The 106,582-nt window shown below is 48.7% G+C and carries 77 protein-coding genes (1 of these 77 running past the window's edge); 51 read left to right on the top strand and 26 right to left on the bottom strand.

The genetic code is table 11. The annotated features are described in order from the left end of the window. Both rlmB and PHW04_01825 read left to right on the top strand, forming a co-directional pair. Positions 1 to 754 (top strand): 23S rRNA (guanosine(2251)-2'-O)-methyltransferase RlmB (gene rlmB / locus PHW04_01830; GenBank protein ID MDD2714613.1); only part of this gene is annotated, 754 nt, incomplete at its 5' end. 186 nt (positions 755 to 940) lie between these two features. Then, complete coding sequence (locus tag PHW04_01825; protein ID MDD2714612.1) at positions 941 to 2,266, top strand: glutamate mutase L; 1,326 nt, start codon at positions 941 to 943, stop codon at positions 2,264 to 2,266. 23 nt (positions 2,267 to 2,289) lie between these two features. On the opposite strand, the gene PHW04_01820 is transcribed toward PHW04_01825, so the two are convergent. Further along, the gene (locus PHW04_01820) at positions 2,290 to 2,664 is read right to left on the bottom strand and encodes a response regulator (GenBank protein MDD2714611.1); all 375 of its coding nucleotides are present in this window, start codon (positions 2,662 to 2,664) and stop codon (positions 2,290 to 2,292) included. A gap of 267 nt (positions 2,665 to 2,931) precedes the next feature. On the opposite strand from PHW04_01820, the gene PHW04_01815 reads away from it, so the two are divergent. The 3 genes from PHW04_01815 (at position 2,932) to PHW04_01805 (ending at position 5,374) form a co-directional block, all read left to right on the top strand. Further along, on the top strand, positions 2,932 to 4,518 hold the full coding sequence (locus PHW04_01815) for a PAS domain S-box protein (GenBank protein ID MDD2714610.1): 1,587 nt from the start codon (positions 2,932 to 2,934) through the stop codon (positions 4,516 to 4,518). Between the two features lie 231 nt (positions 4,519 to 4,749). Then, complete coding sequence (locus tag PHW04_01810) at positions 4,750 to 5,076, top strand: hypothetical protein (GenBank protein ID MDD2714609.1); 327 nt, start codon at positions 4,750 to 4,752, stop codon at positions 5,074 to 5,076. Between the two features lie 160 nt (positions 5,077 to 5,236). Next, positions 5,237 to 5,374: a hypothetical protein gene (locus tag PHW04_01805; GenBank protein ID MDD2714608.1), complete on the top strand. Its 138-nt coding sequence runs from the start codon at positions 5,237 to 5,239 to the stop codon at positions 5,372 to 5,374. 95 nt (positions 5,375 to 5,469) lie between these two features. Here PHW04_01805 and PHW04_01800 read toward each other — a convergent pair whose 3' ends face one another. After that, the gene (locus PHW04_01800; GenBank protein ID MDD2714607.1) at positions 5,470 to 7,170 is read right to left on the bottom strand and encodes an ABC transporter substrate-binding protein; all 1,701 of its coding nucleotides are present in this window, start codon (positions 7,168 to 7,170) and stop codon (positions 5,470 to 5,472) included. Between the two features lie 135 nt (positions 7,171 to 7,305). Between PHW04_01800 and PHW04_01795 the strand changes: the two genes are divergently transcribed. The 3 genes from PHW04_01795 to PHW04_01785 all read left to right on the top strand — a co-directional run bounded on the left by PHW04_01795 (position 7,306) and on the right by PHW04_01785 (position 12,865). Beyond that, complete coding sequence (locus PHW04_01795) at positions 7,306 to 8,403, top strand: hypothetical protein (GenBank protein ID MDD2714606.1); 1,098 nt, start codon at positions 7,306 to 7,308, stop codon at positions 8,401 to 8,403. A 34-nt stretch (positions 8,404 to 8,437) separates the two neighbouring features. Then, positions 8,438 to 10,126 (top strand): ABC transporter ATP-binding protein, encoded by a 1,689-nt coding sequence (locus PHW04_01790; protein MDD2714605.1) that lies wholly within the window; start codon positions 8,438 to 8,440, stop codon positions 10,124 to 10,126. Positions 10,127 to 10,288: 162 nt separating this feature from the next. After that, positions 10,289 to 12,865 (top strand): pitrilysin family protein, encoded by a 2,577-nt coding sequence (locus PHW04_01785; protein ID MDD2714604.1) that lies wholly within the window; start codon positions 10,289 to 10,291, stop codon positions 12,863 to 12,865. A gap of 81 nt (positions 12,866 to 12,946) precedes the next feature. Here PHW04_01785 and PHW04_01780 read toward each other — a convergent pair whose 3' ends face one another. The 4 genes from PHW04_01780 to PHW04_01765 all read right to left on the bottom strand — a co-directional run bounded on the left by PHW04_01780 (position 12,947) and on the right by PHW04_01765 (position 17,933). Continuing rightward, complete coding sequence (locus PHW04_01780; protein ID MDD2714603.1) at positions 12,947 to 13,288, bottom strand: response regulator; 342 nt, start codon at positions 13,286 to 13,288, stop codon at positions 12,947 to 12,949. Positions 13,289 to 13,393: 105 nt separating this feature from the next. After that, entirely contained in the window at positions 13,394 to 15,064 is a 1,671-nt protein-coding gene (locus PHW04_01775) for a nucleoside kinase (protein ID MDD2714602.1), read from the bottom strand. Between the two features lie 139 nt (positions 15,065 to 15,203). Then, on the bottom strand, positions 15,204 to 16,787 hold the full coding sequence (locus tag PHW04_01770) for a clostripain-related cysteine peptidase (GenBank protein MDD2714601.1): 1,584 nt from the start codon (positions 16,785 to 16,787) through the stop codon (positions 15,204 to 15,206). A 417-nt stretch (positions 16,788 to 17,204) separates the two neighbouring features. Then, on the bottom strand, positions 17,205 to 17,933 hold the full coding sequence (locus PHW04_01765; protein MDD2714600.1) for a hypothetical protein: 729 nt from the start codon (positions 17,931 to 17,933) through the stop codon (positions 17,205 to 17,207). A 172-nt stretch (positions 17,934 to 18,105) separates the two neighbouring features. On the opposite strand from PHW04_01765, the gene PHW04_01760 reads away from it, so the two are divergent. Beyond that, a complete protein-coding gene (locus PHW04_01760) occupies positions 18,106 to 20,208 on the top strand; it encodes a DUF3857 domain-containing transglutaminase family protein (protein MDD2714599.1) in 2,103 nt (700 codons plus the stop codon). After that, entirely contained in the window at positions 20,205 to 22,253 is a 2,049-nt protein-coding gene (locus PHW04_01755; protein MDD2714598.1) for a DUF3857 domain-containing protein, read from the top strand. Before PHW04_01760 ends, PHW04_01755 begins: the two co-directional genes overlap by 4 nt. A 196-nt stretch (positions 22,254 to 22,449) precedes the next feature. Here the strand turns inward: PHW04_01755 and PHW04_01750 are convergent, their stop codons facing one another. Together PHW04_01750 and PHW04_01745 are read right to left on the bottom strand one after the other, a co-directional pair. Then, the gene (locus tag PHW04_01750; GenBank protein MDD2714597.1) at positions 22,450 to 23,730 is read right to left on the bottom strand and encodes a chloride channel protein; all 1,281 of its coding nucleotides are present in this window, start codon (positions 23,728 to 23,730) and stop codon (positions 22,450 to 22,452) included. 138 nt (positions 23,731 to 23,868) lie between these two features. Beyond that, positions 23,869 to 24,522, bottom strand: a complete 654-nt coding sequence (locus PHW04_01745) for a TetR/AcrR family transcriptional regulator (protein MDD2714596.1) — start codon at positions 24,520 to 24,522, stop codon at positions 23,869 to 23,871. Between the two features lie 435 nt (positions 24,523 to 24,957). Between PHW04_01745 and PHW04_01740 the strand changes: the two genes are divergently transcribed. From PHW04_01740 to PHW04_01725, 4 genes are all read left to right on the top strand, one after another. After that, positions 24,958 to 27,177, top strand: a complete 2,220-nt coding sequence (locus PHW04_01740) for a bifunctional alpha,alpha-trehalose-phosphate synthase (UDP-forming)/trehalose-phosphatase (GenBank protein ID MDD2714595.1) — start codon at positions 24,958 to 24,960, stop codon at positions 27,175 to 27,177. Positions 27,178 to 27,282: 105 nt separating this feature from the next. Beyond that, positions 27,283 to 28,635, top strand: coding sequence for an ArsB/NhaD family transporter (locus PHW04_01735; GenBank protein ID MDD2714594.1), 1,353 nt, complete (start codon positions 27,283 to 27,285; stop codon positions 28,633 to 28,635). A 50-nt stretch (positions 28,636 to 28,685) separates the two neighbouring features. Continuing rightward, a complete protein-coding gene (locus PHW04_01730; GenBank protein MDD2714593.1) occupies positions 28,686 to 29,810 on the top strand; it encodes a mechanosensitive ion channel family protein in 1,125 nt (374 codons plus the stop codon). 74 nt (positions 29,811 to 29,884) lie between these two features. Beyond that, positions 29,885 to 30,106 carry a hypothetical protein gene (locus tag PHW04_01725; protein ID MDD2714592.1) on the top strand — a complete coding sequence of 74 codons (222 nt, stop codon included), beginning with the start codon at positions 29,885 to 29,887 and terminating at the stop codon, positions 30,104 to 30,106. Positions 30,107 to 30,109: 3 nt separating this feature from the next. Here PHW04_01725 and PHW04_01720 read toward each other — a convergent pair whose 3' ends face one another. After that, the gene (locus PHW04_01720) at positions 30,110 to 31,687 is read right to left on the bottom strand and encodes a S41 family peptidase (GenBank protein MDD2714591.1); all 1,578 of its coding nucleotides are present in this window, start codon (positions 31,685 to 31,687) and stop codon (positions 30,110 to 30,112) included. A 475-nt stretch (positions 31,688 to 32,162) separates the two neighbouring features. Here PHW04_01720 and PHW04_01715 point away from each other — a divergent pair, with 475 nt between their 5' ends. After that, positions 32,163 to 33,416 (top strand): MFS transporter, encoded by a 1,254-nt coding sequence (locus PHW04_01715; protein MDD2714590.1) that lies wholly within the window; start codon positions 32,163 to 32,165, stop codon positions 33,414 to 33,416. 14 nt (positions 33,417 to 33,430) lie between these two features. On the opposite strand, the gene PHW04_01710 is transcribed toward PHW04_01715, so the two are convergent. From PHW04_01710 to PHW04_01675, 8 genes are all read right to left on the bottom strand, one after another. After that, positions 33,431 to 35,032: a hypothetical protein gene (locus tag PHW04_01710; GenBank protein MDD2714589.1), complete on the bottom strand. Its 1,602-nt coding sequence runs from the start codon at positions 35,030 to 35,032 to the stop codon at positions 33,431 to 33,433. Continuing rightward, a complete protein-coding gene (locus tag PHW04_01705) occupies positions 35,029 to 36,606 on the bottom strand; it encodes an adenylate/guanylate cyclase domain-containing protein (GenBank protein MDD2714588.1) in 1,578 nt (525 codons plus the stop codon). The genes PHW04_01710 and PHW04_01705 overlap by 4 nt, the downstream gene beginning before the upstream one ends. A 1-nt stretch (position 36,607) precedes the next feature. Then, entirely contained in the window at positions 36,608 to 37,570 is a 963-nt protein-coding gene (locus tag PHW04_01700; GenBank protein ID MDD2714587.1) for a hypothetical protein, read from the bottom strand. Between the two features lie 59 nt (positions 37,571 to 37,629). Then, positions 37,630 to 38,391 (bottom strand): hypothetical protein, encoded by a 762-nt coding sequence (locus PHW04_01695; GenBank protein ID MDD2714586.1) that lies wholly within the window; start codon positions 38,389 to 38,391, stop codon positions 37,630 to 37,632. A 1-nt stretch (position 38,392) separates the two neighbouring features. Then, complete coding sequence (locus PHW04_01690; GenBank protein ID MDD2714585.1) at positions 38,393 to 38,896, bottom strand: RNA polymerase sigma factor; 504 nt, start codon at positions 38,894 to 38,896, stop codon at positions 38,393 to 38,395. 122 nt (positions 38,897 to 39,018) lie between these two features. Then, positions 39,019 to 40,263 carry a lysine 2,3-aminomutase gene (gene ablA, locus PHW04_01685; GenBank protein ID MDD2714584.1) on the bottom strand — a complete coding sequence of 415 codons (1,245 nt, stop codon included), beginning with the start codon at positions 40,261 to 40,263 and terminating at the stop codon, positions 39,019 to 39,021. Between the two features lie 11 nt (positions 40,264 to 40,274). Next, the gene (locus tag PHW04_01680; GenBank protein ID MDD2714583.1) at positions 40,275 to 41,315 is read right to left on the bottom strand and encodes a zinc-binding dehydrogenase; all 1,041 of its coding nucleotides are present in this window, start codon (positions 41,313 to 41,315) and stop codon (positions 40,275 to 40,277) included. A 37-nt stretch (positions 41,316 to 41,352) separates the two neighbouring features. Further along, positions 41,353 to 42,171 carry a 3-keto-5-aminohexanoate cleavage protein gene (locus PHW04_01675; GenBank protein ID MDD2714582.1) on the bottom strand — a complete coding sequence of 273 codons (819 nt, stop codon included), beginning with the start codon at positions 42,169 to 42,171 and terminating at the stop codon, positions 41,353 to 41,355. A gap of 219 nt (positions 42,172 to 42,390) precedes the next feature. On the opposite strand from PHW04_01675, the gene PHW04_01670 reads away from it, so the two are divergent. The 6 genes from PHW04_01670 to PHW04_01645 all read left to right on the top strand — a co-directional run bounded on the left by PHW04_01670 (position 42,391) and on the right by PHW04_01645 (position 49,475). After that, the gene (locus tag PHW04_01670; GenBank protein ID MDD2714581.1) at positions 42,391 to 42,792 is read left to right on the top strand and encodes a tetratricopeptide repeat protein; all 402 of its coding nucleotides are present in this window, start codon (positions 42,391 to 42,393) and stop codon (positions 42,790 to 42,792) included. Beyond that, positions 42,789 to 44,435 carry an asparagine synthase-related protein gene (locus PHW04_01665; GenBank protein MDD2714580.1) on the top strand — a complete coding sequence of 549 codons (1,647 nt, stop codon included), beginning with the start codon at positions 42,789 to 42,791 and terminating at the stop codon, positions 44,433 to 44,435. The genes PHW04_01670 and PHW04_01665 overlap by 4 nt, the downstream gene beginning before the upstream one ends. Position 44,436: 1 nt before the next feature. Beyond that, the gene (locus tag PHW04_01660) at positions 44,437 to 46,116 is read left to right on the top strand and encodes a radical SAM protein (GenBank protein MDD2714579.1); all 1,680 of its coding nucleotides are present in this window, start codon (positions 44,437 to 44,439) and stop codon (positions 46,114 to 46,116) included. Between the two features lie 41 nt (positions 46,117 to 46,157). Beyond that, positions 46,158 to 46,877, top strand: coding sequence for an RsmE family RNA methyltransferase (locus PHW04_01655; protein MDD2714578.1), 720 nt, complete (start codon positions 46,158 to 46,160; stop codon positions 46,875 to 46,877). Beyond that, positions 46,874 to 48,076 (top strand): MiaB/RimO family radical SAM methylthiotransferase, encoded by a 1,203-nt coding sequence (locus PHW04_01650; protein ID MDD2714577.1) that lies wholly within the window; start codon positions 46,874 to 46,876, stop codon positions 48,074 to 48,076. The genes PHW04_01655 and PHW04_01650 overlap by 4 nt, the downstream gene beginning before the upstream one ends. A gap of 142 nt (positions 48,077 to 48,218) precedes the next feature. Beyond that, a complete protein-coding gene (locus tag PHW04_01645; GenBank protein MDD2714576.1) occupies positions 48,219 to 49,475 on the top strand; it encodes a hypothetical protein in 1,257 nt (418 codons plus the stop codon). On the opposite strand, the gene PHW04_01640 is transcribed toward PHW04_01645, so the two are convergent. Beyond that, the gene (locus tag PHW04_01640) at positions 49,462 to 50,226 is read right to left on the bottom strand and encodes a hypothetical protein (GenBank protein ID MDD2714575.1); all 765 of its coding nucleotides are present in this window, start codon (positions 50,224 to 50,226) and stop codon (positions 49,462 to 49,464) included. The two genes, PHW04_01645 and PHW04_01640, sit on opposite strands and share 14 nt — an antisense overlap. Positions 50,227 to 50,389: 163 nt before the next feature. Here PHW04_01640 and PHW04_01635 point away from each other — a divergent pair, with 163 nt between their 5' ends. Genes PHW04_01635 through PHW04_01620 form a run of 4 tightly spaced genes read left to right on the top strand, consistent with a single transcriptional unit; the run spans position 50,390 to position 53,867 of the window. Beyond that, a complete protein-coding gene (locus PHW04_01635) occupies positions 50,390 to 51,247 on the top strand; it encodes an FkbM family methyltransferase (protein ID MDD2714574.1) in 858 nt (285 codons plus the stop codon). After that, positions 51,244 to 51,792 (top strand): dTDP-4-dehydrorhamnose 3,5-epimerase, encoded by a 549-nt coding sequence (gene rfbC, locus PHW04_01630; GenBank protein MDD2714573.1) that lies wholly within the window; start codon positions 51,244 to 51,246, stop codon positions 51,790 to 51,792. Before PHW04_01635 ends, rfbC begins: the two co-directional genes overlap by 4 nt. Then, positions 51,789 to 53,009: a class I SAM-dependent methyltransferase gene (locus PHW04_01625; GenBank protein MDD2714572.1), complete on the top strand. Its 1,221-nt coding sequence runs from the start codon at positions 51,789 to 51,791 to the stop codon at positions 53,007 to 53,009. Before rfbC ends, PHW04_01625 begins: the two co-directional genes overlap by 4 nt. 15 nt (positions 53,010 to 53,024) lie before the next feature. Continuing rightward, positions 53,025 to 53,867 carry an NAD-dependent epimerase/dehydratase family protein gene (locus PHW04_01620; GenBank protein MDD2714571.1) on the top strand — a complete coding sequence of 281 codons (843 nt, stop codon included), beginning with the start codon at positions 53,025 to 53,027 and terminating at the stop codon, positions 53,865 to 53,867. A gap of 17 nt (positions 53,868 to 53,884) precedes the next feature. On the opposite strand, the gene PHW04_01615 is transcribed toward PHW04_01620, so the two are convergent. Further along, positions 53,885 to 54,886, bottom strand: a complete 1,002-nt coding sequence (locus tag PHW04_01615; GenBank protein MDD2714570.1) for a glycosyltransferase family 2 protein — start codon at positions 54,884 to 54,886, stop codon at positions 53,885 to 53,887. 192 nt (positions 54,887 to 55,078) lie between these two features. Beyond that, positions 55,079 to 55,885 (bottom strand): class I SAM-dependent methyltransferase, encoded by an 807-nt coding sequence (locus PHW04_01610; protein ID MDD2714569.1) that lies wholly within the window; start codon positions 55,883 to 55,885, stop codon positions 55,079 to 55,081. Positions 55,886 to 56,017: 132 nt separating this feature from the next. Between PHW04_01610 and PHW04_01605 the strand changes: the two genes are divergently transcribed. Both PHW04_01605 and PHW04_01600 read left to right on the top strand, forming a co-directional pair. Next, complete coding sequence (locus PHW04_01605) at positions 56,018 to 56,779, top strand: glycosyltransferase family 2 protein (GenBank protein MDD2714568.1); 762 nt, start codon at positions 56,018 to 56,020, stop codon at positions 56,777 to 56,779. Then, the gene (locus PHW04_01600; GenBank protein ID MDD2714567.1) at positions 56,776 to 57,951 is read left to right on the top strand and encodes a glycosyltransferase; all 1,176 of its coding nucleotides are present in this window, start codon (positions 56,776 to 56,778) and stop codon (positions 57,949 to 57,951) included. The genes PHW04_01605 and PHW04_01600 overlap by 4 nt, the downstream gene beginning before the upstream one ends. A 20-nt stretch (positions 57,952 to 57,971) precedes the next feature. Here PHW04_01600 and PHW04_01595 read toward each other — a convergent pair whose 3' ends face one another. Beyond that, positions 57,972 to 59,009, bottom strand: a complete 1,038-nt coding sequence (locus PHW04_01595; protein MDD2714566.1) for a glycosyltransferase family 9 protein — start codon at positions 59,007 to 59,009, stop codon at positions 57,972 to 57,974. Between the two features lie 146 nt (positions 59,010 to 59,155). Between PHW04_01595 and rfbG the strand changes: the two genes are divergently transcribed. The 8 genes from rfbG to PHW04_01555 all read left to right on the top strand — a co-directional run bounded on the left by rfbG (position 59,156) and on the right by PHW04_01555 (position 74,120). Beyond that, positions 59,156 to 60,223: a CDP-glucose 4,6-dehydratase gene (gene rfbG, locus PHW04_01590; GenBank protein MDD2714565.1), complete on the top strand. Its 1,068-nt coding sequence runs from the start codon at positions 59,156 to 59,158 to the stop codon at positions 60,221 to 60,223. A gap of 1 nt (position 60,224) precedes the next feature. After that, positions 60,225 to 61,286 (top strand): glycosyltransferase, encoded by a 1,062-nt coding sequence (locus PHW04_01585; protein MDD2714564.1) that lies wholly within the window; start codon positions 60,225 to 60,227, stop codon positions 61,284 to 61,286. 11 nt (positions 61,287 to 61,297) lie between these two features. Then, positions 61,298 to 61,822 carry an HAD family hydrolase gene (locus PHW04_01580; GenBank protein ID MDD2714563.1) on the top strand — a complete coding sequence of 175 codons (525 nt, stop codon included), beginning with the start codon at positions 61,298 to 61,300 and terminating at the stop codon, positions 61,820 to 61,822. 111 nt (positions 61,823 to 61,933) lie between these two features. Continuing rightward, positions 61,934 to 62,335 carry a hypothetical protein gene (locus PHW04_01575; GenBank protein ID MDD2714562.1) on the top strand — a complete coding sequence of 134 codons (402 nt, stop codon included), beginning with the start codon at positions 61,934 to 61,936 and terminating at the stop codon, positions 62,333 to 62,335. Between the two features lie 5 nt (positions 62,336 to 62,340). Further along, positions 62,341 to 63,678, top strand: coding sequence for a DNA repair protein RadA (gene radA, locus PHW04_01570; protein MDD2714561.1), 1,338 nt, complete (start codon positions 62,341 to 62,343; stop codon positions 63,676 to 63,678). A 506-nt stretch (positions 63,679 to 64,184) separates the two neighbouring features. Next, positions 64,185 to 72,155, top strand: a complete 7,971-nt coding sequence (locus PHW04_01565; GenBank protein MDD2714560.1) for a tetratricopeptide repeat protein — start codon at positions 64,185 to 64,187, stop codon at positions 72,153 to 72,155. Further along, positions 72,155 to 72,973, top strand: coding sequence for a lysophospholipid acyltransferase family protein (locus tag PHW04_01560; GenBank protein MDD2714559.1), 819 nt, complete (start codon positions 72,155 to 72,157; stop codon positions 72,971 to 72,973). Before PHW04_01565 ends, PHW04_01560 begins: the two co-directional genes overlap by 1 nt. Continuing rightward, the gene (locus PHW04_01555; GenBank protein ID MDD2714558.1) at positions 72,960 to 74,120 is read left to right on the top strand and encodes a glycosyltransferase N-terminal domain-containing protein; all 1,161 of its coding nucleotides are present in this window, start codon (positions 72,960 to 72,962) and stop codon (positions 74,118 to 74,120) included. The genes PHW04_01560 and PHW04_01555 overlap by 14 nt, the downstream gene beginning before the upstream one ends. A gap of 189 nt (positions 74,121 to 74,309) precedes the next feature. Here PHW04_01555 and PHW04_01550 read toward each other — a convergent pair whose 3' ends face one another. The 3 genes from PHW04_01550 to PHW04_01540 are packed head-to-tail and all read right to left on the bottom strand — an operon-like array spanning position 74,310 to position 83,509. Next, a complete protein-coding gene (locus tag PHW04_01550) occupies positions 74,310 to 77,633 on the bottom strand; it encodes an SPASM domain-containing protein (GenBank protein ID MDD2714557.1) in 3,324 nt (1,107 codons plus the stop codon). Between the two features lie 18 nt (positions 77,634 to 77,651). Next, entirely contained in the window at positions 77,652 to 80,285 is a 2,634-nt protein-coding gene (locus tag PHW04_01545; protein ID MDD2714556.1) for an SPASM domain-containing protein, read from the bottom strand. Positions 80,286 to 80,302: 17 nt separating this feature from the next. After that, on the bottom strand, positions 80,303 to 83,509 hold the full coding sequence (locus PHW04_01540; GenBank protein ID MDD2714555.1) for an SPASM domain-containing protein: 3,207 nt from the start codon (positions 83,507 to 83,509) through the stop codon (positions 80,303 to 80,305). Positions 83,510 to 83,719: 210 nt separating this feature from the next. On the opposite strand from PHW04_01540, the gene PHW04_01535 reads away from it, so the two are divergent. The 16 genes from PHW04_01535 to PHW04_01460 all read left to right on the top strand — a co-directional run bounded on the left by PHW04_01535 (position 83,720) and on the right by PHW04_01460 (position 102,618). Continuing rightward, complete coding sequence (locus tag PHW04_01535) at positions 83,720 to 84,775, top strand: SGNH/GDSL hydrolase family protein (GenBank protein ID MDD2714554.1); 1,056 nt, start codon at positions 83,720 to 83,722, stop codon at positions 84,773 to 84,775. Between the two features lie 62 nt (positions 84,776 to 84,837). Beyond that, entirely contained in the window at positions 84,838 to 85,836 is a 999-nt protein-coding gene (gene lpxK / locus PHW04_01530) for a tetraacyldisaccharide 4'-kinase (protein MDD2714553.1), read from the top strand. Between the two features lie 226 nt (positions 85,837 to 86,062). After that, complete coding sequence (locus PHW04_01525) at positions 86,063 to 87,016, top strand: 4-hydroxythreonine-4-phosphate dehydrogenase PdxA (protein ID MDD2714552.1); 954 nt, start codon at positions 86,063 to 86,065, stop codon at positions 87,014 to 87,016. Positions 87,017 to 87,218: 202 nt separating this feature from the next. Then, entirely contained in the window at positions 87,219 to 88,106 is an 888-nt protein-coding gene (locus PHW04_01520) for a prepilin-type N-terminal cleavage/methylation domain-containing protein (protein ID MDD2714551.1), read from the top strand. A 95-nt stretch (positions 88,107 to 88,201) separates the two neighbouring features. Continuing rightward, positions 88,202 to 89,341 carry a hypothetical protein gene (locus PHW04_01515; protein MDD2714550.1) on the top strand — a complete coding sequence of 380 codons (1,140 nt, stop codon included), beginning with the start codon at positions 88,202 to 88,204 and terminating at the stop codon, positions 89,339 to 89,341. 10 nt (positions 89,342 to 89,351) lie between these two features. Continuing rightward, positions 89,352 to 90,074 carry an ATP-binding cassette domain-containing protein gene (locus PHW04_01510; GenBank protein MDD2714549.1) on the top strand — a complete coding sequence of 241 codons (723 nt, stop codon included), beginning with the start codon at positions 89,352 to 89,354 and terminating at the stop codon, positions 90,072 to 90,074. Next, positions 90,013 to 91,374: an MlaD family protein gene (locus PHW04_01505; GenBank protein ID MDD2714548.1), complete on the top strand. Its 1,362-nt coding sequence runs from the start codon at positions 90,013 to 90,015 to the stop codon at positions 91,372 to 91,374. The genes PHW04_01510 and PHW04_01505 overlap by 62 nt, the downstream gene beginning before the upstream one ends. After that, entirely contained in the window at positions 91,374 to 95,132 is a 3,759-nt protein-coding gene (locus PHW04_01500; GenBank protein MDD2714547.1) for a translocation/assembly module TamB domain-containing protein, read from the top strand. The genes PHW04_01505 and PHW04_01500 overlap by 1 nt, the downstream gene beginning before the upstream one ends. A gap of 20 nt (positions 95,133 to 95,152) precedes the next feature. Further along, positions 95,153 to 96,832: a BamA/TamA family outer membrane protein gene (locus tag PHW04_01495; GenBank protein ID MDD2714546.1), complete on the top strand. Its 1,680-nt coding sequence runs from the start codon at positions 95,153 to 95,155 to the stop codon at positions 96,830 to 96,832. Between the two features lie 26 nt (positions 96,833 to 96,858). After that, positions 96,859 to 97,383, top strand: a complete 525-nt coding sequence (locus tag PHW04_01490) for an OmpH family outer membrane protein (GenBank protein ID MDD2714545.1) — start codon at positions 96,859 to 96,861, stop codon at positions 97,381 to 97,383. Positions 97,384 to 97,398: 15 nt separating this feature from the next. After that, positions 97,399 to 98,430 (top strand): UDP-3-O-(3-hydroxymyristoyl)glucosamine N-acyltransferase, encoded by a 1,032-nt coding sequence (gene lpxD, locus PHW04_01485; protein ID MDD2714544.1) that lies wholly within the window; start codon positions 97,399 to 97,401, stop codon positions 98,428 to 98,430. Next, positions 98,396 to 99,121, top strand: a complete 726-nt coding sequence (locus PHW04_01480) for a YjbH domain-containing protein (protein MDD2714543.1) — start codon at positions 98,396 to 98,398, stop codon at positions 99,119 to 99,121. Before lpxD ends, PHW04_01480 begins: the two co-directional genes overlap by 35 nt. A gap of 246 nt (positions 99,122 to 99,367) precedes the next feature. Then, positions 99,368 to 100,645, top strand: coding sequence for a UDP-3-O-acyl-N-acetylglucosamine deacetylase (gene lpxC / locus PHW04_01475; GenBank protein ID MDD2714542.1), 1,278 nt, complete (start codon positions 99,368 to 99,370; stop codon positions 100,643 to 100,645). Between the two features lie 9 nt (positions 100,646 to 100,654). Further along, positions 100,655 to 101,413: an acyl-ACP--UDP-N-acetylglucosamine O-acyltransferase gene (gene lpxA / locus PHW04_01470; protein MDD2714541.1), complete on the top strand. Its 759-nt coding sequence runs from the start codon at positions 100,655 to 100,657 to the stop codon at positions 101,411 to 101,413. Then, entirely contained in the window at positions 101,413 to 102,063 is a 651-nt protein-coding gene (locus PHW04_01465) for a phosphoribosyltransferase family protein (protein ID MDD2714540.1), read from the top strand. The genes lpxA and PHW04_01465 overlap by 1 nt, the downstream gene beginning before the upstream one ends. A gap of 18 nt (positions 102,064 to 102,081) precedes the next feature. Next, entirely contained in the window at positions 102,082 to 102,618 is a 537-nt protein-coding gene (locus PHW04_01460; protein ID MDD2714539.1) for an isoprenylcysteine carboxylmethyltransferase family protein, read from the top strand. Here PHW04_01460 and PHW04_01455 read toward each other — a convergent pair. Together PHW04_01455 and PHW04_01450 are read right to left on the bottom strand one after the other, a co-directional pair. Further along, a complete protein-coding gene (locus tag PHW04_01455) occupies positions 102,611 to 105,994 on the bottom strand; it encodes a HEAT repeat domain-containing protein (GenBank protein ID MDD2714538.1) in 3,384 nt (1,127 codons plus the stop codon). The two genes, PHW04_01460 and PHW04_01455, sit on opposite strands and share 8 nt — an antisense overlap. A 78-nt stretch (positions 105,995 to 106,072) precedes the next feature. Further along, positions 106,073 to 106,582 carry the final stretch of a tetratricopeptide repeat protein gene (locus PHW04_01450; protein MDD2714537.1) on the bottom strand. 4,242 nt of this gene lie beyond the right edge of the window, so only the last 510 of its 4,752 coding nucleotides appear in the window; the start codon falls outside the window, past its right edge — the gene reads right to left on this strand; it ends in the stop codon at positions 106,073 to 106,075.

Genomic DNA, 106,582 nt, shown 5'->3' with positions numbered 1-106,582 from the left:
GATTGTGCGGAGGCGGAGCCTCCAGGAGTTTGTGATGGAAATTATTTATGGAATCAATCCTGTGCTGGAAGCTATCCGTTCAGGCAGGCGTCCGCTGGAGGCGGTGCTGCTTGCGCGGGAGCGCGAAGAGGGCGGCAGATTCCGCGAGATTTTCAAGGAAGCTGCCAATCACGGAGTTTCCTGTAAGTTCGTTCCCCTCAAATCCCTGGACAGGATGGCTGAAGGCAAGAATCATCAAGGAGTTCTGGCCCAACTCGGCCTGGTCAATTACGAGGCCTGGGTAAATGCCCTGAAATGTCCCAATCTGGTGCTTTATGTAGATCGAGTGACAGACTGCGGCAACCTTGGTGCGATCCTGCGTTCTGCCGCGGCCTTTGGCGTGGACTGGGTGCTGCTTTCCCAGAAGGAAAGCGCCCCGGTGAATGACGTGGTTTTCAGGACCAGTGCAGGCGGCGCTGAATATCTCAGATTCGCCAGAGTGCCTTCAGCTTTGAAGATGCTGCGCAGATTCAAGGAAGAAGGATTTCTGACAATTGCGGCTGAAGCAGGCTGTCAGATATTTGATCCCAGAGCTGCAGCCGGCCGCAGAGTGCTGCTTCTGATCGGGGGCGAGGACCATGGAGTGCGGACCAGCCTGTTGAACGAATCTGACCTGATCGCATCCATCCCCATGAGCGGCAGGATCAATTCCCTGAATGTCTCGGTAGCTGCCGGAATTATGCTGAATCTGATAGTGAATGCTTCTAAAGTTTAGCGAATTTTTGTGGTGTGCAGCCAGATGTTTTACAATGACCTTGATTTGTGGCGGGTCCTGTCCTGGGACAACTTTTTTTCTCCTTCGCTTCGCTCAGTGCGCCAAAAAGTTATCCCTGGCCACCCCACTAAGATTCAGCGTATTATCTTGGAAAGTTTACCGAAATTAGTATGATGGAAACAGGATATGAAAATCGACCTTTTGACATATGAAATAGGCAGCACCACTACCAAGGTGCGGGCTTTCCATGACCTCGATAAAAATCCGGAATATCTCGGCATGGGTCAGGCTCCTACCACTGTCCTGGAAGGCGATGTTTCGCTGGGAATGGTGAATGCCCGGAGCATGCTGGAGCAGATCTTAGGAGCCGGGATCGAACCGTCCCTGGCCCTGGCCTCCTCCTCGGCAGCCGGAGGTCTGAAGATGACTGTGCACGGCCTGACCGAAGAGATGACTGTGCGGGCAGCAAAAGAAGCTTCGCTTGGCGCCGGAGCAGTGCTGCGGTATTACACGGTAGGGCAGATCACGGATTCGGATATCAGAAAAACTGTGTCCATAGCTCCGAATATAGTGCTGCTGGCCGGTGGAGTGGATTTCGGGGAGCGGTCGATTGTGCTGCAGATGGCGAAAAAGCTTGCAGAGTCGCCTCTAGGCTGTCCTTTTGTCTATGCCGGGAACAGGGCTCTGCAGGACGAGGTCAGGGACATCTTTGCCGTTATCGGGAAACAGGTGACTGTGACTGAAAATGTCTACCCTAAGGTGGATGTCCTGAACATGGAACCAGCCAGGGCTGTGATCCAGAAGGTCTTTTCCAGGCACATATTGCACGCTCCGGGCATGGAGAAGATTTCCGGCCTGGTATCAGGAGAGATACTGCCTGTTCCGCATTCTGTGATGAAGGGCCTGGAAATGCTCTCGGGACGCTTTTCAGACCTGATGGCTGTGGACATCGGCGGTGCCACAACAGATATCCATTCGATCACAGAAGGGGATCCCAGGTTCGCAGATCTCAGGTTGGAACCTGAGCCAAAGGCTAAGCGCACTGTGGAAGGCGACCTGGGAGTTTTTGTGAATGCCGGATCAGTCCTGGAACAGAGCGGGGACCCGCAGATAGAGTCGGATTTCCGGAATCTGTCCCCAATGCCGAAAACCGAGCCTGAAATCCGGCTTGCCGAGGAGCTTTCCTGGTACTGCCTGAAATGGGGGCTGGACCGGCATGCCGGCGAGATCAGCGATTATTACGGACCTACCGGAAAAAAGCAGCTGGTGCGCGGCAAGGACCTGACAGCAGTGAAGCTCGTGATCGGAACGGGCGGTGCGCTGACCCAGCTGCCTTTTGGCGAAAAACTGCTTCGCAAGGCTTTGATCAGGGAGCCCGTGAAAAAACTTCTGCCTCTTGATTCTGCGAAAATCATCATAGACAGGGAGTACATGCTCGGCAGCCTGGGCGTGATCGGGCATCACAGGCCGGAATGGGCGAGAGCCCTGGCCGGACGGTATTTCCCATCCTGAGTGTGCAGCAAGATATTAGGATTTCAGCTGATTTTAACTGAAGCTTCCAGAGCCTTTTCCACCTTTTCCCTGAGCGCTTTGAGATCGAAAGGTTTCAGCAGATAGTCGTTGGCCCGGATGATCGAGTAATTGTTCTTCAGGGCTTTCATCTCCACGCCTGTTATCAGGATCACGGGCAGGTCAGGGCTGAATTCGCGGATTCTGCCGCAGAGTTCGTAACCGTCGACTCCCGGCAGCTTGAGATCGATCAGCACAAGGTCAGGCTGATACAGTGAGCAGGTTTCCTGGATGTCGGAGCAGAAACTCTGCGGAATAACCTCATAATCTGCCTGCAGGGCCAGTTTGACAAGCGCCAGTATATCCCTGTCATCGTCGATGATCAGAATTTTTTTCTTCAATGTTCCTCCTGCCTTTAAATGTGAAACTGTTAGAGCATTTTTTGTGCCGATTCCTGCAGGAAAAGTGGAGCAGTTGAAAACCGGCAGAACCGAATGAATTATATAATAATACCATTATAAACCATAAGTGGTTTTAAAAAATGCTGTAAAATATTTTCCAGCGGTTCGTTATGATCATATTGATCAACCGGAGAATCCGGCTAAGCCTTGACATTGCTGGTTTTAATGGTTAATATGTAAAAAAAAGGTAGTGATAATAATAAAAGTATGGAGATTCTGAGCAACAAAGGCATTCCTGGAACTTCGGATATTCCCGGCAGCAGCATCGAACATCTGGCCGGTCTTTTCTACGCTGATATTCCTCTCGCCATTGCAGTCACTGATCTGATTACAGGAGAGGTGGTAGAGGCGAATCAGGCTGCTGCTTCCATGCTCGGCATGACCAGGGAAGAATTGATCGGCATGGCAAACTCAAAGCTGACTTGCGATGACGAAGAAAAAAGACAGATCCGCAACTTTGATCTTTTCCAGAAAGGTGAAATCGAGAATCGGAAACTGACACTTCAGAAGAAGACAGGGGAAAAAGTGGAGGTTCTCTGGAATGCCCATATCCTGCGCAGCCAGGGCAGGGACTTCATCGTCAACACAGGGATCGATATTACGGAAAGCCAGAAAATCAGCGGCAGACTGCTGGAAAGCGAGAACAAATTTTCCGCTGCCTTTCACGGGAATCCCCTGTCCATGTGCATCATGGACCTGCAGAAAGGTCTGCTGGTCGATGCCAACGCTCAGTTTTTCAAGCTGTTCGATTTGAAAAAAGAAGAGGCGATCGGCAGAAAAACGCAGGAACTGAGTATGTGGAACAATGATTCCAGGATGCGGTTCATGGAAGCCGTAACCAGGGCTGGATCAGTCGACAATGTGCCTGTGGAGTTCCAGACACTCTCGGGCAGAAAGATAGATACTTTGGTATCAGCAAGGATGCTGGAGATGCAGGAAGGAAAATTCCTGGTTTCATCAGCAGTTGATGTCACTGAGTACCGCAAAACCCAGGCCAAGCTCATGGATGCCCAGAAAATGGACTCGATCGGAGCGCTTGCCGCAGGCATTGCCCATGATTTCAACAACATGCTCGCCTGCGTATCCTGCAATGCGGAAAACATGCTGGACCAGGAGAAGGATTCAGACAGGAAGGAAAAGCTCTCTGATATCATGAAAGCCTCCGAACTTGCCTCAAATCTGATTGATAAGCTTCTGACTTTCGCCAGAACGAAAAAGAGCGAGCCAAAGCCGATCAATCTCAACAGCATAGTTCAGGATGTGTTAAGCCTGGGGAGAAGAACAGCGGGCAAGAAAATTTCAATTGAGTTCAGCGAGTCCGAAAATCTGCACATTCTGAAAGCAGACCCCTCCCAGATCAGCCAGGCGGTGATGAACCTGCTGGTGAATGCAGTGGAAGCTCTTCCCCAGGGCGGCACAGTAAAACTGAAAACAGAAAATGTTACGGTTACGGACGATACAACCCGCCCGGAACCGACCGGAGATTACGTTCTCCTGACTGTTTCAGATACAGGCCCTGGCCTTACCGAACAGGCCAGAGCCCATCTGTTCGAGCCATTCTTCACCACCAAGGAGAATACCAAGAAGCCCGGGACAGGGCTGGGACTGGCGATGCTGCACAGGATAGTCACAAACCACGGGGGCTTTGTGGAAGTGGAGTCTGTAAAAGACGCAGGTGCAGTCTTCAAAGTTTATCTTCCCTGTATCACACGCATCAACCAGGATGTCCATGTTCTGCGGCATGATTCTGTCAGGGGAAGTGCTGAAGTCGTGACCTCATCCCAACAGCCGTAATTTATGCAAATTGTTGCAGGAAAGAAATCGCTTCCATTCTGTTTGGGAGCAATAATGGAGTTAATGAAAGACAGAGAGGATGAAATATGAATATCTTTGGTCAGAGTCCGGATGATATTTTCAGCGATGTAGCGGTAAATGTTGTGCTCAACATGGTGGAATGGGGACTGCGCAGCCTGATGGAAAGTTTGCTGCATTTTATCTAAAATCAACTTGAATCGAGGAGGAAGAATGTTCAATTTATTTGGAGACCTGATTTCCGGTGGAGTCAAATTCATCCTGTTACTGGTGTTCCTGCCTTTGATCATCCTGGGCCTGATTGTAAAGGGTTTCCTGCTTCTTTTCTGTCTGCCCTTTATCATCGCTTTTTTTATTTTCAAGGTTATCTTTTCAGTGGCTGTCGGTCTTGCGACAGGCTTGATTTATTTTCTGGTATTTCTCCTGCTGGCTGCCGTGTTTTTCAAGATCATGATCATACTGCCGCTTTTAGCGATTTTGGCAGCAGGGCTTCTGATGCATGTGATATACAAGCTCGGACAGAGAAGCAGGAGAGTCTGAAAAACATCAAAGAGCAGTCAGAGGGAGATGTCTAACAGCTTTAAATGATTGCGACACAATCAATAGCAGCTGTCACACTTGACAATGAGCTGTTTTCTTATTATAATTAAACTAAGAGAGATAAGGCTTACTAGTTGATTTTTTCACCTTGGAGGCCTGTATGAAATGGATAGAAATCCCACTGCAGAAGAATGATTTTATGCTTGATCTCCCGATCTTTCTCTCCAGCACCTTTACAGATACTACACATGATTCTTCAGATCATCATGATGTTCCAAAAAATGATGATGGAGATTGAGAGCCGGTAGTTTATCCTGATTTGAAACCAATTTATTAAAAGCCTGAAATAATCAATTTCAGGCTTTTTTCATCTGCAGAAAAAAGTAGCGCATTTTATTCCGGGACATACCATCTTTCCGGATTATTGTAAAAACCAGCCACTCCCATTTCGATTCCTTTAATCCTTTTATTCACTGCAGCCATTGTATCTGCAGAAAAAAGAAAGATCCCTGGCAATTCCTCAGCTATTTTTCGATGAAACTGGTGGAAAAGAGCTGTCAATTTTTCCTGGTCAGAAGTCAGGAGAATTTCCTCAATAATCTTATCAATTTGACTGTTCTTCAGTCCGGAATAATTATAGCCGGTTCTGACATTTTTTTCAGGTATGCTCGAAGAATGCCAGTCACTGAACGGATTGGAATCTTCATCCTGTTTCCATCCTGTAAGCATTGCCTCGAAATTGTGGCTGTCAGCTTTAGCCAGGAACATTTGATTTTCACAGATGATCAGTTCTGCTTTAATTCCGATCTGTTTTAGATCTTCAATCACAAGCTTCGCTGAGTTTAAATAGCGGTAATTTTCTCCGGCAACAATCAATTGGAAGGCGAATTCCTTATTTCCGGATTCAAGGATTCCGTCATTATCATTATCTTTCCAGCCGGCCTCTGATAGAAGGCTTGATGCTTCTGCAGTGGAGTATTTCACAGGGAACACGGATTCATCATAAGTCCAGGAATTTCTCGGAAAGGGTCCGCTTATCTGCTGGCCGTAGCCGTACAAAACGTCTGAAATCATTCGCTGGACGTTTACCGCATGATTTATTGCTCTGCGGACTTTCAAATCCAGGAAAAGTGGATTGTCCAGGTTGAAGAGTATTAATGAAAATGACTGAGAAGAGGGCCAGTGGAAAACATTGAATTTTTCTTTGAATTGAATGGTATCGGCCTGTTTGACATAATAATCAACTTTCAAGTTCATCAAATCTATCTCACCATTGATCATCTGCAGAAATGCGGCAGACAGATCCGGTACAATTTTGAAAATGAACTGATTGAGGTAGGGACTGCCGTCAAAATATTCTTGATTGGCTTCCAAAACAATCTGAGTATTAGGTATCCATTCCACAAATCTGAAAGGACCGGTTCCGATAGGATGTCGATTCAGATGATCCAGGTCTGCCTGAACACAGATGTGTTTGGGAAGTATTCCCACTTTCCAGGCAGAGAGATTTAAATATGAGGCTTTGAAATAATCGATCTTGATTTTTAAGGGGCTTAGAGATTCAATTGTATCGATGTTCAGGAAAGGTTCTTTGGGGATTGAACTCAATTTCTGATCGCAGATCATCCTGGATGTGAAAATTACATCATCAATGCTGAAAGGGAATCCATCATGCCACTTGATGCCTGGTTTGATGGTAAAGGTAATCGATCTTTGATCATTTGATATTTCCCAGGTTCCAGCCAGGTCTGGAATCAGTTTGAGATCTTTATCGTATCTTACAAGCCCATTGTAAAGGACTCGAAACAGGTATTTGGAAATAGCATCATTGTAACAGATCGGATTCAATGACTCGGGCTGGTATTGCAGATGATAGATCACTTTATCGCCATAAGCAGGAGAAGTTGCCAGTTCTTTTACACTTGCGGGTGATTCAGCTTCTGCAGTTGAAGCCTGGATTACTGTTTCATCGGATGCTAGGGGAGGGTGGTCGGTTTTAACCGGTAGTTCCGCCGATGGCTCAGCTTTGCATCCTGCCAGAAATTGAGAAACAGCGATTAAGAATAAGAGGAAGGAAATTTTCAGCTTTTTCATGAAATCAGGATATCTTTTTTGGAACGCGTTTTCCATTTTTTGGCAAATTACCCTCATGAAGGCTCTCTAATTAGCTTGCGGACTGCGGCATCAGGTTATATAATTGTTACATCTGATAACGAATGGGGAGGGGCAATGAAAATCTGCATTTTTTTACTGATTCTGTTGCTGAATTTCATAGTGGCTGCAGCGGAAAACAGTAACTGCGAACTCTTGAATTTTCTGGGATATCAGGATGGAATCCGCAGCAGCAACCAGAAAAGCGCTTACACCGAGTATCTCAAGCTGGAAGAGATGTCCGGTTTCCTCCATGACTATTCTGAGACGCTGACTGAACGGGGTCCGAATCAAGCAGAAGCCGGCAAGCTTGCGGATGCGTACCAGGCCCTTTCCAGGAGACGGGTGGCTGCATCAGTCAGGCTGCTGGACACATGCCCAAAAGACAGATTCCTCCTCAAGCGGGGGACAGTAGTGCAACCGGACAATGCGATTTTTAACAGGTTTTTCGTGAATCTCGGTTATGACGACCCTGCTGAATTCCAAAAAAGGGTGAACAGCTGGATTTATTTTCTGGATCCATTTCAGCCGGGAAAGCCGGTGGTCCTGTTTGTGCACGGACATGGCGGGAGCGCGGCGAACTTTGACTTCATCAACCGCAACATCGACAAGACCCGCTTCCAGGCCTGGGCTTATTTCTACCCGAGCGGAGAGCCTGTCCGGGATACTGCCTACCGCCTTCTGACAGAGCTCAGAACCTGCAAGGAGAAATACCATTTCGGTGATATTTACATAGTGGCACACAGCCTCGGCGGAGTTGTTACCAGAACCATGCTTTCCATGGGACAGGAAGCCAACCCGATCCCCGGCTTGAAGGGAGTGCTGACAATCGCAAGCCCCAACAAGGGAATTGTGGCCACAGTCCCTTACGATGCTCTCTGCCAGCTGGTTTTCAACCATTTCGACCACTCGATCGAAGAACTGTATGTGAACAGCCCTCTTATGCAGCAGATGAACGGGCATCAGGTTCCAGGAGTCAGATTCATATCCTGCGTGGGGAATCACCCCAAAACCCCGAATTTCGAAGCAACCTCCAAACTGATTGGTGGAACAAACGACGGCCTGATCAGGCTGGAAAACGCTTCGATCTTTGAGAGCTGCGACTTTGTGGAAGATGAAGACCATGCCACGATCCTGCAATCACAGCGCGTGGTCCAGGCGATAAACTCGTTTTGATTAGTTTCCACAGAATAACCGCTGCAGCAGTAAAATGAAGCACAGGATATTCTCTGAGTATCTTCATTTTCTGCTGTCCAGGAAAGGGATTTTCAGCTGTCTGATTCTGCTGATGGTAATGAATCTGGTTCTGGATATGGCATCCCCTCTCCTGATCAAGGCGGTTCTGGATAAACTCAGTGCAGGGACTTCGGCAGAGTCATACAAGGAAGCTGCTGATTTCATTCTTAGATGCTGTCTGGCCCTTTTTGTGATCTATTTCCTGGGTCAATGCGTTTCCTTCGGAAAAGATTACTTATCCCTGATCCTGCAGACTGATTTCATCTTCTGCCTCAGGAGTAAATTCATCGGCAAGCTGTTTGATGTCAGCTTTGAACTCAACAGAAACAAAAATTTCAGCACTCTGGTCAGCCTTTTCGACACCGACATTTCAGCAGTCAGCACCCTCTGCCAGCAGTTCCTGTTCGGAGTGCTGATGAACTCGTTTCATCTTGCGGGCCTGGTGGCTTTCGTTTACTTTCTGAACTACAAGCTGGCAGTGATCGGTACTGCAGTCCTGATCCTCTACTTCCTGATCGTCAAACTCTCAGCGCGGAAGTTTGAGAGCACGTCCAGGCTTCTGCGGAGAGAGCGGATCAAGCTGAGCAGCCACATTTTCGAGCGGCTGGTCCGTGTCCTGAAAATCAAACTGCTGAGTCGAGAGAGTGTAGAATATTCTAATGTCGATAGGCGGTTTCATGTATTCAAGTCCAAGCTCTACCGTGTCTCAGGCTTTCAAATGCTGGTGGAACAGCTGAAAGAGTTTTCCGGTGTGATCGGCAATCTGCTGATCCTGCTTTTCGGATCTCTCTTTGTGCTTTCAGGCAGGATCACAATCGGGACACTGATCGCATTCAATAATTATTTTTCCAAGATCTATCAACCCGCTTCAGTGCTGTTCAACTTGAAACTGAACTATCACAAGACTCTGATTTCCTTCAAAAGGATCGATGAATTCCTGAGCAATCCCGACGAATCAGTTGAGGATGCGGAAAAACAGGACGCTGGATCGATCGAAGCTATTTCCATTCAAGGGCTGAGCTTTGAATTTATTGATGAACTTCCTCTGTTCACTGACCTTGATCTGGAAATCAGGAAAGGGGAAGTGATTGGCCTTACCGGACCCAATGGCTCGGGTAAGACCACTCTGGCCATGATCCTGACCGGATTCTACCTGGGCAGAATCTCGGGAGGGCGGATCCTGATCAACGGTGAAGATATAAAAACCATCAAACGCTCTGCCCTGCGCAAACGAATCTCTCTGATCCTGCAGCATCCTGACTTGTTTTCAGGCACCATCGGCAGCCTGCTTGAATCTGCACCGGCAGGCCGTGAAATAGCTGAATCCAGGTTGAAGAAGCTCGGCTTTTTCGATCTGATCGAAAACAAGGGAGAAAATTTTCGGATCGAGGAAGGAGGGAGGAATCTGTCGGGTGGCGAGCGGCAACGCATGTGCCTGATGGAATCAATCATTGCATCAGAAACCGAACGGGACATTTTTATTCTGGATGAAGTCGAATCCGCCCAGGACAAGGTCAACACTGAAAAAATCAAAGATGCAGTGGCTGAACTGAAAAAAAACGGAAAGACTGTCATCATCATCACACATGGGGATACATTTTCACAACTGCTGGATAAAAAGCTGGATTTCAGGAAAGTTCAGGAAAATCTTTCTCTGGAATGATATAATCTTAAACATCCGGGCGGCGTCTTCGTTTTACGCCGTCCGCCTATGAGCGGCTTTGAGAGCTGCTCTTTAGATACTGAATTGAGCTCTCTGGTGCATGGAAAACATGCGCCAGGAGCTCTTTTCCTGAATTTTGAGAAATATCAACCGGAGGTACAGATGCGCTGCTTTCTGCTGATCGTGCTCGCGTTTTCTTTCACCCTGCAGGCCTATGACGGCGAAACCAGGCTCTATCAGATGAAAAACGGCCTGAATGTAGTGCTGTCCGAAAACCACGCGATTCCCATGACAGCGATGCAGGCCTGGGTGCACGCCGGCTCGATCACAGAAGGAGCTAGACTGGGCAGCGGGTTGTCACATTATTTCGAACACATGCTTTTCAAGGGAACTCCACGCAGGAAGCCGGGAGAGATCGCAAGCACCATTCATGCCTGCGGCGGTGCCGACATGAATGCCTATACCGCGATGGAACGCACTGTCTATCATTTCACCATACTCAGTAAATACAATGACACTGGCCTGGACATACTTTCAGACATGCTGATGAACTCGGTTTTTGACCCTCTGGAAGCGAAAAAAGAGCAGCAGGTGATTGTCAAGGAAATCAACATGGTGGAAGACAACCCGCAGCGCAAACTGAATCAGACCATGCTGGAGTCGGCATATAAAGTCTTCCCATACCACTGCCCGATAGCAGGCTACGAGGAGTTGTTCAAGAAACTGACACGCGACGATATCCTGAATTATTACCACACCATGTATTCACCGTCTAATGTGGTAGTAGGGCTGGTTGGTGATTTTGAGATGGAGAAGATGCTCGAAAAGGTAGATCAGTATTTCGGCAGGTGGGAGAGAACTGTGGTGCCTCCGATTTCTCTTCCAGTGGAACCGAAGCAGGTCAATCACCGCTTTTTGGAAGTTGAAGGCGATATTCCCTATCCCAGCTTCTGCCTGGCCTATCATGCGGCATCGATGTATGAACCCGATCATTACGCGCTGGATGTACTGGCGGAAATCATGGGCGGCGGGGAAAGCTCCAGGCTGTATAAGCGCCTGGTGGACAAGGAGAAGATCGCCCATTCGGTAAGCGCTGAATCGATGTCCTGGCAGTATCCTGGATTGTTCTCGATCCAGGCCGACTGCGATTCTAAAAACTATTCACAGGTGAAAAATGAGATTCTGGACGAGGTCAACCGCCTGGTTTATGAAGACGTTACCGCAGAAGAACTGGGGAGGGTCAAGAATCAAGCTGCAGCGAGGGAGATCTATGCCAAGGAATCTCTGATGGGCCAGGGAATGAGGCTCAGCAACAGCTTTTTTTATACAGGCACACTTGACTTTGAAAAACGCAAACTGGAAGGCATCAAAACCGTGACTGCAGCGGACATCCGTCAGGTTGCAGGAAAATATCTCCGATTCGACAACCTGTCCATAGTATTGATGAATCCTAAAAAAGAGAAAAAAGAACTGCCTGAAACAATAGAAGTCAGTGCTGCGAAAACCCTGGAAGTAAAGAAAACCATTCTGGATAATGGAATGATTCTGCTGCTGCTTGAAGATAAAAAACTGCCTATCATTTCCGCGAGTGCTGCGTTCTTTGGGGGCAGCAGGCTGGAAGATGAGAAGAACAACGGAATTGGCGGAATCTGCTCTCAATTACTCACCAGGTCCACTGGAAAATATTCCAAGGAACAGATCCAGAATCTGGTTGAAGTTACTGGGGCGAGTCTTTCAGCTTCCTCGGGAAGCCAGTCTCTCACCGTCAACCTGAAAACCCTGTCCGAAAATTTCGACAGGATCTGGCCGGTTTTCGTTTCAGTGATCAGGGATAGTAAAATTAATGGCGTGGAATTCGAAAAAACCAGGGATCTGGCAGTTGCACAGCTGAGGATTTCCGAAAAAGACATCAACGACTGCTGTGACAACCTGTTCCGCAAGCTTGTGTTCAAGGGCAGTCCTTACAGACTCCCCTCAGGCGGCACAGCCGCTGGAGTTGAAAAACTCCTGCCTGAGTCCGCGGAAACATATTGCCGGAAGATCCTGACGCCTTCCAACATGGTGCTCTGCCTGGTCGGGGACTTCAAGGCAGATGAGATGGAGCTGAAGATCAGGAACGACTTCTCAGGATTTTCCGGAGAGAAGTTTGTCAGACCCTCAGAAATCGCAGCTGAAGCTCTTAATGGGAAGATGGAAGAGACGCAGCATCTGCCGGACAAGCGTCAATGCATCATCCGGATGGGTTTCAACACAGGCGTGAAGATCACTGACAGCGACAAGTATGTACTGGAAGTGATTTCGAATGTTTTGAGCGGCCTGGGCAGCAGATTGTTCGAGAATCTGCGCAGCAAGCTCTCCCTGGCCTACCATGTTTCCGCCTTCGAATTCAGCGGATATGACGCCGGCTCTTACACCTTCTATATCGCTACAGTGCCTGAAAAGAAAGATCTCGCATTGCAGAAAATGAAAGAGGAGATCGAACGGTTGAAGAAAGAACCTGTTCCAGCAGCCGAACTGGAGAAGGTCAAGAATAAGCTCCTTGGCAGCTATTCCAAGCGGAAGAATGGCACCCAGTATCTTGCCATGGACATGTCAGGCAATGAACTGTTGGGGCTTGGTTACAGGGAAATTCTGGCAGCTCCTGAAAAGATCATGGCTGTAACTGACCGGGACATAATCAGGGTTGTGAACAAGTACTTTGACATGGGGCATTACGCGATCGCAATCGCTGAGCCTTAAAGAGGCACGAGGCTCGGGGTTCGTGGTCCGGGGTAAGGGAAGTAATTCCTCCACGAACCTCGTATCCCGTAGCTTGAACCGTTATGTCTGAATTTTAGCAAAGACTCTCAGCAGTTCACTTTTCTTTAAAGGCTTGAAGAGGAAGTCCCTGGCGCCCGACTGAATGGCCTGTTCCACCAGCCGCTCCTCACCCGGAGCCGCCAGTACCACGAAATTCTGGCCCGGGTTGTCGCTCACGAATTCCAGGGCCTGCAGGCCTGAAAGTTCGCGGTCAAAGTCCAGTTCCAGAAAGACCCAGTTTTCCGCTTCGTTGAATTTGGGAAGTTTCTCAAGTTCGATCGTTTCGAAATTCATGTTTCCATGGAACAATTCGGCGATCTGGTTACGCACAAATGAACTGTCATCGATGATGTAGATCTTCATGGTTAAAAATAAAATCCTTTTGCTCTTAGCCCCGCTTCGCTCTGCGAAGCGGGATAAGATATTGTAACAAAATTCCTCACAGTAGTTCGGAATTTTTAACAATATCTAATAGTGAAAACTGCTCCCTCCTATAAACTCGCGCAGGATTGAGGTTGGAGGGATATCCGATTCATCCTCAAGTTCCCTGAAGAATTCCAGCAGCAGGATCAGTCTTTTAGCTTCTGAAAACATGTCTTCAGCTTCCGGGACCTGTTTCAACAGCGGATAGGCATACTTTTTCAGGACAGCCATTTCGTAAATTACCGAAGAATTGAACATCATGTCCGCATTTTCCTGATAAGGGAAGATGTTCTGGTCCTCGCCCTTGCGCACCGACTGCCAGCGTTTCAGAGTGTCGAGCGCGGTGTATCCGCGGTATTTCTGGTCGCGTACTATGCGGCGCAGCAGCCTGGTGTCTGTAGTGTGGATGCGGTTGAAATCGTCGATGGAAACCTGGGTCAGAGCGCTGATGTAAATCTTGAACTTGTTCTTCTGAGGGATGGACTGGGTGAGCAGGTCGTTCAGACCGTGAATGCCTTCAATGATGATCACCTGATTTTCTGCGACCCTCAGAGGTGTCCCTTCCTTCCTTTTGCAGCCTGCCTCGAAGTCGAATTTCGGTACTTCCACCACTTCACCCCTGATCAGTTCCACCAGGTGCTGGTTGAAGAGTTCCAGGTCCAGGGCATAGATGCTTTCAAAGTCATAATCCCCGTTCTCGTCCCTGGGAGTCTGGTCCCGGGCCAGGAAGTAATTATCCAGGGAAATCGGCATCGAATCGATTCCGTTCACGCGCAGGTGCACAGCCAGGCGCTTGGAGAAAGTGGTCTTTCCGGATGATGAGGGGCCTGCGATCAGCACCATCCGTACATCTTCGCGTTTCTGGGTGATCACGTCAGCGATCTGGGCGGTCTTTTTTTCGTGCAGAACTTCCAGAGTCTTGATGTAGTCATGGATCTTGCCGTTCTGGATGAATTCGTTCAGGCGTCCGATATTGTTGATCTTGAGGATGCGGCGCCAGTTCTTGCTCTCCTGGTAAATCTTGAAGAGCTTGCGGTAATGCTTGAGCGGGGATACCTGCAATGGGTTGCCCTGGTCCGGGAAAGATAGCACAATTCCGTCCTCGTATTTGCGCAGGGTGAATGTCTTGAGATAGCTCGTGTCAGGTATCAGCGGGCCTGTGTCCAGGTCGTAAAAATTACCGCAGGAATAGAGATCCACTGTATTGCCCGGAACGGTTTCCAGCAGACGCACCTTGTCGTTCAGGCCCTGACCAGCGAAAAGGCTGATCGCCTCCTTGCGTTCCATGGAGATACGGAGGAAGTCTTCCCGGTTTTCTATGATCTGCTGCATCCTGCTCTTAATGGTGTCGAGAACTTCGCTGTCCACAGGGATGTCGATTGAGATGTCGTAATAATAGTTGTTGCCGAGCGAATGTCCGATCGCGATCCGTCCGTTCCTGTACACGTCAAGGAAGGCGCGGCAGAGTAATAAATTAGCGCTCCTGCGGTATGTTTCCATGCCTTCAGGGGATTTGAGGCTCATGAATTTGACTTGCCCCGGATTTTTAACCGTGAAATGAAGATCCACCAGTTCATTGTTGAACTTGGCGACCAGCGGCTGGTAAGGGTTTTCTCCGTCAGCAGGGGGTGGAACCAGATCCAGCAGAGGACTGCCGCGATATACGGTAACTTCCTTGTTCAGATGGGGCCAGATTGTTACTTTCACCTGCTTCATTTTTTTCTCCGGATTTTATTTGTTGCGATAATTTATTCTATCTTTTACAACTTCGATTGTCCAGCATCCTTCAGATGAACATCCCAATCAAAAAGGCCGCTCAGAGGCGGCCTTGGATTGATTCGTGCCATAAGATGACTTACTGACTTAGCTCCGTCAATTTAAAACCAGGAGTCTGGGAAATGATTGCCAGCAGATCGTTCTTCACTTCCGAGTAGGTGACTGCAGCCAGGCCTCTTTCACCGGATAACTGCCTGGAAAGGGAGAGAAAGGCGGAAACAGACTTGTAATCATGGTTTTCAATCGCTACCGAGAGGTTGTCCAGAGCCAGGTCATGGAGAGATGCAGAGTCCATTCTGGCTTCATAGCTGATGTCTGAACTGCGGTCGGCGTGAGCCAGCTCTTTTTCTGAATACCTGAGTTCAGCCAGCCAGTCGCTCCAGATCCTGGTTTCGCCTGTGGGCTGGGGAGCCGGACCAACGCCTCCATAATAGGCTTTCAGGAATTTGACCCAGCTGGTGTCTTTGTTGAAGAGCAGGGATTCCACCTGCTGCTGGTAAGTGTCTTTGTCAGGCGGGAAATAGACGCAGAGGCCCAGGGAGTTCTTGTCTGCTTCGCCGAGTGTGGTGGATGCGAGCACTGCTTTATCAAAAGCTGCTTCAAACGTGCCGATCTGTCTCTTCAACGACTCGTCCTTGGAAGCGGTCTTGAGATTGGTCAGCCAGTGTTTGAGATCAGTATAGGATGGAGTATAGCTATGCGTATCTCCATATGTCTGACTGTTTTCGCGGGATTGCTTGATGGAATCTTTATGATCTGCGATCTTGGCTGTCAGAGCTTTGGCGATGCCGTCGACTGCATAGGCGAGTTCGGCTATCTTGGAATTGTCGATCGCGGATTTGGTCACTCCGCCATTCTGGTAAGTGGACTGGTGAGCTTCATAGTAAACCTTGAATTCGGAGACAATACCTTTAGAAAGATCGACGACACTAGGATTCCCGCTCACGATTTCGGCGATTTTGTCATACGGAATGCCGTCTACAGGTTCGGTGTCTTCTGAGAAAGTAACATATGAAGCGCAGTCCTTGAGCTGATATGCCACTTCGATCATGCCCATCAGGCAGGCGTCCATTTCCACCAGGTCAATGCTCTTGCCGATTACTGCTTTGGACTCGGTCAGAGCGATCCTCAGTTCCTCGTTGGTCAGGAAGTCATTGGATGTGTCGTCATAGCAGATGCCTCTGCCGGGTGTTCTTCTGGAATTTCTGTCATTGATGCCTCCGCCGTGATTCCAGAGCACAAGGCAGTATTTTTCGGCCGGATAATTCTGATGGCAATAACTGACGAACTTGACCAGTTCCTTGGGATCTCCCATGTTGATCTCTCCGCCTGACTGGAGGATTTTCGAGCTGATCGTGTTTTCATCCGAATCTTTGGTGACGAAATAGAGCTTTGATTTGGCGTTCGCCTCACCGGTGGCCGAGGTGTCGCTGCTGCCGGAATTATCGTATTCCACTACTATGTTGAGATTCGAACCTGACCCTACTTTTTCCAGGCGGTTGATGTCCTTGGGAGCCTGCGGGTCCAGGTTGTTGTCTGCACACATGTAGACCATGAAAGTCCACGGCTTTTTCTCGGCTGCGAACGAGACGATGGAAAGAGTCAGCAGAAGAATCAGCGCGATTTCCCTGCTGCAGTTCTTTGCACTGAATACATTTCTCATGATACCCCCCTCGAAATTACTGTGCGGCAGTACTCTCCGCTTATTTAAATTATCTGAGCAAGCAAGGGGAATCACAAGGGAAAGAATGCGGCATTGTGAGGCGACTGTTGAAAACCGCTCGTCTGCTGCGTTGTGTAGAGCCTCTTCAAATTTATTTGTTAGAGGCTCTCATGCCTTGCATCTGGCCATTTTTGAACAGCCTGAATTTTTGTTACTTACTCGATTTTGGCAAATTTTCCATATCATGCCGCTGAAACCCTTGTGGGGTGGCCAGGCGTAACTTATTTCTCGATCTGAGCCTTGCGAAGGAGAGAAAAAGTTATGCCAGGACAGGACCCGCCACAAATCAAGGTTTTTGAACAACCTATGGCTGCACACTACAAAAATTTGCCAAACTCAAGTATTTAAGTCGGATTGTTACAGCCCCATGATCGCCAGGGCATTGCTGATCTCAGAGACCATCAGATACTGGCCGTCCGCGTCCAGCGTCTTGGCGATTGCAAGCTGCGAACTTGAACTGTCCTTGTTTCCTGCATAAAAAAATGCCATGGACAGGAGAGCGTGAGCTTCAGGATTGGTGACTGACAAGCCGATTTCCGTGTTAAAAGTGAAGTTGGCGTTGAAAGTGCTGCCTCCCAATTGCTGCAGAGAACTGACGGCTTTATCGTTGTCTCCGGATTTGTTGCGAACCATATAGGCGATTCCAAGCAAGAGGTGTGCATCAAGCGGGATCCTGACTTCCGCGGTTACTGCATATTCCGGCGCAAAGGTAGTTGAATTCTTGTTGGTGATCTGCAGCAGGGAATTCACCAGCGAGTCGCTGCCGAGATCAAGGTTTCCCAGTTTGACGTCGCAATAAAGTGATCCTGTGGCAGCTTCCCTTTTCTGATAATCCGTAGAATTGCTGTTGTTTTTCGCGGCGTCGAATCCGGTTTTAGCTGAAGCGTAATTGGCATCTTTGAGCTTGTCCACAGAATAAGAGATCTGACCTGCCGGATCTGTGGGAAGGGTAACGGTAGTACCTCCACCGCCGCCGCCGCCTCCGCCTCCACTGGCGGTCGTGCTGCCCCCGCCTCCGCAACCGGTCAGAACAGTCATCAGATAAGTCAAGGCTATGATCGATAACCAGGCTATATTGCGCTTCATGAAATCCTCCTGAATCACTAAAATCACTAGTCACCTTTTCCTATTTATCGACCAAAGCCTTGAGATTTTTTAATGTTCAAAAAATGTAGCATGTCTGATATGATGATATGAAAATTTTCAGAGTTAGAAATCTGAGTTTTGTCAGACTTAAATAAATTGCTTAGGAGGCCGGATGAAGCATCTCATGATTAGCCTGCTCATTTTTGCCATGTGTGCCTGTGCTGAAGTGATTTCCACCAAAAACGGCGCTGAACTCACAGTTGACAAATTATCTTTCAGCAACAGCAGATTCCAGCTGGACACCGGAGAACTGGAACGGGATCAGGTCCAGAAGATTTATTTCACGAGGCAGGATAAGCAAACAGCCGGGGAAGTCGCCGCGATTGACGGAAAATCCTCATCAGAGCCGTTTGTGAAACCTTTTACCGGCAAGCTGGGAGACATCCAGGCGCTGGCTGCGGATGCCCTGGCTTTTCAGAAGAATTATCCGGATGTGGACTCGCTCGTGCTCAGAGACTGCGGGCAGAATCTGCTCTTTGAAAACGGCGAGAGAACTTATATCTACCACAGGGCAATGAAAATTCTCAAGGAAAACGCGATCCTCAACAATCTCCAGTTTTTCTGGGAAGAAGACCGCGACCGGATGACATTTTATCTGGTGCGCGTGATCAGCCCTGAGGGCAGCGTTCAATATCCGCAGAGCAGCGACATTTCAGTCTCCACTCCTGCCGACGAAGGCGCGGATTTCATCAGCCAGGGAAAAATGATCACTATCGCACTGCCCAAGGTCACAGTTGGTTCGATCATCGAATATATTTATGAAGAGTATACTTACAATCCGTTCAACAGGGATTTCTTCTTCCCTGCCTTTGGCTTTGAAGACAATGTCCCTGTCAGGCTCTCCAGCCTTGACGTAGTGATCCCTACAGACAAGGAACTTTACTGGGCTCCGCTGAACATGGACCGCGGCAGCGAACCCAGACGCCGTACCGATGAGCAGGGCAAGCATTTCTACTGGGAAGTCAGAAATTCGGCTCCAATCATCAATGAACCCAAGATGCCCGATTACTATGACATTGCCAAGCGCGTCAAATGTTCCACCATGAAGGACTGGAATGGTTATTTCGCCTGGGAGAAGAAGATGGCTGAGGAGCGCATGGTCCTGACTCCATTTCTGGAAGAGGAAACAAAGAAGATAATCTCCGGCTGCCAGACCCAGGAAGAGATGCTGGCCTCAATTTATCACTGGCTGCAGCAGAACATCCGCTATATCTCGATCAAGAGCGGAATCGCTTCAGGCATGAGCGGCCATCCCGCTGAAATGACCTTTAAAAACAAATTCGGCGACTGCATCGACAAGGCGATCCTGATGGCCACTATGCTGAAAGTCGCCGGGATCGAGGCCTATCCTGTCGCTCTCAACACTAAACCCGGGGCTGCCCGGGATCTCAGGATCCCGAATTTCGGGATCAACCATGCCATCAATGCGGTCTATCTGAACGGCACACGCCTGACACTGGATTCCACAGCCACTACCCAGCGCTATCCGACTTTCCGTGAGGACGATCAGGGCGTCTGGATCGAAAACTATTTCAAAGGTGAATTTTATAAGACGGAACTTCCTAAACCTTCGGACAACTGTTTCCGGAAGTACCAGATCATCACTGTTGACATGGATGAGAGTGCCAGGATCTATTATCGCACCAGTTATACCGGATCTTATGAGTCCGGTGCACGCGGCTACTGGATGTACCGCCGCGAAGACATGTGGGAAGATGAGCTGAGAAGCATGATCACCCAGGATTACCCGGATGCGAAACTGCTCAGATACAAGATCAGCAATGCCTTTGACATCAGCAAGCCTTTTTCGCGCGAACTGTATTGGAGCTGTCCTGAAGTGATGAAGAAATCCGGGAATTACCGGGTGATGGATTTCAAAAACAGCCAGGCCTTCGAAGAGACTTCGCTTCTCTGTCGCAGATATCCGATTTTATATAATTCGAGCTCGATGGAGAAATATGAATACCATGTTAAGCTGCCCTCGACCCTGAAGGTCAAGCAGTTACCGGAAAATGTCTCCCTCTCCAATAAATATGCTAATTTCTGGCAGGATTACAGGCTGACAAAAGGTGGATTCACTTTCAGCATGGCTCTGTCTTTCAAGGAAGATTTCGTGCCTGTCTCCGATTATCAGATGTACCGCGAATTCACCAAGAAAGTGGAGGACTGCTTCCAGAAAGTTGTCTTCCTTGAAGAAGTTGGAGGTGGCAAATGAGAAACATCCTTTTAGCTCTTCTGCTTGTTTTCGGGTTCTCTGCCTGTGCCGACCTGCTGATACTCAAGGACGGCAAGGAAATCAACGGCCGTTTAGTGGAGTACAGCAAGGGCGCGATCGTGTTCTGCGAGAGGGAAACCGGCAAGAACATCACGATCGAACAGGACAAGCTGACCAGGCTGGACCTTTTCCGCGAATACGAGGAAAAGGGTGTCTACAAGCCTGAAGAGATCAAGGATCAGCTGGTGAGAAAAGTGATTTCCCGCAAGGACTTCAAAGAATACGACCAGTATGATTATATCTGCTTCATGTCGGACACCACCATTACCTATAAGACCGACGGCGGAGCCGTTTTTTCCCATCATTTCCTGGGCAGGGTCAACAAAGAAGGCGGCAAGAGCATCGGGACCTTCTATCTCAACTATATCCCGGGCAGGTCGGATTTCACGATCAGGTACGCCCGCTCGATCACTGACGGCAGGATCACATATGCCAATGACTATGCAGTCACAGATACTTCCACTTATTCCTCTTATCCGCTTTATGAAAAAGCCAGGGAAGTCAAGGTGATCATCCCCAAGGTGGAGAGCGGATCTTTCGTGGAGTATTCCTATGAAGAGCGATATACTTCCAGGGACATCCTGGACAATCCTCAATGTTTTGTCGAATCCTTCACTTCGTCCGTACCGTATCTCAGCGCCAGAGTCCGCATCGAAGCTCCGGCAGGGCTCAAACTGAATCTGTCACTTCGGAATGCGGACAGGAATCTCCTGAAAAAGTCCGGCTCAGGCGCAGGAGTTGCATACAGTTTTGAAATGAAGAAAATCCCGCCTTACCAGGAAGAGGAAAACACACCGCCCGTTTCGGATGTATTTCCGACTCTGACCGTCTCGCCTGCCTATGACTATGCAGGGATCGCAGCAGCTCTCGCGGCAAAATATTCCGCCTGGGATAAAAGTTCCCCTGCCCTTAAATCAGCCTGCGAGACCATCACGGCTTCCGCAAAAAGCCGGGAAGAAAAGATTGCCGCACTCTACCAGTTCCTGACCAAGAATATAGTCACAGCCTGGGTCAGCCTCTCCAATACTCATTACTATCCGCTGGATCCGGCCGTCATTTACGAAAAGAAAATGGGCTCCAAAGTTGACAAGACGTTTCTGTTTCATGCTCTGCTTTCCGAACTTGGAGTGAAGAGCGACTTTCTGCTGCTCTCGGACCGCAATTCAGGTTCACTTGAGGTTTCTGTGCCGTGTGTCGAACAGTTCGGCAATCTTGGATTAAAGCTGGACAACGGCAAACTGATCTATGTCAATGACGACTCCATGACTATGGGTGATTTCCCGGGCGGCTGCCAGGGTTCTCCGGCTTTGTCGCTCGCGGAGCGGAAACTGGTCGACCTGCCTTATGTGCCTGCCAAGAGTTTCAGCACTTTCGACCTGAATCTGAACGAAAACGGAGATCTGAGAGCCTCTGTGACAGACAAATTCGAAGGCAGCACTCAGAATAATTACCGCAAGAATTATTATCTTTCAAAAAATGAACTGGATAAGGAGTGGGAGAAGAGTATCGCCAGAATCCATCCCAGGGCTGTACTCCAAAAATATGAATACCAGAATCTGGGAGATCTCACGAACAATCTGGGAATTTCTTACTCATTCAGTGCTTCTGAATACCCGAAGAGGGCAGGATCCATGCTGGCGTTCCAGCTTCCTGAATTCTATCTCTTTTCAGCCTCTGAAGTGGCCAGGGAACAGAGAGCTTACCCGATGTTTTTCCATGGTGTGACTGAGAGTCACTTTGTCTACCAGGTGAAGCTGCCCAAAGATTACGGACTGGCCTTTTGCCCGGAGAAGAGGAAGCTGAATTTCGGCGGCATGGAGTTTACAGCCTCATTCGATACAAGCAGCCGCAGTATTTTGAAAGTCAACCTGGATTTCAAGAGAGTCGGCGACACCTATCCGGCTTCTGAATACGCGAGTTACAAGAAGTTCATCGAAGACATCGTGAATTTCCAGGATGAGTGGATTCTGCTGGAGAAAAAATAAGAATTACCACGCAGGGGCGGTTCAAGGACCGCCCTCTCAACTATGAATGGTCTTACTTCAGGTGTTTTCTTAGAAAAGATGCGAATATTGCCACTGCGACAAGCAAGCCAAGCATTTCGAGAAGATTCAAATCCATTTTTCCTCCTTTAGACTAAAGTTACCGCAATCTATCTGACTCTGCATTATAATTTGGAGACTAGGGAAACTCGACTCTGACTTCAGCCATCACCTTGCCTGTCTCGACATCAATGAACTTAGATTTTCTGAACGCCAGGATTTGCGATGGATACACGCTGCGGTGGCCGCTGATCAGAAAGCTGACCACGCAGGCGATCGCCGCATAAGGCGCGATCGTAGGGCCAAACAGCTCAATGGACATGATGCTTGCCGCGATCGGCGTATTGGCAGCACCAGCCAGCAGGGCTACAAACCCCAAGGCTGAAAAGATGCCAATATTCAGATTGAAGATCTGGGCGAAAAGATTCCCGGATGTGCTGCCTATGAAAAAAATGGGTGTGACTATACCTCCGCTTCCTCCAAAGTTAAGGGTCAGGCTGGTAAAAAGCGCCTTGAGGAAAAAGGCAAACCCGCTGACTTTCACTCCCTGCAGGCAACTTTCGATCGTGCTCAACCCCAATCCTAAATATTGCGTTGAAAACAATGAGGCCAGGATCACCAGGATAGTTCCACCGGCTATTCCCTTGAGCGGGCTCCAGCAATGAATTCTTTTAGACAGCTTGCTTCCCATTCTCAGCAGTTCTATCAGCATCACTGAAACAATTCCGAAAACCACACCTGATACAAGAACCCAGATGAAAGACAAATTGTCCAGATTGGGAGAGATGTTCAGAGGATGATAGAAGTAAGTGCAGCCAAACATTGAAGTGATGTGGAAACTGATAATGCCTGCGATAAAGGATGGCAGGAGAACATCGTAGAGAAGGCTTCCTACGAACAAAACTTCAACTCCGAAAATCGCGCCTGCTATCGGAGTTCCGAATACTGATGCAAAGCCGGCGCTGATACCGCAGACGACAAGTTTTTTCCGGTCCTCGCTGTCAAATCTGAAAATTCTGGCAAACAGGGAAGCCAGCCCGGCTCCTATCTGGGCGCAGGGACCTTCTTTTCCGGCTGAGCCTCCGCAGGCAATCGTGATCACAGTGGCCAGCAGCTTGACCGGAACTACTGATGCATTGATGATGGAATCGTTCTGATGTATGGCTTCGATTACTTTCTCGGTTCCATGGCCCTCTGCGCCTGGTGAAAGATACTTGATCAGCAATGCGCTGACAAAGAAAGCGAGTGGCATGAGCAGAAAGTAATAATGATATCTGGCAGCTGCGGAAATGCTCCAGTTCAAGGTCTTTAAAAAAATCGCAGTCGATACCCCGACAATGCAGCCAATAATTACCGAAAAAACCACCCATTTGGTGACGCCGAGTAATAGTAAACCTTCTTCGATCAGTCGTTTCTTCATTTCAGTGGTATGACTTCATTGTGATCATTTGTATTTTTTTATAATGGCTACCAAAACACCAACTATGATGAGCCATAAAATCGCAAAGGAAAAGTTGATATCCATCACCAGCTCCTTTTCGTGTCTTGGATTTGCACATCAGCTCAGTCCGTCAATGATCAGAGCCATGGCTCGCTCCATCTCGCTCTTGAGAAATTTAGTTTTCTTGGTGAGAGTCCAGCGGATGATGCAGTTCTGCAGCACCCCTGACAGAGCCAGGACAGCAGCCTGGACATCGAGCCTGGATCTGAAGATGCCGGTATCACAACCTTCCCTGACGATGATTCCGATCACTTCGAACAGGCGTTTCCTTTTCATAATGATTGCTTCGGCGATTTTCGGCTGCCTTGGGTCAACGGCTTCGGAGAAGAGCATGACTGGGTTGAACTGATGCTTGAGCAGCTGAGTCAGGTGGATTTTTCCGAGCTTCATCAGTTTCTCTCTTGGAGGGATTTTCTTTTCCAGGAGTGCGTTGAGTTTTCTGTCCCAGCCGTCATACATGAAATCCACCAGGGCAAGGAGAATCTCTTCCTTGTTATCGAAATGACGGTAGATTGCTGCTTCAGTGAGCCCGACTTCATCAGCCAGGCGGCGCAAGGTGAAATTGCCGGTGCCTTCGTTGAAGATGATCGAGCGAGCGGTAAGAATCAGTTCCCTGCGTCTGATCACGGTGGTCTTTCTGAGAGTGGCTTTTGGGCGAATGGCTTTCGTTTCGATTCTTCTGCTGCGTTCCTTGATCACATTTGTCTGCATTTTATATTCCTCTTGATCGGCCGGCTCAGTGTCCGGCTGTTCAATTACATGCTCGGGCGCTGACCCCCCATTTGGATTAGTCCGGTGACCAGAGTACTATTTTGCCAGCTTCAAGGCCCCTCTGTCAAAGGTCCTTGTCTTTTCCTGCAGTATTGCTATTGCCTTCTAAGTTAATTATCGACAACTTACAATATTATTATAACCTTAGAAAACAAGGTGGTCAATAAACTAAGTAAAACTGATCGATAAATATTATTGACACATGAAAATAGAAAAGATAGTATTAAATTATAATGAAACAGTTTTTCTGCTCCTGTCGAAAACAAACCTGTAGCCACAACAAATAAAATTAACATCCTCATTTTTCCGGCTTGCTCTTACTGTGATGGTGCTGATAGAAATTTGGTTTAGATAATATTCCGTTCTGGAGGTTGAATGAAGTTCATCATAGTGTCCAATCGCCTGCCGATCACTCTTGCCAGGGAAAAGCGTAAGATCAAGTTTCATAAAAGCTCCGGCGGGCTCGCTACAGGAATGAGATCCTATCTGGCCTCACCGAACAATTCAATAAAAGAAAAAGGCTATTTCTGGGTAGGCTGGCCCGGTATCAGTGCGGAAAAAAAGCTGAGGGAACATCTCAAGGCTGATTTAATTAAAAACCATCAGGCTTATCCGATTTTTCTATCTCAGAAAGTGATGGATGAATTTTATCTTGGTTTCTGCAATAAGACTATCTGGCCTTTATTTCAGTACTTTCCATCTCTGGCAGTATATAAAGAGAAATCCTGGCAGAATTATAGAAGTGTGAACATGCTGTTCAGGGATGCCATCCTGGAAATCATGGACGATGATGACATCGTCTGGGTGCACGACTACCATCTGATGCTGCTTCCCAAACTGATCAGGGAAAAGAAACCTGATGCGCAGATCGGTTTTTTCCTGCATATCCCATTCCCGTCATTTGAGATTTTCCGGCTGCTGCCCACCGGCTGGCGCAGAGAAATTCTGGAAGGGCTGCTGGGAGCCAATCTGATCGGATTTCATACCCAGGATTATACCCAGTATTTTTTGAGATGCGTATCAAGAATACTCGGCCATGAAAACAATTTCGGCCGCCTGACCATTGAAGACAGGATCGTAAAAGCCAAGACATTTCCCATGGGGATTGATTATGATCTATTCTATAAAAGCGCTGGAACTCCAGAGGTCCGGGAAGAGATCGGCAAACTCAGAAGCAAGCTCGGGCAACTTAAAGCCATACTTTCTGTAGATCGCCTGGACTATGTCAAAGGCATAATAAACAGGCTGGAGGCGTTTGAGCTGTTCCTGGAGAAGAACCCTCAGTGGCATGGAAAAGTGTCTCTTTTCATGGTAATAGTTCCATCCAGGGTAGAAGTCGAACAATATCATCAGCTGAAAAAGCAGATCGACGAATATGTGGGCAGGCTCAACGGAAAATACAGCACGATCCACTGGAATCCGGTTATTTATCAATTCCGATCATTGTCTTTCAAGGCATTATCCGCAGTCTACGGAATCAGCGATGTAGCTCTGATTACCCCGCTGAGGGATGGAATGAATCTGGTGGCCAAGGAATATCTGGCATCCCATGGGAAAGATGGGGACGGGGTGCTGATCTTGAGCGAAATGGCGGGAGCAGCCCCTGAAATGCGAGAAGCAATCATCGTCAATCCGAATCACAGGGATGAAATAGCAGCAGCGATAAAAAATGCCCTGGAAATGCCGAAGGAAGAACAGATCAGCCGCAACAGACCCATGCTGGCAAGGCTTCAACGCTACAACATAATCCGCTGGGCTGAGGATTTCTGCGGGACTCTAGTCGGCATCAGGGCCGAACAGGATACTTTAAAAGCCCGGCTTATATCCAAAAATATCCGAAATAAACTGTGCTCGGATTTCAACAAATCTGAGCGGAGAGCCATTTTTCTTGATTATGACGGCACTCTGGTCCCTTTTGCCAAGGAGCCTTCAGCAGCCATACCTACTCAGAGAGTGCTGAAGATCCTCAAGGAGTTAACGGACATTCGGGATACGGAAGTGATCATTGTAACAGGCAGGGACAGGAAAACTCTGGATAAATGGTTCCCAGGTATCAAAATCGGATTTGTCGCTGAACACGGGGCCTGGCTGAAGATGCGGGGCAGTGACTGGATTCTGTCTAAACCCATGACCTGCACCTGGAAAGAGCATATTTATCCGATTCTGCAATTGCACGTTGATCGTTTACCAGGTTCATTCATTGAGGAAAAGGATTTTTCCCTGGTCTGGCATTACCGGATGGCGGATCAGGAATCCGCTTCACTGCTTTCCAAGGAATTAACCGATCAGCTGGTGAATTTCACGGCCAACATTGATGTTCAGATCATGTCAGGGAACAAAGTGGTTGAAGTCAGGAATGCGGGAGTGAACAAAGGCTCCGGAGCCATGGACTTCATGCTCAAGGAAAACCCTGATTTCATCATGGCTGCCGGTGATGACGTGACTGATGAAGACCTTTTCAGAGTGCTTCCGCCGGATGCCTATTCCATCAGAATCGGCATGGATCAGTCTATTGCCAGATTCAATCTGGTGAGTTGTTCCGGACTGCTTGATTTGCTGGAAAACCTGATCACCGCATCCCAATCAAGGGAATAAATTCTGGCAATCGATGCTGATTCCAGAAAGCTATGCGCTGCCGACATATTGCCTGAAGAAGTTGATAAATAGCCGCTCACGCATCTGCCGGCTTGTGGAGGATGAATGCAAAATAATCTTCAACCTATAGTCATGGACGGCCTGTTCTGGACAGCTACAGCCATATTCATTATTTCTTACGCAATCATCATTTCCGAGAGAGTCCATAAAACCATTGTAGCAATGTTCGGGGCTTCCCTGGTCCTTGTGCTCAAGCTGCTTTCACAGCACGAAGCCTTTCATGTCGAAGAACTGGGTGTGGACTGGAACGTGATATTCCTGCTCCTCTCCATGATGGTGATCATCAACCTGATGCGGCCGACCGGAGTTTTCGAATACGTAGCCATCAGAAGCGCCAAGCTTGGAAAGGGAGACCCGATCAGCATCATGGTGATCTTCTCTGTTGTAACTGCCGTGCTGAGCGCCTTTCTGGACAATGTCACCACAGTCCTTCTCATCGCGCCGGTGATCGTCTACATTGCCGAAGCGCTGGAAGTTGATTTCGTCCCCTACCTGATCGCCTGCACCCTGGCTTCCAACATCGGCGGCACTGCCACCCTGATCGGGGACCCGCCCAACATCATGATCGCATCCAAAGCTGAGCTGACATTCATGGACTTCATCTATCAATTGACTCCAGTGATATTGGTCATCATGCTGGTCTTCTGCCTGGCAGTTAAATTCATCTGGGGCAAGAAGCTCAAAACCAGAGAAGAGTTGAAACAGAGGATCATGCTGATGGACGAAACGATAGTGATCAAAAACCACCTGATGCTGAAGAAATCCCTGTTCGTACTCGGCCTGACCCTGACCGGATTTGTAGCCCATGGAGCCCTTCATCTGGAGCCTGCCACTGTCGCGCTCTTCGGGGCCAGCCTGCTGCTCCTGATCTCAGGAACGCATGACCCTCATCATATCCTGGCTGAAGCCGAATGGGGCACCCTGTTTTTCTTCATCGGCCTGTTCATCATCATCGGGGCAGTGGTGAAAGTGGGGCTGATCAGCTGGATGTCGGTGAAAGTACTGGAGTTCACAAGAGGCAACCTTCTCGCTGCCAGCATGGGGATCCTGTGGTTTTCTGCCTTTGCCTCAGCCTTCATAGACAATATCCCCTATGTTGCTACCATGACCCCTCTGATCATCGACATGGCGAAACAGCTCTGGCCGGGTGTATCCGGAACCGATCTTCTCCACCATGCGGATCTGCTGCCACTCTGGTGGTCACTGGCCCTGGGTGCGTGTCTCGGGGGAAACGGCACGATCATCGGCGCTTCCGCCAATGTGGTAGTGGCCGGGATTTCCGAGAAGCACGGCCGGAAGATCACCTTTGTCGAGTTCATGCGTTACGGGATGCCGGTAATGGTTATGACCGTAACAATGTCGGCAGTCTATGTATGGGTGAGATACTATGCGTTTTAGAGCGCCAGGCATGATCGTTTTGTGCCAGTAATGTCCATAAGGAGTTAGGCATGCTTCAACAACATTTCGACAATCTTTTGTCTTTAATGGAGGAGTTATTTTTCAGGAATGAAATCTGGTCCTGGGTGTTCCTGGGCAATCCTTTTTCCCGTTATGCGATAGCTTTCATCACTCTGCTTTTCGCTTTTTCCTGCATGCGATTTGTGAAGAAATTTATTCTATGTCGCCTTAAATCTCTGGTTATAACAGGAAAACTCAGCCAGGACAGCATTATTTCTAAACTGGTGGAAAAATATCTCTTCCCGCTTCTTTTTTACATAGCTTTTTATTTCTCCGTAAATGAACTTGATCTTAATCCTGCGGTAAAAAGACTGGTTGACTGGATTGGCCTGATCTTTGTGATTGTCCAGACTACGAGATTTGCCATTTGCGTTGCAGTCTATTTTTTTGAGGAGCGCTGGCTGAAAAAAGAAGAATCCAGAATATCCCCAACCACTTCCGCAGGGATTGTCGGTATTCTGAAAATGTTTTTCTGGATGCTTTGTTTCACCCTGATCCTTGATAATCTTGGCTTCAACCTGACCACGCTGATTACCGGGCTTGGTATCGGCGGTGTGGCAATAGCCCTGGCTTCTCAGAACATACTGAATGATTTGTTTAATTATTTCGTGATTTTCTTTGACAGGCCGTTTGAGGAAGGAGATTTTATCGTAATTGGAGATTTTCTGGGGAGTGTGGAGCATATCGGCATTAAAACAACAAGGCTGGCAAGCCTCAACGGGGAAGAAATAATTTTATCGAATTCGGATCTGACTGGCAGCAGAGTTAGGAATTACAAGAAAATGACCCGTCGGCGAGTGACGTTCCGGTTAGGAGTTACTTATCAGACTGGCACTGACAAATTGAGGAAAATTCCTTCAGTCATCAAAGCAATCATTGATAACACTGAAGATACGATGTTTAACCGCTGCCATTTCGCAGAGTATGGAGATTTCAACCTGATCATAGAGACTTCTTATTTGATAAACGGCAATGACTACAATAAATATATGGACATTCATCAAGAGATAAATCTTCAAATTGCGGATTCCTTTAAAGCGCTGGGGGTCGAATTTGCATTTCCGACCCAGACAGTGATTCTGGAGCCCGCTAAACAGGGAGAGATTACCCGTTAGCTTGAGCCATGCTGGCACATCCGATAAGTGTAAAGCCGGAATCGTGGATTTGAGCGGATACTCTAATAAAGGAGGTGTATTCAAACTTTGAAGAAATTGAATATTTTCAGCAGGTCGATCTGAACATGGAGTTTACAGCCTCATTCGATACAAGCAGCCGCAGTATTTTGAAAGTCAACCTGGATTTCAAGAGAGTCGGCGACACCTATCCGGCTTCTGAATACGCGAGTTACAAGAAGTTCATCGAAGACATCGTGAATTTCCAGGATGAGTGGATTCTGCTGGAGAAAAAATAAGAATCAGTTTATCATCTTGACCAGTTCGGCACAGGCCTTTTCCAGGTATGTGTTTTTATTTTCTACAGCCTCGCTGTACAGGTCGGAGATTGTATATGGGGAAACCACATCCGGGCTGATCCCATTGTTTTCGATGATGTTTTTTCCACCCCAGCGGGCCAGGCTGGCTGTGACGTGGAACATTGTTTCACTGAGAGGAAGCGGGCCGGCTTGGACTACATTTCCTCCTCCGGCGCCTGTTGTCTCTCCGAAAAGCTTGAGTTTGCCCATCCAGTCTTTCTGCCTGAACGATGCAGGCACCAGATCCCCGCAACTGAAGCAGCCTGAGTCAATCAGGACCAGCACCGGCTTAAGAAATTTCAGCTCAGCAGGTTGGAGTTTGCTTGCATAGAAGAACGGTATGAAATCACTCATTTTCTTGCCTGCATTGGCATTTGCGTACATCGTATCCCTGCAGGTCTTTACCACGGCGATCTGATCAGCAGGATACTGGGCTTGAGTATACAACTTGAGCTTGAGTTCAACATTATTCAGCCAGTGCCGGTTGAGCGGAACGGAAAACTCCAGATTTGTCAGAGGTGCATCCAGGAAACGAGAAACCAGGTTCTGGCAGAGATCGATGTAACCGCCCGGGTTGTCCCTCTGGTCCAAAATCAGGCCGTCGCAGTCAGCAAGTCCGCTGAGCAGAGTGTCGAACGATTCAATAGCCCATCCATCATAGTCCGGAACCCTGATCCTGCCGATTTTGTACTGTTTCGATCCGGAGGTGTACAGTATTATTTCTGCGGTCAGGTTATCTTCAAGCCTCTGGCCGGCTACAGGACTGCCCATAAGCTGCTTCCTGATCAGCGTCTGCACATACAGAGGGTCAAAACTCCAATTCCCGTCGTTTTCATAGAACGAGTGGAGCCTGGCTGGCAGCCTGAATCCCCTGGAATAGATCTCGCTGTATTTCTTGATGACCCAAGCCTCTGTATCGGAATACTCGGAGCCGGTTTTCCTGCTTTTCAGCTTGAGAACCGCGCTGCTCCCGTCAGCAGGCATCAGCCTGTTGCTGGAGCGGTAACCGATTGCCTGCAATATCCCCTTCAGCTGATGTCCGGCTGAGCCTCCGCCGGTGTAATAAGGAGCCAGCTCTTCCAGGACAGATGCGGTCGGTTTGCCGTCGAATTCGATCAGTTCATCCCCGATTCCGAACTTTGTCCCAGTAATGTAGATGTCGGATACCACCACTTTTCCCTCAAGATACCGAAAATCTACCGGCAGCATTGCCAGGTCCAGATTGAACACACCGTCCAGGTAAAGGTGGCCGTCCTTGAATTCATGGATGTACTTGAAAAGCAATGTATAGTATTCCGCATCAGTTCTGGTTTTCGAGATATCGAAGAAATACCGCTTCTTTATCTGCAGGTAATCTTCCTTGAGGATATTGGTTTTCTTGTATTCCAGCATCGCATAACCTGTTTCCATGATCTTGGTCAGGGCATAAAAGTCGGAAGCTTTCTGCATGGGAGTAAGCGAAAGCGGTCCCGCCGAAACGACGGACATGAACAGCAGTGAAATTAAAACAGATAGTTTCATTGTCTCCCCATCTGTACAACATATAACCCGGGTTTCAGACCATGACAAGCCGGCTGGTTCTTAATCTTATCTGGCTTTATGCCGATATTTGCTGTATAATTAATTTGGAAGAGGGATTTTCCGAACTCTTCCAAATATCCTACAGGGAGGCAATATGGATGACTTGAGTTCCCAAGGCCCTGAACGTTTGCTCCCTGCGGGATTCGATTCCTGATCCTTCAGTCAGATCACTGACAGCATCTCACATCAATCCCCGCGGAGCTCATTTTTGTTCGCTTCAGCTCTGTTTTCTGAGCGTTAAACTGTTTCAGTTTATCGCTCTGAAAAATGGTTTTCTTACGGTCCAACCGGACCGGGAAAGGGGATTAATGATCTTTAACGCCATAAAGAACACTTTGGATTCGCCTCATCTCTGCTGAGATGCATTCGAGAACACCATTCTTTATGGCGCAAAAGCTCAATAAAGGTGTGAATCATGAAAAGACTGGCTGCACTCAAAAAATACGGGATGCTGTTTGCCAACCGGCCGGTGATGCTGCTGATTTCCGCGGGTTTTATTTCGAGCCTCGGGAATCATGTCAGCTATTTCGCGCTTCTGAAAAAAGTCTATGACATCTCAGGCGGGAGAATCACTGACCTGGGTTTCCTGACAGTCATGAAATTCGTGCCATTCCTGCTGTGCGGGCTGTTCGCAGGACGGATCGTGGACTGCTTGTCCCGCAGGATGGTAATGGTGCTCTGCGATGTCTTTTCCGCCCTGGCCATTGCTTGCGTGATTTTTGTGGACAGCCTGCCAGGGATTTACTTCTTTGCGTTCCTGAGCTCCCTGGTCTATGTATTCAGGCAGCCGGCCCAGAGCGCTCTGGAACCGAACCTGGTGCGCCGCGAGGACCTGGTGCTTTACAATTCCTTCAATTCATCCCTGAGCAATGTCAACCTGATCTGCGGCTCTGCCTTCGGCGCTGCCGTGGCCGGGCTGCTTGGAACTGCACCTGCTTTCCTGATCGACGGCGCTACCTTTCTGATCTCAGCCCTGATCATTTACAATCTGAGGGTCGATGAGAAACATATTTCTGTAAAATCGAAAAATAACCGGCAGCCCATAGGCAGGAGTTTGTCTGCAGTCTGGTCAGACCTGAACTTGCGCAGGATGCTTCTGATCAACACTTTCGTGACCATCGCCATGACAATGCAGGGAATCCTGATCTATTTCCATCTCAAGGACGGCCTGGGCCTGGGCGACAAGGCAGAGCTCGCCTGGGGTGTGCTTCTCTCAGCGCTCGGAATCGGGATCGTAGTCGGCAGTCTGCTTCTGGGCCTGATCCTGGATGGCCGCAATCCGCTCAGACTTTACCTGAACATCCTCTTCTGGGACGGACTGTTTTTCCTGTGGTTCCTGCTGAACGGTTATAATCGTCTGGCAATCCTGATTTTCGCTTTTCTGGGCCTGGCGAGCGCCGCTCACACCATCATTCTCAACACGATTGTCCAGCAGCAGGTGGCCGACGAAAACAGGGGCCAGGTCTTTGCCCTGTTCTCATTCCTGGAAAGCCCGGCCGCGATCTTATCGCTCCTGATCGGCACTTTTGCCGCAGCTTTCACCTCAGCCTGGGCGATCCTGATCCTGTCTGCAATCGTTCAGATCATTCTGGCTGTAGCATTGAGATTCTGTTGGTACAGAGCTGATGCGAAAACATGTGAAAATGTCGAGTTATCTTGTGCGGCATAAATAGTTGACAATATTTACTTTCTCAGTTTAACTAAAAACTTCCTGGCATCAGCGATGATGCCGGGCTGCAGGCCCAGGATTTCGGCTATGGTGAGCGCTTCTTCGGGCACTGCGGAACCCTTTTTCGGGTGCAGGTGGTAGTCCATCAGCTTGTGGAAATATGCGGCGCGCTCAGGGCCGTGGAGTTTATAAAGGGAGGGAAGTTCTTTTTTGCCTTTCAAGCCGCCGGTCTGGAACTGGGAGACTTTGAGATATCCGGTGAGAATGTCAAAGTGAGTGGTCAGCACCAGAGTGGATTTTGACCCTGAAAAATGCGAGAGCAGCGCGTAATTGAGGGCCAGGCCTTCGCGGATATTGGTGGTGCGCGAGAATTCGTCCACCAGGTACAGGCAGCGGTGGTCTATCTTTTCCAGGGCTTCTGAGATGTAGCTGATTTCTGACCCGAAACTGGAGAGTCCGGCTTTTTCCGGAAAACGCTCGGCTGCGGAAAAGTAGATTTCAAAAAAGAGGCTTGAGGAAAATGTCTCAGCCGGCAGGAAGAAACCGAGCTGGAACAGCCCCTGCAGGAATCCGATGGCTTTCAGGACCTGTGTCTTGCCGCCCATGTTGGAGCCTGAGATGATGCTGGCGCTGGTTGATGTTTCGAAATCAAGCGGAGTGTAGTTGAGATTCTGCAATGCCAGATCCTTTGCCAGAGGCAGATAACGGCCGTTTTTTACAGAAACTCCGCGCTTTCTCAATTCAGGTTCAATTAGCCCCAGTTTCTGCGACATACTGGCCAGGGAAAAATACTTTTCCCAGAGTATCAGGTTTTCGTAATCTTTTTTCAGATTAGACCTGACTTTCCGATAGCAGGCGTTGAGCCTGTCCAGCACTTTCAGCTCGGCAGCGGCTTCCTTTCTGCGCAGATTGTTGATCGATTGATTCAGGCGTTCGACAGCAGAAGGAAATCTGATCCTGAACAGGCAATAGCCGCCTTTCTCTTCGATCAGCGTAAAATGAGGGGACTTTCTCAGAACAGGTAAAAGTTTTGACTCCAGATCAACAGTGAATTCTTCGGACATGATCCGCTTTTTCAGCTTGAATTTCCGTTCGAGCTGTCTGTAGAAAGCCTGGATGCGCCTGTCGCGGGCATTGCGCAGGCTGGAAATTTTTGTGCGGATGCTGCTTAATGCCCTGGAATAACCTGATACTATCGCGAAACTATGCTCATCCTGGGAAAAAGTCAGGAACTGCCAGAGATTTTGATAAGCGTGCTTGAAAACAAAGGGTCTTAAGGAGCTGGAGGACCAGATTTCCCTGATTTTCCGTAAATGCAGCAGAAATTTTTTCAGGTCAAAAAGTTCGAATACAGCCAGATTCTCCTGTTCGAGCATGCTGCTGACATCCGGAATTTTCCGCAGTGATTCACGGACATTTTCACCGGCATCCGGGAGCTTAGTGAGAAACTCCAGAAAATGCCGCTGGATCATCCATTCATGTCTCAAATTGCATTCCTCCCCTGGAGTATGGAAGTGAAGGAAATCCTCTTTCCGGCGGCGGCAGACAGGAGAATACAGCTCCCATTCCTGCTCCAGAAATTCGGCGATTCTTAGATGGACGAAAATATCTTTCATCTGTCCTCCGGGGTTTTGATGATTCTGAAAATTGTTACTGGTTCCTCAAAACCCTTGAGATTTTTTTCCCCCAGGCTCTGACATTGAAATTCAGAAGAAATCCCGGTGATGAAGCTTTCAGTAGCTACGATTTCCCCTGCCCCGGCTTCCTTTTCTATCCTGGAAATCATGTTCACCGGATCCCCGAAGATGTCGCCGTTTTTCTGAAAGATCAGGCCTGAATTAAGCACGATCCTGATCTGAAAGCGGTGGTTATGCTCCAGATTTTGATTGGTGGAATCGATTTCCGAAAGAAGATGGAAAGCGCATTGCGCTGCGTTTTCCTTTTTTTCAAAGGAAAACAGAATCCCGTCTCCCATTTTCTTGATGATCTGTCCGGAATATTTTACGGCTGCGTTTTCCGCAATTTTTTCGTAAAGTGCAAGCACTCCCATGATCCCGACAGTGCCGATCTGCTGAGTTTTTTTGGTAAAGCCTACGATGTCCGAAAAAAGGAGCGAGAGCTCTTTCCCGTATTCCCGGAAGATAAGCCTGTTACTGGCGTCTGAACTTTTAGAAAGCAGGTTTCCCAGGATGCTGCCGATGTTTCTCTGGGAAAAAATCGCATCCTTCAGCCGGGTGATCAGTTGAAGTCTTTTGCTGTAAACCGCCTGCGTGATGATGCGTCCCTTGAGTTCCACTGAAAGGCGCTTTTTTTCACGCTCGATGATTCCAAGGTCTTCCGCTGAAACGAGAACCCGGCTCAGCTTTACGGCAAGCTCCATTTCAGAGGAAACATCTTCTGAGACCTCGCTGAAAACCAGCATCTCGCCAGTCAATTTTAGGAAGCAGCGATTGTCTCGATAGTAACAGTCCGAAACAGCGGAAACAGGCAGACGCATATAGCAGGCGCTGACCTGTTCCAGGCCTCCCCTGAAGATCAGTGTCAGACCATCCGGGTCCAGCAGCACGAGAGTATAATAGAGTTCAGGCACCAGCCTGGCCACCGGGTCCAGCAGGTGATTTTCCGCAAAAAACGCTCTGTCCAGCGGGATCAGCCCTGAGAAAAGCTGCAGGTCCAGTGATTTTTCCAGAGTATAAACTGCTTCTCCATTGTGCTGCTTTGACTGAAAGAATCCGAAAACAGGCGGTTTTTTCAGGATTTTACGGATGATTTCACGCAGATCGCGGCGCAGGTAGTTGAGAAACGGCACTTCTGAAAAAAACGGATCGCGGCATTGTTCGGCAAAGTGCTTTTTCAATTCGCTGTTGAGCTGAGCAGGAGGGCCATGGAAATTTTCGCGCTGCACCGAGAATCTGAAATTCTGCTCGATTTTGACAGGTTTGGCAGGAGGGCGTCCGGCAGTCTTTACAGGCTTAACTTCGTACCCTTTCAGCTTGTGTAAAATTCCAAGGGCAAAATCCCTCAGAGGCTTGTCCTGCTCTTCAATTATCACCAGTTCAAAGAATTTTTCTTTTTCGCCCTGCAGCGGGATTTCCGGGTGTTCGGCTGAGACCCTCTTGAGCAGGGACAGCCTGGCGGTTTTACTTTTCTGCAGAGAATACTTTGTATAGAGGCGGACTGCGCTTTCCATGCTAATTCTCCAGTTCCATCACATCTAAGAGTCGGACTGAGGGGAAAAATCCAGAATTCATTTCCAGAAGCTCTTTGTGGATTGACTGAAAACCAATACCTGTCAGACCTGGATTATAACAGAAAAGCAGCGGCACCGGCTGTTCGAGCACGCTGATCCTGCGCCGCTCAATTTCAGGACCCAGAAAAATCCTGGTGAAGTCCTGCACCACCAGTTCCAGCCCCCCGGGGAATTTATCGGCAAGGCTCCTGGTGAGAGCGCCTTTAATATAAACAAGCTCAAGCGATTCAGCGGTGAAAGGATCGTTTTTTCCGCATTCCAGCACGACCTTGCCTTTACTGTAACCCGTGATTTCCGACTCCCCGGGTGAAAGCAATCCGGCTTTTGGAAGTGCAAAAAGCGAGAGCTGCAGCCTGAAATCAGCCAGCATCTGTTCAGTGGTTTTACCCGGCAGAGGGGAGAAAATGAAGACAAAGCCGGGCGCTTTCCGCGAAGCCATCTGTGAGATCCTGTCCAGCGCCCCGTCGATCAATACTGTGCCTTCAGGCATCGATTCCTTGATAATCGAAAAAACCTCATCCAGCTGATAATTAGCTTCAGGTCCGATCAGTTCGATTTTTCCTTCAGCCAGAGCTTGGCATAGATAGTAATTTCCAGCATTGGAGCGGAAAGAGAAGCCTGACAGAATCCGATACGGGAAATCCGCTCGCGACAGGGCGTATTCAGCGGTCAGAAAGCGCATGCCTTGGAAAACAGTGATTTCCGGTTTCCGATTCTCAAAGATCCTGTCACGTCCTTCGCCATCCCAGCCAATGGAAAAAAGAGAGACATGTTCCGCCTCTCTTTTCGAATTTGCGTATCTGACAAGGTGATTCAGAACCGTGGTTTTCCCCGCATTTTTCCTGTTGCCTGTCAGGAACACGGCAGGTTCTGAAAAGAGTTTTTCAAGCGCGGCTTTCGGCATGCAGTAATTGTATCCCAAACCCGCGGTATTGTCACGAAAATCCAGACACACACCATGCCTCAGGCTCCAGTTTCACGGGGTTGTGAGGCTTTTGATTTTCCATGCAGCATCTGACGCAATGAGGGAAAGAAGGTTCCGAGTCCCTCGTAAGTCTGCATCAGGATGACTGCAAAGAAGGCGAGCGGCAAGTAATTGGCATGTCTGTCTGCCGCGGCCGGTGCCAGGAAGATGCTGTTGAAGATGATATAGAGATTGACAGCCATCATGATCAGGATGAGGCCTTTCAAGAAGCTCAGATGAAAAAGTCTCTGCTGATGATAGACAAAATAGGCATAGATGAAAGGAATGACTGAGAACCAGAGCATCAGAGCCAGGAGCTTCTGGGAAATCTCTGCTGAGAGAAACATGCCGAATCCGTGGCGCATCTCATAGATGATTATCAGCCCCCAGAACACGAAGCAATAGTTCAGCAGAAGCCGTCCCCAGTTATGGGAAAAATAAAGTGCAGTTCCCCCGAGGAAAAAAAGCAGGGCGAGTATCGTGGAAATCAGCATACCGGGATTTAGAAAGAGAATCGTTATCTGTCTGAGGAACTCTGCGGGATCGCTTCCGCTCAAGCTGCAGACGGCATAATATCTTGGAAACACAAACGTCAGAAAGAAACACGCAGCCAGTGATGAAATCAGATATCCGAAAGTCCTGTCCACCATTTTCGTGTATACAGTGCCGGAAATCTCATCCCATTCCGGGATTGACTCATTTTTGTCCTGCATGTAATCGTCCATTCTGTCCAGTTTTTCCTTCAAGTCTTTAATACCCATTTCACGCCTCCGTTTCCAGTTTTTCGATCAGGGACTGCAGTTCCCGTCTGATATGAAAAAGCCGGCTTTTTACCGTTCCCTCAGGCAGATCCAGAATCCGCCCTACCTCTTCAAGCTTATTGTCCAGCGATAACAGCAGAATTTCCCTTTTCTCCGGAATCAGGCTGTCCACTGCTCGCTCCAGTAGAATTTTAAAGCATTCCTCTCCGTTTTTGTCGCCCTGGGATTCCAGCTGTTTTTCCACAGACAGTTTCCGGACTGTTTCCTGTTCTCTGCTTTCAAAACGCAGATGGTCGTGATAAAGATTTATGGCGATCCGGTAGAGCCAGTTTTTCAGTTTTCCGCGAGAGGGATCGTACAGGTGGAATTTCAGGTAAGCCCTGACATAAGTTTCCTGGATCAGGTCCTGCGCCAGATGATGGTCTCTGCTCAGCTTCCGCAGGAACAGAAACAGCTCTCTGTGATATTCGGAAAACCATTTTTTGAGTGTTTCGTTTGCGTCCATTTTGCCTTCTTTTACATACTATACGAAAAAAAATGGAATCGGTTCAAAAAAAGAAGAGAAACCCGTTGGATTTCTCTTCTTGGAATTCGATTTTGAAACAGACTGTTTAAAAATCAGAGCAATTATTTTCTTTTTCCGCGCTTGGGACCTTTCTTGAGGATCTTGCCGTAATCCAGCGCGTGATTCTGGGTGTTCAGGAGTTCCGCCACACCTTCCATGGAATAGTATCTGCTCAGGTTTTTGGGCAGGTCCTCGGTTTCGGCTTCGCCCGGACGGTCGTGGCAGGAAATGATTTTGCCTTCGTAGTTGCGCAGCACGATCGTACCGGGCCCCTGGGAGATGATGTAGGTCGGCATCACAGGCACTTTTCCGCCTCCGCCTGGAGCGTCGATTACAAAATGCGGGACAGCGAGGCCAGAGACATGTCCGCGCAGGTTTTCCATGATGCTGATGCCTGTGGCGACAGGGGTCCTGAAATGGCTGATGCCGCGGGACATGTCGCATTCATAGATGTAATAGGGTTTGACGCGGATCTTCAAGAGGTCGCAGACCAGCTTTTTCATCACTGCCGGATTGTCGTTGACTCCTTTTAAAAGCACTGACTGGTTGCCGAGCGGAATACCGTGGTCTGCAAGCATTTCGCAGGCCCGTTTGGAGTCTGCGTTGATTTCCTGGAAATGATTGAAGTGAGTATTGACGTAGACCGGATGGTACTTCTTGATCATCCGGCAGAGAGCTTCCGTGATGCGCATGGGAAGTACGACCGGAGTCCTGGTGCCGATACGGATGATCTCCACATGCTTGATCTTGCGAAGCTCAGAGAGCAGCCACTCTATTTCCTGATCAGTCAAGGTGAAGGGGTCACCGCCTGAGAGAATCACATCCCTGATCTGCGGCGTTTTCCTGATGTAATCAAAGCCGGCCAGCAGCTGCTTTTTGGGAAGGTGCCGGTCCTCATTGTCTCCGACTTTTCTCCTGCGTGTGCAGTGCCTGCAGTACATCGAGCAGACATGAGTCACTAAAAGCAGCGCCCGGTCAGGGTAGCGATGGGTGAGACCAGGACAAGGCGAATCCACTTCCTCATGCAGGGGATCATCCATATCTGTGGGGTAAAATTCTGTTTCATGGATAGTGGGAATAGCCTGTTTCATCACAGGATCGTCAGGATTCTGAGGGTCGATCAGTGAAAGGTAATATGGGGTGATCGCCATCCTGAAGCTGACCAGCACTTTCTGGATATCCTTGACCTGCTGGCCAGTCAGAGGGTAGCATTTCTTCAGATCAGGCAGTTTCATAAGGCGGTTCTGCAGCTGCCACTGCCAGTCCTGCCACTTTTTTTCAGGCACATCCGAAAAGACTCTAGCCATAGGCACTCCTTTCAGCCGACGTACTTTTTCTCGTAATATTTCCTCAGCCATTCGGATTCCCTCATTAAATCGATAGTGATCGCGGCATGATCCTTGGTATAGCCGTTGCCGATCACCATGGTCACGTCCTTGCCTACTCCCTCGGCGCCCAGAGCTGCTTTGGTGAAACTCGTGGACATGGAGAAAAAATAGACCGTACCATTGTCTTTGCAGGGGAGAATCGATCCCATCTCCGTGTTTTCACGGCTCACGCAGTTGATCACCAGGTCGCAGAGCTGTCCGTTGGTGACTGCTTCCACCTTTTCCAGCACATCCACTGCGTTTGAGGCTTCGGCCACGATCACGTTATCAATGAAATTCACTTTTTTCATCAGGTCCAGGCTTTTTTCGCTATGCACCAGGGCAATCACACGGCCGGTGCAACCGGCATATTTCTTGGCTACATAGCAGCAGAGAAGGCCGGATTTGCCTGCTGCGCCTATCACCAGCACTGTATTGCCCGGCCGCACCAGTTTGGCGGTCTGAGCAGGCGCACCTGCCACATCCAGCACTGCCAGCGCCAGTTTCTCGTCCAGGTCTTCCGGCAGCTTGGCGTAAATCGCTGACTCGAACAGGATGGCCTGGCCTTCGATGTCCACCTGATCTTTGTCTATGTGGATTTTCTTGATTTTCTTGATCTTCAGCGGAGTGAGCGAGAGCGAGACCAGGCTTGCGATTCTGTCTCCTTCCTGAAGAGGGATCTTGCCTTTAAGCGCTTTACCAATTCTGGCTACTTTACCGATGAACATGCCTCCTGAGCCTGTGACAGGATTTTTATGCTTGCCAAAGCGTTCTACAATCCCGAGCATTATTTCTTCGATTCTTTTGGGGTCTTTTACGGCTTCGTCCTTGATCTGGGTGAAGCTTGCCGAGTCTACGTTCAGCGTGGTCACATCGCAGAGTATTTCATTGTCGTATAGTTTATTCATGTCATTGTCGATCACCAGCGCGGGCTGGGGCAGCACTCCTTTGGGCTCGATCACGCGATGGGTTCCGAACTTATTGCCTTTCATTTAACCTCCTCAATGAAAAATTTTGTCAGACTGATATTCACTTTTTCTTCAATCCTAAAATCTCTCTCGCTTCCGCCGGGGTGGCGATCTCGTGCCCCAGTTCCTTGGCGAACTCCACGATCCGGGTTACGAGCTGGGCGTTGCTCTTGGCGAGCTGGCCTTTCCTGAAATAGATGTTGTCTTCGAACCCGGTGCGCACATTGCCGCCCATCAGAAGGGCTGCCAGGCCCATGGGAAGCGACGCCTTGCCGCCGATGCCGATGCTGGACCAGACAGTATTTTCAGGCAGCTCATCCCGCATGAAGACAAGATTCTTGACTGTGCCCGGAATTCCACCCGGTACACCAGTCACAAAGGTGAAATAATAAGGCGGATCGATCAGGCCTTCCTTGATCAGGAGCTTGGCATTGTTGATGTGGCCGTAATCGAAGCATTCAATGGTGGGCTTGACGCCATGTTCGCGCATCAGGCGGGCGAATCTGCGCAGGCTGGGGAAACCGTTGGGCAGGATGTCGTCGCCGAAATTGACTGAGCCGCAGTCGAGGGACGCAAGGTCGGGCTTGAGTTTGACCGGAGCCACTCGCTCATCATCGCTCATGCCCACTGCTCCGCCTGTGGTGATCTCGATCACAATCTCGCATTTCTCGCGGATCAGTTTAATTGTTTTCTCAAAGATACCCACATCCTGGGTAGGAGTCCCGTCGTCTTTTCGTACATGCAGGTGGACGATGGCTGCACCGGCCATGCAGGCTTCATATGTGGACTGGGCGATTTCCGCCGGAGTTACCGGCAGATTCGGCTGCTGGGCGCGGGTGGTTTCTGCACCTGTGACTGCTGCAGTGATAATGACTTTCATTGCACCCCCAAATAATCGATAAGTACATTATTTAATCTATATACTCAGCGTGGTAATTTCAAGAGGCACTTTCAAATTTTACTGTCATTTTTGCATGAAGCTCATATGTCAATCAAAAAAACGGATGCAAAAAAAACGGATGCAATACAACCCGGGTTTGAAATGAGCAATGGAAAATGCTATTGTAAATAATATCTCAATGTGTGCAATTGAGGCGGCATGTCGAATAACTCATTTTATCTTCTTGATAATGACCAGGTGCTGAAAGAATTGCTGAAACAGGCGAAAAGCGATGACAAGTACTACCTGAAAGCTCTCTACCAGATCGCTTACAGCATCCTCAAGGAAAGGCTTGAAGACGACCCGCATCCTGGAAAAACCGATTATGTCAGACTGGGGATCCTGTTGCGTGAAATGGGAGAATTCGATGAGTCATTCGGATATTTTGAAAAAGCGCTGGCACTGGGTTCTGATTCAGAAGCACTTTATGAAACCGGCAACCTTTTCAAGCAGTCCGGTGATTTCGTGAAAGCTCTAGATTATCTTGAGAAAATTCCTGAAAATGAGCGGGATGAAAAAATTCTCGAATTGATCGAATACTGCAGGAAAAGTAAATCATGAGAGGTACGCTGGACCTCTCATCAAACCTGCTGATCTGTTCAGAAGCGCTGGTCCATTCAGCCAGTGAGATCACTGTAGCGGTATCAGGAAGGTTTTTCGGATTGTCTGAACTTTCCAACCCTGCAGCATTGTTTTGTGAACAATACAGGACAAAGGGGCTTGCTGCCTGCCGCGAATTCAACTTTGAAGCCGTGATCCTGATCCATGACCAGAAAAAAAAACTGGGCCTGCTGATTCGTGACCGGATGGGTTGCAGGCAGATTTATTACAGTCTGGAGCAGGGTGTGCTGAGTTTCAGTGAAAATCCCTGCGATGTTTCGATTCTGGCCGGGAAACCGGCACTTCCGAATCTGAATGCTGTCCAGTCATTTCTTCGCTATTCTTATCTTCCAGGGACACAGACCTTCTGGACTGGAGTACAATCCCTTCCAGCCGGGAACTGTCTGGAATTAAATTTAAAATCTCTGAAAATCGATAAATACCATACCTGGAAAGCTGAAGTTTTCAGAGGCAGTTTCGCTGAGGCAAAGAAGGCGCTGCTTGCTCTGATTCTGGATGCACTGAATTTAAGATGCGGTAAAGACTTGAATCTTTTACTGTCAGGAGGCATAGATTCGTCATCACTGGCAGTAGCCGGGAAAAAGCTGGGCAGGAATTTGACTGCCTATACCATTACTTTTGACGAACCTGATTACAATGAGATTCAATCTGCCGAGGCAGTTGCCAGATATCTTGGGATCAAACATGAAAAAATCCATTTGACATTTGAGATGTTCAAACACTGGATGGTAAAACTTCTGTCTGAAAAGGCTTTCCTGCTTCGTTCTCAGGGGCAGCTCAGCTTCATAGCTGCATTATCAGGAAGGCATTCCAGCTTTGTGAATGGTGCAGGGAGCGATGAAGGGCTGCTGGGATATGATTATCAGTTATCCGCTCTGGCAAAGAGAGAGCGGCAGAGCCGCTATTACAGTCTTTTTCCGGTAGAGATGCTTGACAATCTCCCCCGCAACACGATCCTGAAGGACATTTTCAATGATGAACTTCAGGAAATCTTTGATCACAGGGAATATCTTACGCCATATTTCAATTCAGACGAATTAAAGGAGATGTTTCAAAAAGGTTGGACTGAACCGGAACATTTCTGGATTGAATGGATGAAGCCCATGAATTCGCTGACTGATTTTCAGTACGATGAACTCCTTCCTGACAATCAGTTACCTAGAATCAGGGGGATTGCTGATGCTGCTGAATCGGAAATATTGGTTCCGTTTGCAGATTATAGATTCCGTAATTTTTTCCAGTCTTTACCCGACGATTTCCGGCTGAACGGGAAAAAGAGCAAATTCATCCTCCATGAACTGATGCGCAATGACCTGCCTGAACAGGTACTCACAAGACCCAAAACACCCCTGAAAGTGCCGATTGACCGCTGGTTTGAAAAAGGCAGACCTTTTTTCTGCAAAATGCTGAGTGAATTCTCCGCCTCGAATGGAGTGAAAATCGAGCCTCAGCGCCTTTTTGAAGACACCAGGAATTTAGGGTATAAAGGATTTGAAAAGATACTGCTGCTGCTTTCAGGAATGGCCTGTTTGAAAAACAACTCAGCTCCTGAGATTCAGGGAGCTTTTCTCAACAATCGATAAGATGGTCAAATCCAGGCTTGCTCTTATTAATGCCACAAGTCCCGGTTCATACTGCCGGAACGAGGTGCTCAATCTTCTCACCATCGGTGCTCTCTGCGAAGGGAAGTTCGATTATTCCTTTTTCGAGCTGCAGGACAATACCCTCCCCCAGGACTTTGCTCTATACGATATTTTCATCCTCACTTCCAGAGAAAAGAGAGTGCTGGAGCTGGCCATGAAAATCAGGGCACTGAAGTCAGGGCAATGCAGAATTGTTTTTTTTCATGAGTATTTCGATTATTTCAAGCAATACTTGGATGCCGGATTCGACTATATCATTTACAAAAATCGTTTTCAGAGTCTGCTGGACTGCCTGGAAAGCGACAAATACAGGCATGGACTGCTTTCATCCCAGTTGAAATATCTGGGAACTTTATCTGAATTTCCATACATTAAATACCCGGGACAGACTCTTTACCAGGAACCTGCTCTCAAAGACGTTGAGAATCCCGAAGGGCCGAAAACTGCGCTGACTTTTTATTCCCGTGGCTGTCCACATGAATGCACATTCTGTATCAATCCTTTTTTTTACGAAGGTACGGTAGATTTCCGCAATCCTGAAATGCTGATCAGTGAATTCAAATACTTCAGGACAATCGGAATCGACTGCTTTTCCTTTGAAGATGCAGACCTGCTGACAGATTTCAGGGAGTTGCAGAAACTGGCAGCATTGATTGAGAAAAATGGCCTGGAAATCAGATTCCGCTCTCATGCGCGAGCCGACAACATATCGGATCATGTGGCAGACCTGCTGCGCCGGATGGGGTGCAGGCGGCTGGACATCGGACTGGAAAGCGGGTCTGTTTCAATGCTTGCGAGGATCAGGAAAAACATTACTCCCGAGCAGGTATTGCGGGCAGTGGAGATCTGCCACTGCCACGGCATTGAACCCTTCGTGCTGGCGATTGCCGGGTTGCCAGGCGAGACAATGGAAGATTTATCAAAGACCGGGGAATTTCTCTCTCATCTCAGGCAAAATAATGTACGCTATGGATTAAGTTTCTACCGTCCAATGCCTGGATCAGAGCTTTTCAGTCAGACCGGGCAGCTGGAAGAAACTGATTTCGGGAGGCAGAATCCTGCTGTGATTTCCTATCTGCCCAAGGACCTGACTAGAGAAGCCCTGAGTGAATTTTACTTTCTGCATACAGGTATCAGACCGGAAACCGGAGCAGCGATCCCAAGAGGAAAATACCACCTTCAAGCTGGCGGGACTCTGGCAATCGAGATCAGAGATTACAGTTCCGGAAAATTCGAGCCGATTCCTCTGAATTACTGGTCTGGCGATCAGTGGTGCCGGACCGGCTGGGCGCATCTGGTCGGAAGATTCAAGGGCAGGATTGAGTACATTTTTTCCGCTGCAGCCTCTTCCCGCAAACTCTGTATCAGATTCAGAGCCAGCACGCAATCCGGGAATGCCGGGACAATGAAAGTATCTCTGAACGGAACTGAAAAGGAAGCCAGGCTGCCCAGCAAGTCTCAGCAGGGCGGTGAAATATCGGTGTTTTTCACCAGTCCCTGCCTGGACCGGGAGTGCCGCCTCTCATTCATCTGCGATGACGGCAATGGCCTGTCATTGTTCGGGGAGAGCCTGGACAAAAATGAGAAAAATTACTGGATAGAGGTTCTGGACCTGGGATAGACTCTTGCAAATAACAGACAGAATGACTTAGAATCCGGGATATGATCCGACTCTTTCTGGAACCTGTTTTATCCGGAAGCGATGTAATTGAGTTCAGCGAGGAATTCCACCATCTGAAGAATGTGCTGCGAGTCCAGCCGCAGGACAGGATCGAGATCATCGACAATGCCGGAAATTATTATCTTGCATCAGTGATGGAATTCGACCCAAGCCTGAAAATTGTGCGCTGCATTTTAATCAAGAGATCAAAAATTACAGACCAATCCGGTGTTACAATGGGAATTTCTCTCGTGAAGCGGGACTTTGAGTCTGTAATCGATAATCTTACCCAGTTGAATGTGGACCGGATCATCCCTTTTATTTCGGAGCGGACGATCATCCGCCCAGTCGCTGGGAAAAATCAAAAGCTCAGGGAACGCTGGCTCGGAATCGCGAAGGAAGCTGCGAAACAGTGCAGAGGAAAAAAGATCCCATCAATCTCCGAACCGATCCTGTTCACGGAACTGGTGAAATCGGCTGCAGACCAGAAACTGATTTTTTCGCTGGAAGCGAATTCCAGATGCTTAGCTGAAATGGAGATAAGGCATTCGGAAATTCTAGCGCTTGTGGGTCCTGAAGGAGATTTTACATGTGGAGAAATGGAACTGGCAGGAGCGAACGGTTTTATTCCGGTCAGGCTCTCAGGCAACATCCTGCGCACTTCCAACGCGGCCACTGTGATCGCTGCGCTTCTCCTCCAGCGGAAAGGCTCGCTCAGATGAAATTCCACCTGCATGCGTTCGGCTGCAAAGTCAACCAGTACGAGGGTGAACTGATCCGCGAAGAACTGAGCAGGCTTGGGTATCAGTCAACCGGATTCAGCGAAGCCGAGCTTCTGATCGTCAAATCCTGCGTCGTGACCTCCGAGTCCGAATGCAAAGTGGCGAGGCTTGTGAAATCCGCCCGGAACAGCGGCAAATCAGTCTGGCTCGTGGGATGCATTTCGGAAAATCTCAGGGCAAGGCTTTCCAATTACAGCGTGGAATATTTTGAGACTGCCGCTTTCAGAGACAAATTCGGAATCACTGCCAGCCGGATTTCAGGATTCGCATCCCATACCCGTGCTTTCGTCAAAATCCAGGATGGCTGCGATAGTTTCTGTGCCTATTGCATAGTACCAAAGCTCAGGCCTGCCCTGGAGAGTAAAGTAATGACTGAAGCAGTTTCAGAGGTCGAAAATCTGGTAAAAAACGGATTCCGTGAAATCGTGTTGACAGGAGTGCATCTGGGAAAATACGGATTCGATCTGGGGGAACCCCGATACCTTCCCGAACTGATCGACAGAATCTCAGGGATCGAAGACCTGCTGAGGCTGAGGCTTGGCTCGCTGCACCCCCAGGAGATAACTCCGGCATTGATCAAGGCGTTTTACGATCATAAGCTGATGCCTCATCTGCACATTTCCATGCAGTCAGGATCGGATCGAGTGTTGAAGCTGATGAACAGACGCTATACGGCTGCCGACATTCTGCGTGTTGTATCCGAATTGCAGAATGTTCCCGGCATGGAGATCACCGGAGACGTGATCGTCGGCTTTCCGGGAGAGACAGACAGGGACTTCAAGGAAACCATGGCAGTAGTTGAGGCGGGGGAATTCGCCTATCTGCATGTTTTCCCGTTTTCATTCCGCGAAGGGACTAAAGCCATGGATCTGAAGGAATCGGCTCTGTCCAGGCAGGTGATGGGGGAGCGGATCAGGCTGATCACCAGCTTGCGGGACACCCTGTTTGAATCGAGGAGGAGGCGCTATCTGGGCCGGTCCCTTCCGGTACTCGTCGAGGAATCCAAAAAAGGTCTGAACACTGGTTTTTCGGAAAATTATCTGAAAATATGCTTCTCCGGACAGGTCCGCCGCAATACGGTCGCGATGGTCTCTGTCAGTGAATTCAGAATGCCTGTCCTGTATGGCGAAATGAAATGAACTGCAACCGATTGTTGACTGTCATGCTGTTATTTGTTAATCTGTTGCCGACTGGAAAAAGGTAGCATGGCTCTAATGTTCTTCAAGTTTTTTTCGATGAAGAGAGTAAGATTTTCCGACAGTTTCTTCTTTGGAGGGTGAGATGGCTTGTCCTAAATGCGGCGATTACAAGGCAAGGGGGAAGAGATTTTGCGCCAGTTGCGGCAGCAGGGTAGACGGTCTCGAACCAGCCCAGCCTGATGCAGCTGCGAAAGGTGGAGGAGGGACCGGGCAGAAATCCGGAACAACTCCACAGGCACAGAAAGCAACCGAAAAAAGTGCAACTCCTCCTAAGCAGGCTGCCGCTTCCAAAACCGCTGCCCCATTATCTTCAGCAGCTCCCAAAACTCCTGCCAAACCCGGCATCCCCTCCAAGCCGGCCCAGGTTTCCAAGACTGGCACCACGCAGAAACCTGCAGTGAATGATAAAGCATCCCTTCCAGCTGATAAAAAAAGTTTACCGGATGAACTGGTTGATGAAGATCTGCTGGATGGATTAAAGCAGATGTCCCCTGATACAGACGAGCATAAAAAGAAGATTATTCAGAAAGAGCATTTGATTGGCAGTCTCCTGACTGAAATCGAAAAGAAGGATGAACCGAAAATTGAGGCTCCGGCAGGAGGAGCTGTGAGCAAATCAACGCAGAAAAAAAACACCTCAGACATCGGGATCGCTTATAAGAGCGCCATCATCCTGCCAGGAAAAACCAAGGAATATCTGTTTAAAAGCATCGATATCCTGAAAACCGAACCAGCCATTACCCTGATCTGGTCTTTTCTGTTTTTATTCATCGCAACCCTGTTTTTCTCAGTACTCTATCTTTCAGTCCACCTGATGTTCCCCCCGGCAGTGCTGTATTTCTCCACACTGCTGATGGCTCTGATCATCACTCCGGTCATGAGCGCCGGTTTTTATCAGTTCTGCCATCATGTCTCCCAGTTCAAGGATGCGGGATATCAGGACCTGCAGATGGGGCAGATTTACGGAAAGCCCCTGGTGCTGCTGGGTGTCGTCACTGGCATTCAGATCAGCGTAGGTACTATTCTGCTGGTGATTCCCGGGATAGTGCTTTTTGTGCATTACATTTTCACCACTCTGCTGGTGATTGACCGCAAACTCGAATATCAGGAGGCCACACTTTACAGTATCAAGCTGATCAGCAAAAACAGGGCCGGATTTGTCAAATTCGGGCTGTCGCTGTTTTCAATCAATTTACTTGGGGCTCTTCTTGCCGGGATCGGTTTGCTGGCCACGCTGCCGTTGAGTGCGGGAATGATCTACTTTGCCTATGACGACCTGTTTGGCTGCGAGTCACTGGATTTTGCCGAAGATAATCCGGAAATTCCTAGTGAAGAATGATTTTTTTCCGATTCTCACCCTGAAACTTTGAGGTGAATTCATTTTTCCAGCTTCCCTTGTCCGTGAAAACAACATGATCCAGGTTTTCCAGAAATGACGGTTTCTTAATGCCCTGGCCCTCTCTGACGAATATCAGCACTTTTTCCGGGCCGAGTTTTCCCAGAAAATAACCCAGCTGCACGAACATTTCCTGAAGCAGGGCTTCCGGAATCGGGAGCGAGAGTTTGAAGTCAGGATAGTTGCTTTCCCGGAAAGAGAGCAGAAAGATCGCCATTCTGAGGTCTGGAATAATCTGGTCCAGGTCGTGGAAACGCATTTTCCCCGGCACTGCAAGATGAAGTACGGGTGAAGCCGTCAATTTCTCTAAAAGTTCCTCCAGCTGTCCCCGCATTTCTTCGTCGTGGAACTGCCAGATGAAGAATTCATCCGCTTTAACCGAAAAATGTTCTGAGATTTCCCCTGAATTTTCGAAGAAAAAATTGAGTCTGCTCTCTTCGATTATATCTTTGAAGAAAGAAATAATCTTATCTCTGCCGGATGTCCAGGAAGTGCTGAGTTCCTGCGAGGAGGCGCCGATCGAAAGCGGGGAGAAATTGATGCTTTTCAATTTGTTCAGAAAGCGGGAATTATCGGGAGTTCGATCGAAAATTGATTCAGCTTCGTGCACGATCGTGTCCAGAGATTTATAATCCCGGATCTGGAGGTTTCCGGCTTTCTCGATCAGTACCTGCAGTTTATCTGTATCAATCATGGTTCCACCTGGGATGATTTTTAAACCCATCGACATTAGGAGAAGGAAGATATAGGTGTGAAAGCCTTTTTCCGGATTGAAATTTGAGTTTTAATGAAAGTTTAACAGTTGAAAAAAGACATCCATTATCATATCATCCTGAATATTTCTTCTGAGGTAATCCATGAATCGAATATTGAAAATGATGTTTCAGAATCCCAGGCTGCTGATTCGCAGGATCACGACCAGAACCGGTATGTGCTTCAGAACCCCCCCCGTCTCAGGAAGGCATTTAGGCCGTGTGAATGGAATTGCGTTTGAGTTTGATTTCGGGCTCAGGGACGGTATGATCGCGGAAATGTATCATGGCAGATATGAAATCGACATTCTGGTGGAATTGAAGCGGTTCCTGACCAGAGGACAGACTTTTGTGGACATCGGCGCCAACATCGGCTACATTTCCGCTTATGCCGCAGGTCTGGTGGGGAGCCACGGCTCTGTCCACGCATTCGAACCTGTACCGAAGTATTTCAACCGCCTGCAGAGACTGAAGGAATTGAATCCCAGTCCTGCATTTCAGCTCAATAATTTCGCGCTCGGCGACACCACTGGCAGGCAGACCATTTACGTGGCTAAGGGAAATATCGGTGCCAACAGCTTTGTTCCCGGTAAGGACGAGCTTGAATCCGAGGAAGTGGTGATGATCGACACCTTTGATAATTATGTAGCGGATCATCCTCTGCATGATGTGGGCATGATCAAGATCGACTGCGAAGGGTATGAATACAAGGTCCTGCTTGGAATGCAGAACTTCCTGTCATCCCTCACACGGAAACCGGTCATTCTGATCGAACTTTCCCCGCAGATTTACAAAATGCTCGGGCACAGCGCATATGATCTGATCCGGCTGATGCGGGCTCAGGGGTACAGAGTGTTTGACCTCAAAACAAACCGGATCCTTAAGAAAGAACTGATCGAACGGGCTCTGGAAATTAACGATGTGCTCAACTGCAGCTTCAGACCAATGCGAAGGGATTTATGAAATTTACCGGAATCGGCTTGGAAGGAGCACACCTGATCGAACCGGAACCGATCAGCGACAACCGGGGCTGGTTTGCCAGGGTTTTCTGCAGGAATGAATTCAAAGAGATCGGTTTCCAGAAGGAGATAGTTCAGATGAACCATACCTATACAAAAATGGCATCCGCTATCCGCGGCCTGCATTATCAGATCCCTCCCAGCAGCGAAATGAAGCTGGTCAGGTGCATCAGGGGAGCTGTTTACGATGTAATCGTCGATCTGCGGGCCGGATCCGACACCTTTCTGCACTTTGCAGGGGTAGAACTTTCTGCGGAGAACAGACTCATGCTGATTGTGCCTGAATATTTTGCTCACGGGTTTCAGACATTGACTGACGATTGCGAAATGTTGTATTGCCACACTGGTTTCTATTCCAGGGAGCATGAACGGGGTCTGCGCTTTGATGACCCGATTCTTGGCATCAGATGGCCCTTGGAAATCAGTGAGATTTCTGAGCGGGACAGGAATTTCGAGCTGCTCAAGCCTGATTACAGAGGGATAAAATGAACTGCCGCTACTGCAAAAAACCGTTGAATCACGTGCTGATCGACCTGGGAAATTCCCCGCCCTCCAATTCATTCCTTACCGAACTGCAGCTCAACGAACCTGAGACTTTTTACCCGCTGAAAATATTTGTTTGCGATAGCTGTTTTCTGGTACAGATCGATGAATTCAAGCGGCATGATGAGATTTTTTCCGCTGATTACGCATATTTTTCCTCTTATTCCCAGAGCTGGCTTATGCACTGCAGGAATTTTGCCGGCCTGATCAGGCGGCGCCTGTCCCTGGGACCCCAGTCGCTCGTTCTGGAAATCGCCTCCAATGACGGATATCTGCTGCAGTATTTCAAGGAAGACGGAATCCCGGTCCTGGGAATCGAGCCAGCCCGTAACACCGCCTTTGAAGCCATTCAGAAAGGGATACAGACCAGGGTGGAGTTTTTCACTGAAAAAGCTGCCTTCGAACTCTGCCGGGAAGGCCTGCAGGCCGACCTGCTGGTCGGCAACAATGTGCTGGCCCATGTGCCTGACATCAATGATTTTGTCTCAGGCATGAAACTTGTGCTTAAACCAGGAGGCACCATCACGATGGAATTCCCACATCTGATGAAACTGATCTCAGGGAACCAGTTCGATACAATCTATCATGAGCATTTTTCCTATCTCTCCCTGACCACAGTCAGCCGGATTTTCAGCTCCCACGGTTTGACGATTTTCGATGTGGACGAACTTCCCACCCACGGCGGCTCGCTGAGGATCTATGCCGCACATTCCGGGAACTGCCAGTTATCGAGCAGATACAATGACTTACTGAACAGGGAGGAAAAAGAGGGGATGTCGGATCCGGATTATTATCGAGGATTTCAAGCCCAGGCGGACTCTGTAAAAAATGAACTTTTATCGTTCCTGATCGATGCGAAAAAAAGCAGGAAGACGGTTGCTGCATACGGCGCTGCCGCCAAAGGGAACACACTGCTCAACTACTGCGGAATCAAACGGGATCTGATCTCTTATGTGGTGGATAAATCACCCCACAAAATCGGGAAGTTCCTGCCTGGAAGCCATATCCCTGTCATGTCTGAGGATGAAATCCGGAAAACAAAACCGGATCTGATCCTGATCCTGCCCTGGAATCTGTCTGATGAGATCATGTCTCAACTTGGATATATCGGGGAGTGGGAAGGAAAATTCGTGAAGCCGATCCCGAAACTGGAAGTATTGTAAGACGGAGGAGAGCCCATGAAGAAAATATTAGTGACAGGCGCAGCCGGTTTCATGGGAAATCATCTGATCACGGAGTTGTTGAGATTGGGGCATGTGGTGGTGGCTACGGACTGCGACCAGGCTCGCGCCGCCAAATCCGACTGGTGGGGCTGGGTCAGATATATCCAGTATCAGATCGTTGGAGAAGACGAGCGGGATCTTTTCAGATATTTCGGAAATCCAGATCTGGTGATTCACCTGGCCTGGCAAGGGTTGCCCAATTACAAAGAGCTTTTCCATTTTGAACGGAACCTTCCCCAGAGCTATTTTTTCCTGAAGAATCTTGTCGAGCACGGTCTTGAGAATGTTACGGCATTGGGGACCTGCCTGGAATACGGAATGCAGGAAGGATGCCTCTCTGAAAAGATGGATGTCAGGCCGGTCCTGCCATATGCACTGGCCAAGGATACTCTGCGCAGGTTCCTGGAGGAATTCGCAGTGAAAAAACCTTTTGCCCTGAAGTGGCTGCGTCCTTTTTACCTGCATGGCAAGGGGCAAAGTGAAAAATCGCTGTTTTCTCAACTCGATCTTGCATTGTCCAAAGGGGAAAAATCGTTTCCCATGTCCGGCGGGGAGCAGGTGCGGGACTATCTGCCCGTGGAACTGGCCGTCTGCTACATCGCCAGGGTGGCCCTCCAGGAGCTGGAATCCGGCATATTCAACATCTGCAGCGGCAAACCAGTGACTGTGCGTCAGATGGTGCTGGATTATCTTTCAAGGACCGGGAAGAGCATCGAGCTTGATCTGGGAGTGTATCCGTATCCTGACTATGAACCTTTGAAATTCTGGGGTGATAATTCAAAGCTGAAAAATTATTAGTGGTCACTCACTGGGAGTCAGTTTTTTAAATCAATTTTACCGGTTACGCCTCTGAATCCGTCCAGTACGCCCCGGAGCATTCCCTGCTTGACTTCCTTTGAGATTCTGTAAAAGAAGACTCTGATCATCATTTTTGCCGCAAAGACCGTGTAAATATAACTTTTTTCCAGGATTCCCAGATTGCGCTTCGCAAAAATGAACTTGTTGCGGATGCCGTAATAGGAAGAAAATTTTGTCGGCCCCTGATGATAGTTTTCGGCTGTGCCTCCTTTATGCCAGAGCCTGGCGTCAGTGTTCAGGATCAGGCCGAACCCGGCATTTCTGAGCCTGTAGTACAATTCCAGATCTTCCCAGAAATGATAATAAACAGGGGTTGGCCCGACTACGGAAAAGGATTTTTTCTGGAAGAACATGCTGCATCCTGTCAGAACGCTGACCAGGTATTCGTTGGGGAAAGACATTTCCGCCTTTCTTTTCAAGTCTGACAGATCAGTATAAAGCTGCCAGTCCGCAAATGTGAATTCTCCACCGACAGACATGATCCGCTCCGGGTATTCATACCAGTAAGCAATGGAGCCGATTACTCCGAAATCCGGGTTTCTGACCGCAGTTTCAACCAGTTTTCCCAGATAATCAGCTTCGATCACTACATCATTATTCAAAACCAGCAGATAATCGCCGTCGTTCTTTTTCAGGAAAAAGTCGAGCCCGGTCTTGAATCCGGCTGACCAGCCCTGGTTGATTTCATTTCTGATCAGCACAACCCGCTGCCCGCTGTCCTGCTGCCCCCGGCATTCTATAAAATCCAGCGGCTTTTCCGAGAGAGGGAAAATTTTATCTTTGTGAGGTGAGGAAGAAAGAAATCCGCAATCCAGGTGCCCTTTGAAGTACTCGAGGATTTTTTCATAGGAACCGTCGGTCGAGCCGTTTTCGACCAGGATTATCTGGTAATTCCGGTAAGACTGCTTCAGCGCTGATTCCAGGCATTCAACAGTATCCGGCAGGCCATTCCAGTTCAAGACAAGGATATAAGCTTTTTTCAGATCAGTCCTTTCTTAGGATAAAGGCTGCCAGATCACCTTTCTTTTCCAGATTCAGGCTTTCCGCCTGTATCCTGAAATCGAGAATCTGGGTCCTGGAGAAAATAGATTTGGCTGGATTTTCACTGTAAGAGTTTTCCGCTCGCAGCGGGATGTTTTTTTCATACTGCTCTATCCCCAGAGAGAAAAATCACTGGAGTCATAATTGATTTCCCTGATCCTGAAACCGGCTTTCCCTGAAATCAGTGCCAGGCTTTTTGCAGTATGCAGGAAGAGATGCCTGGGAGCATCCAGGTTGACCCAGTTTTTCCCATACCTTTGATAACAGTAAGAATCTGCCACAGGAATCCGGACAAGACAGGCTCCGCCGCTTTTCAAAAGTCGCTGGCACGCTGTGAGAGTCGCGAGCTGGTCCGGGATATGCTCGAGGGAGTGATGAAGCATCACAAGATCAAACTGGTCCTGCAGATCATGGACTGTTTTTTTGAGGATTCTGAGGCCGCTTTTATATCGGATGTCGGATTTCAAATAAGGGTCAATTCCAAGCAGGTTTTTGAATCCGATGGCAGAAAGCCTTGAAAGATAAGCGCCTGTCCCGCATCCCACGTCCAGGATCGATGAATCGACAGTGATTCCGGTCCTGAACAGAAGCTGCAGATCCTGGCTTTTAAAGATTGCAAACAGGGGGGACCTCAAAACCGGGGTACTTCTGCAGATCAATGATTCCCGAAAAAATTTCAGGTTGTTCCTGATAGATCTGCAGAAACTCCTGAAACCGGGTTCTTCATTCCCGGCTATCCGGTTATAGCTGTAATAATTATCTGGATAATATCTGGACAGGTCGTCAGGCACTGCCGCAATCTGGACACAGCCGCATGATCCGCACTCGAAATAATCGAATTCCTCGGGAAAGCCAAACATCATCTCTTTTACTCTGAAGAGCCGGTTCCGGGAAAAACCGCAGATCGCGCAAATCATGAGAAAATTATATGCGTGTCTCAGGCTTGAATCAAGCAACAGCCTCATAAATATCGGCAGGCTGCTGTTGACTTTGCTTTTGGGAGCCCATATATTGAGACAATACATAGCTGAAAAATATTTGGAGACAGCATGCTCTCCGTGGTGATGCTCACGAAAAATTGCGAAGAAACGGTCAAGAAGGCTGTATTCTCAGCCTATGAAATCGCCGATGAGTTTGTGATTGTAGACGATTTCAGTTCAGACGGTACGCTCAATCAGCTGGACGATCTTCCCAAGGCTAAAACCTTTCGCAGAAAAATGGTCGATTTCTCGGAACAGAGGAATTTCGGCATTGATCAATGTTCAGGAGACTGGATCCTGATGCTGGATTCCGATGAATATCTGTCCGAAAAACTGGTGAAAAGCATCAGGAGCACTCTGGACAGGCCTGAACATGAGGCTTATGATTTCAAACGGAAGCATCTGTTCCTGGGCGAGATAATTCTATATTGCGATTACAACACTTACACTTCAATGCCCCGCCTGTTCAGGCGAGGCAGCGGCCGTTTCCACAAACCAGTGCATGAATCTCTTGATTATGCCGGATCAGTAGGGCGGTTATCCGGCTGGTGCTATCATGATAATGCGCGTGACCTCTACCAGTTTACGCTAAAAACAATCCGGTATGCGGCGATTGAGGGTGAGAAGCTCAGCCAGGATGGATTTTCCAGGAGAATCACCCCTTTCTTTGTGATCCATAGAATGTTGAAATCATTTGCCAAGCGCTATTTTCAGAAGTTTGGATACAGGGACGGGATCCGCGGTTTTTACCTCTGCCTGCTGGAATCTTTCCATACCGGGCTGATTTACGCTTTCTACCTGGACAAGTCCCGAAAAGAGGGTGGGACATGAAGATCGCAGTGCTGTCCAACCTCGTGGATATCCGCGAAATCAGGATTTTTGCGGAAGCTTTTAAAAAGCATGAATTTTTTTGGATCACAGACAAATATTATTTCGAAGGCAGGGAAGGAAATCTCTGTTGCGTAAACTGCTGTTACCCGAATCAGGAGAGGAAAAACAGGAACTTTTTCCGCAAGGCTCTGTATGAAGTCTGGAAGCTGGCTACGCCGATCAGACCTGAATTTTTTATCGGGAGGTCGGCCGAATATCCCTGCTTTGACGACGGCTTTCTCGCTGAGATGGACCTTTGCATCCCACTGGGCGACCTTGAAGCTTATTGCGTGCTGAAGCTCAGGAAAGAGCATCACTACAGATATAAGACTATCTTCCGCGACGCTGAGACCATTCCCTTCCTTTATCAGGGCAAGTCTGACATGCGCCATGTCTGGAAAGCCATCAACAGGGAGACTAATCTTTTCCTGCCCTGGACAAACAGGATCAGAAACAAGGAAATCATCGAAGGAGTTGATCCTGGTCGGTCGGTTGTGCTGTATGACGGCATTTATACTGATAATTTCCGGAAAAAGCCCAAGGACATGAACCTGGTCGGAGAGCTTGGACTTTCCGGAGAAACTGTTTTGATGACAGTGGGAAAGATTGAAGAGAATAAAGGTCTGGATTTCCTGCTCGAAGCTGACGGGATCATGAAAAAGAAAGGTTTCAGCTTTGTCCATTACTATCTGGGAAACGGCAAGCTGTTTGACAGTTATCTCGAACAGGCCCGGAAAATGGGACTTGATAAATGTTCCAGGTTCACCGGTTTCATACCCAACAAGGATTTGTGCAGATACCTGAATCTGGCAGATGTGTTTATCCACGGCAGCATTTCCTTGAAAAGCTGGGAAGAGCAGTTCGGGATCGCACTGGTGGAAGCCATGAGCTGTGAGCTTCCGATCGTCACTACTTACTGCGGCTCGATCCCGGAAGTGGTCGGGGACGCAGCGGTGCTTGTGCATGAGCGCAGTGCCGCGGAAATCTGCGGTGCGGTGCTGAATCTGGTCGCCCATCCCGGATCTGCCGCCAGGCTCGGAAAAATGGCCCGCGAGCGTGCAGTGCGCCTCTTCGACACCAGCGTGATTTCCGCGAGATTTTTAGAGATAATTGAGAATCTCTGCCGGGAGTAGGGAACAGTCGCGACCGTTCCCTACGAAAGCAGTTCATCCACAGCCTTCAGCACACTCTCTACCCTGATATTCTTTACGCAGGCACAATTGCCGCATTCTCTGCAGAGCAGATTGCAGTCAACTGATTCAAGAAGATTACGGGATTTTTTGCTCCAGGCCAGAAAAGCCTTGCCTGTTCTTGCGCCTCCACCGATGGAGATGACAGGCAGATCGAAAAATGAGGCGATGTGCACCAGGCCTGTGTCGTTGGAGATCAGCAGGTCGCATTTTTTCAGGAGGGCTGTGTTGAGAAGAATCGGGAAATCGTTTCCGATGGCATACAGATCAGCAGGGAATCTGCTTTTAAAAACCGAAAATTTATCGGCCTCTCCCGGACCGCCGAAAAAGATCAGAGAAGCCTTTTTTTCCTTCTTGAGATTTTCAGCAAGAGCGAGAAAATTCTCCAGCGGCCAGTTTTTGGCTTCGCCTGAAGATCCGGTGTTGATGCCGATCAGAGGCTTATTCAGTCCGGAAATCAGGATAGCGGCACTTTTTTCGATTTCTCCAAGGGACACTACCGGTTTTTTCCGCTCGTATTTCAAGCCCAGGCAGTCCAGAAAATAGAAAAAACAGTCCAGTCCATGGACTTCCCCTGCCTGGAATTTCCTGAAAAAGATCGGGTCGGCCTTAAGGTCCGGGACCGGGTGGGTCAGGAAATATTTGAGAAAAGAGTATTCATATCCGCCGACACGGATTTCAGCTCCGGACAGATACAGCATCAGGACATAGCGCTTGCCTGGATGAAGGGTGAATCCGATCTCATAATTCTGCCGGCGCAACCTTCTGAGGAGCCTGAACTGGGCTGAAAAGGAACTGTGCTTTCCTTTGCGGTCATAAATATAGACATGGCTGAACAGGTCGACAGTCCTGATAAACGGCAGAAATCTGGCGTCAGAGCGCACCAGGATGTCGAATTTCGTGTTGTATTGCTGATGCAGGGTTTCGAACATCGGCAGGGACAGGAAAAAATCTCCGATTCCTGCGTAGGCCGCGATCACCAGGATTTTCTTGTTTCCCATGACACGAATTGTATCTCAGAAACAAGATTTTATCCACTCTCTGAATTGATGAAATTGCAGGATTTATGATAAAATCTGGATTGAGCGACAAATAACCTGCGGGTGAATGCAGGAGATATATCATTCTCACTTGTCTGGGAGGACTGATGGATTTTTTCCGCGACAGGAAAGTACTGATCACCGGCAACACCGGGTTCAAGGGTTCCTGGCTTACAGCCTGGCTGGTCCGGGCTGGTGCAAAAGTATATGGAGTATCTAAAGATGTGCCCAGTTCTCCCTCAATGTTCGAGACACTGAACCTGGAGCGCCGGATCATCCATTATGTTGCAGATATCAGGGATCTGAGAATCCTCAGGAAAATCATCTCCGACATCCAGCCGGAATTCGTCTTCCATCTGGCGGCGCAGGCCATTGTTTCCAAAGGGTATGCCGATCCGATTGAAACTTTCTCCTCAAACATCATGGGAACCGCCAATCTGCTGGAATCCTTGAGAGAACTGGCTTATCCCTGCGCTGCAGTAATCGTCTCCAGCGATAAATGCTATGAAAACAAGGACTGGGACTTTGGCTATCGGGAAAACGACAGGCTCGGGGGAAGAGATGTTTACAGCGCTTCCAAAGGGGCCGCTGAAATCGTGTTTTCATCATATTCCCGTTCTTTTTTCGGGAATCTGCCTGTCAAGATAGCTTCGGTCAGAGCCGGAAACGTGATCGGAGGCGGCGACTGGGCCCCTGACAGGCTTGTGCCGGACTGTGTCAGAGCCTGGAGCAAGGGGGAACCCGTGCTGATCCGCAATCCCCAGTCAGTCAGGCCCTGGCAGCATGTGCTTGAGCCGCTGCGAGGGTACCTGCTGCTTGCTGAGGCTTTGTTTACAGGAAAAGTTCCAAGCGGCGAAAGTTTCAACTTCGGTCCTCAGGCATCCGGGAACCTCATCGTGGAAACACTTGTGAGAAAAATGAGTGAGATCTGGGGCTTTGACAAGCCGGAAAACGCTTATCGCGCTTCTGGCGGTTCGTTTCAGGAAGCGAATATTCTAAGGCTGAATTGCGACAAGGCCTTTTTCCGGCTCGGCTGGCATCCATTGCTCTTGCAGGAACGGATGATCAGCAATACTTGCGACTGGTATAAGGCGTTTTATCTGAAAAAAACCGATCTTGCGGCTCTCACTGACGCACAGATCGATGATTATCAGACTTTACAGGGAATTAAGTAGTTTGAAAATCGGCTTCTATTCTGAACTTCTGGAAGGGCTGGAATTCCGGACTGGGGGTGCCGAGACCCAGATCTATAAAACTGCTCAGCACTTGAGGAAACTTGGCTGTGAGGTGCGGTACCTCAACCATCCGGCTGAATCCAAAGAATGCGACCTGATACACCTTTTCCGATTTTCGGATGAGGTAATCTCTTTTTTTAACGCACTTCCGGCGAATCGGCCTCCAGTCGTCCTTTCCACTGTTTTCTGGTACCAGGAGATTCCGCTGCGGCACCTTGCCCAGGATTTGATCGATTTCCTTTCGCTCGGTTTTAAAAGAGCTTTCCGCAGGTTCAGGGGAGGCAGCACCAGCCTGAAAAACTACCAGGCGATCAGAGACGTCCTCTCCCGGGTGGATCTGCTGCTGCCGAATTCCAGAGCGGAAATCTCCAATCTCGAGCGGTTTTTCGGGAAAACCGCTGAAGCTGTGGTGATCCCGAACGCCGTCGACTCGGATCTGGTTGAGACCACAGGAGATGAATCCCCTCCAGGGATTGACTTCGAGGATTTCGTTCTCTCTGTCGGCAGGATCGATGACCGCAAGAACAGGTTGAATCTGGTCCGGGCCGCCAACCTTCTCGACCTGCCGCTAGTGATCATCGGCTCTGTTTCAGGGAAAAAGCGTTACCGGAAGCTTTATGCGAAAATCATGCTTGAGAAGGGCCGGAACGCTGAAATATTATCGGCGATGCCGCAGCGGGAACTTTGCAAGTTTTATCGCAGGGCCAGGGTACATGCCCTGCCCAGCTGGTTCGAAACTCCAGGACTCGCCTCGCTGGAGGCAGCCCTGTTCGGCTGCAGGCTCGTGGTGACCGAAGGTGGGTGCACCAGGGAATATTTCGGGGATCAAGCCTTTTACTGCGATCCGGGAAATGTCGACAGCATTGCGGAGGCTTTAAGAGGGGCCTGGAAAGCCCAGCCTAACAGCCGTCTGAAAGAGAGAGTCAGCAAAGAATTCACCTGGGAGAAAACAGCCAGGAAAACTCTTTCAGCCTATGAAAAAGTTCTGGGAATCGGAAGCTGAGGGCTTTTGAGATGAAAAAAGCTTTCTTTTTTGACCGTGACGGGACCTTGATAGTTGAACGGAACTACCTGCACGATCCGGCTGCAGTTGCATTGTTACCCGGTGTTCCGGAAGTCCTGAAAAAACTGAAAGAAATGGGATTTCTCCTGCTCGTTGTGACAAACCAGGCCGGGATCGCCAAAGGGATGTACAACCTGGCCGCTGCCCAGGCCGTAAACGAAGAACTGAATCGGAAATCAGGCGGACTGATCGACGATTTTCTGATCTGCCCGCATCATCCGGATTACAGCGGACCCTGCAGCTGCCGGAAGCCTGAACCTGGTATGATCTTTGAGGCCCGGGACAGATACGTACTGGACCTTGAATCATCATTCCTCGTGGGCGACAAGCACTCTGACGTCCTTTGCGGACTCAACGCCGGGTTGAAGAAGAGCTTTCTGGTGCTGACAGGTTACGGGGAGAGTGAGCAGGGCAAGGTGGCTGGACTGGACTGCTGCGTAGTGGAATCGCTTGAGAATCTGCTTGACTGGATCTGAACAGAGATTTATGGTGCAATGCAAAGTGATCTTTCCCACGAAAAGTTGACAATTTGTTAATGCTGAATAAATAATGAAGGATAAGTTGATTTTCGCTGATCAGGAGAAAAAATGCACGAAGAACTGATACTGAACTCTGTCTATCTTTCCACTGTGATGGTCTGCGGGGTTGCGCTTTTCCTCTCGCTCGGGAAGTCTGAACCAGAACGCTGGACCGAACTTGTCTCATATTACAACAATCTCTTTTTCGGGCTGGGACTCGCGATTTTCATCGGATCCCTGTTTGTGCTGGATTTTTCCCTGCAGACCATTCTGATCCTGATTTCCAGCGGGATGATACTCTTCATGTTTTATTCAAACGGGTTCGTTTATCTTGCAGAGCGCTATTTCGGAAGGACGGATTTCAGATTGTATTCCTGCTATTTCGTTTTTCAGGTATTACTCATCCTGTATTTTGAAATGATGCGCGGTACCTATACTCTGCCTGCACTGAAGCAGTATTTTTTCGGATGAATCAAGTGAATAAAATCATCTACACCTGCCAGAGCTGCGGTTTTCAGAGCCCAAAGTGGCTGGGCAAATGTCCGGACTGCGGCAAGTGGAATTCTCTTACCGAAGAGAAGACCGAAAATCACAAAACTGCCGGGCATCAATCCGCTGCAGTGCTGTCACTTGAAAAAATCGAAAGCATCAGCCATCAGCGGATTTCTACCGGCTGCGGAGAATTCGACCGCGTCCTTGGCGGAGGGATAGTACCTGCATCAGTGATACTGGTTGGGGGTGAGCCGGGCATCGGCAAGTCCACTCTGCTTCTGCAGATGTCTGCATTGCTTTCTGCTAAAGCCAAGGTGATGTACGTCCTGGGCGAAGAATCGCCGCAGCAGCTGAAAATGAGGGCTGAGCGCCTGGGAATTTCCGGGGCCGGCAGCCTGCTGCTCTTTCCTGAAACCACGGTGGAATTCATACTGGATGCCATTAAAAACAACTCGCCGGCCGTAGTGGTGATTGATTCCATCCAGACCATGAATACCGCTTCCTGCGAATCCGCTCCAGGGACTGTCTCTCAAATCAGGGAATGCACTCAGAAGCTGGTGGCGCATGCCAAGGAATCCGGAACCAGCCTGATCATCGTGGGACATGTCACCAAGGAGGGCACCATTGCAGGCCCGAAGATTCTGGAGCACATGGTGGATACAGTGATCTATTTCGAAGGCGAACGGAAGTTCAATTTCCGGATCCTGCGCACTGTAAAAAACCGTTTCGGCTCCACCAATGAAATCGGGATTTTCCAGATGACCGGGCAGGGACTTTCAGAAGTCTTAAACCCTGCTGAACTGTTCCTGTCTGACAGGTCTGCTTCCAGGGCCGGAATACAGGTGACGACATCAATGGAAGGCACCAGACCGATGCTTTGCGAGATCGAGAGTCTTACTAATTACAGTTCATTCGGTAATGGACGGAGGCTTGCACAGGGTATCGAAGTCACCAGGATTTTTTCCATTATCGCGGTGATCGAAAAGTATCTCGGAATAAAAACAGCGGAATACGACGTATACGTCAATGTCGTGGGCGGGCTTAAAGTTTTTGATCCTGCTTCAGATCTCGCAGTAGCGCTTGCAGTTTATTCGTCTTTCAGGAACAAACCCCCGCGTTGCCTGTTCAGTCTGGGAGAATTGAGCCTGACTTCTGAGATCAGGATAGTACCCTTCATGAATGAACGGATCAGGGAAGGAGCGAAACTCGGCTATCAAAAAATGATCCTCCCCAAAGGCAAGGAAAAAATCACCGAATCCTTTGAAGGTGTGGAAATAATTGAAGTCTGTTCTCTGGAAGAAGCGGTAGAAGCAGGATTTTGAATTCGAGACTTCAGTAAAAAGTTTTCCCGATTTTCGAAAAAACATTTTGCGGATTGTTTAGCATAATTTTTTATGCAATATGTACCGATGAGTATTATATACGATTCTTCAGGCAGAATGTCTGAACAATTCCTGAGTTTGACGGCAATACTTGATACCGTCTCAGATACTCAACTCAGTTCAGAAAAAAAGCTGCCGAAGGCAAGGGGATAAGATGGAACTGCTTTTACTGGTCATGCTCTGCATTTTTCTCCCGCTGATCGTATCTTTCGTCGGGGTGGAACTTTTTTTCAAGGCCATTGATGCCCTGAAACCGGTATTCAAACACATCTGATTGTTGAGTCGGCAAATTTCTTGCAACATCCGAGGGTAAAGACGCGCCATGGCGCGTCTCTACTTCAATGCTCATTCTTTACTTAATTTGACAAAATAAAGCCTGATTAATTATCATTAGCGGGTCTGTCTGAAGGGTAAACCATTTTGTATTTGAAAAAGTTGGGGGATAGATGAAAAGTGCTGAACAAGAAAAGATTATCAAGGGTTTAGAAAGTCCGTCCCTGCTGGATAAACTCGAAGCCTTGGAATTAATTCGCAAGAACAGGCTGCTGGACTATTTCGAAGACATTAAAAGGCTGCTCCCAACCCTCAACCAGCAGGTTGTAGTCAGGGTGGTGGAGATTTTTCTGGAACTGAAAGACACCAGAATCATACCGGTTCTGGAGCAGCTTCTCCGGGAGAATAACAAAGAAATCCGGATCATAGCCACGAGGGCTCTGGGAGAATTCAGGAACAAGGGCAGCGTCGAATGCATGCTGCCGATGCTCAGAGACCAGAACAGCGATGTACGCAAAACTGCAATCGATGCCCTGAAGAACATTGGCGACGAACGGGCTCTGGAACCATTGCTGCAGATCATGTCGGATGAGAACCGGGAAGTCAGAGGCCAGGTGCTGGAAGCTCTGGAAGTCTTCCATGACAAGCGCTCAATCGATGCATTGATCGCCGCCTTGAATGATCCGGCCCCGCAGCTTCGGAGCAAGGCTCTGGAAATGCTCTTTCAGCTCGGAGACGAGCGGGCGATTCCGGCGATCCTGGAATCCCTCAAGGACCAGAACGGTAAAGTGCGTTCTCTGGCAGCCCGTGCCTTGGGTAGAGTTGGCAATTCCTCAGCTGTCGACGCTCTGATCCGAGCTATGGAGGACTCCAACCCTGATGTGCGGAAAAACTGCGTCTGGGCGATGGGTGAACTGTCAGACGAAAAGTCTGCCCCCAACCTGGTCAAAGCCCTTGCAGACCACCAGTGGGAAGTCAGGAGGAATGCAGCCCGGGCATTGGAACGGCTCGGCCTGGAAACCACACAGGAAGCACTGATCAACGCATTCAACGATACCCATCGGGAAGTGAAGAAGGAAATCCTGAGCGCCCTGATCAAAATCGGGGACGAGAAGAGCAAGGGCATCTTCATTTCTGCCCTGGAAAGCGATGACCTGGAGCTGAAAAAAGTCGCACTCCAGGCTCTCCGGAATTTTCCCTGCGAAGAAATCTATCGGCTGCTCCTGAATACAATGTCATCACCTTCACCTTTCATCAGGGTGGAAACTATCAACACGATCAAATTCATGGGGTATAAGGAAGCAGTACCTGAATTGATGAAATATCTGTCTGATCCGCAGGAAGAAGTAAGGGTGGCGGTTGTGGAAGCCCTGGCCGGGATAGGCAGCAGCGAAGCCACCGAAGCTCTCATCGGAGCACTCAAGGACAAATCCCAGCTCGTGCGCGAGAAAGCCTCCTCGATTCTGGAAAACATGGGGCTGGACAGTTTCCGCAGTTATTTCGAGCTGGGGCTCTCTTTCTACGAACAGGGAAAGACCGGCGAAGCAACCCGCGAGTGGCTGAAAGCCCTTGAATATGAACCCTTCAATGAAAGGCTGCATTTCTATCTCGCCAAGGCTTATTTTGAGCAGAAAGACCTGGAAAAAGCCTTTCTGGAATTCAAGAAAGTGGCTGAACTCAATCCCTACCAGAATGAGATTTATTATTACCTCGGAAAGATTTCCCGTGAGAGGGGTTTGATCGAGGAAACGATCTATTACCTGGAAAAGGCCGTCTCGCTCGATACCGGGAGCAGGCATCTGAATCTGCTCTCTGAACTGGCTGAGGTCTGCTTTCAGAACGGAAAGCCTCAGCAGGCGGAACAGTACCTTAAGAAAATCCTGGAAATCGAAGAAAATGCGGATGCCTATTATTTTCTGGCAATGCTTTCCGGCAGTCAGAAAGATTACCGCAAGGCCGGACGTTTCATCGAAAAATGCCTGACCCTCAAGCCTGACGATTATAATCCGCTGCTTCTCAAAGGGAAGCTGCTGCTTGAGGAACACGACCTGGAAGGAGGCTACGCCTGTTTCAGGGACGTGCTGGCTAAGGCTCCGGAATGCCTGGAAGCCTTGAGGAATCTTGGCAGCATCAGCCTCAAACTTTCCAAATGGCAGGACGCCTGCGAATACCTGGAAAGGATCGAGGAAAAGGACCGGGACGCAGAGATTTATGCCTGTCTTGGTGAAGCGAACCTGAACGCAGGCAGGCTGGAACTGGCCACCGAATATCTCGGGAAAGCACTGAGCATACAGAGGGAAAATGAGAAATTCCATCTGATGCTGGCTGAAGCCTTTTTCAGGAACAGCAATTTTGACGACGGGATTTCCATTTTGAAGAAACTTCTGGAGATCAAGCCTGAAAGCGTTGATGCTTACCTGTGCATGTGCAGCGCGTACAGGAAGCGGAAACTGTTCGACGAGGCTTTGAAACTTTACGACCGTGCGCTGAAGATTTCTCCATCCGACCGTGAGGTGTATTCCCGGAAAGCCGACTGCCTGATTGAGATGAACAACTACCTGCTGGCGGTCGATTTCCTGGAAGGCCTGCCCTCCGGTCTGAAAAGCCCTGAGCTGAAGCTCAAACTGGTCCGGGCATATTTCGAGCTGGGCCGGGTCGTCGATGCTGAGCGCATCATCAGGGAAATCCCTGAAGAGCGAAAAGTCCCGGGTTATCATTACCTGCTGGGAAAGATACTCAGGCTGCGCGGCAAGCTTTCTCATGCGATAGTAGCGTTCAAAACGGCAATTTCTCAAACTCCGAGCGATTTCGGCGCTTACCTGGAACTGGGGCAGGCATATCTTGCCAACGGCGAAGTGACTGAAGCCAACCTGCTCTTCAAGTCCATTCTGGACAATGAACCCGAAAACTTCCAGGCGCTGCTGGGGCTGGCCATGGTCTACAAGGAACAGAAAATGCTCAATGACGCCAAGGAACTTCTGCAGAAAGCCCTGCTTCATCAGCCGAAGTTTTTTGACGCTTACTTTTACCTGGGAAAAATACTCAAGGAACAGGGTCTGTTTGAAGAGGCTCTGAACGAGTTCCACAGGGCTGTCGAGATCGACTTTTCCTCATATCAGGCCTATTTTGAAATTGGCGAGGTCTATCAGAAACTTGGCAAAGAGCAGGATGCCCTGCTGGCCATGGAAAAAGTGATGGAACTGAATCCCAGCTTCAAGCAGGCTTTCCTGCAGGCAGGCAGGATTTATTATCACAAACAGGATTTCGTCCAGGCCGAAGCGAACTTCAGGCAATATTTGAAATTCGAGCCCGAAAACGCTGAAGTCCGTGAATTTCTCGGGAGAATCTATCTGACCAGGAAGGAATTCGGCCAGGTGATTGAGCTCCTGCGGCCGCTCTGGCCCGGGAATTATTCCGCAGGCATGGTACTGGCCGATGCATACTGGAAAAAGGGGAGCCATGCCAAGGCTGAGGAGATTCTACGGGAAATCTGTAAAGACAAGCGCGAAAGCCAGGCTTACCTGATGCTCGGCGGAGTGCTGGCCTGTCAGGAAAAACACGATCTGGCCAGAAAGTCCCTGGATAAGGCGGTGGAGCTTGCTCCGGAGAAACTCGCGGTACTGCTCGATGCAGCCAGGATTCTGATCGATCAGAAGCGTCACGGGGATGCGGTTTCCTTCCTGCAGAAAGCCGAGAAGCTGGACCGGGTTTCAGAAGATGTCGGTTATCTGCTGACAGTCTGCTACCTTGAAACCGGGAATTACGAAAAAGCGGCGGAAAAAGTGGAATTTTTGAGGGAAACCCCTGACCCCAACCCTGAATATATCCTGCTCTCAGGCAAGATCAATTTCAATCTGAAAAAACATGTGCTGGCGCAGAAGGATTTCGAGGAATATCTGAGCCATCATCCGTCCAGCGAGGATCCCTGGCTGTTCATGAGCCGGATCTATTTCGAGCAGGGACATTATCACCTGGCAGAAGAAGCCGTGAAAAAGCTCCTGATGCTCAACCCGTATCATGAGAGCGCGCGTTACAATCTGGCCCGGATTTATCAGCTGGCCGGCAAACGGGAAGAAGCCAGGAAGATCCTGGAGGAACTGATCGAGAATCTGCCTAACTATCTGGACTCATACATCGAACTCGGCCGGATGCTCAGGGAAGACAAAAGGGCCGGTGATGCCATTTCCATCCTGGAAAAGGCCAGGCATAAGGATCCGGAAAATCTTACCCTCCTCTCCGAACTGGCAGCCGCGTATTTCGACAGGAAGCTCAAGCGGGAAGCCGAGAAGATCCTGGAAAAAGTGATCCCGCTCAAACCTGACAATTTTCTCCCTTATCAGCTTCTGGCCATGATTTACCGGGAGGACGGCAAGCTGGACAAGGCGGCATTCCTGCTGGAACGTGCCATCTTCTTATCCCCGGTGCAGATGGACTTGCGGATGATGCTTTCACAAATCATGGAAGAGCAGAACAATCTTACCGGTGCGGTCAAAGCGCTGGAAAATTTTCCCGGCGACAAGCCCCCTGAGATGTTCGAAAAACTTGCCAGGCTGTATCTTGCGGGCAACGAACGGGAAAAAGCGCTCCTTTGTTTTGAAAAGTGCAAGAATAATCTGGAGATCGGGAAAATTCATCTCGAGAACGGAGAATACGATCAGGCCCTTGTTGATTTCAAAGCTGTGCTGGTTCAATCTCCTGATGCAGGCTCCGAATATTACCTCTCGCTGCTGAATTACAAGCAGGGAAATTTCGAGCAGGCCTCCGAATGGCTCGGAAAGGCAGGGGGAGCCGGAGAGCAGCGGATCGAGGAACTGGGAGGACTGATCGCCAGAGCAAGGGGAGACCTGGAAACATCCGTGGAACTTTTCCGCAAGCTGATGGTAAATACCGGGGAAGCGCGTTACGGCCTGCTGCTTGCGCAGAGCTATTTCGCCAAGTGCGATTACGCCAATTCCATCCTGGAACTGGAACGTTTCATGAAGATCTGCCCGCAGGACTGTGAAGGCCGCAAGCTGCTTGCCAGAGCCTATCTGCTTAGTGAAAACACCCATCAGGCCCTTAAAACCCTGGAACCTGTTCCGGCCCGTGATAAGGACGCCGAACTTCTGTCCATCGAAGCGGAAATTTTCATCGCTATGAACGAAAATGAGAAAGCCAAGGAATCCTTGCGCAGAGCTTTGAATTTCAATACCGACGACGTCGGGGTAAGGAGCAGGCTGGCACAGGTCTATTTCAAGATGGGACGATATGCAGAAGCTGTCCATGAATATCGCGCTGTCGTGGAGAGGAAGGAAACCCCTGAAATTCTTATGAATCTCGGGGAAGCCCACTACTACAACGGTGATTTCGAGGACGCGCTGTTCAAATTCCAGAAACTGAAAGAACTGCTTCCCGCTGAACCCAGAGTCAGGATCTATCTTGCCAGACTCTACCGGGAAAAGGAGCGTTTCAGCGAAGCTGAGATCGAGCTTCAGGAATTGCGGCAGATGGAGAAGGAAAGCACTCCGACTGTGGATTACGAACTCGGGCTGATCTCCTTCAAACTTGGCGATCTGAATAAAGCCGCCGACCTCTTCCGCAAGGTTTACTCTTTAAACAATGCTTTTGAACAGGTGAATCTGTATCTGGCAAAGCTCAGATTGAAAGAGGACCAGATCGATGATGCCATTCCATTTCTGGACGAGCAGTCACGCCTGACTCCTGACGACAGGGAAACCAACCTGCTGCTGGCGAAATGCTATTTCGAAAAGAAAAAATACGATTCCGCCCAGTCGCTCTTCAAGCGTCTGATCGAGCGCTGGCCGGAAACGGCCGAAGCTTATTACTGGCTGGCCCGCATTTACTGGCAGCAGAACATGCTGGACGCGGCCACCAGGAACATGGAGCGGGCTATCCAGTACAATCCGAGATTCAAGCCTGCCATGCACGACATCGGGAAGATCCTGATCGAGCGCGACAGGATCGACGAAGCCATTTCCTACCTGGAGAAAGCCACTTATCTCGACGAGGCTTCTTACGACCTGCGGATCACTCTGGGAACTGCTTATGAGAAAGCCCACATGCTGAACGAGGCCATCGCGCAGTATGAAAAAGCCCGCAATCTGTCGATCGGCGAGCCTGAAGCGTATTACCTCTCAGGTTATGTATATCAGAAGCTCGGCAAGCCGGATAAGGCGTATCAGAATTTGTTGAAAGTGATCGAGATGACCGGAGGTTACAAGGACACCCGCTACAGGCTGGCACTGCTTGAAAAGGGCATGGGTAAAACTTCGGAAGCCAAGGAAAACCTGGAGAAATATCTTGAAAAGAACGGGGAAGATATCAACGCCTTCTTCGAGCTGGGGACAATCTATTACCAGGAACACGATTTCAACCTGGCGCTCAAGCATCTGGAACAGGTAGTTCTGAATGACCCCAACCGGGCCGAAGCATATTATTATCTGGGCATGATTTATCTGGAGCGGAAGCTTCTTGAGGACAGCATCCGCCTTTTCCAGAAAGCGATCGAAGTCAGCCCCAATTTTGTGGAAGCCTATTTCGAAATGGGCAGAATCCACCGCAGCAGGGGTGACCTCAAGGCCGCCCTGCCTTGTCTCGAGCGGGCTGTCCACCTGCGCATGAATAATCAGGAATTCCTGCGGGAAATGGGAGAGGTTTATCTCTCGATGAAACGCTTCAAGGAAGCGGAAGAACTCTACCAGAAACTCCTCTATCTCGACCCCAATTCCTTCGAAGCCTTCTACCGCCTGGGCACGATCGAAGCAACTAAAAAAAATCCAGAAGGAGCTTTGGACTATTTTAAAAAAGCCAGGGAGCTGAAGGAAAAAGACCCTGATCTGCTGCTCTGGATGGGTAAAACATACTGGCATCTGCGTGATTTCGAGAAATCCGTGACTGTGCTTTCCAAGATCAAGGAATATTACCCCAGGAATTCGGTGGAAGCTTACAAACTCCTGGCAGACATCTACTACAGCAGGGACATGATTTCGGAAACTGTGGCTGAGATCAAGAAGGCGATGGAAGTCTCTCAGGATCACGAATTGAAGATCCGCCTCGCCCGCTGCTACGTGAGAATCGGCAAACTGGATGACGCCCTGCCTCTCCTGCATGAAGTGCTCGGCAATTTCCCGGACAGCCAGGAATCACTGGAAATCATCGGCAACATCTATTTCAAGAAGAACAGATTCCAGGAAGCCCTGCGCTATTTCCAGAAGCTGCTCTTGGAGCGGGAGGACGACGAGGAACTGCTGAGGAAAGAGGCGGAATGTTACGAGGGGCTGAACGAGGACGAGAAAGCCAGGCAGATCTATCAGAAGCTCTCGGAAAAGCGGCCGCAGGATTACAGGATTCACATGGGAATGGGCAAGCTTTTCCTGCGCCTCAAGATGAACGACAATGCGATCGTGGTGCTGGAAAAATGCCGCAAGATCGAACCTGGCAAGGCCGAACCATACATCTATCTTGGAGACCTCTACGTCGGCAAGGGTATGATGGAGGAAGCGATCTCATATTACAAGAAAGCGATCGAAGTGGAGCCTGTGAGTCTCAAGGCCAGACTGTCGCTCGCCAGGATCTACAAGGACAAGAAGCTTTACGACCGTGCCATCACCGCCTACAAGGACATTATCCGCGAAAATCCCCAGGAAACTGAGGCGCATAACATGCTGGCCCAGATCTATCTGGACCGCGAACTGTACGATTACGCGCTGGAAGAACTGCAGAAGGTGATCGGCCTGATGCCTGAGGGAGCCCAGGGTTATTTCATGCTGGCAGAAGTTTATAAAGAGCTTTCCAGATTCGAGGAAGCCGCCAAGATGCTGGAAGAGGGCCTGCGCCGGGACAGCCGCAACCTGGATGCCCATTTCAGCCTGTCTTCCCTCTATCTGAAGAAGGGCAGACTGGACGACGCTGTGCTGGAATACAAACGGATCATCGCTCTGGACGAGAACAATGTCAATGCGCATTTCTACCTTGGCAAAGCTTACCGCGATAAAGGCATGATCGACGAGGCTGTGGCAGAGTTCATCGTAGTCGTCAACCTGGCTCCTGTAGACAGCGAGATCACCAGGGAAGCGCAGGAAATGCTCAAGCCCAAGCGTGTCAATACCACCTTCTGGAAAGACCTGGAAGCTGAAAAAGAGTGATGCTTTTATACAGGATTGGAAGTTCAACAGCCCGGCTTATCGGGCTGTTTGTTTATCGGTGCGCCCCCTCCCTGGCCGAGGTGCCTGAGCGGAATCTGCGGGCTCTTTTCCCTGACATCAGTGAATTTAAGCTTCAGAAGACTGTCAGGGAATTTTTCAGACAGCAGGGGCAGCTGCTCTTTGAACTTTTTTATTTCAGCCTGTTTCCGGATCAGATCAGGCGGATCGTGCGTTTTGACGAGCTCGATCAGGAACTGGTGAAAAAAGCGCGCAGCAGCGGGAAAGCCATGATTTTTCTCTCAATGCATCTGGGAAACTGGGAACTGCTGGGAGGTGCTCTGGTGGCATACGGGCTGCCGCTCACTTCGATCTACTTGCGCGCCAGAAGCGAACTGCAGGAGAAAATATTGAACAGTTACAGGGATAAGGTCGGAATCAGATTGATCGACCATGACAACATTCTGGGGGTTCTCAGGCTGATCAGGAAAAAGGAAGTGCTGGGCCTGATCTCAGACCATGACGGAGGACCGAACGGGATCAGGCTCTCCTGGTGCGGATGCGATGTGTCATTCCCGGCAGGGCCTGCCAGGCTCTCAAAGCGATACGGGCTTCCTGTAGTGGGAATTTACCTGAAGCGGAAAAAAAATGGATTTCACAGGATTGTGCTTGAGAATCTGACTTCAGCCAATCCGGATGAATCGGTTGAGGATCAAAGTCGCAGATACCTTGAATTCTACGACCAGGTTGTCAGGAAAGTGCCTGAACAGTGGCAGTTGTTTTACGACAGATTTAAGAAGCGTACCTATGGCCTTGATTGATCTTGCCTATCTTTTTTTCCTGCTGCTTTGTTCTCCGCTGATTCTGGTTTATTTATACAACAAGGAATTGATCAGCTTCGCGAATTTCAAGTCCTGGCTGGGTTTTGTGGATTACCCTGAACTTGATAAACCAGTTGTTTTTTTTACTGTCTCTTTCGGGGAATTCAGAAACATTGCAGGGATGGCCGAGCGAGCCAGCTCCTGCCTGGTGCTGTCTCCTGACACAGAGCTAGTTGCTCACTTGAAGAAAAACTGGGAAAACCTGACGCGCAGAGTGATGCTCGCGCCATTGGACTTCTCCTTTGCAGTCGGGAAAATGCTTGATACAGTCCAACCAAGAAAAATAGTAGTCTCTGAAGTGGACCTGTGGCCGAATCTGATGCTGGCTGCAAAGAAACGCTATATCCCGCTTTTCTGGCTGAATGTGCGCCTCTCTAACGCAAATCGTCAGCTTTTGCGCTTTTTTTCGCTCTACAGAATCTGTCTGAAAAATGGGAACGTCTATCCCAAAGACGAACTTAATCAGAGATTTCTGAACGAAGCGGGCATCATCTGCCGGCTGCCTGTGAATTTCAAGCTCCTGCCAGGCTGTGTAAAAGTGGCGCATAAGGAAAAACTGCTGATTGCAGGCAGCACGCATTTTGAGGATGAAAAAGTCCTGTTCGCTGCCTTGCGGGAAATCAGGAAGCAGGGCTTCAGGGTAGCTCTGGCACCGCGCAATGTGGAACGCTGCAGGCAGGTGCTGAAAGACGCGTCGAATCTTGGTTTTACAGGCAAACTTTTAAGCTCAGGGGAAAACTGGTATGGCGACTTTCTGCTGATCGACAGGATGGGAGTGCTGGCTGAATTTTACGGCAGGGCTCAATTTGCCTTTGTGGGCGGAAGTTTCCTCAATCTGGGAGGCCACAATATCCTGGAACCGGCCCAGGCCGGCTGCCGGGTGATTTACGGGCCGTTCATGCGGAATTTCGCAATCGAGTCTGAACTGCTGGAGCGGCTCAGGATCGGAGTGAAAATCAGTGACGCGGCTGAACTTATTTCAGCGCTGGAGTCAGTTGTGATGCCCGACTGGGATGGCTTTGATCTGGCTGTTTATGAAAACATGAAGAAATATCAGGCGCTGGAAGCTGAGATATTGAGAAAGTGATTCGTGCGGGTAAATTTTCCAATTTATTCTTCTGAAACCTTGTGGGGTGGCCGGAGTTACCCTTTAATTTTCTGAGCCCACCGAAGAAAAGAAAAGGGTAACGCAGAGACAGGACCCGCCACAAATCATTGTCCACGAAAAACATCCGGCTGCACACCACCAAAATTTACCGTACATGGTATAGAAACTTCAGTTTTTCCCTGGAAGAAACGTGCAGAGCATGGCTTTCAGAGCATGAATTTTACGGCCAGACGACTTCAAAATCCGGTAATATTTTTTCAAGGCCTCTCTCTTCCTGCCCAATTTTCTGAGAATGTATCCCTCGGTTTCCAGGAACTCCAACCTGTCTTTCTCGCTTTTTGCCGTATTTTCAAGCATCGCGTAACTTGCCAGGGCCGTTTCAGATTCCCCTGTTTTAAGCGCAAATCCACCCTGCAGCCTGTAATATTCCTCATTTTTGTCAAAATTGCCATTATTGAACACTTGCATGCCTTCCTGATATTTTCCTGTTTTCCATAAAGACAAGAGATACAATTTCACTTTACCCCAGTTCTTTTGAATCAGCTCCAGATTTCGGCAAAGTTCCAGCACTTCCAGAGATCTGTCCATGGAATCAAGCAGAGCCAGGGTGCGTTCCAATCCGGCTTCACCAAGCTTCCTGAAATATTTAAGTGCCAGTCTCTTTTTGCCTGCTTTATTAAGGATTTCACCTGTCTGATAATTAAAAGTCTGCTGATCAATCTGCTTTCTCCCCTTTTTCAGCCTGAAAAGGGCAGCAGCGTAATTGCCGGCTGCTGAAAAATACTCTGCTGAAAACAAAGCGCACTCTTTTTCATATGGACTGGCGGCCTTTTCAGATAACAGCCGTTCTGTGATTTTGAAGCAGGTTTCAGTCCGATTCAGGGAGCGGTTGAGTGAGAACAGAAGAAAAAGCGCTTCAGATTCAGTGGCACTTTTATCCAGATCAGTCAAATCATCACTAAATAAAGGCACTACTTCCGGATGCAGGGAGAGGGTCCGTAAAAATTCCAGCAGATAATGCTCGCTTCCGAATTTTTTATGCAAACCGAGAAATAGGCAGCAGGATTTGGAATAATCTCCTTCTTTACGGTATAAGGAAGCCAGAACTTCGTTAATTCTCAATTCATTGGTGCAATATCTGGAAGCGCTCTCAAAGCAGGTCAATGCCTGCTTTTCATCTTTCAATTCCAGTGCAAGATATCCGGCTTTGAGCTGATGTTCTCCTGTCGCCGGGCCATTTTTTTCGATTAATTTCAGATATGCCTGGAATGCTTCTTCAGTTTTTCCCAGATTTTCCAGTAAATGTGCTTTCTGGGTCAGCACTTCCCCAGTAACAATCTCATCCGGAAGAAATGGCTCAGCCTGTCTCAAATATTCCAGGGTTTTCTCAGGGTTTCGCATTTTTTGTGATAGAAACGCGGAAGCTAGATAGATCCGTCCCTTTTCGGATTTATCAGCCAGAGCGGCCAGTCTGAGAAAATATTCCAGCGCTTTTTGCGGTTCAGCGGACATCAAAAGATAGGCTTTTTGTTCGATCAGTTTGGGGTGATCAGGAATCAATTGTTCAGCCTGATTCAGCCAATACAGCCCCTCATCATTTTTTTGGATCCCGAGTTTTAGGAGTCCCAGCGAAAGCATTATTTCTCCCCGGTTTTTCAAATCCGGATAATCAAGCAGTTTCAGATAATCCCTGACCGCATCATCTGTTTTTCCAAATTTTTCCAGCAGATATGCCCGGATGGCCAGATCTTCGGGAGCACTAATGTTTTCCGGAAGAAACGGTTCTGCTTGACACAAATATTCCAGGGCTTTCTCGGAATTTTGAGTTTTAAAGCAGAGTAGAGCACAGTTCAGATAAATCCTGATCTTTTCGGATTTATCAGCCAGAGCGGCCAGTCTGAGAAAATATTCCAGCGCTTTTTGCGGTTCAGCGGACATTAAAAGATAGGCTTTTTGTTCAATCAATTTTGGGTGATCAGGAATCAAATTTTCAGCCTGGTCCAACCAGTGCAGACCTTCACCATTTTTATGTTCCCTGATTTTCAGAATCGCCACTGAGAGGAAAATCTCTCCCCGGTTTTTCAGCTCAGGATATTCAAGCAGTCTCAGATAATCTCTTACCGCTTCCCCGGTTTTCCCTGTTTTGACTTCAAAAGAGGCACGGGCGATCAAATTGATCGCCGAATCATCGAGCATTGAAAACAGGCGATCTGCCAAGGCAATATCACCGGATTCGGAAAAAAAGAGAGCTTTCTCCAGGATCAGTTTTTGCTCTTTTTCCGGAAGAGTTCTTACAAAGGAAACAACTTGCTCAGGAGGATTGTTTTGATAAAAATTACTGATTTCAGGAAGATAAAGCATTTTCCAGAATGATTCATCACAATCACTGCAATGGACACAACCAGGAGAGAGTGCGGCAAAGTCCAAGTTCAAACTCAGATTTCTCTTTTTATCAGAATCAGGGGAGAGCCAGATTTCAGAAAATCTGTTCTGGTTCAGATTCCCCAGGTGGAACGGGTCTCGGCAGCAGACAGTAACCTCTCCGTCAGGTTTGATCAACGCGGTCTTAAATAGGTAGGGGCAGGGATTTTTCCGCAGGTATGTTCCGCCTAGGAATCGCCTTTGCGGTGCCTGATTTTCTAAAGCAGCCAGATTGAGTTCTGGAATCGGAACGATGTAACATCGATCATCCGGTATTTCCGGAAGCTGGGGATTTTCCCGCTCTCTTCGGATCAGAACATTTTTCCAGTAATTCCAGATTCCAGCTGCTTTGCGGTCGAAGTCAGGAATTCCCTTGGTCAGAAGAGGCCTGATGTTAATCAAATGCTTCTTTTTCTCACTTATTTCCAGATACGACAGATCCTCAAGCGCTACAATTTCATGCGGTAATTTCAGTTCCGACAGGAATCCGCTCCAGTAAGCAGAAAAATCCTCCACTTCATTGAAATTTCCGGGCTGCACTATGATCTGGAAAATAAAATAGAGGCTGGACAACCCTGAATCAGATCTTTTCCTGACCAGATACTTGATGTTTTCCACTGTTTTTCTGAAATTCCCGCCCCTGCGGATGGCTTTGTAAGTCTGTTCATTCACTGCGTCTATCGAAAAATTCAGGATGCTGAGAACATTCGAGCCGCTCCTGTCCAGGATGGAAATCAGCTGATCGGATTTTTCAGGATCCAGCAACCCTGCATTGGTGTTCAAATAAGCCACGTCAAAGATCCTGTTTTTTGCATTCAGGTTGTATGCATAGTGAAGCATTGATAGAAAATCCGGATGCAGAAACGTTTCCCCGTTCCAGAAAAAATAAAGCGCCCTTGCACTGAAGCCGTTTCCGGCCATGTCGTCCAGCACTCCCCGGAAAAGGTCCAGGCTGAAATCACGCTTTATCTGTTTCTGATACTCCAGCGTGCCTTGATGGCACATGATGCATTTGAGATTGCAGCGGTCAGTGACTGCAAACTGAAGAATCTCGATTTCTCTTAAATTCACGCACACCTCATCGCGTGTTCAGTTTTTCCCCGGGATCAGCGTGCAGAGCATGGCTTTCAATGCATGAATTCGCCTGCCAGGAAACTTCAGCAGCCGCAGGTATTTTTTCAAAGCTTCCAGCTTTCTGCCCAGTTTTCTGAGAATGTAGGCTTCTGTTTCCAGAAATTCCAGCCGATCCTTTCCGTTTTCCGTATTATTTTCCAGCAGGGCGTAACTTTTCAGGGCAGTTTCATATTCACCCCCTTCCAGGGCGAATCCACCCTGCATCCGATAGTAATCTTCATTTTTATCAAATTTAAAATTGTTAATCAGTTTCAAGCCTTCCTGGTATTTTCCTGTCTTCCACAATGAGGAGAGAAACACTTTCATCACACCCCAGCTTTTTTGATTCAAATCCACGCTGCTGCAAAATTCCAGTATTTCCTGAGATCTGCCCAGAGAATCAAGCAAAGCCAGCTTCCGTTCCAAACCGTCCTCAGAAAGACGCATGAAGTACTTTAAGGCCTGCTTCTTTTTCCCTGCCTTTTCTAAAATTTCCCCGGCTTTGTAATTAAATGTCTCCTGATCCATAAGTTTTTTTCCCTTTTTCAATCCAGAGAGGGCAATTGCATAGTTTCCGGCGTCCATACAATAACCAGACAGAAACAAAGCGCATTCTCTGGCAGGAAGCGTGCCTGGTTGTTCGCGTAGGATCCGGTTTGCGACCCTGAAACAGATTTCATTCCTGTTCAGATAGCGGTTGAGTGTAAACAGAAGGAAGAGCGATTCAGTTTCACCGGCATTTTTATCCAGATCAGTCAAATCGTCCCTGAATAAAGGCGCAGTATCCGGATTCAGAGAGAGGATGCGTAAAAATTCAAGCAAATAATGTTCGTTTCCGTATTTCTTGTACAAACTGAGAAACCAGCAACAGGATTTGGGATAATCTCCTGTTTTATTGTATAACAAAGCCAGCATCTCATTCAGATGTCTTTCATTTGCATAATATCCGGAAGCTCGCTCAGAACTAAAGAGATCTTGTTTTTCCCGGGTTAAAAGCTGATTCTTAAAAAACGACCCTGCCTGATTGAAGTACTCCAGAGCTTTTTGCGGATCAGCAGACATTAAAAGGTATGCTTTTTGTTCAATCACCAAGGGATGTTTCGGAATAATTTTTTCAGCCTGCTCCAGCCAGTAGAGTCCTTCTTCATTCTTCTGTTCCCCGATTTTCAAAATCGCCAGCGAAAGCATGACTTCACCGCGGTTTTTCAATTCAGGGTATTGAAGCAGTTTCAGATAATCCTTTACAGCTTCTTCCATTTTCCCGGTTTTGAATTCATAATAAGCCCGTGCTGACAAGCTGATCATCGAGTCATCAAGCATTGAAAACAGGCGATATGCTTCAGGAAGATCTCCGGATTCGGAAAAAAAGAGGGCTTTCTCCAGAATCAGCTTTTGATCCTCTTCAGGAAGTGTTCTCACAAAAGATACAATCCGCTCAGGCGGATGGTCCTGGTAAAAACTGCTGATTTCCGCAAGATGCAGCATCTCCCAGAAAGATTCGTCGCTTTCACTGCAATGGACGCAGCCTGGCGAGAGGGATGCAAAATCCAGATTCAAGCTCAATTTTCGCATCTGGTCTGCCTCGGCAGAAAGCCAGATTTCAGAGAATCTGCTGTTTTTCAGGTTGCCAAGGGAAAACGGGTCGCGGCAGCAGACGCTGACTTCCCCGTCAGGCCTGATCAGCACATTTTTAAACAAATAAGGGCAGGGATTTTTGCGGAGATAATCTCCGCCTAAGAACCGCCTTTGCGGAGCGAGTTTTTCTCTTGCCGCCAGATTCAGTTCAGGAAGCGGCACGATGTAATGCCGATCATCCGGCAGTTCCGGAAGTGGAGGATTTTCACCTTCAGTCAGGACTTTTTTCCAGTAGTTCCAGATTCCCTCTGTTTTGCGGTCGAATTCAGGGGAACCTTTCAACAGAAGCGGCCTGATGTTTATCAGATGTTTCTTTTTTTCCTGGATCCCTAAATACGACAGATCCATAAGCGCCACGGTTTCATGCGGCAGCTGAAGTTCAGAGAGGAATCCGCTCCAGTAAGCTGCAAAATCTCCCACTTCGCTGAAATTTCCAGGCTGAACTATGATCTGGAAGATGAAATAGAGGCTGGATAACCCTGATTCAGATCCTTTTCTCACCAGGTACTTGATGTTTTCCACTGTTTTCCTGAAATTTCCGCCCCTGCGGATGGAGTTGTATGTCTGCTCATTCACAGCGTCTATGGAAAAATTCAGCACGCAGAAAGCATTAGATTTGTCAGTGCTCAAAAGGGAAAGCAGCTGATCTGATTTTTCAGGATCGAGCAATCCGGCATTAGTGTTCAGGTAAACCACGTCGAACAGCCGGGTTCTTGAATTCAGACTGTAAGCAGACTGGAGCATCGGCAAAAAATCCGGCAGCAGAAAAGCTTCCCCGTTCCAGAAAAAATAGAGCGCCCTTGCACTGAAGCCGTTTCCAGCCATGTCGTCCAGCACTCCCCGGAAAAGGTCCAGGCTGAAATCACTTTTCAACTGCCTCTGATACTCAAGCGTACCATGATGGCACATGATGCATTTCAGGTTGCAGCGGTCAGTGACTGCAAACTGGAGGATATCGATTTTTCTTAAGTTCACGCACACCTCAGCGAGATTCAGTTTTTCCCAGGAATCAGCGTGCAGAGAATGGCTTTCAATGCTTGAATTTTCCGGCCTGGCAACTTCAAAAGCTGCAGGTATTTTTTCAAGGCCGGCAGTCTCCTGCCTAATTTTCTGAGAATGTAGCCTTCGGTTTCCAGAAATTCCAGGCTTTCTTTCCGGTTTTTTGCTGAACTCTCCAGCCTGGAATAACTTTCCAGAGCTGTTTCGTATTCACCGGTTTCCAGGGCGAATCCCCCCAGCCGCCGGTAATACTCCTTGTTTTTTTCGAAATTGCAGTTTTGGAACAATTGCAGGCCTTCCCGATAATTCCCGGTTTTCCATAAAGTCGAGAGATACAATTTCGCGATTCCCCAGTTCATTTGATTCAGATCCAGCGCTCGGCACTGCTCCAGCACTTCCTGATCCCTGCCCAGTTCATCAAGCAGCATCAGTGTCCGTTCCAGCCCGATCATCCCAAGACAGCGGAAGTATTTCAAGGCCTGCCTTTTTTTGCCGGCCTGATCCAGGATTTCTCCTGCCTTATAATTGAATATCTTCCGGTCCATCAGGGTTTTCGCCTTTTTTAATTTTGCGAGGGCTGCAGCATAATCTCCGGCAGCGAAATAACACTCAGCTAAAAGCAAATCGCATTCTTTCACCTTCTGGATGAATCCATTCTGCAGTTTGTAATATTCCCTGTTTTTATCAAAGTCGCCATTCAGTAATTGCAGGCCTTCACGATAATTGCCGGTTTTCCAGAGGGCAGAGAGGTACAGTTTCGCCACACCCCAATTCTCCTGATTCAGATCCAGATTGCGGCATTGCTCCAGTATTTCCTGATTCCTGCCCAGCGAATCAAGCAGAGCCAGTGTCCGTTCCAGTTCGCTCTTTCCCAGCCTTTGAAAGTATTTCAGGGCCTGCCTTTTTTTGCCGGCCTGATCAAGGATTTCCCCGGCTTTATAATTGAAAATCCTTTGCTCCATCAGATTTTTACCCTTTTTCAGTTTTAAAAGGGCAGCGGCATAATACCCTGCAGCGTAATAACAATCCGCTAGAAAGAGATCACACTCCTTCACCTTCAGAACGAATCCCTCTCTCAGGCGGAAATATTCCTCGTTTTTAGCAAAATCACCTGTGTTCAGCAATTCCCGGCCTTCCTTATATTTACCTGTTTTCCACAAGGACGAGAGATAAAGCTTCACTATCCCCCAGTTTCTTTGATTCAGATCCAGATTGCGGCATTGCTCCAGCACTTCCTGATGTCTATCTAACGATTCAAGCAGAGCCAGTGTCCGTTCCAGTCCTGCTGCACCAAGGCGGCTGAAGTATTTCAAAGCCTGACTCTTTTTACCGGCCTGGCAAAGGATTTCCCCTGCCTGAAAATTAAAAATATCCGGATTGATGAATTTTTTACCCTTTTTCAGGCTGTTAAGGGCCTCCGCATAATTCCCGGCATCAGAAAAATGCCCGAACAGAAACAAGGCGCATTCCCCGGCATGAAAAGTGCCCCCACCACGCAAAATCCGGTCTGCGATCCGAGAGCAGATTTCAGTCCGATTCAGAAATCGGTTGAGAGTAAACAGCAGAAAAAGAGCTTCGATTTCAGCAGTGTTTTTATCCAGATCAGTCAAATCAGCCTGGAACAGGGCCGCTGTTTCCTGATTCAGGGTGAGGATGCGTAAAAATTCCAGTAAATAGTGCTGATTTCCGTATTTTCTGTATAAATCGAGGAACAGGCGGCTGGATTTAAGGCAATCTCCTGTTTTATGATACAGTAAAGCCAGCATTTCATTGACCAGCTGATCGTCATGACAGGCACAGGCACGCTCGTAACAGGACAGCGCCAGTTTCACCCGATTCAATCCAAGCGCCAGGTTACCTGCCTTGACCAGATATTCTCCAGCCTGCGCTTGATCCTTTTCAGCCAGTTTCAGATACAGCCTGAGCGCTTCAGCCTGATCGCCGGACTCGGAAAAAAAAAGGGCTTTCTCCAGAATCAGCTTCTGTTCATTTTCCGGAAGCGTTTTGACAAAAGATACAATCCATTCGGGCGGCTTGTTCTGAAAATAGTTGCTGATTTCAGCCAGATGCAGCATTTCAAAGAAATTATCGTCGTTTTCACTGCAATGGACGCAGCCGGGGGAGAGGGAGGCAAAATCCAGTTCCAGGTCAAAATTTCTCTTCCTGCCTGCTTCCGCAGAAAGCCAGATTTCAGAGAATCCACTGTCCTTCAGGTTGCCAAGGGAAAACGGATCGCGGCAGCAGACAGTGACCTCTCCATCCGGCCTGATCAGCACATTTTTAAACAGATGCGGGCAGGGATTTTTGCGAAGATACGGCCCGCCCAGGAATCGTCTCTGGGGAGGCAGTTCTTTTAAAGCTTCCTGCTTGAGTTCTGGAAGCGGCACAATGTATGGCAGATTATCAGGCAGTTCCGGAAGAGCAGGATTTCCGCCCTCAATCAGGACTTTTTTCCAGTATTGCCAGATGCCTGTGATTTTACGGTCGAAATCAGGTATTCCCTTAAGTAAAAGAGACCTGATGTTGATCAGATGCTTATTTTTTTCCAGGATCCCTGAATACGACAAGTCCTCAAACGCCACAGTTTCGTGCTGAAGCCCAAGTTCAGACAGGAATCCGCTCCAGTAAGCGGCAAAATCTCCTACTTCAGTGAAATTTCCAGGCTGCACCACGATCTGGAACACAAAGCAGGGGTGGGAAAATCCGGATTCCTTACTTTTTCTCACCAGATATTTGATGTTCTTGATCGTTTTTTTGAAATTCCCGCATCTGCGGATGGAGTTGTAAGTCGGTTCATTCACCGCATCTATTGAAAAATTCAGGATGCTGAAAACATCAGTTCCGCTTCTGTTCATCAAGGAAAGCAGCAGATCCGATTTTTCAGGATCCAGCAAGCCTGCGTTGGTGTTCAGGTAAACCACGTCGAACAGCCGGTTTCCGGCATTCAGGCTGTAAGCATACTGAAGCATCGAAAGAAAATCAGGGTGCAGAAATGATTCGCCGTTCCAGAAAAAATATAGCGCCCGGCTTTGGAATCCGCTTCTGGCCATGTCATCGAGCACACTATGGAACTGGTCCAGGCTGAAATCACTCTTCAACTGACGCTGATACTCCAGGGTGCCGTGATGGCACATGATGCAATTGAGATTGCAGCGGTCAGTGACCCCAAACTGGAGAATCTCGATTTTTCTTAAATCCACGGCCGCCTCATTCAGAGCAAGAACATCTTATAAACTCAACAAAATTTATGAGTCCTGTCCCAGAGTGATTCATGATCACGTCTCAGGATATCAAAATTACCTGAAAAAACGAAATCCCAGGATCGGCTTTCCGGGTTTGACGAAGCGGGGAAGATGTTACATAATTTTAAAAAGATATAATGAATACCGAAAAAGCCAGGAAAAGAATCATTGTTCAAAAGAATGTTTCCCAATCTGCTGCTGTTAACTTTTTCAATTGCAATGGCAGGGCTTATCTCTGAGGTTGCACTCAGGATATTTTATCCCAGCCTTTATCTGTTTCCATCGCAGCATGTGATCATACTCAATAAAGGAGACAATTGTTATCTCGATTGTGAAAATGCGTACATCACAGACCGAGACATTATTTACCGCAGAAATCCAGCCAACGGAGTATACAATGAATTGGGAATCTGGACGGAAAACGGGAAACTTGAGGAGCGGCTTAAAACCGCACGGAAAAAAGTGCTGGTAGTTGGTGATTCTGTGACTGAACAAGCAGTCCTGTTTGAGGATGGATTTACAAAATCAATGGAGCGGGTGCTGATAAAAGAATCCGGCTATGGAAAAGTGGTGGTCATGAACGCAGGTGTGGGCGGCTGGAACTCCTGCCAGGAAAGAATATATCTCAAAAAGTGGGGATTTAAAACCAATCCTGACCTGATCGTGCTGGCCTTTGTGAACAATGATCTGACGCCGCCGTTAGCACATCACCATTATTCAGACCGCATCGAAATAGAGTATTTAAATTCAATCTGCATCCCGCTGATCGTGGATTTCGGCAGATTCAATTTTTTTGTATTTGATCACTCGCATTTCCTGGCCCTGCTTTTTCTTAACCTTGAAAAAATGGCAAAGCATTTTGGGATTCAGCTGAGCGTGGATTATTACCACCCTGTGACAGAAAAAAATAAAAAAAGTCTTCAGCAGATTGTGGATTTGGTCAAGAAAAAGCAAATCCCTCTTCTGATCGTTCATTTCCCTGTATTTCAAAACCTCGATGATTACAGCCGGAATCCCGAGGCTTGCCTGCACGAGCTGCTGAAAAAATTCTGTCTTGAAAACAGAGTGCCTTATCTCGATCTGCTTGAGAATTTCCGCGGCATGAAGGGCCAAGATGTTTGCCGTGACCCGAACTCAGTGCAACAGATCCATCCCAACAACAAGGGACATAAGATTGCAGGTGAGGCGATCGCGGATTTCATACTGAAGAACGGGATTCTTTAACGGGATTTTCCGGCAACCGCTGAATAATTGACAAAAAGTAAAGCGTTTGATTGACTTGCAGCATGGTCTCCAGATCCTGGCTGATTTTTGACAATCCATTCTTCCAGAGCATTTCCAGCAGACTCTATTTTGGGCTCTATCTTCTGGACCGGTTTTATCACAGCCTGAGGTACAGGAAGGTCAACCGGCCTGTGATCAGCATAGGCAATCTGCATGCGGGCGGAACCGGTAAAACAACGCTGACCGCCGAAATCGGGGAATATCTCACAAAAAAAGGTCTCAACATTGTGATTCTGTCCAGGGGGTATAAAGCCGGATTGCGAGGCAACCACAAGCTTGAACCAGGAGCAGATCCGGATCAATACGGGGATGAGCCTGTGATGCTGGCAGAGCGGACCGGAATTCCTGTGCTGATCGGGAAAAATCGCCTGGCTGGCCTGAAGAGATACCGGCAGCTGAAGCCCGACTGCCTGCTTCTGGACGACGGGTTCCAGTATTACCGCCTGCACCGCGACCTGGACATACTGACGATAGACTCCACCTCTCCCATGGAAAGTTACCAGCTGCTGCCGACAGGCCTTTTGCGCGAACCGCTGACTGCCTTCAGACGGGCCAGGGTAGCTGTACTGACAAGGTGCGAACTGGCAGACCCGGCCTGGCTTATATATCTGGAAGGCCTGATCAGAGGGATCAGCCCAGGGATCAGGATTTTCCGCGCCTGCACTGCAGTCAGGTGCTGGAAAAATCTCAATTCCGAAACCGTGCAGCCACCCGCAGAGGCGGAATCAATCTGCGGAATCGGCAATCCAGAATCCTTTGACCGTCTGCTCTCAGGTTCCGGCATCAAGCTGGCTGGAAAAAGGGTTTTCCCGGATCATCACAAGTATTCAAAAGCAGACCTGAGCGGCCTTTCAGGACAGACCATTGTCACGACGGAAAAGGATGCTGTGAAGCTGAAAAAAATTGCCGGCAGTATCAGCAACATCATTTATCCGCAGATCGGATTTGACCTACCTGCCGAGTTTTATGAGCTGATCATGGTAACAGCTTGCTGCAGCTGAATTTGCCAGACTTATTTTAATTCTCGACTTTGGCAAATTTTCCATATCATGCTGCTGAAGCCCTTGTGGGGTGGCCAGGCGTCCGAAGCTGTAACAAAACCCGGAGGGTTTTTCAACAGCTTCAGATGCCAGGACAGGACCCGCCACAAATCAAGGTTTTCGACAAATATCTGGCTGCACACCATAAAAATTTGCCAAACTCAAGTTAATTTTATAGAGTGGATGAATGAAAAAATCGAAACTGATCGTGATCACAATGGGCGATCCGGCAGGGATCGGTCCTGAAATCCTGAATCTCTGGCTTAAAGTTGCAGATACTGGGCAGGACTGCTTTGTTCTTTGCGCTTCTACCGGATTTCTCGCTTCGAAGCTGCCTGCCTGGGACGGTAAAGTCAGACCTGGAATCTATTTGTCCGGGATAGAGCAGAAACAGAAAATCAAGCCCGGGAAAGTGCAGGCTGAAGCAGGGCGCCTGTCCTTCGCCTGCCTGGCAGAAGCTGTCGGGATCGTGGAAATTAATCCCGGTGCGATCCTGGTGACCATGCCTGTTTCCAAGGAAGCCTGGCACAAGGCCGGGATCCGGCAGCTCGGGCATACTGATTATCTCAGGGACAGAGCCGGGGTTGATGCTGTGCTGATGTTTTTCCACGGGGAAAAATTTTCAATGGGGCTCTGCACTGTGCATGTGCCTCTCTCGCTTGTTCCAGGTTTGATCACTACCGGGCTGATACTGGAAAAATTACGGATCATCGCAGCCAGCGGCATGGCCAGCGGGAAAAAGCCGATCGGAGTCCTGGGCCTTAATCCGCACGCCGGCGAGAACGGCCTGATGGGCAGAGAGGAATTCCTGGTCAGCGAAGCGATCAGGCTCGCGGAGCACGAAGGCATTTCCGCCTGCGGACCCCTGGTACCGGACACCTTCTTCAAAACAAAAGCAGACTGCTACCTCGCCCTGTATCACGATCAGGGATTGACGCCTTTCAAGCTCGTACACGGATTGAGCGGAGCCAACATTACGCTGGGGCTTCCTTATCTGAGACTCTCAGTGACGCACGGCACTGCTTTCGGGATCACAGGTCTGGGACAGGCAGATCCTGCCGGTTTTTATTATGTGCTGGAATTAGCCAGAAAATTGGATTTTAACCGATTTCAAAGGGTCTGTTGCAAAACGGGACACTGAAATTCGAACAATCCGGTTCAGGTGTTTTAGAATGCAACAAATCGATAAGGCAGAGCCTGTTCTGCCACTGCATGGTGGAATCGTAAATAAACCAGGAAAACCTTGCACTGCTAAGAATCTGACATTTTGTTGTTCCGATCGTTGCAATCTGGCATTCAATCTGCTTTAATACATTCAACAATCAAAGTCAGCAGGAGGTTGTATGATGTTTCGCAGAGTCAAAGGCTTCTCACTAGTTGAATTGATGATCGTCGTTGCGATCATCGGAATTTTGATCGCAGTGCTGCTCCCTGAATTGGGCGACATGGCCACCAGGGCCAGAATTTCTACAGCCCAGAGTTCCATGAACGGAGTCCGCGATGCGATCGTCCGTTTCCAGGCTCAGGAATCCAGGAAATGCGAGAATCTGGACTGGCTGGTGCCGAGATACCTGACTGAAAACAAAAGAGACCCCTGGGGAAACCAGTATTCGATCGTGCCTACAGACGGTATCATCATGTCCAACGGACCGGACGGCAAAGTGGCTGGAGACGTCATGGACCCGGTCAACAGGGATAACCTGATTGTTTCCTACCTGCCGCCGCTCGCGATTTCAGACGCGGCCCAATCCGGCGATGTCAATGGAAACGGCCTGCTCGACAACGGCGACGTGATCACGATCTATTTCAGCAAGACTCCGAAATTTCCGGCCCAGGCAAAGGCCTCAGGGGCTGATTTTCAATTCAAGAGCGGCTACGACAATAATCTTACATCTCTGATCACGTTTACTGTGGGCGACAGCTCCTCAAACGATACGGGCAAGGGTGCGACAGGCGACCCGGTGGCAGGCTGCATCGGATCCCTGACTCTTCAGGAACCTGCCACTGGAGTGACAGCAGGCACGCTTAACGGCATCTACAACTTCGTCAGCCTGCTGGTCGGCAGAAACAGCGGCGCAGGCTGCAAGTCTTTTGAAGCCGATATTTATGTCCGCATGGCAGATGCTTCGATCAACCCGCCCTGGGCTGCTACGTGTTATTCAGACTCCCGCCACAACCTGGCTGTGCAGTCCAAAAGCAACACCAAGATGAGAAGACCTGGCGAGTATTGATCGTAAAAAATACCAGTAATCCAATAAGGGGCGCAGCCAGCTGCGCCCCTTATTTTTTGTTTCTTATTGATCTTTTTTTATGATAAACTTCTGGCATGGACCTTCTGGAACAATTAAAAAGCACTGATCCTGACAAACTGCGGGCTGCGATCATCGAAATCGCCAAACTGGAAAGCCTTGACCCGGATCGTCTCAAGATTCTCTATGCAGAACTGCAGAAAATCATCGGAAAAAATGACAAGGCTCTGAACTTTTTCGTCAGGAAGGCCACCCGCAATCTGGAAAAGATCGAAAAACTGGGCCTGGATGGGGAGGCAAAACATTCCACCAGCCTTCAGAAAGCAGCCGAGGGACTGGAGGAAGGTCTTGATTCCCCTGACAGAACCGTGCGTCTCAATACCTTGCACGCACTGACAAATTCAGGACTCCCAAAGGCGGAACTGACCAGGGTGCTGGAAAAATTCGCAGAGAGCGCTGCTGAGGATGAAGCCATTGCGGCGATTGAGCTGCTCGACAAAAACGGTCCCAAAAGGACAGTGAAAGCAGCTCAACCTGAAGTGACCTCACCCTTGGAAAATCCCGTGCAGCCTGAAGCGGCGGTGGAAGATGATAATCCGCAGGCCCAGGTTGCGCCACCCGTCAGAAAGAGCTGGAAATTTCCTTTAAAAACCATGCTGTTCCTGATACTTTTACTCGGAATCAGCGGGACCGGTTACTGGAAGCTCTGTTCGCCAGAAGAGCGGCGGAACCTTTTTTCACGGGAAGACCGGGATGAACTGAAAGAAATACTGCCGGGCCCTGATCTTTTGAAAGACCGGGCCTCTGAATTTTTAAAGGCTCTGGACGGGAAGGATTATGCAGGCTTCAGCCGGATCGCTCCAGCGGGGTACGCCGGGAATTTCAGCCGGGAGCTGCAGGAGTTCATGCTCGCGAAGTTTCCCCGCGGCTGGACGGTTTCACTTCTCCTCTCAGTCTATGACTTTGAAAAGAGCGGATTGATTCTTTTCCTGCTGCGGGAATCCGAGCGGGTGACTCTTTTGTCGCAGAAATGGCAGGTAGAGGGCAAAAACTGGATTCCCTCCGGAATCCCACAGCTGGTTTCTGTACTCCCTAATCTTGAAAATCCGGTTGGCTCAGGAAGCGGAAAAGATCTTACCGGCACTAGTGAATCAGCCGGTTCCAGCCTGGAAGTAATCGAACTCGGAACGGCTGAAACAAAAGAAAACGGTAAATAACGTGTCTTTTTTGCAGATAGCGGATGTTTTTAAATCCTTTGCCGGAAAACCGGTACTGCAGGGTGTTTCCCTGGAACTTTCCCCGGCTGAGATCGTGGTGATCCTGGGGCCATCTGGATGCGGGAAGAGCGTTCTGCTCAAATGCGTGATGGGCTTGATTGCACCAGACCAGGGAAAAATCAGTTTCAAGGATCAGGAACTCTGCCCGACCGGATCTGGTTCAAGAAAGAGCAGGATGAAAATAGGAATGGTCTTTCAGTCCGGAGCTTTGTTCGATTTCCTGAATGTGTTTGAGAATATTGCCCTGCCGCTTAGAGCACACACGGATTTAAATGAGCATGAGATCAGGGACAGGGTGGATAAAACACTCGTCGGATTTACGCTCTCGAAATTTTCCACCCTGTACCCGGCTGAATTGTCGGGTGGCATGAAGCGGAGGGTGGCGATGGCGCGGACGATCATTACAGAGCCGGAACTGATCCTGTTCGATGAACCTACGGTCGGCCTCGACCCGGAAAGGGTTGCGGGGATCAATGAATTGATAGTAAAATTATCAAGGCAGGGAAGCGTTTCCTGTCTGGCGGTAACACATGATTTGTACAGCGCTTACCGGATAGCAGACAGAGTTGGGCTGCATCATGAAGGGAAGATCAAGCATCTGATGGGAAAAAATGCCTTTTTCAATTCCGAAATACCCGAAATTCGTGAGTTCCTGCATGGCTTTAAAAACTGACAGCCTCCTGGTGGGAGCTTTTTTTACCGCTGCGCTGCTGGTGCTGACCGGCTTTGTTTTCATTCTGGGTGATTTCAGTTTACAGGAGGATTACAAGGTTTTCGTGATTTTCAGGCAGATCAACGGGCTTCAGACTGGAAGCTTTGCAGAATATCTCGGCGTCCGCGTAGGGACAGTCAAGAATATTTACCTGAGGGAGGCGGAAACCGAAATTCCCAACAGTGAAGTGGTAGTCGTGCTTTCAATCGACAAGAAATTCAAAATACCCAGGAATGTGGATATTTTCATCGACACCACCGGACTTCTGGGCGAGAAATATGTCAGTATCCGGGGAGCAGGGATCGGGAAGGAATTTATCCAGAATGAAGACTCCATCAGGGGAAGGGACCCGCTTCTGCTCGTAGATGCCTATGAAAAATTTGAAACATCTCTGGACAAATTCTCAGACCTGATGAATGAAATCAACCAGCTCGTTTCAGATGTGGAATTCAAGGACCGGATCAGGAAAACAGCCGACAATCTGGCCGTAGTGTCTGAAAACTTGAACGGAGTGATCACTGAGGCTCAGAAGCAGCTGGACAAGACCATGAACAACCTCAATACATTCCTCACCCGCGCTGACGGCACTTTAAAGAGCAATCAGAGCGAGATCGGGCAGAGCCTGAAAAACCTCCAGGAAATCAGCAAGAGATTCGCGCTGTTTCTGGCTCAGCTGGATTTCCCGGTCAAGGAGGGGGATAAATCCAAATTCGCTGAAGATTTATTGAGCATTTCCGGCAGACTGGATGTGATTCTGAGGGAAACCGAGAAACTGGCGGTGAACGACAAGTTGAAAAGCGCAATCACGGAAACCGCGGAGAACCTGAAGAGTGCCACAGGCAAGGTTAACCAGTTCCTCGGCCAGGACCTTGGATTAAAGAACAGATGGAACTGCAGCGTTTTTCAATCCCCTTCCGACGGCGATTATCAGACCGATATCGGCTGGAGGCTGTCTGCAGGCAGAAATAATCTGGAAGCCGGCATCTCAGATATTAACAGCCGCAGGGAGCCGGGGTTTCTGATCGGCAGGAAGGAAAACGGTTATACGCGGTTGCTTGGTTATGCGGACGGAGGACCCAGCTTAAAGCTGGAGACCTTGATCTTCGATCTGGACTGGGAATTGAGTCTGGTCAGCGACAGGGACTGGCTGTACCGGATAGCCTGCAGTTATCCTTTTTCACAAAATTTTGGAGTGATTCTCAAAGTCGAGGATTTCAGCCGTAAAGACCAGCTTTATCTTGGAATTAAATACAATTTCTAATGAGAAATAAGTTCAAGCGATTCTTATTTTTTGCCCTGGGAGTACTGCTGCTTTCTGCGGTGATCCTTTCCCTGATCGGAAGCGACCGGATCGCCGGATATGTTATCTCCAAGGTCAAGGAAACTCTCACCTCCAAATTCAAAGTCGGGTTGTTTTACACAAAAAGCGGATTTTCCTATACCAGGGGCGTGTTCCTGGAAGATTTTATCATCACCGATTCCCGGGAAGTTGTAGTGATGAAAGGGCGGGAAGCCAGAATCGACTTGAGCTTTCTATCCTCCCGCCGCGAACTGATCATCAGCCGGCTGCTGGTTACAGGCGGTGAGCTGTTCATGGATGACAAGGGTAATGTTCCTGCTGTGGATCTGACTCAATTTTACCGCTACATCCGTCATCTCCTGCTGACCGATTTTACCGTAGTCTGCAGTTTAAAGGAGAGGACCTTCAGACTTCATTCATGCTTCCTGGAGGTGTTCTTTTCAAAGGAAAGGTGGGAAGGACAGGTTCGTCTCACAGACAGTTCAGGCAACAAAGTGAAAGCGCTTTTCACCGGGCCAGGCAACTGGGGGCTGGATGGCGAGTTCGAATTGAACGACGTTTCACTCCTCTCTGATCAATCGCTTTTCCATCTGTTCGACGCAAGGATTGTCATGCACAGAGGACATGCCAACGGAAAATTCAACGGATTTCTGGCTGATTTGATCGATAAAAACCGCTGGAACCTCGAATTACACGTCAGCGGGGCCGATGCTTCAATCTTTGGAAATGAATTCAGGGAACTGACCGGAGAAGTTGGAATCACACCGACTGGACTGAATTTCGATCTGGACGGGAAATATTGTTACTCTCAACTCAGAATCAAAGGAATTCAGAAGGAAAAGGATTTCTTGTTCAAGGTCACTTCCCCCAGGATTAATCTGGCAGATTTTCAGGCTTTTTTCCCGGACAACCTGACAACGACTCTCAAGGGGCTCGGAAGATGTGAGGTGGAAGTAAAAAGCACAGGTGGGAAGATCAAGGAATTTTCCGGCAGACTGTCCCTGGATGCCGGGGAGATTTATTCGAATATGCTGGAGAACATGGAACTTGCATTCAGTTACAAGGAGGGGAAATTATCGCTGGCCAAATCTTCGTTCCTGCTTTCCAGGGCCTGGGAAATTCTGCTGAGCGGTGAGGTATCGGTGACCCCGGCTGCCGGTGCGGATCTGACATTCAGAGCTCAAAACAGCTCTTTCAATTTTCTCTCCCTGGACGGCACGGTCAAAGGAAAAGCCGGGAAGTTCCTGCTGGAAAGCGATCTGTTGCTTGGGGCTGAACATTTTCCGTTTCAGTTGGACTTGAACAGCCTGCCCAGATTCAAGGGAGCTGTGAAGTCCAGGTGCCTGACCGCCGTCTGGTCCGGTGAAAGTCTTCCAGGGAAAGGGATCTCTGTCCGCTCGGATTACACTCTGGCACTCCCTGTTTTCACAGAGCCTCTGTCCGGAGGCCTGAATTTTAAAACCCTGGGCCTGGATCTGGAAATCGGCAGATCGACGGTAAATAATCGATTCGGGAAAGGCGAATTGTCGGGGCAGCTCGGACTCTCCGGCAATCACCTGAATTTTTCCTGGGCCGGAAAATGCGACCTGATCCGGTATCTCAAGGATCTCGGATTCGGAGGGATGGCAGAAATCAGCGGCGAGGCCTATGGAAATTTATCGAACCCGCAAGTCTCCGCTGAAGTAAGAATCCCGGATTACGGAATTGTTGCAAAAGCCCAGGTCAGCCGGGATTCCGTTGAAATAGACGGGAAGATTGAAACAGCAGAATTCAATGGGCAGTACGAGATGAAGCGATCAGAATGGGGCATGAATTTCAGGATGAATGATTATGTGATCATTGCGCCGATGCTGCGGGATATTTTTCAGAGATACGGAATTACCGCTGACAGGATCAAGGGTCTGATCACCATGAAAGGCCGTCAATCAAAGATAGGCGATGTGGATTTCAAGATTGTACTCAAGGACGGGAAATTCAAAGGTCAGGGATTCAGAGAATTGACTTTATCCGGGAAAGGAGACGAGCAGAGTACGACCCTGGCGTCTTTTGAAGCGCTTCTGCCGGATGGCGGCAGCATCAAAAATCTGGGACAGATAATAATCAGGAACGATACCGGATTGAGATCCATGGGATTGAAGTTTGAGAACGCCAGGCTCAGTTTCGAAAAATTCTCTTTCACTACTGATGGAGTGCTGGCATTTTCCACTGATCTGGCTACAGGGGAAGTTTCGCTGCGGCTCTCTGATGTGAAATACGGGGGCAACTCTGCGGGCAGTTTTATTTTGTCCGGCAGGATCGCAAAAGGTGATGTCCTGGTTGATGATTTCGGTTCAGATAATCCTGTATTCTCAGGCTGGAAGGGTAACCTGAAAATTTCTCTTTCCAAAGACAAGTTTTGGTTAAGAGGTATTAAGCTAAAAAATCAGAATTTCACACTGCAGGGGGAACTTTGCCTGCAAAACGACCTGACTCTTGAAGATTTTACCCTCAGTCTTTCGGACAGGCAGTTGGATAAAGAATGGGTTTCTTTGAAAATGGCCGGGGACTCACTGTCTGGAAGCTTCGATCTTGACTGCGGATATTTGAAAAAAATAACCTCTTTTGATAAACTTCCAGGAATTGTTTTGAAGGGCAATCTGATGCAGAACCACGGGCAATTGGAGTTTGCGACCGATTACAACGGTGAAAGTATCAAAGGCACCAGCTCTTTCTACCTGACTCACGAAAAAACCGGCTGGCATTTGACCGGGGAAGCCGAACTGGACGACTGCAAGATTGTGTTGAAGACCGGCGAAGACGTCAATCTCGACCGGGTGAATCTCTCACCGCTCAGATTCAAGCTGGAATTGCGTGCCGGACAGAATGTCTGGGTCAAAAACCAGTTTTTCAATATTGAGGTTTCCGGTTCATTCTTTCTGACCGGCGAAGACTATCCAGGCATTACCGCTTCAGGCGATGTCAAACTTGTGAGAGGAACTGTGAATTATTTCAATCACAGGTTTGATATTGTTACAGGAAAGGCGTACTATCAGACGCTTGCCAAATCAAAAGAAGACGGCAGCAAAAGGGAAAAGGTGATCGATTTGAAGCAGCGCGATAAACCCTTTGATGCAAAGTATAAATATCTTGATCCTGAACATGATTTAAAAGGAAAGGAGCATGAAATCGTCCTTTCACGCAATGAAAGCTTCATCGAAGGCGATACCAATCTTTTCCTGAACCTGACAGCCTACAAGAAAATCCAGGGAAATGATGTCTATCTGTCTGTGAATGGCCCTCTCAGCAATCTCCAGGTTTCCGCCTATTCAACCAATGAAATGGAAAAGGACAAGCTGCAGAAGATGATTACCGGCAGCACTCTGGGTTCCCTTGGAGACGATCAGTGGAGCGATTCCCGTTTCAGGGAAGCACTGAAATTCAATCTCAGCGAACAACTGATGGGCAAAGTCGGAGATAACATTGCCAAGGAACTTGAACTCGAAGAATTCGACATCGAGAGCGGGAGTGAAAAATTCAACCCGGAAAGCCTTGACCTCAGGCTGGGCAAGTCACTGAATGACAGAGTTTATCTCCGCTATTACAAAGCAATTAGAAGATACGAAGAAGACCAGCAGTTCGAGCTCAAGTACAAAACCAATAAACACCTGTACCTGGATGGAATCTACGATGATTACAAGCAGGAATACCGGTACGGCCTTAATTACAGTATTTCCTTTTAGCAAAAAAACGAGGGGGAACAGTGAGGGATAATCGGAAATGCATCATCAGAATTGCAGTTTTGCTGACATTATTTGCAATTCCAGTCTTTGCCGCAAACACCCTTCAGAAGATCGGGGTGATCGGCAACACACTTGTGGATAAGGATGTAGTACTGCTGGCGGTGAAAGCCAAGCTCGGCAGCGAACTGACCGAAGAACTGATCCAGGACAACATGAAGCTGATTTATGAACTCGGTTACTTCTCAAACGTGGGAGCTGAAATCGAGGATCTGGATGGGGGAAAATACCTGATCTTCAAGGTCAAGGAAAACGCCATAGTCAAGAGCATCGACGTGATCGGGAACAAAGTGGTTCCCCTGGTTGAACTGAACAAACTGATCAAGACTAAAATCGGCAACATTTTCAATATTCCGCTGTTCAATGCCGACGTCAAACGAATCAATGATTTTTATAAGGACAAAGGTTATGTATTGTCGCAGGTCAGCGATGTCAAAGTTGATGCGGAGGGCGCCAGCCTGAAGCTTTCGATTGTTGAGGGAAAGCTGGAAGAAATCCGGGTGGAAGGAAGCGACAGTACCAAGGACTGGGTCATCCTGCGCGAATTCGAAATCAAGCCCGGGAATGTCTATAACGCCCATAAAATCAGGAAGAGCCTGCAGAAAGTGTTCAATCTTGGTTACTTCGAAACAGTCAAACCCTCCCATCTGAAGGGTAAGAATCCGGATGACGTGATCCTGGTAGTGAGTGTGACAGAGCAGAGAACCGGTCAGGCTTCCTTTGGAGGTGGCTACAGTTCTTCAAACGGCTTTGTGGGATTCGTGCAGGTCGCCAAAAAGAACTTCCAGGGCAGGGGACAAACCCTGAATGTCAAGACGGAATTCGGCGGAGTTTCGAGCTATGAACTTGGATTCATGGAACCATGGTTTCGGAGGAAACCGGTAGCTGTAGGGTTAAACCTTTACAACACCAAGATCAACCGTGAGCAGTATGATAATAATGGAAGCCTGGTGGGCAATTACGACGAGAGCAGAAAAGGCGGTGCCGTCAGCGTCGGCAAGAAGCTCGCTTACTTCACGACCGGCACAGTCACCTTCAGGGACGAGAAGGTGTCCATTGATGCCAATATTCCGGGATATTTATATGGAGACGAGCATCTCCAGAGCCTCGGTTTTGAGGTTTCCAGGGATACCCGTGACAACCCGTTCCAGCCTACTTCAGGCCTGATGGATTCGATCGGCATCACCAAAACTGGCGGTTTCCTGATGGGCCCCAACAATTATTCCACTTACCAGGGCATGCTGAGGAGATATTTCCAGGTCAAACCGAAAAATGTGGTGGCAACCAGGTTGAGTTACGGCATCATCGACCTGACTTCAGGCGACGTGCCTGAGTACGAGCTGTTCGGCCTCGGTGGATCTTCCAATCTCAGAGGCTATAAAAACAGGGAATATTCAGGCCGTGAAATGCTGTATTCGAATACTGAATTCAGGCATATGTTCACCGACAAATTCACAGGCATCCTGTTCTATGATGCGGGCGACGTGAACAAGGAAATTGAAAACCATTTCAGCCTGAATAAGAGCGGTGTAGGCTTGGGAGTGTCGGTGAAAAGCCCGATCGGCCAGATCCGTCTCGATTACGGCAAAGGAAACAACGGCAGGGGCGGAAGAACTTATTTCTCGATGGGCGATTCATTTTAATTCAAATAAGCAAGAGGGAGGCTTTAATGAAAAAGTGTTTGTCAGCAATCTGGATCGTTTTCATGGGTGCTCTGGTGTTGCAGGCGGCAGACCTGAAGATCGGGTATGTGGATTATGAAAAAGTTTTTTCTGCTTATTATAAGACAGATGCGGTAAACGCAGATCTGAAAAAGAGGACTGACGACTGGCAGAAGAAGCTTGACACAAACAAAACTGAAATCGCCGGTCTGAAAGAGGCATATGATAAAAAGGAACCCACTCTGTCTGATGATCTGAAAAAAACCGAGCGCAAGAAGATCATGGACAAACTTCAGGAATATCAGGATATGGGTCAGGATCTTACCGGAAAACTGAAGGAAATGCAGTTCAATGAATACGAGAAGCTCAAGAAAGAGATCGACATCGTGATCAAGGATCTTGGAGCGAAGAAGGGCTATACTGCAATCCTGGACAGGAACGCTGTTTATTTCGGCGGGGAAGATCTGACCGACGAGGTGATCTCGATCATCAACAAAGAAGCCCCAAAAACCGCTCCCAAAAGCCCGAAATAGCATACGGGGCAGAGGATGATGGAAATTACCCTGAGAGAGGTTGCGGAAGCTGTCAAGGGAAAGCTGATTGGCTGTCCTGAGCAGAAAATCAGCGGTCTTGCCAGTCTGCAGGATGCAATTGATGGCGATTTGAGTTTTGTCGTCAGCAGTAAATATTACAAACTGGTAGATGATTCGAAAGCTTCTGCCCTTCTTCTTGAAGAAGGCCTGCCTCTGCTGGAAAGCGGTAAACCCTGCATAATCTGCAAGAACGCATATCTTGCTTTTGCCGATATGATCAATCTCTTCTATCCGCAGGAGAAGATCCAGCCCTCCATCCATCCCACAGCCGTGATTTCCAAAGAATCCAGAATCGGTAAAAATTGTTTCATCGGTCCTTATGCAGTGATCGAGGCTGGGGCTGAGATCGGCCCAGGCTGCATTCTGGAAGCTCAAGTTTATATCGGCAGCGGTGTGACAATTGGTGAGCGGACGCGGATTTATCCACGTGTCACCATTCTGAAAAACGTTAAAATTGGCTCTCAGGTGATTCTGCATTCCGGAACAGTCATCGGCAGCGATGGATTCGGATATACCAGATTTCAGGAAACACATCTGAAAATCCCTCATGTGGGCGGAGTGGTGATTGAGGATAATGTAGAGATCGGGGCTAATTCCACAGTCGACAGGGGTACGGTCGGGAATACCGTGATCGGTGCCGGCAGCAAACTGGACAATCTGATCCAGATCGCGCACAACGTCAAGGTCGGCCGGAACTGCCTGATCGTTGCCCAAAGCGGTATCGCAGGCAGCGCTACGCTCGAGAACAATGTGACCATGGCCGCCCAGAGTGGCGTTGTCGGTCATCTGACTGTCGGTGCGAACTCAGTGCTGGCAGCTAGAACGGTTGTCACTCATTGCCTGCCTCCGGGATCATTTGTTTCGGGATTCCCGGCCAGGCCGCATCAGGAAGAGACCAAGATCAAGGCTGCTCTCAAAAGGTTGCCGGAGCTTCTGAAAAGGATAGCCAGACTTGAAAAGATTTTTTCAGAAAAGAAGGAAGACTGATTTTCGCATAATTTTCCTGCGGTTATGCTTGTGTTTTTTTCTCTGCTGCATCCATTCAGCCGAAGCGGTGTCATACAGGGGAATCTCAGGCTTTCTGGGTATTCCTAACGCTTATCCTGACGAGGGGATCAGCTATTTCAGATACAACAATCTCAGCAATTTCGTGATTTCTCAGAAATTTTTCCGTTACCTGGAAGTCTCATTTAAAAAGAGGCAGTATTCAGATCCGGGAATCATTGGTTTGAAGCTCGGGTTCCTGCCGGAATCCGCTTTTTTTCCTGCGCTGGCTGCAGGCCTTCTGGATCTTAACGACCCAGGGGTGGAAAAAGGATTTTTTTTGACTGCTTCCAAAACCATCAATTTGCTGGGATTACGGCTTCATGGTGGAGTATTAAAGGAAGGAAATTTCAAGGACCCCGAACTCGCAGGGAAGATTTTCCAGCCCAAGGAAGTTTTTTCCCATCTCTCAGGTTTCAAGGCCTGCGAGAAAAGACAGTTTCTGGGGCTGGAAAAAAAGCTTTTCGCTTGCTGTGAGCTGCTGGCAGGAATAGAGTCTTCCGGGATCCTGGATGCGGGAGCCAGAGTAAGCCTGAATGGCATAAAATTCGAATACTGGAAACTGGATTTGAGGGACAGGGAAAATTTCAAAAATAATCGTGGCTTTATGGCGAGTTTTGGATATAATTTCTAGGAGTTGTTAAAAACCTGAGCCCCGCGAAGGTTTTGTTACAACTCCTAATCCCCGTAGCGTCCCAAAGCCAAAGGCTTTGGGATGAGAGCCACTAACAAACAAGTTTGCAAGTGGCTCTTCAGAGTGGGATCTAAGGAGTTCTTCAAGACCCGAGTCCTGACGATCATCATGTCAGGACATGAGGCTCTAACAGACAGGAATCCGTAAGAGCCTCATAGTATTTTTCTCTCTCCGAAAGGATCTTCAATGAAGCAGAAAACAATCAAGGAACCGATAAAACTGTCCGGCAAGGGGCTGCACACGGGAAATCCGACTGAAGTCATTTTCGAACCTGCTCCACCGGATTCGGGCGTCAAGTTCATCCGGATGGACCTGCCCGGGCAGCCTGAGATCAAGGCTATAGTAGAGAATGTAGTCGGAATCGAGCGCGGGACCACGCTTGGTTTAGGTGATGTTAAAGTCCATACGGTTGAACATGTGCTTTCGGCATTCGCTGGAATGAACATTTACAATGTGACCGTAAAAATCTCGGGGAACGAACCGCCTGCTCTTGACGGAAGTTCCCGTCCGTTCGTGGAAGCGATACTCAAAGCCGGCATCCATGAATCTGAAGTCGAACAGCCGGTGTTCAAAGTGGAAAAGTTTTATGAGGTGTCAAAAAACGACAAGAAAATACTGGTGATACCACATAAAAACCTGCGGGTTTCTTTCACCATCGACTATCCTCATCCGAAGATCGCTGTGCAGCATGTAGATTATGAGAGCAGCGAAGCAGGTTTCATCGAGGAGATCAATGGTGCCCGCACATTCGGATTTGTAACGGATTACGAGGAATTAAAGAAAAAAGGACAGGCTCTCGGTGCATCTCTTGATAATACTGTAGCACTCTCAGAAGATAAAATTCTCAACCCTGACCTGCGGTATCCCGATGAATTTGTCAGACACAAGATTCTGGATGTGCTGGGAGACCTCTATCTTCTCGGTCGCCCCATTATCGGACATGTGATAGCCTTCAAGACAGGGCATGCCCACAATGTCCAACTGGTCAGGCAGCTGAGAACCGATTTATTGAGCCGCAAGAACCTTGTCAACTGGAACATCAACGACATCAAGAAAATTCTTCCGCACCGCTTTCCCTTTCTGCTGGTAGACAGGATCATTGAGATAGTGGATGGAAAGAAAGCCGTTGGAATCAAAAATGTCACAGCGAATGAGAGCTTTTTCAACGGTCATTTTCCTCAGCAGCCTGTGATGCCGGGAGTTCTGATCATCGAAGCCATGGCTCAGGTCTCCTGTGCTTTCATGCTTTCCCAGACACAACACGCGGGAAAGCTTCCATATTTCACAGGAATCGACAATGTCAGATTCCGTCAGCCTGTGATCCCTGGGGACTGCCTCGAACTGACCGTTCATGTGCTGAAGGTGAAGGGAAATATGGGTAAGGTGCTGGGAGAGGCCAGAGTTAATGAAAAACTTGTGGCATCAGGGGAACTGATGTTTTCCCTGGTAGATGCAGGGAGCTGAGGGACGATCATGAAAGCTGATATCTCGAAAAAAGCCCAGATAGGTCGAGGGGTGAAGATCGGCTATGGTGCAGTGATCGGGGATTCCGTCGAAATAGGGGATCACAGCGAAATCGGATATCACGCGGTGATCATAGGACATACCAGGATCGGCAGAAACAACAAGATTCATCCCGGCGCCGTGATCGGCAACATCACTCAGGCTCTGGCTTATAAAGGAGAAGAGAGTTTTGTCCAGATCGGGGACAACAACAGCATCAGGGAATATGTGACTATCAATGCGTCTCCTGCTGACGGCACACCCACTGAAATCGGTAACGACAATCTGATCATGGCTTATTCCCATATCGCCCATCACTGCAAGGTTGGAAACAATGTGATCATAGCCAATTCCGGAACCATGGGAGGCCATGTCACCATTGAGGACAATGTGGTGATCGGGGGACTGGCGGCGATTCATCAGTTCTGCCGGGTAGGCAAACTTGCGATTATCGGAGGACTCTGCAAAGTGGTGCAGGATGTGGTCCCTTTTGTCACCTGCGACGGCAATCCTGCCGAGATCTGCGGACTGAATACGATCGGTCTGAAAAGAGCCGGATTGTCGCCACGGGATCTTTCAACCTTGAAAAAAGCTTACAGATATTTGTTCCGCTCAGGCCTCAACAATACTCAGGCGCTTAAAATCCTGGAAAAAGAGCTGGGGCACGAAGAGCTGGTCTGTTATCTGATCGATTTCATCAAAAATTGCAGTCGCGGCATCATCAGGTGATGCAGGAACTGTGCTCAGCCTGCCACTCGTTTCTGAATTTTCTTTTCCCCTTGAAATGCCCTGGTTGCGATGTCCGTCTCCCGCCGGACAGGATTGTCTGTATGGAATGTCTCACAGCACTCGAACGGGAATTCAATCCGGGTAGAATCCAGGTTGACGGGCACGAAGCCAGTTATGCCTATCCCTATGACGGCACAGTCAGGAAGATGATAATTTCTTATAAATTCAGGGGAAAATTCAAGCTTGCGCCATTAATGGCCGGGATCTTCAAGCGGATGCTGGGTGAAGAAGAAAAGGAGACCCTGCTGGCCGGGATTCCACCTTTCTGTGGTGCAGGAAACCCTGAGCAGGATCATCTTTCCCCGATCCTTGCCCTGCTGGCCGCATCAGGATATCAGGTCAGGCCCCTGCTTTTAAAAACCCGCAGGACAGAACGGCAGGTCAGGCTGGGCAGATCACAAAGGCTTACTAATCCCGCAGGGGCTTTCAGGTTGAATCCGGCAGAAAGTTTGCCGGAAAAACGCAGGATCATTATAATTGATGATGTTATCACCACAGGTGGCACGCTGCGTGCAGCCTGTGAAAGCTTTCCGGGCTGGGACATCAGAGGCCTGATGCTGGCGCATGGAGAAACAGACGGCAGAATGTAAACAGAGGACTGGATTGTGATGAAAAAACCGACCTACAGGCAATTAAATTTTTTCAGGAAGTTCCTGGGTGCCCTGTTTGTCTTGATTTTATTTTGCTATCGGAAAGAGAAACTTAGAAAACCCGCAATTTTACTGATTTTATCCGGATTACTGACACGCTTCTGGGCGGCAGGGACCATTTCCAAGAATCGAGAGCTCGCCAGGAGCGGGCCTTACTCCCTGACCAGAAATCCTCTTTACTTCGGCAGTTTCATGATGGGGTTCGGATTTTCAGTCCTGCTGCTTCCGGTTTCTCTGATCCTTGGTTTTTGCATAGCTTTTAGCTGTGCCTATCTGCCAAAAATGCGGCAGGAAGAGAGCGATCTGCGACGTTTTTTCGGGAGCGATTTCGAGAATTACAGTAATCAAGTTCCCCTTTTTTTTCCTAAGATTCATTCCTATGCCAAGTCGAAATTTTCTCTGAAACTTGCGGTGCGGAATAAGGAATACAACGCATTCCTGGCGATACTGCTGTTATTGGCAGTGATTTTCCTCGGAAGAAAGCGCTTTATTTGATCGTTTTCAGTGCTTCCTGGGCTGCGCTGCGGACAGTGAAACTCTCGTCGCTCTTAGCCATCTCCTGAAGAACGGGAATAAATTCCCTGGATCCAGATCCGAACCTGCTCAGGGCTTTGGCGGCATAGGTTCTGACAAATGGATCGCTGTCATGCAGCGCTATTCCATAAGCGGCAACCGCCAGTTGAGGATTTTTATCCATGCGGGTCAGAGCTTCATCCGCATATTCCCTCAAATACGAGTCGCTGCCGTTGAGTGCCCTGATCAGGGTTGTGCCTGTTATTTTCTTGTCAATGTCAATGGAATCCAGGGCTTTAATGGCCAGACGGCGTAAATAAGGATCTGAACTTGAAAGCGAGGCTGTGAGTTCCGGGATAGCCGCAGCAGAAGTGCTTCCGTTTTTTTCCAGAGCTTTGATTGCCAGCCGGCAGACCTCAGGGTCATTATCCTTTAACAATTGTATTACAGCGGGAATGCACTCAGGTCCTGACTGGACGTTTCCCAGGATTTTGAGGCAGAGCCGGCGGATTTCGAGATCAGGGTCGTTAAGCTTCGGAACTATCGCCTGGACTGCGCTTCCTGCCTGGTCTCCAAAGCGGTCCAGAACCTCCAGCACTAATTTGATTTCAGCGTTGTCCGAACTCTGCAATTTTGCACCAAGGTAAGAAACCGCGGGTCCGCCAATTCTGATAAGCGAGGCTGCGGCATTGTCTTTCACGGTTTTTATCGGGTCTGCTAGGCAGTTTGTCAACAAAGGTATGGCGGGTTTCAGGTCCTGGTTCGAGAATCCGATCGTTGAAGCAGCAGTGGCACGGATCGTCTGGTCTTTATGAGAGAGCGATTCCAGCAGCAATGGAAGCGCATCAGTGGAGACGGCCAGTTTTTTCAGGACTTCTTCCGCTTGAGTGCGCAAGGAATCGTCCTTGTCCGTGAGAGCTTTGGAAATGAGGGAAAAGGAGATCTTGAAATCAGGTTCGATTTCCCCAAGGGTATTAAGAATCTGGCCACGCAGTTCCCTGCTGCCGTCAGCATAAAGTGGTGTCAGCTGAACTGCCGTATCGCTGGCAGCTTTACCGTAATGCCCAAGTGTGTCGATCACGAATAAACGCAAGCGCTGGGAATTTTCTGAAAGGGCTTTTGTAAGATATGGAATTGTGCCCGGCTCATCACTGCCTATTTTGCTGAGCGCATCTGTGAAGCATTTCAGATCTGATGATTCGCAGTTTTTCAGACCATCCAGGAGCATCGGATAAGCAGACAATGCGGATTTGCCGAAATTTCCCAGGGCATTCGCCGCATACAGTCTGACGCTGTGATCGGGATCTGAAATACAGTTCGCAAGCGATGGAATTGCCGCCTCGCTGGCAAGAAGGCTGGCAAGAGTTTCTGAAGCGGAACCGCTGATTTTTTGATTCTTGTCCGAAAGAGCCTTGATCATTTCAGGCAGGGAGGTCTGGGCATTTCCCAGCATCTGGAGTGAACGGATTGCCTGGAGATTGATCTGCTTATTTGGATCGGACATGGCTTCCTTTAGAGATGCAATAACTTCGCTGCTGTTGCAGCCGGCGGTTCCCAGCGCGGAAACCGCCAGCAGGCGCACCTGCGGATCATCGCTTTTGACGGCCTTGATCAGAGTTGCGGCCAGAGATGACGGAAAACTGATGAAATGCTTCAGCGCAGTCACAGCTGCTTTTCGGACTTCAGTGTCAGGGTCGGCCAGGCATTCGGCCAGTGCCGAGGCAGTGGTTTCACTGCTGTCCGAACCTGAACAGGTGTCGAGCGCAGCTAGCCTGACCTGGGGATCGGCATCGCTCAGGAATTTCCGGCTCACCTGCTGTGCATCGGATCTGCCGGCATAAGCTTTCAAAGCCATTGCCCTGACCAGAGGATCCTGGCTGTTCAGCGAATTTGAGAGAATTTTCCCTAAATCATCGGCTCCGATTGATCTGATTTTTTGAGCAGCCTGTGAAGCCAGATCCGGGTTGCGGTGTTTCTGCAGAAGAAGCAGTGCGGAAAAAGCAGCAGGGTCGTTTCTCAGATAATCATCCAATTTTTTGGCAGCGAAATCCGCAACCTGGGCAGCCTGATCTTTCAGGGATGAAAAAATCAGCAGCAGCACTTCTTTGGGGTCAGCTTTTATTTCGATCAGGGATTTGATGATGAAAATGCGCATGTCGGGATTCTGGAAAGGGAATTCCGCTGAAATTCGGGAAGTTGCGTAATTCTTGCTGATCAGGCCGAAAGAATATAAACGAAGGTTGAGGCGGGGATCATTTCTGTACTGGACCATGAAAAAAATCAGGCAGAGGCTCAGGGAAAGCAGACCCAGCAGAAACAGCAGCTTCTGCATTCCGAAGGGTTCAGCTTCGGCGGGTTTTGGTTGAGCTGGTTTCTGGTCTCTGGTAATATTTGGAGTACGGGGAGGCTTAACAGCAACATGAGGCTGAGAAATTTCCGCATTCCCCACCCGTTTCACCGCAATTCCTTCTTTGCCTTTTTTTCCGCTGAATGGGTCTGAGATCAACCCCTGGAGCGGATCAGCTTCATTTTTCAGGTCTCTGAAACTCTTTTTGCCGCCCTTAGCTTCCGGAACCGCCTTCTGTACCTCCGGAGGATGGGTTGTTTTTTCAACATGGGTTGTCCCTGATTTGACGGCTTTCAGCTTGAGTTTGTCGGGTGTTTCCTGAATTTTCGACGGGCCGGATACGGATTCAGGCTTGGCACCCAGAAAATTGCGGATCGACTCATTCCACTGCTTGACTGTCTCAGGATTCGCATCCTTGGAATCGAACACTGATTCTATCAGTTCCAGCAGATGCCTGGGAATTGAAGTAAGTTTCTGTTTCGCCACAGGTACCTGGTAGACGGTCACAGGTTCGGTAATGCCTTTAAGCTCCATCGGCCCGATCTTTTCAGACACTATTTCACTGCGATTCATTAGAAGATATGTGGATTCACTGATGCCGATCGAACCGCCAGGAAAGCAGGGCAGGGCTTCCATCCTGGCCGCTATATTAACCGCATCGCCGAAAACATCGTTTTCCTCGATGGTCACGTCTCCGGAGTTGATTACAACCCTGATCAGCATCTGCTTGCTCTCGTCATGCAGCCGGTCATTGAATTCTTTGAGCACCAGCTGGACGATCAGGGCACAGACCACTGCATCTGTTGCACTGTTGAAGCCGCACAGAAAAGCATCACCCATGGTCTTGTAGATCCGGCCCTTGTAAAATTCAATTACCGGCACCATCAGCTGTTTGTGCCTGCGGATCAGATCCACAATCTCCGAACGGGAACTGGAGGTTGTAGTATTAGAAAATCCCTGGATGTCGGTGATCATGATCGAGAGATTCTGAGAGACAATTTTAGAAGGCATATTTTTTCCGGATTAATTTTTTATGACATTTTATCAGAGTTTAGAAAACTAATAAAGTTGTCTGAAAGCGGTGCTGACTCAAACAGTGCCTTTTTGCTTTCGCTGTAACAGAGAATCCAGATTGTTTCTGGCAGCTCGTGTCCATGGATGGTCAGGGGTCAGCACCTTTTCCCAGATTATCAGAGCTCTGCGATAAAGGGGTTCCGCTCCCAGATTGTCTCCCATTGTCACAAGCAGAGTCGCAAGATTGTGGAGGGAGAGAGCGGTATCAGGGTGTTCGGGATCCAATACCTTCTCCCTGATTGCCAGAGCCCTGCGGTAAAGCGGCTCAGCTTCGCAATAGCTTCCCTTATTTTTCAAAAGCCCTGCCAGATTGTCCAGGCTTCGAGCGGTATCTGGGTGCTCCGGTCCCAGAACTTTTTCCCAGATCGCCAAGGCCTTGCGCAAAAGGGGTTCAGCTTCCTGATAGTCCTCTTTATTGTAAAGCAGCATGGCAAAATTGTTCAGACTCAGGGCAGTATCCGGGTGCTCGGGACCCAATGACTTTTCCCTGATTGCCAGAGCCTTGCGTAAAAGGGGCTCAGCACC

It is taken from the genome of Candidatus Wallbacteria bacterium, from assembly GCA_028687545.1.
Taxonomy (GTDB): Bacteria; Muiribacteriota; JAQTZZ01; order JAQTZZ01; family JAQTZZ01; genus JAQTZZ01.
Note: the sequence above shows the minus strand (reverse complement) of the source record. Positions and strands in the feature narration are given on the sequence as shown.

Excerpts from the sequence above, each read along its gene's own strand:
- PHW04_01560 (MDD2714559.1), top strand. The coding sequence starts at position 72,155 with ATGCTTTTATACAGGATTGGAAGTTCAACAGCCCGGCTTATCGGGCTG.
- PHW04_01650 (MDD2714577.1), top strand. The coding sequence starts at position 46,874 with ATGAAATTCCACCTGCATGCGTTCGGCTGCAAAGTCAACCAGTACGAG.
- PHW04_01670 (MDD2714581.1), top strand. The coding sequence starts at position 42,391 with ATGTCGAATAACTCATTTTATCTTCTTGATAATGACCAGGTGCTGAAA.
- PHW04_01580 (MDD2714563.1), top strand. The coding sequence starts at position 61,298 with ATGAAAAAAGCTTTCTTTTTTGACCGTGACGGGACCTTGATAGTTGAA.
- PHW04_01700 (MDD2714587.1), bottom strand. The coding sequence starts at position 37,570 with ATGCCGAAAGCCGCGCTTGAAAAACTCTTTTCAGAACCTGCCGTGTTC.
- PHW04_01645 (MDD2714576.1), top strand. The coding sequence starts at position 48,219 with ATGGCTTGTCCTAAATGCGGCGATTACAAGGCAAGGGGGAAGAGATTT.
- PHW04_01825 (MDD2714612.1), top strand. The coding sequence starts at position 941 with ATGAAAATCGACCTTTTGACATATGAAATAGGCAGCACCACTACCAAG.
- PHW04_01715 (MDD2714590.1), top strand. The coding sequence starts at position 32,163 with ATGAAAAGACTGGCTGCACTCAAAAAATACGGGATGCTGTTTGCCAAC.
- PHW04_01780 (MDD2714603.1), bottom strand. The coding sequence starts at position 13,288 with ATGAAGATCTACATCATCGATGACAGTTCATTTGTGCGTAACCAGATC.
- PHW04_01505 (MDD2714548.1), top strand. The coding sequence starts at position 90,013 with ATGCCTTTTTCAATTCCGAAATACCCGAAATTCGTGAGTTCCTGCATG.
- PHW04_01785 (MDD2714604.1), top strand. The coding sequence starts at position 10,289 with ATGCGCTGCTTTCTGCTGATCGTGCTCGCGTTTTCTTTCACCCTGCAG.
- PHW04_01610 (MDD2714569.1), bottom strand. The coding sequence starts at position 55,885 with ATGATTTGCGCGATCTGCGGTTTTTCCCGGAACCGGCTCTTCAGAGTA.
- PHW04_01665 (MDD2714580.1), top strand. The coding sequence starts at position 42,789 with ATGAGAGGTACGCTGGACCTCTCATCAAACCTGCTGATCTGTTCAGAA.
- PHW04_01525 (MDD2714552.1), top strand. The coding sequence starts at position 86,063 with ATGAAAAAATCGAAACTGATCGTGATCACAATGGGCGATCCGGCAGGG.
- rfbC (MDD2714573.1), top strand. The coding sequence starts at position 51,244 with ATGAAATTTACCGGAATCGGCTTGGAAGGAGCACACCTGATCGAACCG.
- PHW04_01640 (MDD2714575.1), bottom strand. The coding sequence starts at position 50,226 with ATGATTGATACAGATAAACTGCAGGTACTGATCGAGAAAGCCGGAAAC.
- lpxA (MDD2714541.1), top strand. The coding sequence starts at position 100,655 with ATGAAAGCTGATATCTCGAAAAAAGCCCAGATAGGTCGAGGGGTGAAG.
- PHW04_01755 (MDD2714598.1), top strand. The coding sequence starts at position 20,205 with ATGAGAAACATCCTTTTAGCTCTTCTGCTTGTTTTCGGGTTCTCTGCC.
- PHW04_01680 (MDD2714583.1), bottom strand. The coding sequence starts at position 41,315 with ATGAAAGGCAATAAGTTCGGAACCCATCGCGTGATCGAGCCCAAAGGA.
- PHW04_01760 (MDD2714599.1), top strand. The coding sequence starts at position 18,106 with ATGAAGCATCTCATGATTAGCCTGCTCATTTTTGCCATGTGTGCCTGT.
- PHW04_01800 (MDD2714607.1), bottom strand. The coding sequence starts at position 7,170 with ATGAAAAAGCTGAAAATTTCCTTCCTCTTATTCTTAATCGCTGTTTCT.
- PHW04_01460 (MDD2714539.1), top strand. The coding sequence starts at position 102,082 with ATGAAAAAACCGACCTACAGGCAATTAAATTTTTTCAGGAAGTTCCTG.
- PHW04_01695 (MDD2714586.1), bottom strand. The coding sequence starts at position 38,391 with ATGGGTATTAAAGACTTGAAGGAAAAACTGGACAGAATGGACGATTAC.
- PHW04_01565 (MDD2714560.1), top strand. The coding sequence starts at position 64,185 with ATGAAAAGTGCTGAACAAGAAAAGATTATCAAGGGTTTAGAAAGTCCG.
- PHW04_01660 (MDD2714579.1), top strand. The coding sequence starts at position 44,437 with ATGGTCAAATCCAGGCTTGCTCTTATTAATGCCACAAGTCCCGGTTCA.
- ablA (MDD2714584.1), bottom strand. The coding sequence starts at position 40,263 with ATGGCTAGAGTCTTTTCGGATGTGCCTGAAAAAAAGTGGCAGGACTGG.
- PHW04_01710 (MDD2714589.1), bottom strand. The coding sequence starts at position 35,032 with ATGAAAGATATTTTCGTCCATCTAAGAATCGCCGAATTTCTGGAGCAG.
- PHW04_01575 (MDD2714562.1), top strand. The coding sequence starts at position 61,934 with ATGCACGAAGAACTGATACTGAACTCTGTCTATCTTTCCACTGTGATG.
- PHW04_01810 (MDD2714609.1), top strand. The coding sequence starts at position 4,750 with ATGTTCAATTTATTTGGAGACCTGATTTCCGGTGGAGTCAAATTCATC.
- PHW04_01465 (MDD2714540.1), top strand. The coding sequence starts at position 101,413 with ATGCAGGAACTGTGCTCAGCCTGCCACTCGTTTCTGAATTTTCTTTTC.
- PHW04_01745 (MDD2714596.1), bottom strand. The coding sequence starts at position 24,522 with ATGCAGACAAATGTGATCAAGGAACGCAGCAGAAGAATCGAAACGAAA.
- PHW04_01690 (MDD2714585.1), bottom strand. The coding sequence starts at position 38,896 with ATGGACGCAAACGAAACACTCAAAAAATGGTTTTCCGAATATCACAGA.
- PHW04_01805 (MDD2714608.1), top strand. The coding sequence starts at position 5,237 with ATGAAATGGATAGAAATCCCACTGCAGAAGAATGATTTTATGCTTGAT.
- PHW04_01515 (MDD2714550.1), top strand. The coding sequence starts at position 88,202 with ATGGACCTTCTGGAACAATTAAAAAGCACTGATCCTGACAAACTGCGG.
- PHW04_01815 (MDD2714610.1), top strand. The coding sequence starts at position 2,932 with ATGGAGATTCTGAGCAACAAAGGCATTCCTGGAACTTCGGATATTCCC.
- PHW04_01765 (MDD2714600.1), bottom strand. The coding sequence starts at position 17,933 with ATGAAGCGCAATATAGCCTGGTTATCGATCATAGCCTTGACTTATCTG.
- PHW04_01735 (MDD2714594.1), top strand. The coding sequence starts at position 27,283 with ATGCAAAATAATCTTCAACCTATAGTCATGGACGGCCTGTTCTGGACA.
- PHW04_01740 (MDD2714595.1), top strand. The coding sequence starts at position 24,958 with ATGAAGTTCATCATAGTGTCCAATCGCCTGCCGATCACTCTTGCCAGG.
- PHW04_01625 (MDD2714572.1), top strand. The coding sequence starts at position 51,789 with ATGAACTGCCGCTACTGCAAAAAACCGTTGAATCACGTGCTGATCGAC.
- PHW04_01500 (MDD2714547.1), top strand. The coding sequence starts at position 91,374 with ATGAGAAATAAGTTCAAGCGATTCTTATTTTTTGCCCTGGGAGTACTG.
- PHW04_01675 (MDD2714582.1), bottom strand. The coding sequence starts at position 42,171 with ATGAAAGTCATTATCACTGCAGCAGTCACAGGTGCAGAAACCACCCGC.
- lpxD (MDD2714544.1), top strand. The coding sequence starts at position 97,399 with ATGATGGAAATTACCCTGAGAGAGGTTGCGGAAGCTGTCAAGGGAAAG.
- PHW04_01770 (MDD2714601.1), bottom strand. The coding sequence starts at position 16,787 with ATGAGAAATGTATTCAGTGCAAAGAACTGCAGCAGGGAAATCGCGCTG.
- lpxC (MDD2714542.1), top strand. The coding sequence starts at position 99,368 with ATGAAGCAGAAAACAATCAAGGAACCGATAAAACTGTCCGGCAAGGGG.
- PHW04_01705 (MDD2714588.1), bottom strand. The coding sequence starts at position 36,606 with ATGGAAAGCGCAGTCCGCCTCTATACAAAGTATTCTCTGCAGAAAAGT.
- rfbG (MDD2714565.1), top strand. The coding sequence starts at position 59,156 with ATGGATTTTTTCCGCGACAGGAAAGTACTGATCACCGGCAACACCGGG.
- PHW04_01455 (MDD2714538.1), bottom strand. The coding sequence starts at position 105,994 with ATGCCTTCTAAAATTGTCTCTCAGAATCTCTCGATCATGATCACCGAC.
- PHW04_01555 (MDD2714558.1), top strand. The coding sequence starts at position 72,960 with ATGGCCTTGATTGATCTTGCCTATCTTTTTTTCCTGCTGCTTTGTTCT.
- PHW04_01600 (MDD2714567.1), top strand. The coding sequence starts at position 56,776 with ATGAAGATCGCAGTGCTGTCCAACCTCGTGGATATCCGCGAAATCAGG.
- PHW04_01520 (MDD2714551.1), top strand. The coding sequence starts at position 87,219 with ATGATGTTTCGCAGAGTCAAAGGCTTCTCACTAGTTGAATTGATGATC.
- PHW04_01605 (MDD2714568.1), top strand. The coding sequence starts at position 56,018 with ATGCTCTCCGTGGTGATGCTCACGAAAAATTGCGAAGAAACGGTCAAG.
- PHW04_01730 (MDD2714593.1), top strand. The coding sequence starts at position 28,686 with ATGCTTCAACAACATTTCGACAATCTTTTGTCTTTAATGGAGGAGTTA.
- PHW04_01750 (MDD2714597.1), bottom strand. The coding sequence starts at position 23,730 with ATGAAGAAACGACTGATCGAAGAAGGTTTACTATTACTCGGCGTCACC.
- PHW04_01655 (MDD2714578.1), top strand. The coding sequence starts at position 46,158 with ATGATCCGACTCTTTCTGGAACCTGTTTTATCCGGAAGCGATGTAATT.
- PHW04_01720 (MDD2714591.1), bottom strand. The coding sequence starts at position 31,687 with ATGAAACTATCTGTTTTAATTTCACTGCTGTTCATGTCCGTCGTTTCG.
- PHW04_01795 (MDD2714606.1), top strand. The coding sequence starts at position 7,306 with ATGAAAATCTGCATTTTTTTACTGATTCTGTTGCTGAATTTCATAGTG.
- PHW04_01775 (MDD2714602.1), bottom strand. The coding sequence starts at position 15,064 with ATGAAGCAGGTGAAAGTAACAATCTGGCCCCATCTGAACAAGGAAGTT.
- PHW04_01620 (MDD2714571.1), top strand. The coding sequence starts at position 53,025 with ATGAAGAAAATATTAGTGACAGGCGCAGCCGGTTTCATGGGAAATCAT.
- PHW04_01635 (MDD2714574.1), top strand. The coding sequence starts at position 50,390 with ATGAATCGAATATTGAAAATGATGTTTCAGAATCCCAGGCTGCTGATT.
- PHW04_01790 (MDD2714605.1), top strand. The coding sequence starts at position 8,438 with ATGAAGCACAGGATATTCTCTGAGTATCTTCATTTTCTGCTGTCCAGG.
- PHW04_01490 (MDD2714545.1), top strand. The coding sequence starts at position 96,859 with ATGAAAAAGTGTTTGTCAGCAATCTGGATCGTTTTCATGGGTGCTCTG.
- PHW04_01595 (MDD2714566.1), bottom strand. The coding sequence starts at position 59,009 with ATGGGAAACAAGAAAATCCTGGTGATCGCGGCCTACGCAGGAATCGGA.
- lpxK (MDD2714553.1), top strand. The coding sequence starts at position 84,838 with ATGGTCTCCAGATCCTGGCTGATTTTTGACAATCCATTCTTCCAGAGC.